Origin of the sequence: Streptomyces sp. TRM68367 (assembly GCF_014495685.1) — a bacterium.
Lineage (GTDB): Bacteria > Actinomycetota > Actinomycetes > Streptomycetales > Streptomycetaceae > Streptomyces.
This window is the reverse complement of sequence record NZ_JACTVI010000001.1, coordinates 128,023-243,365: the sequence shown is the minus strand read 5'-3', so window position 1 is coordinate 243,365 and position 115,343 is coordinate 128,023. Positions and strand designations below refer to the sequence as shown.

88 protein-coding genes, 9 pseudogenes and 1 riboswitch (1 of these 98 running past the window's edge) are annotated in these 115,343 nt (G+C 71.0%); of the genes and pseudogenes, 27 read left to right on the top strand and 70 right to left on the bottom strand.

Features of this window, described 5'->3' with window-relative positions:
* From ispG to H8R17_RS01075, 4 genes are all read right to left on the bottom strand, one after another.
* Positions 1-57, bottom strand: the beginning of a protein-coding gene (ispG, locus tag H8R17_RS01090) for a flavodoxin-dependent (E)-4-hydroxy-3-methylbut-2-enyl-diphosphate synthase (protein WP_187821166.1). The gene continues 1,101 nt to the left of window position 1, outside the view; 57 of the gene's 1,158 nt are visible here — the first part of the coding sequence; the start codon lies at positions 55-57; the stop codon falls past the left edge of the window.
* Positions 58-225: 168 nt separating this feature from the next.
* Positions 226-1,518 carry an RIP metalloprotease gene (locus tag H8R17_RS01085; RefSeq protein ID WP_187821215.1) on the bottom strand — a complete coding sequence of 431 codons (1,293 nt, stop codon included), beginning with the start codon at positions 1,516-1,518 and terminating at the stop codon, positions 226-228.
* Between the two features lie 8 nt (positions 1,519-1,526).
* Entirely contained in the window at positions 1,527-2,798 is a 1,272-nt protein-coding gene (gene dxr / locus H8R17_RS01080) for a 1-deoxy-D-xylulose-5-phosphate reductoisomerase (protein ID WP_187821165.1), read from the bottom strand.
* Between the two features lie 114 nt (positions 2,799-2,912).
* Positions 2,913-4,844 (bottom strand): acyl-CoA dehydrogenase family protein, encoded by a 1,932-nt coding sequence (locus H8R17_RS01075; protein ID WP_187821164.1) that lies wholly within the window; start codon positions 4,842-4,844, stop codon positions 2,913-2,915.
* Between the two features lie 356 nt (positions 4,845-5,200).
* Here H8R17_RS01075 and H8R17_RS01070 point away from each other — a divergent pair, with 356 nt between their 5' ends.
* On the top strand, positions 5,201-6,214 hold the full coding sequence (locus tag H8R17_RS01070) for a LacI family DNA-binding transcriptional regulator (protein WP_187821163.1): 1,014 nt from the start codon (positions 5,201-5,203) through the stop codon (positions 6,212-6,214).
* An 83-nt stretch (positions 6,215-6,297) separates the two neighbouring features.
* Positions 6,298-8,349, top strand: coding sequence for a TIM-barrel domain-containing protein (locus H8R17_RS01065; RefSeq protein WP_187821162.1), 2,052 nt, complete (start codon positions 6,298-6,300; stop codon positions 8,347-8,349).
* Positions 8,350-8,383: 34 nt separating this feature from the next.
* Here H8R17_RS01065 and H8R17_RS01060 read toward each other — a convergent pair whose 3' ends face one another.
* Entirely contained in the window at positions 8,384-10,309 is a 1,926-nt protein-coding gene (locus H8R17_RS01060; protein WP_187821161.1) for a rhamnogalacturonan lyase, read from the bottom strand.
* Positions 10,310-10,616: 307 nt separating this feature from the next.
* On the opposite strand from H8R17_RS01060, the pseudogene H8R17_RS01055 reads away from it, so the two are divergent.
* A pseudogene (locus H8R17_RS01055) lies at positions 10,617-10,910 on the top strand (sulfotransferase); the annotation flags it as partial.
* A 31-nt stretch (positions 10,911-10,941) separates the two neighbouring features.
* Here H8R17_RS01055 and H8R17_RS01050 read toward each other — a convergent pair.
* From H8R17_RS01050 to H8R17_RS01020, 7 genes are all read right to left on the bottom strand, one after another.
* On the bottom strand, positions 10,942-11,658 hold the full coding sequence (locus H8R17_RS01050) for a GH12 family glycosyl hydrolase domain-containing protein (protein ID WP_187821160.1): 717 nt from the start codon (positions 11,656-11,658) through the stop codon (positions 10,942-10,944).
* A 56-nt stretch (positions 11,659-11,714) separates the two neighbouring features.
* A complete protein-coding gene (locus H8R17_RS01045; RefSeq protein WP_187821159.1) occupies positions 11,715-14,033 on the bottom strand; it encodes a glycosyl hydrolase family 95 catalytic domain-containing protein in 2,319 nt (772 codons plus the stop codon).
* On the bottom strand, positions 14,030-16,009 hold the full coding sequence (locus H8R17_RS01040) for a beta-galactosidase (RefSeq protein ID WP_187821158.1): 1,980 nt from the start codon (positions 16,007-16,009) through the stop codon (positions 14,030-14,032). Before H8R17_RS01040 ends, H8R17_RS01045 begins: the two co-directional genes overlap by 4 nt.
* Positions 16,009-18,222 (bottom strand): sialidase family protein, encoded by a 2,214-nt coding sequence (locus H8R17_RS01035; protein ID WP_187821157.1) that lies wholly within the window; start codon positions 18,220-18,222, stop codon positions 16,009-16,011. The genes H8R17_RS01040 and H8R17_RS01035 overlap by 1 nt, the downstream gene beginning before the upstream one ends.
* A gap of 121 nt (positions 18,223-18,343) precedes the next feature.
* Entirely contained in the window at positions 18,344-19,297 is a 954-nt protein-coding gene (locus H8R17_RS01030; protein ID WP_187821156.1) for a carbohydrate ABC transporter permease, read from the bottom strand.
* Positions 19,294-20,334, bottom strand: coding sequence for an ABC transporter permease subunit (locus tag H8R17_RS01025; RefSeq protein ID WP_187821155.1), 1,041 nt, complete (start codon positions 20,332-20,334; stop codon positions 19,294-19,296). Before H8R17_RS01025 ends, H8R17_RS01030 begins: the two co-directional genes overlap by 4 nt.
* 26 nt (positions 20,335-20,360) lie before the next feature.
* Entirely contained in the window at positions 20,361-22,049 is a 1,689-nt protein-coding gene (locus H8R17_RS01020; RefSeq protein ID WP_187821154.1) for an extracellular solute-binding protein, read from the bottom strand.
* Between the two features lie 375 nt (positions 22,050-22,424).
* Here H8R17_RS01020 and H8R17_RS01015 point away from each other — a divergent pair, with 375 nt between their 5' ends.
* The gene (locus H8R17_RS01015; RefSeq protein WP_187821153.1) at positions 22,425-25,262 is read left to right on the top strand and encodes a glycoside hydrolase family 3 C-terminal domain-containing protein; all 2,838 of its coding nucleotides are present in this window, start codon (positions 22,425-22,427) and stop codon (positions 25,260-25,262) included.
* Between the two features lie 115 nt (positions 25,263-25,377).
* Here the strand turns inward: H8R17_RS01015 and H8R17_RS01010 are convergent, their stop codons facing one another.
* The gene (locus H8R17_RS01010) at positions 25,378-26,844 is read right to left on the bottom strand and encodes an aldehyde dehydrogenase family protein (protein WP_187821152.1); all 1,467 of its coding nucleotides are present in this window, start codon (positions 26,842-26,844) and stop codon (positions 25,378-25,380) included.
* 175 nt (positions 26,845-27,019) lie between these two features.
* On the opposite strand from H8R17_RS01010, the gene H8R17_RS01005 reads away from it, so the two are divergent.
* Positions 27,020-28,921 carry an acyltransferase gene (locus H8R17_RS01005; protein WP_187821151.1) on the top strand — a complete coding sequence of 634 codons (1,902 nt, stop codon included), beginning with the start codon at positions 27,020-27,022 and terminating at the stop codon, positions 28,919-28,921.
* Positions 28,922-29,351: 430 nt separating this feature from the next.
* On the opposite strand, the gene gabT is transcribed toward H8R17_RS01005, so the two are convergent.
* Positions 29,352-30,686, bottom strand: coding sequence for a 4-aminobutyrate--2-oxoglutarate transaminase (gene gabT / locus H8R17_RS01000; RefSeq protein ID WP_187821150.1), 1,335 nt, complete (start codon positions 30,684-30,686; stop codon positions 29,352-29,354).
* A 254-nt stretch (positions 30,687-30,940) separates the two neighbouring features.
* Here gabT and H8R17_RS00995 point away from each other — a divergent pair, with 254 nt between their 5' ends.
* The 3 genes from H8R17_RS00995 to H8R17_RS00985 all read left to right on the top strand — a co-directional run bounded on the left by H8R17_RS00995 (position 30,941) and on the right by H8R17_RS00985 (position 35,605).
* Positions 30,941-33,079, top strand: coding sequence for an ATP-binding protein (locus tag H8R17_RS00995; RefSeq protein WP_187821149.1), 2,139 nt, complete (start codon positions 30,941-30,943; stop codon positions 33,077-33,079).
* Positions 33,080-33,222: 143 nt separating this feature from the next.
* Positions 33,223-34,887: a PucR family transcriptional regulator gene (locus H8R17_RS00990; protein ID WP_187821148.1), complete on the top strand. Its 1,665-nt coding sequence runs from the start codon at positions 33,223-33,225 to the stop codon at positions 34,885-34,887.
* A gap of 67 nt (positions 34,888-34,954) precedes the next feature.
* On the top strand, positions 34,955-35,605 hold the full coding sequence (locus H8R17_RS00985) for a phosphatase PAP2 family protein (protein ID WP_316959267.1): 651 nt from the start codon (positions 34,955-34,957) through the stop codon (positions 35,603-35,605).
* A gap of 124 nt (positions 35,606-35,729) precedes the next feature.
* On the opposite strand, the pseudogene H8R17_RS00980 reads toward H8R17_RS00985, so the two are convergent.
* The 5 genes and pseudogenes from H8R17_RS00980 to H8R17_RS00960 form a co-directional block, all read right to left on the bottom strand.
* Positions 35,730-36,191: pseudogene (locus H8R17_RS00980) on the bottom strand (FAD-dependent oxidoreductase); the annotation flags it as partial.
* Positions 36,192-36,247: 56 nt separating this feature from the next.
* The gene (locus tag H8R17_RS00975; RefSeq protein ID WP_187821146.1) at positions 36,248-37,048 is read right to left on the bottom strand and encodes an ABC transporter permease; all 801 of its coding nucleotides are present in this window, start codon (positions 37,046-37,048) and stop codon (positions 36,248-36,250) included.
* Positions 37,049-37,978 (bottom strand): ABC transporter permease, encoded by a 930-nt coding sequence (locus H8R17_RS00970; RefSeq protein ID WP_187821145.1) that lies wholly within the window; start codon positions 37,976-37,978, stop codon positions 37,049-37,051.
* Positions 37,978-39,135 (bottom strand): ABC transporter ATP-binding protein, encoded by a 1,158-nt coding sequence (locus tag H8R17_RS00965; protein WP_187821144.1) that lies wholly within the window; start codon positions 39,133-39,135, stop codon positions 37,978-37,980. Before H8R17_RS00965 ends, H8R17_RS00970 begins: the two co-directional genes overlap by 1 nt.
* Before the next feature lie 5 nt (positions 39,136-39,140).
* Positions 39,141-40,388, bottom strand: a complete 1,248-nt coding sequence (locus tag H8R17_RS00960) for a spermidine/putrescine ABC transporter substrate-binding protein (protein ID WP_187821143.1) — start codon at positions 40,386-40,388, stop codon at positions 39,141-39,143.
* 245 nt (positions 40,389-40,633) lie between these two features.
* On the opposite strand from H8R17_RS00960, the gene H8R17_RS00955 reads away from it, so the two are divergent.
* Positions 40,634-41,233 carry an NADAR family protein gene (locus H8R17_RS00955; RefSeq protein WP_187821142.1) on the top strand — a complete coding sequence of 200 codons (600 nt, stop codon included), beginning with the start codon at positions 40,634-40,636 and terminating at the stop codon, positions 41,231-41,233.
* 62 nt (positions 41,234-41,295) lie between these two features.
* On the opposite strand, the gene H8R17_RS00950 is transcribed toward H8R17_RS00955, so the two are convergent.
* Positions 41,296-41,976 carry a DUF4190 domain-containing protein gene (locus H8R17_RS00950; protein ID WP_316959266.1) on the bottom strand — a complete coding sequence of 227 codons (681 nt, stop codon included), beginning with the start codon at positions 41,974-41,976 and terminating at the stop codon, positions 41,296-41,298.
* Between the two features lie 150 nt (positions 41,977-42,126).
* Here H8R17_RS00950 and H8R17_RS00945 point away from each other — a divergent pair, with 150 nt between their 5' ends.
* Entirely contained in the window at positions 42,127-43,188 is a 1,062-nt protein-coding gene (locus H8R17_RS00945) for an adenosine deaminase (protein ID WP_187821140.1), read from the top strand.
* An 8-nt stretch (positions 43,189-43,196) separates the two neighbouring features.
* Positions 43,197-43,943 (top strand): glycerophosphodiester phosphodiesterase, encoded by a 747-nt coding sequence (locus tag H8R17_RS00940; protein ID WP_187821139.1) that lies wholly within the window; start codon positions 43,197-43,199, stop codon positions 43,941-43,943.
* On the opposite strand, the gene H8R17_RS00935 is transcribed toward H8R17_RS00940, so the two are convergent.
* A complete protein-coding gene (locus H8R17_RS00935) occupies positions 43,888-45,543 on the bottom strand; it encodes an RNA polymerase sigma factor (protein ID WP_187821138.1) in 1,656 nt (551 codons plus the stop codon). The two genes, H8R17_RS00940 and H8R17_RS00935, sit on opposite strands and share 56 nt — an antisense overlap.
* A 292-nt stretch (positions 45,544-45,835) precedes the next feature.
* Here H8R17_RS00935 and H8R17_RS00930 point away from each other — a divergent pair.
* Positions 45,836-46,222, top strand: a pseudogene (locus H8R17_RS00930) (peptidase); the annotation flags it as partial.
* Between the two features lie 45 nt (positions 46,223-46,267).
* Here H8R17_RS00930 and H8R17_RS00925 read toward each other — a convergent pair.
* Entirely contained in the window at positions 46,268-47,284 is a 1,017-nt protein-coding gene (locus H8R17_RS00925) for a hypothetical protein (protein ID WP_187821137.1), read from the bottom strand.
* A gap of 373 nt (positions 47,285-47,657) precedes the next feature.
* Positions 47,658-49,103, bottom strand: coding sequence for a gamma-aminobutyraldehyde dehydrogenase (locus H8R17_RS00920; RefSeq protein WP_187821136.1), 1,446 nt, complete (start codon positions 49,101-49,103; stop codon positions 47,658-47,660).
* Positions 49,104-49,271: 168 nt separating this feature from the next.
* Between H8R17_RS00920 and H8R17_RS00915 the strand changes: the two genes are divergently transcribed.
* The 7 genes from H8R17_RS00915 (at position 49,272) to H8R17_RS00885 (ending at position 56,681) form a co-directional block, all read left to right on the top strand.
* Entirely contained in the window at positions 49,272-49,817 is a 546-nt protein-coding gene (locus tag H8R17_RS00915) for an Lrp/AsnC family transcriptional regulator (protein WP_187821135.1), read from the top strand.
* A 19-nt stretch (positions 49,818-49,836) separates the two neighbouring features.
* Positions 49,837-51,210 carry an aspartate aminotransferase family protein gene (locus H8R17_RS00910; protein ID WP_187821134.1) on the top strand — a complete coding sequence of 458 codons (1,374 nt, stop codon included), beginning with the start codon at positions 49,837-49,839 and terminating at the stop codon, positions 51,208-51,210.
* A gap of 733 nt (positions 51,211-51,943) precedes the next feature.
* The gene (locus H8R17_RS00905) at positions 51,944-52,684 is read left to right on the top strand and encodes an ABC transporter ATP-binding protein (RefSeq protein ID WP_187821133.1); all 741 of its coding nucleotides are present in this window, start codon (positions 51,944-51,946) and stop codon (positions 52,682-52,684) included.
* Positions 52,666-54,174 (top strand): hypothetical protein, encoded by a 1,509-nt coding sequence (locus H8R17_RS00900; RefSeq protein WP_187821132.1) that lies wholly within the window; start codon positions 52,666-52,668, stop codon positions 54,172-54,174. The genes H8R17_RS00905 and H8R17_RS00900 overlap by 19 nt, the downstream gene beginning before the upstream one ends.
* A gap of 99 nt (positions 54,175-54,273) precedes the next feature.
* Entirely contained in the window at positions 54,274-54,681 is a 408-nt protein-coding gene (locus H8R17_RS00895; RefSeq protein ID WP_187821131.1) for a VOC family protein, read from the top strand.
* A 24-nt stretch (positions 54,682-54,705) separates the two neighbouring features.
* Positions 54,706-55,827 carry an LOG family protein gene (locus H8R17_RS00890; RefSeq protein WP_187821130.1) on the top strand — a complete coding sequence of 374 codons (1,122 nt, stop codon included), beginning with the start codon at positions 54,706-54,708 and terminating at the stop codon, positions 55,825-55,827.
* Positions 55,828-55,985: 158 nt separating this feature from the next.
* Positions 55,986-56,681, top strand: a complete 696-nt coding sequence (locus tag H8R17_RS00885) for an LAETG motif-containing sortase-dependent surface protein (RefSeq protein ID WP_187821214.1) — start codon at positions 55,986-55,988, stop codon at positions 56,679-56,681.
* Between the two features lie 4 nt (positions 56,682-56,685).
* Here H8R17_RS00885 and H8R17_RS00880 read toward each other — a convergent pair.
* The 11 genes and pseudogenes from H8R17_RS00880 to rpsB all read right to left on the bottom strand — a co-directional run.
* A pseudogene (locus tag H8R17_RS00880) lies at positions 56,686-57,216 on the bottom strand (maleylpyruvate isomerase N-terminal domain-containing protein); the annotation flags it as partial.
* A 25-nt stretch (positions 57,217-57,241) separates the two neighbouring features.
* A complete protein-coding gene (locus H8R17_RS00875; protein WP_187821128.1) occupies positions 57,242-58,261 on the bottom strand; it encodes an ABC transporter ATP-binding protein in 1,020 nt (339 codons plus the stop codon).
* Positions 58,262-59,959 carry an iron ABC transporter permease gene (locus H8R17_RS00870; protein ID WP_187821127.1) on the bottom strand — a complete coding sequence of 566 codons (1,698 nt, stop codon included), beginning with the start codon at positions 59,957-59,959 and terminating at the stop codon, positions 58,262-58,264.
* Positions 59,935-61,053, bottom strand: a complete 1,119-nt coding sequence (locus H8R17_RS00865) for a thiamine ABC transporter substrate binding subunit (RefSeq protein ID WP_187821126.1) — start codon at positions 61,051-61,053, stop codon at positions 59,935-59,937. Before H8R17_RS00865 ends, H8R17_RS00870 begins: the two co-directional genes overlap by 25 nt.
* 80 nt (positions 61,054-61,133) lie before the next feature.
* A riboswitch (TPP riboswitch) is annotated at positions 61,134-61,241 on the bottom strand.
* Between the two features lie 47 nt (positions 61,242-61,288).
* Entirely contained in the window at positions 61,289-62,395 is a 1,107-nt protein-coding gene (gene rlmN / locus H8R17_RS00860; RefSeq protein ID WP_187821125.1) for a 23S rRNA (adenine(2503)-C(2))-methyltransferase RlmN, read from the bottom strand.
* Positions 62,396-62,557: 162 nt separating this feature from the next.
* On the bottom strand, positions 62,558-63,007 hold the full coding sequence (locus H8R17_RS00855; protein WP_187821124.1) for an SRPBCC family protein: 450 nt from the start codon (positions 63,005-63,007) through the stop codon (positions 62,558-62,560).
* 155 nt (positions 63,008-63,162) lie between these two features.
* Positions 63,163-64,320, bottom strand: coding sequence for a phosphatidate cytidylyltransferase (locus H8R17_RS00850; RefSeq protein WP_187821123.1), 1,158 nt, complete (start codon positions 64,318-64,320; stop codon positions 63,163-63,165).
* Entirely contained in the window at positions 64,320-64,877 is a 558-nt protein-coding gene (gene frr, locus H8R17_RS00845; protein WP_187821122.1) for a ribosome recycling factor, read from the bottom strand. The genes H8R17_RS00850 and frr overlap by 1 nt, the downstream gene beginning before the upstream one ends.
* 182 nt (positions 64,878-65,059) lie before the next feature.
* Positions 65,060-65,818 carry a UMP kinase gene (gene pyrH, locus H8R17_RS00840; protein WP_187821121.1) on the bottom strand — a complete coding sequence of 253 codons (759 nt, stop codon included), beginning with the start codon at positions 65,816-65,818 and terminating at the stop codon, positions 65,060-65,062.
* A 189-nt stretch (positions 65,819-66,007) separates the two neighbouring features.
* Entirely contained in the window at positions 66,008-66,844 is an 837-nt protein-coding gene (gene tsf / locus H8R17_RS00835) for a translation elongation factor Ts (RefSeq protein WP_187821120.1), read from the bottom strand.
* 157 nt (positions 66,845-67,001) lie between these two features.
* Positions 67,002-67,964 carry a 30S ribosomal protein S2 gene (gene rpsB / locus H8R17_RS00830; protein WP_187821119.1) on the bottom strand — a complete coding sequence of 321 codons (963 nt, stop codon included), beginning with the start codon at positions 67,962-67,964 and terminating at the stop codon, positions 67,002-67,004.
* 272 nt (positions 67,965-68,236) lie between these two features.
* Between rpsB and H8R17_RS00825 the strand changes: the two are divergent.
* A pseudogene (locus H8R17_RS00825) lies at positions 68,237-68,874 on the top strand (murein hydrolase activator EnvC family protein).
* Positions 68,875-69,008: 134 nt separating this feature from the next.
* Here the strand turns inward: H8R17_RS00825 and H8R17_RS00820 are convergent.
* The 17 genes and pseudogenes from H8R17_RS00820 to H8R17_RS00740 form a co-directional block, all read right to left on the bottom strand.
* The gene (locus H8R17_RS00820) at positions 69,009-69,548 is read right to left on the bottom strand and encodes a TetR/AcrR family transcriptional regulator (protein WP_187821213.1); all 540 of its coding nucleotides are present in this window, start codon (positions 69,546-69,548) and stop codon (positions 69,009-69,011) included.
* Between the two features lie 112 nt (positions 69,549-69,660).
* Positions 69,661-70,503: an RNA polymerase sigma factor WhiG gene (whiG, locus tag H8R17_RS00815; protein ID WP_187821118.1), complete on the bottom strand. Its 843-nt coding sequence runs from the start codon at positions 70,501-70,503 to the stop codon at positions 69,661-69,663.
* A 271-nt stretch (positions 70,504-70,774) separates the two neighbouring features.
* On the bottom strand, positions 70,775-71,935 hold the full coding sequence (gene dprA / locus H8R17_RS00810) for a DNA-processing protein DprA (protein WP_187821117.1): 1,161 nt from the start codon (positions 71,933-71,935) through the stop codon (positions 70,775-70,777).
* Positions 71,932-73,557 carry a YifB family Mg chelatase-like AAA ATPase gene (locus tag H8R17_RS00805; RefSeq protein ID WP_187821116.1) on the bottom strand — a complete coding sequence of 542 codons (1,626 nt, stop codon included), beginning with the start codon at positions 73,555-73,557 and terminating at the stop codon, positions 71,932-71,934. Before H8R17_RS00805 ends, dprA begins: the two co-directional genes overlap by 4 nt.
* Position 73,558: 1 nt before the next feature.
* Positions 73,559-73,960 carry a YraN family protein gene (locus H8R17_RS00800; RefSeq protein WP_187821115.1) on the bottom strand — a complete coding sequence of 134 codons (402 nt, stop codon included), beginning with the start codon at positions 73,958-73,960 and terminating at the stop codon, positions 73,559-73,561.
* 99 nt (positions 73,961-74,059) lie between these two features.
* A complete protein-coding gene (locus H8R17_RS00795) occupies positions 74,060-74,368 on the bottom strand; it encodes a DUF2469 domain-containing protein (protein WP_003993268.1) in 309 nt (102 codons plus the stop codon).
* A gap of 56 nt (positions 74,369-74,424) precedes the next feature.
* Positions 74,425-74,957: pseudogene (locus H8R17_RS00790) on the bottom strand (NUDIX hydrolase).
* A complete protein-coding gene (lepB, locus tag H8R17_RS00785; RefSeq protein ID WP_187821114.1) occupies positions 74,947-75,723 on the bottom strand; it encodes a signal peptidase I in 777 nt (258 codons plus the stop codon). Before lepB (H8R17_RS00785) ends, H8R17_RS00790 begins: the two are co-directional and overlap by 11 nt.
* 335 nt (positions 75,724-76,058) lie before the next feature.
* On the bottom strand, positions 76,059-77,030 hold the full coding sequence (lepB, locus tag H8R17_RS00780) for a signal peptidase I (protein ID WP_187821113.1): 972 nt from the start codon (positions 77,028-77,030) through the stop codon (positions 76,059-76,061).
* Positions 76,918-78,009, bottom strand: a complete 1,092-nt coding sequence (gene lepB, locus H8R17_RS00775) for a signal peptidase I (protein ID WP_187821112.1) — start codon at positions 78,007-78,009, stop codon at positions 76,918-76,920. The genes lepB (H8R17_RS00780) and lepB (H8R17_RS00775) overlap by 113 nt, the downstream gene beginning before the upstream one ends.
* Complete coding sequence (gene lepB, locus H8R17_RS00770) at positions 78,002-78,718, bottom strand: signal peptidase I (RefSeq protein WP_187821111.1); 717 nt, start codon at positions 78,716-78,718, stop codon at positions 78,002-78,004. The genes lepB (H8R17_RS00775) and lepB (H8R17_RS00770) overlap by 8 nt, the downstream gene beginning before the upstream one ends.
* A gap of 45 nt (positions 78,719-78,763) precedes the next feature.
* Positions 78,764-79,114 (bottom strand): 50S ribosomal protein L19, encoded by a 351-nt coding sequence (gene rplS, locus H8R17_RS00765; RefSeq protein ID WP_141311117.1) that lies wholly within the window; start codon positions 79,112-79,114, stop codon positions 78,764-78,766.
* Positions 79,115-79,252: 138 nt separating this feature from the next.
* The gene (gene trmD, locus H8R17_RS00760; RefSeq protein WP_187821212.1) at positions 79,253-80,086 is read right to left on the bottom strand and encodes a tRNA (guanosine(37)-N1)-methyltransferase TrmD; all 834 of its coding nucleotides are present in this window, start codon (positions 80,084-80,086) and stop codon (positions 79,253-79,255) included.
* Positions 80,086-80,664, bottom strand: a complete 579-nt coding sequence (gene rimM / locus H8R17_RS00755) for a ribosome maturation factor RimM (RefSeq protein ID WP_187821110.1) — start codon at positions 80,662-80,664, stop codon at positions 80,086-80,088. Before rimM ends, trmD begins: the two co-directional genes overlap by 1 nt.
* A 99-nt stretch (positions 80,665-80,763) precedes the next feature.
* On the bottom strand, positions 80,764-81,003 hold the full coding sequence (locus H8R17_RS00750) for an RNA-binding protein (protein WP_003973401.1): 240 nt from the start codon (positions 81,001-81,003) through the stop codon (positions 80,764-80,766).
* 2 nt (positions 81,004-81,005) lie between these two features.
* A complete protein-coding gene (gene rpsP / locus H8R17_RS00745) occupies positions 81,006-81,425 on the bottom strand; it encodes a 30S ribosomal protein S16 (protein ID WP_187821109.1) in 420 nt (139 codons plus the stop codon).
* 610 nt (positions 81,426-82,035) lie between these two features.
* Positions 82,036-82,638: a hypothetical protein gene (locus tag H8R17_RS00740; RefSeq protein ID WP_187821108.1), complete on the bottom strand. Its 603-nt coding sequence runs from the start codon at positions 82,636-82,638 to the stop codon at positions 82,036-82,038.
* Positions 82,639-83,244: 606 nt separating this feature from the next.
* Here H8R17_RS00740 and H8R17_RS00735 point away from each other — a divergent pair.
* On the top strand, positions 83,245-84,102 hold the full coding sequence (locus H8R17_RS00735) for an SAM-dependent methyltransferase (RefSeq protein WP_187821107.1): 858 nt from the start codon (positions 83,245-83,247) through the stop codon (positions 84,100-84,102).
* Between the two features lie 126 nt (positions 84,103-84,228).
* Here the strand turns inward: H8R17_RS00735 and ffh are convergent, their stop codons facing one another.
* The 5 genes from ffh to H8R17_RS00710 form a co-directional block, all read right to left on the bottom strand.
* Complete coding sequence (gene ffh, locus H8R17_RS00730) at positions 84,229-85,779, bottom strand: signal recognition particle protein (protein ID WP_187821106.1); 1,551 nt, start codon at positions 85,777-85,779, stop codon at positions 84,229-84,231.
* A 204-nt stretch (positions 85,780-85,983) separates the two neighbouring features.
* Positions 85,984-88,428, bottom strand: coding sequence for a [protein-PII] uridylyltransferase (locus H8R17_RS00725; protein ID WP_187821105.1), 2,445 nt, complete (start codon positions 88,426-88,428; stop codon positions 85,984-85,986).
* A gap of 30 nt (positions 88,429-88,458) precedes the next feature.
* On the bottom strand, positions 88,459-88,797 hold the full coding sequence (locus tag H8R17_RS00720) for a P-II family nitrogen regulator (protein ID WP_030231663.1): 339 nt from the start codon (positions 88,795-88,797) through the stop codon (positions 88,459-88,461).
* Positions 88,794-90,137 carry an ammonium transporter gene (locus H8R17_RS00715; protein WP_187821104.1) on the bottom strand — a complete coding sequence of 448 codons (1,344 nt, stop codon included), beginning with the start codon at positions 90,135-90,137 and terminating at the stop codon, positions 88,794-88,796. The genes H8R17_RS00720 and H8R17_RS00715 overlap by 4 nt, the downstream gene beginning before the upstream one ends.
* Before the next feature lie 350 nt (positions 90,138-90,487).
* On the bottom strand, positions 90,488-91,978 hold the full coding sequence (locus tag H8R17_RS00710; protein WP_187821103.1) for a hypothetical protein: 1,491 nt from the start codon (positions 91,976-91,978) through the stop codon (positions 90,488-90,490).
* Positions 91,979-92,433: 455 nt separating this feature from the next.
* Between H8R17_RS00710 and H8R17_RS00705 the strand changes: the two genes are divergently transcribed.
* Positions 92,434-93,099: a bifunctional DNA primase/polymerase gene (locus H8R17_RS00705; protein ID WP_187821102.1), complete on the top strand. Its 666-nt coding sequence runs from the start codon at positions 92,434-92,436 to the stop codon at positions 93,097-93,099.
* A gap of 92 nt (positions 93,100-93,191) precedes the next feature.
* Here H8R17_RS00705 and ftsY read toward each other — a convergent pair whose 3' ends face one another.
* Positions 93,192-94,400, bottom strand: coding sequence for a signal recognition particle-docking protein FtsY (gene ftsY, locus H8R17_RS00700; protein WP_187821101.1), 1,209 nt, complete (start codon positions 94,398-94,400; stop codon positions 93,192-93,194).
* Positions 94,401-94,556: 156 nt separating this feature from the next.
* Between ftsY and H8R17_RS00695 the strand changes: the two are divergent.
* Both H8R17_RS00695 and H8R17_RS00690 read left to right on the top strand, forming a co-directional pair.
* Positions 94,557-95,237 (top strand): annotated as a pseudogene (locus tag H8R17_RS00695) (cytosine permease); the annotation flags it as partial.
* A 165-nt stretch (positions 95,238-95,402) separates the two neighbouring features.
* A complete protein-coding gene (locus tag H8R17_RS00690) occupies positions 95,403-96,374 on the top strand; it encodes an LLM class flavin-dependent oxidoreductase (protein WP_187821100.1) in 972 nt (323 codons plus the stop codon).
* Between the two features lie 115 nt (positions 96,375-96,489).
* Here the strand turns inward: H8R17_RS00690 and H8R17_RS00685 are convergent, their stop codons facing one another.
* The 4 genes from H8R17_RS00685 to H8R17_RS00670 form a co-directional block, all read right to left on the bottom strand.
* A complete protein-coding gene (locus H8R17_RS00685; protein ID WP_187821099.1) occupies positions 96,490-97,908 on the bottom strand; it encodes a sugar porter family MFS transporter in 1,419 nt (472 codons plus the stop codon).
* 220 nt (positions 97,909-98,128) lie between these two features.
* Entirely contained in the window at positions 98,129-101,719 is a 3,591-nt protein-coding gene (gene smc / locus H8R17_RS00680; RefSeq protein WP_187821211.1) for a chromosome segregation protein SMC, read from the bottom strand.
* Between the two features lie 274 nt (positions 101,720-101,993).
* A complete protein-coding gene (locus tag H8R17_RS00675; RefSeq protein ID WP_142192916.1) occupies positions 101,994-102,197 on the bottom strand; it encodes a hypothetical protein in 204 nt (67 codons plus the stop codon).
* A gap of 379 nt (positions 102,198-102,576) precedes the next feature.
* The gene (locus H8R17_RS00670; protein WP_187821098.1) at positions 102,577-102,858 is read right to left on the bottom strand and encodes an acylphosphatase; all 282 of its coding nucleotides are present in this window, start codon (positions 102,856-102,858) and stop codon (positions 102,577-102,579) included.
* A gap of 174 nt (positions 102,859-103,032) precedes the next feature.
* Between H8R17_RS00670 and H8R17_RS00665 the strand changes: the two genes are divergently transcribed.
* The gene (locus H8R17_RS00665; RefSeq protein WP_187821097.1) at positions 103,033-104,181 is read left to right on the top strand and encodes a CAP domain-containing protein; all 1,149 of its coding nucleotides are present in this window, start codon (positions 103,033-103,035) and stop codon (positions 104,179-104,181) included.
* A gap of 82 nt (positions 104,182-104,263) precedes the next feature.
* On the top strand, positions 104,264-104,665 hold the full coding sequence (locus H8R17_RS00660) for a helix-turn-helix domain-containing protein (protein ID WP_187821096.1): 402 nt from the start codon (positions 104,264-104,266) through the stop codon (positions 104,663-104,665).
* Here the strand turns inward: H8R17_RS00660 and mutM are convergent.
* The 8 genes from mutM to H8R17_RS00620 form a co-directional block, all read right to left on the bottom strand.
* Positions 104,638-105,498, bottom strand: a complete 861-nt coding sequence (gene mutM / locus H8R17_RS00655) for a bifunctional DNA-formamidopyrimidine glycosylase/DNA-(apurinic or apyrimidinic site) lyase (protein ID WP_187821095.1) — start codon at positions 105,496-105,498, stop codon at positions 104,638-104,640. The two genes, H8R17_RS00660 and mutM, sit on opposite strands and share 28 nt — an antisense overlap.
* A gap of 96 nt (positions 105,499-105,594) precedes the next feature.
* Positions 105,595-106,419, bottom strand: a complete 825-nt coding sequence (gene rnc, locus H8R17_RS00650) for a ribonuclease III (protein WP_187821094.1) — start codon at positions 106,417-106,419, stop codon at positions 105,595-105,597.
* 7 nt (positions 106,420-106,426) lie between these two features.
* On the bottom strand, positions 106,427-106,600 hold the full coding sequence (rpmF, locus tag H8R17_RS00645; RefSeq protein WP_187821093.1) for a 50S ribosomal protein L32: 174 nt from the start codon (positions 106,598-106,600) through the stop codon (positions 106,427-106,429).
* Between the two features lie 2 nt (positions 106,601-106,602).
* Positions 106,603-107,247 (bottom strand): DUF177 domain-containing protein, encoded by a 645-nt coding sequence (locus H8R17_RS00640; protein ID WP_187821092.1) that lies wholly within the window; start codon positions 107,245-107,247, stop codon positions 106,603-106,605.
* A 169-nt stretch (positions 107,248-107,416) separates the two neighbouring features.
* Positions 107,417-108,490, bottom strand: coding sequence for an ATP synthase F0 subunit B (locus H8R17_RS00635; RefSeq protein ID WP_187821091.1), 1,074 nt, complete (start codon positions 108,488-108,490; stop codon positions 107,417-107,419).
* A 124-nt stretch (positions 108,491-108,614) separates the two neighbouring features.
* The gene (coaD, locus tag H8R17_RS00630) at positions 108,615-109,094 is read right to left on the bottom strand and encodes a pantetheine-phosphate adenylyltransferase (RefSeq protein ID WP_316959265.1); all 480 of its coding nucleotides are present in this window, start codon (positions 109,092-109,094) and stop codon (positions 108,615-108,617) included.
* A 26-nt stretch (positions 109,095-109,120) separates the two neighbouring features.
* Positions 109,121-109,708 carry a 16S rRNA (guanine(966)-N(2))-methyltransferase RsmD gene (gene rsmD / locus H8R17_RS00625; RefSeq protein ID WP_187821089.1) on the bottom strand — a complete coding sequence of 196 codons (588 nt, stop codon included), beginning with the start codon at positions 109,706-109,708 and terminating at the stop codon, positions 109,121-109,123.
* Positions 109,709-109,814: 106 nt separating this feature from the next.
* Positions 109,815-113,060 carry a helicase-related protein gene (locus H8R17_RS00620; protein WP_187821088.1) on the bottom strand — a complete coding sequence of 1,082 codons (3,246 nt, stop codon included), beginning with the start codon at positions 113,058-113,060 and terminating at the stop codon, positions 109,815-109,817.
* 321 nt (positions 113,061-113,381) lie between these two features.
* On the opposite strand from H8R17_RS00620, the pseudogene H8R17_RS00615 reads away from it, so the two are divergent.
* Positions 113,382-113,928, top strand: a pseudogene (locus H8R17_RS00615) (tetratricopeptide repeat protein); the annotation flags it as partial.
* Between the two features lie 279 nt (positions 113,929-114,207).
* Here H8R17_RS00615 and H8R17_RS00610 read toward each other — a convergent pair.
* A pseudogene (locus H8R17_RS00610) lies at positions 114,208-115,343 on the bottom strand (dihydroxyacetone kinase); the annotation flags it as partial.

The following is a 115,343-nucleotide window of genomic DNA, read 5'->3' as shown; positions in this document are numbered from 1 at the left end:
CCGGCGCTCGGCGAGCTTGGTCGGAACGGACGGCATGCCGAGAGAAATCGCAGTCATCTGCTGTGCAACCCCAAGTCGTGGATCAAGGCCCGGTCCCGTCAGCAGCGGGCTCCGAGCTCCGAGATTACGGCACGAGCCTTGGCCCAAGCACATCACGCCGTTAAACCCACTCGAAGGAAGGCGGCCCGGCAGAGAGCAAGCCGGGCCGCCGCGAACGCCGTGTGGCTAGGAGATTCTGACCGGGTTAACCACGTCCGCGATCAGGACCAAGATCGTGAAGCAGATGAAGACCCCCGCCACGACGTACGCCACCGGCATCAGCTTCGCCACGTCGAACGGGCCCGGGTCCGGGCGGCGCAGCACCTTGGCGGTGTTGCGGCGCAGGGACTCCCACAGCGCGCCCGCGATGTGGCCGCCGTCGAGGGGCAGCAGCGGGAGCATGTTGAACAGGAACAGGGAGAGGTTGAAGCCGGCGACCAGCATGACGAACATGGCCAGCTGCTGGGTCGCCGGGATGTCCAGCGTGGCGATCTCGCCGCCGACGCGGGCCGCGCCGACCACGCCCATCGGGGAGTCTGCCTCGCGCGGGGCGCCGTCGAAGGCGGCGTTCCACAGGGCGGGGATCTTGCCGGGCAGGGCGGCGATGGCTTCGGCGCCATCGCCGATGCGGTCGCCCATCCACGTCACGGACTCGCCGAAGTCCTGTTTGACCACGCCGGTGGCCGCGCTGAAGCCGAGGAAGCCCGCGCTGACGTACTCGCCCTGGACGATCTGGCCGCTGGAGTCCTTCTTGGCGACCTGGTTGGTGGCGATCTTCGCGTGCAGCGTGACGGCCTTGCCGTCACGCTCGACGACGATCGGCACCTCCTTGCCGGGGTTGGCGCGGATCAGGTCGGACAGCTGGTTCCAGGAGTCGGTCCGCATGCCGTTGAAGGAGACGATCTTGTCGCCCGCCTTCAGGCCCGCGGCCGCGGCCGGGGAGGAGGGGTCGGAGGACCGGCAGTCGTCGCGGTTCTGGCTCTGTGCGATGACGCACTTGGAGACCGAGCTGACCGTGGTGGTCTGCTGGGTGATGCCGAAGCCCATCAGGACGACGAGGAAGAGCGCCACCGCCAGGACCAGGTTCATGAGCGGGCCCGCGAACATCACGATCACGCGCTTCCAGGGCGCGCGCGTGTAGAGCAGGCGGTTCTCGTCGCCCGGGCGCAGTTCCTCGAAGGACTGCGCACGGGCGTCCTCGATCATGCCGCGCCACGGTGAGGTGGAGCGGGCCTCCAGACGGCCGTCGGGTCCGGGCGGGAACATGCCGATCATGCGGATGTAGCCGCCGAACGGGATCGCCTTGATGCCGTACTCTGTCTCGCCCTTCTTGCGCGACCAGATGGTCGGGCCGAAGCCGACCATGTACTGCGGCACGCGGACACCGAACAGCTTGGCCATCGACAGGTGCCCCAGCTCGTGCCAGGCGATCGAGACCAGCAGACCGACGGCGAAGAGCACTATGCCGAGGATGAACATCAGGGTCGTCATGCACGCGCCTCCGCGCTCGCCGTCCGCATTGTCAGTTCCCGGGCCCGGGTCCGCGCCCAGGTCTCCGCTTCGAGGACGTCCGACACGGTCGGTGAAGTTCCCGTGACGGGGGTGCCGTGCTCCTCGACCACCCTTGTGACAGTGTCCATGATCCCGCTGAACGGCAGCGCGCCGCGCAGAAACGCGTCCACGCACTCCTCGTTGGCCGCATTGAACACCGCCGGCGCGGTCCCCGCGAGCCGGCCGACGTGCCGGGCCAGGCCGACCGAGGGGAACGCCTCGTCGTCGAGCGGGAAGAACTCCCACGTCGACGCCGCGCTCCAGTCGAAGGCGGGCGCCGCGCCGGGGACCCGCTCGGGCCAGCCGAGGCCGATGGCGATCGGCCCGCGCATGTCGGGGGGTGTCGCCTGGGCCACTGTTGATCCGTCCGTGAACTCAACCATCGAGTGGACATACGACTGGGGATGCACGACCACCTCAATGCGGTCGAAGGAAATGTCGTAGAGCAGGTGTGCCTCGATGACCTCCAGGCCCTTGTTGACGAGGGTCGCGGAGTTGACCGTGATCACCGGGCCCATGGCCCACGTGGGGTGCGCGAGGGCGTCCTCGACGGTGACGCTCGCCAGTTCCTCCTTCGTACGGCCGCGGAAGGGGCCGCCGGAGGCGGTGACGACCAGCTTGCGCACGTCGGCGCGGGTGCCGGCGGCCAGCGCCTGGAAGAGGGCGGCGTGCTCGGAGTCGACCGGGATGATCTGGCCGGGCTTGGCGAGGGCCTTGACCAGCGGGCCGCCCACGATGAGCGACTCCTTGTTGGCGAGCGCGAGGGTGTGGCCCGCCTCCAGGGCGGCGAGGGTCGGGGCGAGTCCGATGGAGCCGGTGATGCCGTTCAGCACGGTGTGACACTGCGCGGAATCAGCCGCGGCGAGCTGGGTGGCCGCGCGCGGTCCGGCCAGGATCTCGGGGAGCGGCTCCCCCGCGCCGTACCGCGCGGCGAGCGCCTCACGCAGCGCTGGTACGACGTCCTTGCGGGCGACCGCGACCGTGCCGGCCCGCAGCCGGTGCGCCTGCTCGGCGAGCAGGTCGACGCGGCCGCCGTTGGCGGACAGGCCGGTGACCCGGAACCGGTCGGGGTTGCGCAGGACGAGGTCGATGGCCTGGGTGCCGATCGACCCCGTGGAGCCGAGGATCACCACGTCCTTCGGGCCGTCGCCGGCGACCGGGTCGTACACGAGGTGCGGGTCGGCGAGGGGGGCTGGAGAGTCGCTCATGCCCCCATTGTTGCCGGAACGCACCTGCGGGAGGACAGCGCGTCCCTCTCAGGGGGCACACGCCCACGGGGGGGCACGCGCCGCCACACGCACGCCCCCCGTGGGAGTCGTCGGTCACCGGATCGGCCGGTGCACGTTCTCCCTCCGTGCCGGGCCGGTTGTCGCGTCCGCGATCCAGGGCCCCTCCCCCGACGGGTCGACGATGCCGTCTTCCAGCCACTCGTAGCGGCCCGCCAGGACACCCTTGACGACCTTGCGGTCGAGGTCGTCGGTGTTGGTCCACAGGCGGGCGAAGAGTTCCTCGACGCGGATGCGGGCCTGGCGGCAGAAGGCGTCGGCGAGCTGGTAGGCCTCGCGGCCGTTCTCGCCCCGGCTGCGCAGGAGTTCGGCGCGCACGCAGGCCGCACTCATCGCGTACAGTTCGGCGCCGATGTCGACGATCCGGCCCAGGAAGCCCTGCTTGCCCTCCATCCGGCCCTGCCAGCGGGACATGGCGTAGAAGGTGGAGCGGGCCAGCTTGCGGGCCGAGCGCTCGACGTAGCGCAGGTGCGGGGACAGGTCGATGCCGTGTTTGAAGTCGCCGTAGGAGCCCGGGAGCTGGCCTGGTCCGGCGACCAGCTTGGGCAGCCACCTGGCGTAGAAGACGCCCGCGTTCGCGCCCGCCCTGGCCTTGTCCGGCAGGGACTTGCCAGGGTCGATCAGGTCGCCCGCGACGGACAGGTGGGCGTCGACGGCCTCGCGGGCGATCAGCAGGTGCATGATCTCGGTGGAGCCCTCGAAGATGCGGTTGATGCGCAGGTCGCGCAGGACCTGCTCGGCGGGGACCGCGCGCTCGCCGCGCTCCCGGAGGGACTCGGCCGTCTCGAAGCCGCGGCCGCCGCGGATCTGGACCAGTTCGTCGGCCATCAGCCAGGCCATCTCCGAGCCGTACAGCTTGGCGAGGGCGGCCTCGAGGCGGATGTCGTTGCGGTCCTCGTCCGCCATCTGCGAGGACAGGTCGAGTACGGCCTCCAGCGCGAAGGTCGTCGCCGCGATGAACGCGATCTTCGAGCCGACCGCCTCGTGCAGCGCGACCGGCTTGCCCCACTGCACGCGCACCCCGGACCACTCGCGGGCGATCTTCAGGCACCACTTGCCGGCGCCCACGCACATCGCGGGCAGCGACAGGCGCCCGGTGTTCAGCGTGGTCAGCGCGATCTTCAGGCCCTGGCCCTCCTCACCGATCCGGTTGGCGGCCGGGACGCGCACCTGGTGGAAGCGGGTGACGCCGTTCTCGATGCCGCGCAGGCCCATGAAGGCGTTGCGGTTCTCGACCGTGACGCCCTCCGAGGCGGCCTCGACGACGAACGCGGTGATGCCGCCACGGTGGCCCTCGGACTTCGGCACCCGGGCCATGACGACGAGGAGGTCGGCGACCACGCCGTTGGTGGTCCACAGCTTGACCCCGTCGAGGACGTACTCGTCGCCCTCCGGTACCGCGGTGGTGGCCAGGCGCGCGGGGTCGGAGCCGACGTCGGGCTCGGTGAGCAGGAAGGCGGAGATGTCGGTGCGGGCGCAGCGCGGCAGGAAGGTGTCCTTCTGTTCCTGCGTGCCGAACAGCTTCAGCGGCTGCGGCACGCCGATCGACTGGTGGGCGCTCAGCAGCGCGCCGACCGCCGGGTTCGTGGAGCCGACCAGGGCGAGGGCCTTGTTGTAGTAGACCTGGGTCAGGCCGAGGCCGCCGTACCCGGTGTCGATCTTCATGCCGAGGGCGCCGAGCTCCTTGAGCCCGTTGATCACCTCGTCGGGGATCCGGGCGTCCCGCTCGATGCGGGCCGAATCGATCTTGGTCTCGCAGAAGTCGCGCAGTTTGGCCAGGAACTCCTCGCCGCGCTGGGCGTCCTGGTCTGCCGGGAGGGGGTGGGGGTGGATGAGGTCGAGCCGGAACCGGCCGAGGAACAGCTCCTTGGCGAAGCTGGGCTTGCGCCAGCTCTGCTCCCGGGCGGCCTCAGCCACCTGGCGGGCCTCACGCTCGGTGACGGTTGGCTTGCTTGGTGCTGCGGACATGAGGCTCACCTCGCCGCGAGTCGGGATCGTGGACCGTGCACCCGGCAGGACCGGCCGGCGGGTCCGGTGGTGCCGAGCGGCAGGACCGGCCATTCGCGATCTTGCGGACGTACGTTACTGACCGGTGCTACTCGATCGTATGTACCCGATTCGGGGCGGACCCACCACCCTTCGCACCGCCGTTCGGCCGACACGGCCGCGGGAACACTCCCCCGAAAGCCACGGAAGCCTGTCGAAGCGCTTCGACATCCTATGGACACCCACCCCCGGTGGAGCTACTGTCGAACCACCCTCACCCCCCGCCCTTATTCGCATCGCGCACTGTCGAAGCGCTTCACAAGAGCTTGGAGAGCTGGATGGTCACCCTCGCCGAGGTCGCCCAGCACGCCGGAGTCTCGGCGAGCACGGTGAGCTATGTCCTCAGCGGCAAGCGGTCCATCTCCGCGACCACCCGGCACCGGGTCGAGCAGAGCATCCGCGAGCTGGGGTACCACCCGAACGCCGGGGCACGCGCCCTGGCCAGCAGCAGGTCCAACATCATCGCGCTGATGGTGCCGCTGCGCACGGACATGTACGTGCCGGTGATGATGGAGATCGCGATCGCGGTGGCCACCACGGCCCGTACCCACGGCTACGACGTGCTGCTGCTCACCGGTGAGGAGGGCCCCGACGCGGTGCGCCGGGTCACCGGAAGCGGGCTCGCCGACGCGATGATCCTGATGGACGTCGAGCTGGACGACGAGCGGCTGCCGTTGCTGCGGGGCACCGACCAGCCGTCGGTGCTCATCGGGCTGCCCGCCGACACCACCGGTCTGACCTGCGTCGATCTCGACTTCAGGGCGACAGGTGCGCTGTGTGTGGAGCATCTGGCGATGCTGGGGCACCGCGACATCGCTGTCATCGGCGAGGCCCCCGCGGTGTACGAGCGGCACACCGGTTTCGCCGAGCGCACCCTCGACGGACTCCGGTCCCGTTCGCAGGAGTTGGGGGTGGGGGTGCTGCACCGGCCGTGCGAGGGCGGGTACGACGCGATGGCCGTGACCCTCGCCCGGATCCTCGACGAGCGCCCCGGCACGTCGGGGTTCGTGGTGCAGAACGAGTCGGCGGTCGAGCCGCTGCTCGCCCTGCTGCGGCAGCAGGGCCGGGCCGTGCCGGAGGACGTGTCGGTGGTGGCGATCTGCCCCGAGCAGGTCGCGACCCAGGCCTCGGTGCGGCTGACGTCGGTGGCCATCCCCGCGCAGGAGATGGGCCGGCATGCCGTGGAACGCCTCGTCGCGAAGGTGGAGGGGCGGGGCACCGACGAAGTTGTGCTGATCGCCCCCGAGCTGACGGTCCGGACGAGCACGGGTCCGGCGCCGTCCACACCCTGACGAGCCCTTTTTCGCGCACGTCGCCCCAAGGGGCATCCCCTGTCTGCATCTTCCGGTCTGCATCCCCCTCAGGAGCACCCCTCGTGACTCAGCCTGCCGAAAACCAGCCTCAGCACGGCACCGTCAGCCTCGCGCAGTCCTCCCCGACCGTCGGCACGTTCCGGGAGCGGGACGGGGCGCTGGAGTGGAGCGGCCGCCAGGAGACCGTGCGCATCGAGCCGTGGGGCCCCGACGCGGTCCGGGTCAGGGCCCGGCTCGGCGGCCCGGTCCTGGAGCAGCTGCCGGGCGCACTGCTGGCCCAGGCGCCCGCGACGTCGTCCACGGTGAAGATCGAGGACGGCCAGGGACGGCTGACCGTGGGCACGCTCACCGTGGAGGTCAGTGCCGAGGGCCTGGTCCGCTTCCTGCGCACCGACGACTGCGCCGAACTGCTCGCCGAGGAGCGCGCCCACTTCTGGTGGCCCGGCTCCCGCCTCTACACGGCGGTCGGCAACGGCCACCACCGCCTGGAGCAGCGGTTCGCCGCCTACGACGACGAGAAGCTGTACGGCCTCGGCCAGCACCAGCACGGGCGCCTGGACCAGAAGGGCCTGGTCCTGGACCTGGTCCAGCGCAACGCCGAGGTCGGCATCCCGGTGCTGACCTCCAGTCGCGGCTACACGCTGCTGTGGAACAACCCGGCGATCGGCCGCGTGGAGCTGGCGCTGGGCGGCACCCGCTGGGTGGCCGACTCTGCCCGCCAGATCGACTACTGGATCACCGCGGGCGCCCCGGCCGACGCCCAGCGCCGCTACAGCGCGGTGACCGGCCGTACGCCGATGCTGCCGGAGTGGGCGGCGGGCTTCTGGCAATGCAAACTGCGCTACCGCACGCAGGACGAACTCCTCGCCGTGGCCCGCGAGTACAAGCGCCGCGGACTGCCCATCTCCGCCATCGTGTGCGACTTCTTCCACTGGACCCACCTGGGCGAGTGGAAGTTCGACCCGAAGGAGTGGCCGGATCCGGCGGCGATGGTGCGCGAGCTGGAGGAGCTGGGCATCAAGCTGGTCGTCTCAATCTGGCCGTCGGTCTCCCCGCTCTCCGAGAACCACCCGGTCATGGAGCAGCGCGGCTACTTCATCGGCACCCAGTACGGCCCGATGGCGCACGCCGACTGGCCCGACAAGGAGGTGGCCTCCACGGTCCAGGTGGCGTTCTACGACGCCACGAACCCCGAGGCCCGCGAGTTCGTGTGGTCGAAGGTCAAGGAGAACTACCTCGACAAGTACGGCATCACGGCGTTCTGGCTGGACGCGTGCGAGCCGGAGCTGAAGCCCGGCTTCGCGGAGAACCTGCGCTACTGGGCAGGCCCGGGCCTGGAGGTCGGCAACGCCTACCCGGCCGAGAACTCCCGCACCTTCTACGAGGGCCTGCTGGCGTCCGGCGAGGACGAGGTGATCACCCTCAACCGCTCGGCGTGGGCGGGCAGCCAGCGCTACGGCGCCGCCCTGTGGTCCGGCGACATCGGCACCGACTTCCCGACCCTGCGCCGCCAGATCGCCGCCGGTCTCAACACCGCGCTCTCGGGCATCCCGTGGTGGAACACCGACATCGGCGGCTTCCACGGCGGCGACCCGGCCGACCCGGCGTACCAGGAGGTCATGGTCCGCTGGTTCCAGTTCGGCGCCCTGTCCCCGCTGATGCGCCTGCACGGTTTCCGCGACCCCGGCATGCCCCTGGGCCCGGAGATGACCGGCGGCCCGAACGAGGTCTGGTCCTACGGCGAGGAGGCCGGCGCCGTCCTGGAGCAGTACCTGCGCCTGCGCGAGCGCCTGAAGCCGTACGTCCTGAAGGTCATGCGCGAGGCCCACCAGGAGGGCCTGCCGGTGATGCGCCCCCTGTTCCTGGAGTTCCCCGAGGACCAGGCCACCTGGTCGGTCGACGACGCGTACCTCTTCGGCCGGGACCTGCTGGTGGCCCCGGTCCTCACAGCGGGAGCCACGGCTCGCACGACGTACCTCCCGGCGGGCGCGACCTGGAAGGACGCGTGGACGGGAGAGACGTACCAGGGCGGCACGAACGTGACGGTCGACGCGCCGCTGGACCGCATCCCGCTGTTCCTGCGGGACGGCGCCGAACTGCCCGTGGTGGAGTAAGCGAGAGGGGGCGGCCGTGGCCGCCCCCGTACCGCTACCTGGTTCCGAGGTAATAACTCACCTGCGGCGGCTGGTTGTACCCGACGTTCTGCCAGGCCACCCCCAGCCGGTACACCGGATCACTCATCAGCGTGGGAAGGCGGAAGTCGGTCGGGTGAGGCGTCGAGTACAACCGCAACGCCGTCGAGTCGGCGTTGCGCCAGAGCATCTCCTCACGCCAGTCGCCGAGGAGATCGGCGGACAGGGCCGGGTTGCCCTTGGTCCAGTTGTTGGACTTGGCGTCCTGGTCGAGCCAGATGCGGGTCAGCTCGGTGGAGCCGGTGTACTTCAGGACCTGGGCGTAGCCCACACCCGCCGAGCCGGACCAGCGGTGGTCGAGAAGTTCCCGGTTCTCGTCGCCGTCCCACCAGATCGCCGAGTTGTACGAAGCCCCGCCGCCGAAGGAGGGCACGCCGTCGCTGATCTTCGTGCCCTTCGCGGTGTACAGGCCACCGCCGCTGGACCAGCACTCGGCGCCCGCGTGGTCGCGGGTCAGGTCCGCGCACAGGCCGCGGCCGACGTCCGTACCGGTGCGCTGTCCCCAGAGGATCTGGCCGGTGCGGGCGTCGTGCATCTCGTAGCCGTACGCGGAGCCGGTGTGCTCGTGCACGTTGAAGGACTCAAGGCCGGCGCGGGCCGGGTCGAGGTCGCCGACGTGCAGGGCGTCGCCGTGGCCCAGCTTCGTCGTCCACAGCCCGCTGCCGTCGTCGTCGACGGCCATGGCACCGTAGAGGATCTCGTCCCGGCCGTCGGAGTCGACGTCGGCGACCGCGAGGTTGTGGTTGCCCTGCTGGTCGTAGCCCTTGCCGTAGTTCGTCGAGGAGTTGGTGTCGAACTTCCAGACGCGGGTGAGGTCGGTGCCGTTCCAGTTGTACGCGGCGAGCGCGATCCGCTCATAGATGCCGCGGCTGAAGACCATGCTGGGCGTGGAGCCGCCCAGGTAGGCGGTGGCGGACAGCAGGCGGCCCTCGCGGTTGCCCCAGGTGTCGCCCCAGTCGGCGACCGAGCCGCGGGCCGGTTCGAAGGGGACGGAGTCCATGACGCGGCCGGTCTGCCCGTCGAAGACGGACAGGTACTCGGGGCCGCTGATGACCGCGCAGTTGTCGGCGAGGTGGGAGGCGTTCGGGTCGCCGATGACCGTGCCCGCGGAGTCCCGGCTGCCGTCGGAGGTGCGCACGGCCATCTCGGCCTTGCCGTCGCCGTTGTAGTCGTAGACCTGGAACGAGTCGTAGTGCGAGCCGCTGCGCACGTTCGTGCCGAGGTTGACGCGCCACAGCCGGGTGCCGTTCAGCTCGTAGGCGTCGAAGACCGTCGGGCCGGTGCAGGTGCCGGAGTTGGCGACGTCGGTGGCGTTGGAGGGCACCCACTTGAGGACCAGCTCGTACTGGCCGTCGCCGTCGAGGTCGCCCACGCTCGCGTCGTTGGCGGAGTATGTGTAGGCGACGCCGTCGCGCGTGGTGCCGCCGGGCGGCTTCTGCAGGGGGATGTCGAGGCGGCCGTCGGCCCAGACGCGGGCGGTGCCGCCGGAGGTCTCGGTACCGTTCACGACGGCGCGGATCTCGTACGTCGAGCTGGAACTGCCGCCGGTGTCGAGGTAGTTGGTCTTGGCGGTCTCCTCGATGAGGGTGCCGCCGCGGTACAGCTTGAACGTGACGCCCTCCGGGTCGCCGCCCAGCATGCGCCAGGTGACGAGGGTGCCGCCGGAGGCGGGGACCGCGACCAGGCCGCGGTCGAGCTTCTCGGCTACGCGTGCGGCGGCCAGCGCGGCGGTGGCCTTGTTCGCGGGCGCCGGGATCTCCCGGGTCGCCGCGCCCGCGCTCTGGTGCACGGTCACGGCTGCGAGGAGCGCGGCGAGCGTCCCGGACACGAGGAGGGCGGGACGGCGACGGGGGTGGTGCGAGGTACGGCTCGATCTGATCATCAGAGACCTCGTCCGTCGGGGAAGGGTTGCGTGATCGGGTCGCCGCGGGACGGACGAAGGTTGCCGGGTCGTTGCCCGGTCAACTTATAGGCGGTCAGGACAGTTGCCACCGTGAAAGGAAACCCATGCCTTCGACACCTCTCGCTCTCCGGATCGCCGATCTGCTGGTCCGGCCGGCCTTCGGCTCCCGCCGCACTCCCGACCGGGCCTTCGACCGGATCCTCGCCGGGGCCGGACAGGCGGAGGGCGACGAGCAGTTCGTCGACGACTTCCGCAACCTGCTGCGCTGGTGGGCCGCGACAAGGGCCGCTCCGCTGCACGCGGCCTCGCCGCCCGCGGCGCCCTCCCCCGTGAGGCGCTGGTGGACGTCCCGTACTCCTGGCTCGGATCCGGCCCGGCCGTCGGCGCCCCGAAGCTGTACGCCGCCGTGGGCGCCCGCTGGACCGAGGCGGAGGCCGCCCGGCTTCCAGGGATCGCCGCGCGCCCCAGGGGCACCCGCCCCCACCGCTACGACCTGGCCCGCTACGGCCTGACCCGCACCGACCTCGAGTCCGCGTTCGCGGACTACAACGCCCTGCGGGCCGAGGTCGACCGCACCTGACGGCACGGCCGCCCCGGCCCTGACCTGCGGATCAGCTGCTGCTGACCGTCAGGTTGTTGGTCCTGAAGTCCAGACCGCCGGACGACGAGGTGATCTCGTAGCCGAACTGGACGTCACCGATGGTCTCGTTGCCCATCCAGCGCTTGGTGTCCTTGATCCACCTCAGGATCGGCAGCATGTCCACCGAGCCGGAGTTGGAGTCGGACGTCCGCAGGAACGAGAACACCTCGTTGTGGCCGTTGCTGCCCTTGTACACGTTCCAGGTGTGCCCGCCGAGGGTGACGGAGCCCTGGGAGCTGCCGATCGGGCCGACGGCGCCGTTGTAGTTCATCCAGAGCATGATCTCGTAGTCGTAGTCCGTGTCCCAGATGTCGTACGACGTGTTGTACGCGCCGGACGACGGGACCGTGACGTTGTAGTTGCTGGTGAGCGAGCGGAGCGAGGTGATCGACTTGTTGACCACCTTCTTGGAGTTGGGGTACGACTTGATGCCGCCGGTGTTGGGGTGGTTCGCGTTGACGCCCCAGTTGGTGCCGGAGTTGGCCCAGATGCACTGGCGGCCCGCGCCGGAGCCCCAGATGTTGTTGTAGAGCGTGTAGCCGTTCAGGCTGGTGTTGCCCCACTGGTCGCAGGAGTACCAGACGGCGGCGGAGGCGGGGGCGGAGGCGAGGCCGACGGTGGCACCCAGCGCGAGCGCCGGGGCCAGCATCGCCATGGTGATCCTGCTCTTCAGCGTGCGTGTTGCCATGTGGGTGCGCCTTCCATGTGTGGGGGAATTGGGTCCCTGCCTGTGATACGTTCCGTTCATCCCTCCAGGGATCGGTTGGGGCTGGACCGCGACCTCCGGGTCGGAAGCCCCCTCAGGGGCGGAGTCACGGTGTCCCTTCCATGAGTTTGAGGGGAATCACGGGAAGTCACCGCGTCCCGCAGGGTGAGGACGCGGTCTTCTCCGGCGACGAAATCGAGGGGCTCGGCGTCGCCGCTGGAAGTCCTGAGTTCGATGCGCTGCGTGCGGGCTGGTCTCAGGACGGCTCGCACGCCGTCGGGAGACCAGCCGAGGTCGATTTCGGCCCCGAACCGGGTGCGCACGCCGCGCAGTTCACCGCTCGGGTACGCCTTCGGGAGGGCGGGCAGCAGGACCAGCCGGTCGGGCGTCGAGTGGACGAGCATCTCGATGAGCACGGCGGGCAGGGTGTGGGCGGCGTCGGCGTTGTAGACGTCGCGGCTCGGGTAGTGCGCGCTCATCAGGGAGGCGTGGAAGAAGTCGCCGTCTAGGACCTGGCCGAGGGCATGGGCGACGCGTTCGCCGTCCCGGAGGCGGGCGGCGATGAGGGCGTGGTGGAGGTGGCCGTGCGCGGAGTCGTTCTCGGCGCCGCGCAGCTGGAGGGCGCGGTGGGCGGCCCGGGCCAGGCCGGGGGTGTCGTAGGGAGTGATCTCGTCCAGCGGCCAGACGCCGTAGAGGTGGCTGAGGTGGCGGTGGTCGTAGGAGTCCGCCAGGCCCGGCCAGGCCCATTCGGCGAGCGCGCCGTCCCGGTTGATCCGGTGCCGCGGGAGCCGGTCGGCGAGGGCGCGCCAGCGGTCGCCGTCGGGTCCCGGATGGTAGGCGGCGGCCGTCAGCAGGGCGTGCCGGGCGGCGGAGAGGTCCATGGCCGCGTTGATGGTACCCCAACTGGCCTTCGCGGGGCGGTTCTCCGGTGAGTAGGAGGGGACGACGGTGAGGTGGCCGTTCTCGTCGGTCCGGGTGAGGAAGTCCTCGTAGAACAGGGCTACTTCGGCGAGGGCGGCGGCGGTGCGCGGGTCGCGTTCGCCGCGCATCTCGTCGTGGTCGACGAGCGGTTTGAGCAGCCAGTCGGCGCCCGCGGTCCACAGGTGCATCGGGTATTCGCGGCTGAAGTGGTACGCGTGTCCCGACTCGCCGTCGGTGCCCGCGGGCGCGACGACGCCCCGGGTGCCGAAGACGGCGCGGGCGTTGTCCCGCCAGTCCGGCAGCTGACGGTTGATCAGGGCGGCCAGGGACTCGGTGACCTCGGGGAGGGCGGCGGAGGCGGCGCAGGCGGTCTGGAGGTTGAGGTTGGCGTCGTTGACGAACGCGCCGGACCAGGCCGTGTTCCAGTCTCCGGTCCACAGGCCGGTGAGCCGCGGCGGGTTGAGGCCCGCCGAGGACAGCAGGTGGTAGCGGCCGGCCGCGAAGAGCCGCTCCAGGAGGGCTGCGCTGCGGGTGCGCTTGAGCAGCTCGGAGCCGGGCAGGGCGCGTTCGGCCGGGTCGGCGGCGAGGTCGAGGGTGACGCGGGCGTAGGCGGTGCGGTGCGGGGCGAGGTGGCGGTCGAGGAGGTCGTCGTACGACGGCTGCTCAGTGACCAGGTCGCGCAGGGCCCGGCCCGCCGCGGCCACGTCCAGTTCCCCGGTGTGCCGGCGTACCCGGGTCAGGAGCAGCACGGACTCGGCGCCCTCGATGTGCGCGCCCGGCGGTTCGAGCGTCGTCGTGCCGCCGGTGACGGCGACCAGGGTGACGCCGGTGTAGCCGAGGTCGCTGTCGGGGTAGCGGGCGCGCAGGCTGAGCAGGGCGCCCTCGGGGGTGAGGACGGCGCCCTGGCCGACGCCAAGGCCGGCGGGGGCGCCGGGGAGGCGGTGGTCCAGGGCGATGTCCAGGGCCGGGCCGGGGGCGGTGACCTGCTGGACGATGACGTCGTCGGCGCGGGAGACGAAGACGCGGCTGCTCCAGCCGGCGCACTCGGCCGTCACGACGCCGCTGGTGAAGTCGACGGAGCGGCGGTAGTGGTGCGCCACCTGGGCCGCCGGGTGGTGCAGCCGGATCTGGAAGGCGGGGTGGAAGGGCTGCGCCCACTGGAGCGGGCGGCCGTCGGTGAAGCCCTCGGCGGCGGTCGCCTCGCCTGCCAGCAAGCGGTCCTGAAGCGCCGGGAGTTCCGCGGCGAGCCGGGGCGGCTGCCGGTGTCCGGGGTCGCCGTTCGGTCGTACGAGGGTGTGATGCGTGACGATGACCCGGTCGGTGTTCGGATCACCGAACACAAGGGTGCCGTGGTGGCCGTTGCCGCTCAGGAAGGCGTCCTCCCAGCGGGCGGCCGGCTGCGGCTCCCAGGTGCCGTGGACGGGTGCGCTGGTCATGGCCGGAGCACCGCCACGCCGTAGCGGCCGAGGGTGACGCGGTCGGTGACGGTGGCCTCCGTGAGCAGGTCGCGGTGGGTGCCGGGCACGTCGACGGTGACCGGCTCGCGCCCGTGGTTCAGCAGGAACAGCAGGTCACCGCGGCGTACGGCCTCGACCTGGCCGGGGAGGCCGTCGAGCACCGGGCGGACACCGGCGTCGGCGGCGATAGTGGCGAGCAGGTCGCGCAGTGCCTCCGGCTCGGGGAGCGTGGAGAGGTACCAGGCGCGGTCCCGGCGCAGCACGGCGGGCAGCCCGTCGAGTTCGCCGCCCTTGTAGGGGACGGTCTCGGTGGCGGTGCCGTCGGCCTCCAGCTCCTCCGACCACAGGGTGCCGCGGAAGGCACCTTGAGGGCCGTCGCACTCGACGGTCTCCCCCGCGTCCAGCGGCCACCACTCGTGCAGCGTGCGGATTCCGAACAGCTCGCGCAGTCGGGCGTCCATGCCACCGGGCCGTACCCGGTCGTCCTCGTCGGCGACGCCGGTGAGGAAGCCGCTGACGAGGGTGCCGCCCTGGCGTACATAGGCGAGGAGGTTGTCTATCGCCGTGCCGGTGAGCGCGTACAGCTGGGGGACGACGACCAGTTTGTACGCGGTCAGGTCGTGCTCGGGGTGGGCGAAGTCGGTGGTGAGGTGGGCCTGCCAGAGTGCGCGGTGCCAGGTTTTCAGTACGTCGGCGTAGTCGACCTCGGTGGAGAGGCGGCCGTCCTGGGCGCCGGCCCACCAGGCGTGCCAGTCGTGCAGGACGGCGACGTCGGCACCGCTGTGCTGCCCCGTCACATGCGGGCTCAGCCGGGCCAGGTCCGCGCCGAGTTGCCTGACCTCCTGGTACGTACGCCCCTGCTCGCCCGCGTGGCTGACCATCCCGGAGTGGAACTTCTCGGCGCCCTGCCGGGACTGCCGCCACTGGAAGTAGCAGACGGCGTCCGCGCCCCGGGCCACGGCCTGGAGGGACCACAGCCGGTTCAGACCGTGCGGCTTGGGGTGGTTGACGCCCCGCCAGTTGACCGGTCCGGCCGCCTGCTCCATCAGCATCCAGGGGCCGCGGGCCTGGGAGCGGGTCATGTCCTGGACAAGTGCGCCTTGCTGGGCACCCAGCGGGTCGCGCGGGTCGGGATAGAGGTCGACGGAGACGACGTCCTCCTCCTCGGTCCAGCGCCAGGCGTCCTGGCCGATCCACAGGGGCATGAAGTTGCTGGTGACCGGAAGGTGCGGGGTGTGGCGACGCACGATGTCACGCTCGGCGACGTAACACTCCAGGAGCATGTCGGAGGTGAAGCGCCGGAAGTCCAGGACCTGGGTGGGGTTGCGCATGTAGTGCGGCAGGCGGGGCGGCAGGATGCCGTCCCAGGTGTCGTAGCCCTGGCTCCAGAAGGCGGTGCCCCAGGCGGTGTTGAGGGTGTCGAGCGTGCCGTACCTCTGCCGCAGCCAGCGGCGGAAGGCGGCCGCGGCCTCGTCGCCGTAGTCGAAGGTGCAGTACTCGTTGTTGATGTGCCACATCGTCAGGGCCGGGTGGCCGCCGTAGCGGGCGGCCAGGTCCGCGGTGATGGCGGCGGCGTGGCGGCGGTAGGTGGCGCTGGAGTGCGAGAAGTGCTGGCGCCCGCCCCACCACTCGGTGCGGCCGTCCTCGGTGCGGGGCAGGGTGTCCGGGTGGAGGCGGCCCATCCAGGGCGGGGGCGAGGCGGTGGGGGTGGCGAGGACGACGCCGATGCCGCCCGCGTGCATCAGGTCCATCAGCGTGTCCAGCCAGCCGAACTCCCGTGCGCCCGGCTCAGGTTCGAGCTTCGACCAGGAGAAGACGCCGAGGGTGACGGAGTTGACCCCTGCGTCCTTCATCAGCCGGACGTCCTCGTGCCAGGTCTCCTCCGGCCACTGCTCCGGGTTGTAGTCGCCGCCGAAGAGGATGCGGCCGCGGGTGGCGTCGCTCAGGACGGGCATCAGGCGGGCTCCCCGTACTGCACTCCGCGCCCGTTGGTGGCGAGGTAGACCCGGCCGTAGACGCGCGGGTCACCGGCGATGGCCGCGCCGATCCAGCCCCACTGGTGCTGGTCGTCATTGACCCGGGTCCAGGTCTTCGCCTCGTCGTCGGAACGGTAGACGGCGGTGATGCTCTCGGTGGAGCCGACCATGTAGACCGCCGGGTAGGAGGCGCCCTCGGCGGCCTTGCCGAAGCCGAGCGTGTACGACGCCCAGCAGCTGCCGACCTTGGTGAAGGTCGCGCCGCCGTCAGTGGAGCGGTACAGCCCGTTCCACTTCAGGCTCAGCCACAGGTCCCCGGAGCGGCCCGGCGCCGCGGCCAGCTGGAACTGGGTGTCGCCCGAGTTCAGGCCGGTGGCCCGCGCGGTGAAGGTCCGGCCGCTGTCGGTGCTGGCGAACAGGGTGCCGGTGGTGGTGTCGAAGGCGTAGAAGCGGGTCGGATCGACCGGGTCCGCCACCGGGGCGGCGCCCTTCGGGTAGGAGGTGACCTCGGTCCAGGTGGCGCCGTTGTCCGCCGAGCGGTGGGCCGGGTACCTGGTGCCGTCCCAGTGCACGAAGGACCACAGCAGCACGCTGCCGTCGGCGTTGGTGGCGATCGGCCCCGGCGCGTCCTTGGCGATGGCGGGTTGCGCCTTGAAGGGCGCCCAGGTCTTTCCGCCGTCGTTCGAGTAGGCGCCGTTGCCGTTGTCGCCCCAGCCGGCCCGGACGACGTACGACGGCTTGGCCGCGGCCAGTGCGAGCCCTGTCGCCGTGCCGAACACCGGGTTCGACGCCATGCCGCGCGAGGGGGACGCCGTGAGCCGCTCGTGGTACATCACGCCGACGTCCCCGGACCCGCTGATCAGGTGGGCCTCTCCGGCCGGAGGGGAGAGCAACTGGCGAATCGACGCCTCCTCCAGACCGCGGATCTCGGGGGACCAGTGCTTGAGGTCACGGGTGCCGTAGAGGGTCGCGCCGGTGCCGTAGACGATGTGCTCGGAGTCGAACGGGTCGAGGCCGACGGCCTGGATCCACCAGCCGAACTTGGGCTGGTCGGCGCCGAACGTGAGGAAGGGCGTCTCGGAGACGTCGAGGACGGCCTTGTCCTTCAGGGACTTCCAGGTGCGGCCGCCGTCGGTGGTCCGGTACAGGGTGTCGATCAGCGACCAGCGGTTGTTGGTGGAGACGACGACGGTCCCGGGGCGACGGGCGTCCACGGCGCAACCGCCGTAGCCGAAGGAGTCGGTCCCGCCGTCGCTCGTGGCCCCGCCGGGCTTCACGGGCGTGACCTCGGTCCACTTCCCGGTGGTCGTACGCAGCTTGTGCACACTGCCGTCGGACTGGCCGTTGGGGCCCGGGGCGTTGGCGTACGTCACGTACAGCTCGCACGTGTGCCGGTCGTACGCGGCCCGGACCGGGACCTTGGCGGCGGTGCCGGCGGGCTGTCCGGGGACGGCCTTCCAGGTGGTGCCGTCGGCGGTTCTGTAGAGGTTCGCGGAGGTGCCGTCGGAGTCGCCCCAGCCGGCGTAGACGGTACGGCCCGCGGCGACGAGGAGGGTGATGCCCTGGCCGGTGGCGCTGGGGGCGGCCGGGAAGCTCGCGGCCTTCCAGGTGGCGCCCCGGTCGGTCGACTTGAGCAGCCCGTCGTGCCGGGTGCCCAGCCACAGCGTGTCACTGTCCCGCGGGTCGACGAGCAGCCGCTCACCGCAGCCACGCCCGTCCTCGTTGGCCCCGAGCTTCACGCTGAGGTCGGTGCGCTTCCAGGTCGCGCCGCGGTCCTCGGACCGCAGCACGGCCCCATTGCCGGCCCAGGACTGCGCGTACGTACCGAGGGCGAGGTACAGCCGGTTCGGGTGGGCCGGGTCGACGGCCATGGCCTCCACACCGAGCAGGTTCCAGTCGTCCCAGCCGATGTGGTCGGTCAGCGGGATCCAGCGGTCGGTGCGGTCGTCCCAGCGGTAGGCGCCGCCGATGTCGGTGCGGGCGTAGGCGAGGCCGCGGACGGAGGGGTGGAAGAGGACGCCGGTGACGAATCCGGTACCGCCCATGACGGCGTTGCGCCAGCGGTAGGCGGGGGCGGCGGTGGACGGCGCTGCGGCCTGCACGGCCCCCTGGAGGGACGGAACAGCGGTGAGCGCGGCGGCGACCGCGGATCCGGCGAGTACGGCGCGTCTGCTGGGTCGGGACGTACGCATGACATACCTCGTCTTCAAAGCAAGGGGGAGGGAGACTTACCTAGGGGCGCGGGGAACTGCGCGCCCCAGCCACAACTAAGCCGCAAACGGCATACGACAGTCAGCCCAACGGCGCGAACCGTCAGCCCTTGACGGCCCCCGTCAGCATGCCCTTCTTGAAATGTTTCTGGACAAACGGTGACAGCACAGCCACCGGCAGCAACGCCATCACCATCACCGCCATCTGGATCGCGAGCGGCGAGAGCTGGCCGGTGTTGATCTGCGTCTGAAGGCCCACCGGACGCTGCTGCATCTGCACCAGCTGGATCATAACGTTCTGCAGCGGCATCATGTCCTGGTCGCTCAGGTAGATCGACGCGTTGAACCAGGCGCTCCAGTAGCCCACGGCGTAGAAGAGGCCGATCACGGCGAGGACCGCGCGGGAGAGCGGCAGAACGATCTTCCACAGGATCCGCCAGTCGCCGGCCCCGTCGATGCGGGCACTGTCGATCAGCTCCTGGGAGATGTTCATGAAGAACGCGCGCAGCACCAGGATGTTGAAGACGCTCACGGCGCTGGGCAGGATCAGCGCCAGATAGGTGTCCGTCAGGCCGAGGGCCTGCACCAGCAGGTAGGTGGGGATGAGGCCGGCCCCGAAGAACATCGTCGCCAGCAGCGTCATCAGGATCCCGCGGTGGCCGAGCGAGCCGCTGCGCGACAGGCCGTACGCGCACAGGACCGACACCGTCATGCTGAACAGCGTGCCGACCACGGTCACGCCGATGCTCACCAGGGTGGCCTTCTGGACCTGGCCGCCGCTGAGAAGCTCCTGGTACGCCACGAAGGTGATGCCCTTGGGGATCACCACCAGGCCGCCGGCCTCGTCGATGGTCTTCTTCGACTGGAGGCTGGTGACGATGACGATCCACAGCGGGAAAAGGATGGCCAGGCAGGCCAGGGTCAGGGCGATTCCCTTGCCGGCCAGTCCGGCCTTGTTGGGCGGCTCCTCCCAGACAGGGCGGGGCGGGGCCGCCCAGCGGCTCGGTTTCCTGACGCGCTGGGTGTCGTCGGGTGGAGTGTCGAGGACGGCGGTCACTTCTTGTACACCCCCTGCTCGCCCATGAGATGGGCCACCTTGTTGGCGATCAGTACGAGCGCCAGCCCGACCACGCCCTTGATGAGCCCGGCGGCTGCGGCATAACTGAAGTCCTGGTTGCGGATGCCGTTCCACCACACGTAGGTGTCGAGGACCTCCGAGGCATCGACCCCCACGGCTTGTCGTTGGAGGAGCAGTTGCTCGAAGCCGACGGTGAGGGCGTCGCCGACGCGCAGCACGAGCAGGAGGGCGATCACCGGTCGCAGGGCGGGCAGCGTGATGTGCCACATGCGCCGCCAGCGTCCGGCGCCGTCCATGGCGGCGGCCTCGTACAGGTCGCCGGAGACCGAGGAGAGCGCGGCGAGGAAGACGATGATGCCCCAGCCCGCGTCCTTCCAGACGGTCTGGGCCGTGACCAGGTACTTGAAGACCTCCGGGTCGGTCATCACGTCGAAGCCCTCGTAGCCGTGCTGGCGCAGGGTCTGTGCGATGATCCCGGCGCCGCCGAAGATCTGCATGAAGACGGTGACGACGAGGACCCAGGAGAAGAAGTGCGGCAGGTACATGACCGCCTGGGCGACCGCCCGCACCCGGGGCCTGATCACACTGTTGATGAGCAGCGCGAGCAGGATGGGGATCGGGAAGTACAGCACCAGCTGCAGGAAGAACAGCACCAGGGTGTTCTGCACGGCGTGCCAGAAGGCCGAGTCGGCGAAGATCCGCTCGAACTGCTCGAAGCCGATCCAGGGGCTGTTGAAGATGGCGACGAAGCCGTTGTCGCCGGCGTACGGGTCGTAGTCCTGGAAGGCCACCACATTGCCGAGGATCGGTATGTAGTTGAAGACGAGGATCAGCAGGACCGCCGGCAGTGTCATGAGGATCAGCGTGCGGTCACGCCTGAATCTGAGCTTCAGGCTCAGCTTGCCCGAGTTCTTCTCGCTGCGGGCCCGGCGTCCGCCGGCGCCGCCGGACGCCGCCGGAGTCCTCGCGGGGGTCTTTGCCTCGTTCGTCGTCCGAGGCACCGTGCTGTGGGACACGGCCTTCTCCTTGCTTGAGCCCCGGATCAGTTCGCCGAACCGTTGTCGTCGAGCAGCTTCTTGTACCAGTCGCGCAGGCCGTCGCCGCCCTTCTTCTTCCAGTCGGACACGGCCTGCTGGACGTCACTGATCTTCTTCCGGCCTCGCACCACGTCGTCCTCGAGCTGCTCGAAGTCGTCGGCGAGGTTCGCCCAGCGGTTGGGTTCGGTGACGGTCAGCCCGTAGAAGGAGGACTTCTTGGTGAAGGCGCCCATGCGCTGCTGCCACTCGACGATGCCCCGGGTGATGTCGGGGAAGTCGGGGTAGGCGACGTACGGTGCGGGGTTGCCCGTGAGGTCGTAGGTGCCGCTGACCTCGTTGATGCCCTGCTGCGTCTTGGTCGGCAGGCCGTTCTTCACGGTGTAGTCGGTGCCCTCGACGCCGTAGGCGGTGAGCATGAACTCCTTGGTGCCGTAGGGAGCGGCGCAGTAATTGCAGAGCGCGAGGAAGTCCTTGATCTGCTGCTTGCTCGCCTTCTTGCTGATGAAGGTGAACATGCCGCCCGGCTGGCCGGCCCAGAGCGTGGGATCGCCCCCGTCGGGCCCGAAGACGTCGAACACGCCCATCTCGAAGTCGGGGTTCTGGGTCCGCTGTTCGGCGGTCTTGCCCCACCAGTCGGCGATGTTGTTGTTGTAGACCAGAACCTGCCCGGCGGTGAAGCGGTTGGCCGCACTGCCGCCCGCCTTGCCCGAGACCGCGTCCGGGTGGACCACCTTCGCCGCGTAGAGGTTGCGCGTCCACTCCAGGGCTTCCAGGTACTGCTCGGTCTCGATGCGGTTGACGAGCTTGCCGTCCTCCATGTTCCACCACAGCGCCTTGTCGCCGCCCGGCAGGACACCGAAGATCTGGAAGGCCGACCACTTCATGTCGTCGCAGGCCCACACCTTCGACTTGGCCCGGGTCGCCTCCTTCGCCCAGGACAGGAACTCGTCGGGGCTCTTCGGGACGGCGTAACCCTCCTTCTCGAAGATGTCCTTGCGGTACATGGCCGCCATGCCGGTGACGTAGGAGCTCGGCATCGGGATCGCGCGGAGCTGGCCGCCGAAGATCCCTCGCTGCCACGCGTCGGTGGGCACGGCCGCGAGGTTCGGGTATTCCTTGACCTTGTCGCCGGACAGGTATGGGCCGAGGTCGGCGAACTTGGCGTTGATCGCGGTGGGTATCCGGCCCGTCAGGTTCCAGTCGGGTACCACCACGGCGTCGGGGATGTCGCTGGAGGCGAGGATCGCGCCGAGCTTCTGGTCGTAGGTGACGCCGTCCTGGTTCTGCCAGGTGATGTTCACGCCGATGGCCTTGTTCATGGCCGTGTAGTACGGGTTGTTGCCCTTGGGCGGGGCGCCCCAGTAGGGGGCCATGATGGTCAGCTTGCCGCCGCTGCCCAGCTTCTGCGGCACCGAGGTCTTCAGCTCGGCCGCCGGGATCGCCTTGGTGAAGCCGACCGGGGAGCCGTTCTTCGAGGGGATGTCCGGAGTCACGACCTGCGACGCGACATAGGCCGGGAGGAGCTTCGCGGCTTTCTTGCCCGACGTGGCCCCGTCCTTCTGTCCCTCTTGCCCCCCGCCACACGCGGCGAGCAACGGCATCCCTCCCGCCACCGCGGCGGTGGCGACCGCCGTGGAGGCGAGGAAGCTTCTCCGGCTGGGTCCGGAGGCGGCGGAGGCGGCGTTCGGCGTCATTGCGTCAACCCTTCATGGCGCACCAGGACACCCGGCGGTGGGCCGTCGGCTGCGGTGTCTTGAGTGGAACTGGCTGAGCTGAAGCGATCCCTCCGACCAATTGCCGGGGACGGCGCGACCTCCCGGTGGCAGTCCTCGTAGTCGAAGCGCTTCGATGTTGCTGCGAGGTTAAGTGAACACCCGGGGGTGCACAAGGGTCGCTCCCAGAATTCCTCCGAGGTATGCACGATTGCGACCTCACGCGTATCCCACTTGAATTGTCGGCCAAAGGGCGGAGTTGGTGCGCCGGGGTGCCTTGACACCCACCCCCGCGTCGAATGAGCATCGAAGCGCTTCGAAAGAGCCTCGCCGCTCCCATTGCAAGGGGAACCCCACGTGACCGCACAAACGCCGCCTACGCCGCCTTTCCGCGATCCGCACCTGCCGTTCGCGAAGCGCATCGACGACCTGCTGTCGCGGCTCACCCTCGACGAGAAGACCGGCTTTCTGCACCAGTTCGCGCCCGCCGTCGAACGGCTCGGCATCGCGGCCTTCCGCACCGGCCAGGAGGCGCTGCACGGCGTGGCGTGGATGGGCCCGGCGACGGTGTTCCCGCAGGCCGTGGGCCTGGGCGCCACCTGGAACCCGGAGCTCGTACGACGCGTGGGCGAGGCGGTGTCGAAGGAGGTCCGCGCGATGCGCGCCCGCGACGACCGCGTCGGCCTCAACGTCTGGTCGCCGACCGTGAACCTGCTGCGCCACCCCCTGTGGGGCCGCAACGAGGAGGGCTACTCCGAGGACCCGAAGCTGACTTCGGCCATCGCCACCGCGTACACGCACGGCCTGCGCGGCGACCACCCGACGTACTGGCGCACCGCGCCCGTCCTCAAGCACTGGCTCGCCCACAACAACGAGACGGACCGGTCCACGTCCTCCAGCTCCGTCCGCCCGCGCGTGCTGCACGAGTACGACCTGCGTGCCTTCCGCGAGAGTGTCGAGGCGGGCGCGGTGGCCGGGGTGATGCCGGCGTACAACCTGGTCAACGGCCGCCCGAACCACGTCTCCCCGTATCTGCGCGAGCATCTGCGCGCCTGGACCGACGAAGAGCTGCTGGTCTGCTCGGACGCGGGCGCGCCCTCCAACCTGGTCGACTCCGAGCACTACTACGACACCCACGAGGAGGCGACCGCGGCCTCGCTGCAGGCCGGCGTGGACAGTTTCACCGACCACGGCACGGACTCCGCGCAGATGGTCGCGCGCCTCAAGGGGGCCTTGGAGCGGGGCCTGCTGAGCGAGGCCGACATCGACACCGCGGTGCGTCGCCAGCTCTCGGTGCGCTTCCGGCTCGGCGAGTTCGACGACTACACCGAGGCCGGGGAGTTCGACACCCCCGCCCACGGCGCGCTCGCCCAGGAGGCCGCCGAGCAGGCGGTCGTCCTGCTCCGCAACGACGGCCTGCTGCCGCTCGCCCCGGACACCCGGCTGGCGGTGGTGGGCCTGCTCGCCGACGAGTGCAAGCTCGACTGGTACAGCGGCACCCTCATCCACCGCTCGACCCCGCTGGAGGGCCTGTACGAGCGGTTCGGCGCCGAGCGCGTGGAGTTCGCGGAGGGCGTGGACCGGGTCCGCCTGAAGACTTCCGCCGGTACGTTCCTCCAGGTGCCCTTGGTGGAAGACGCCGCCGGCGAGGAGCGCGGCGCCGAGGGCGCCCTGGACCCGGCGCTGCTGTCGGGCCGTACCGACCTGCCCCCACTGACCACGGACCCGGCCGGCACCGAACTCGCGCTCGCCGACTGGGGTGACGGCGTCCTGACCCTGCGCGCACCGGACGGCCGCTACCTCTCGGTCGCCGACGACGGCTACGTCCGTGCCGCCGCCGACCAGCCCGGCGGCTGGATCGTCCAGGAGACGTTCCGTCTCGATCCCCATGAGAACGGTCACCTCCTCAGGCACGTAGGGACAGGTCGCCACGTCACGGTCGCCGCCGGCGGCGTGAAGGTTGCCGACGATGTGTCCCGGGAAGATCCGGAAGTCTTCGAGCTGGTGGTGACCGAGCGCGGCGAGAACGCCGTGGCCCGGGCCGCCGCGCAGGCGGACACGGTGCTGGTGGTCGCGGGCAACGACCCACACATCAACGGACGCGAGACCGAGGACCGTACGACCCTGCGCCTGCCCGGCCACCAGGAGCGGCTGCTGCGGGCCGCCGTCGACGCAAACCCGAACACGGTGCTGGCACTGGTCTCGGCCTACCCGTACGCGGTCGCCCCGGGGGCCCTCCCGGCGATGCTGTGGACCGCGCACGGCGGCCAGGCCGCGGGCACGGCGCTCGCCCGCGTGCTCGCCGGCGACGTCTCCCCCGCCGGCCGCCTCCCGCAGACCTGGTACGCCGACGACACCGACCTGCCCGACCTGCTCGACTACGACGTGATCGGCGGCCGGCAGACCTACCTCTACTTCGAGGGCGAGCCGCTGTTCCCCTTCGGGCACGGCCTGTCGTACGCGTCGTTCACCTACGCCGACCTGGCGACCCGCGTCGAGGACGGCGCGGTGCAGGTGTCGTTCACGGTCACCAACGCCGGTGACATGGCGGCCGACGAGGTGGCGCAGCTTTACACCCGCGCCATGGACCCGTCGGTGCCGCGCCCGCGCCGCGAGCTGGCCGCGCACCGACGGATCACCCTCGCCCCCGGCGAGACGGCCGAGCTGAGCTTCGAACTCCCCCTGTCCACCTTCGAGTTCTGGGATGTGGCGCACGGCCGCCCGCACGTGGAGCCGGGCCCGTACGACCTCCTCGTCGGCGCGTCCAGCGAGGACATCCGCCTGCGGACGACGGTCCTCCTCGACGGCGAGCCCGTCGCGCCCCGCTCGGTCGCCGAACGCGGACTGGACGCGGCCGACTTCGACGAGCAGAGCGGCACGGAGATCGTCGACCGCACGAAGGTCTCCGGGGACGCGGTGGCGCCGGTGGCGGGCGGCTCGGGCGAACTGGTCTTCCGCCGCTGCGACTTCGGCACGGGTGTCACCTCGGTGACCGCTCAACTGGCGGGCGAGGGCGTGCTGGAGGTGTCCCTCGACGGCGGCCCGGCCCTCGCGACGCTGACGCTGGACACGCCCACGTCGGGACCGTACGACTACACCGCCCTCGACGCCGCGGTGACGGCCGAGGGCGTGCACGACGTCAACCTCAGGCTGCGCGGCCCGCTGCGGCTCGCGCACGTCGGCTTCTCCGGTTGAGGGTCCGGACCAGGCCGACGCAAAGAAGGCGGCCCGGCACCGGAAGGCAGCGGTGCCGGACCCCTCCGGGCAGCTTACATGAAAATGGTTCCCATTAACCAGGGGGCGGGGTTGGCTAGAGGGTGAGCCCGGTCAGGACCATCACCCGCTCGTAGGTGTAGTCGTCCATCGCGAACTTCACGCCCTCACGGCCCACTCCGGACTGCTTGGCGCCGCCGTACGGCATCTGGTCGGCGCGGTAGGAGGGCACGTCGCCGATGACGACGCCGCCGACCTCCAGGGCGCGGTGGGCCCGGAAGGCGGCCTGCAGGTCATGGGTGAACACCCCTGCCTGGAGGCCGTACTTGGAGTCGTTGACGGCGGCGAAGGCTGCGGCTTCCCCGTCCGCCTTCTGCACGGCCAGGACGGGCCCGAAGACCTCCTCGCAGGAGAGCGTGACATCGGCCGGTACGCCGGTCAGCACGGTCGGCGCGTAGGAGGCGCCGTCGCGCTTGCCGCCGGTGAGCAGCGCGGCCCCCGCGTCGACGGCCTCCCGCACCCACGCCTCGACCCGCTTGGCGGCGTCCTCGCTGACCAGCGGCCCGACGTCGGTCGCGTCGTCGCCCGGGTCGCCGGTGACCTGGGCCTCGACGGCGGCGACGACGCGCGGCAGGAGCCGGTCGTACACGGACGCGTCCGCGATGACCCGCTGCACGGAGATGCAGGACTGCCCGCCCTGGTAGTTGGAGAAGGTGGCGATGCGGTTCGCGGCCCGGTCGAGGTCCTCGTCACTCGCCCAGTCGGCGAGGACGACGGCCGCGCCGTTGCCGCCCAACTCCAGGGTGCAGTGCTTGCGCGGCACCGAGTCCATGATCGCGTAACCGACCTTCTCGGAGCCGGTGAAGGAGATGACGGGCAGCCGCGGGTCCTGCACGAGCGCGGGCATCCGGTCGTTGGACACCGGCAGGATGCTCCAGGCCCCGGCGGGCAGCTCGGCTTCTGCCTCGGCCAGCAGCTCGCCGATGAGGAGCCCGGAGAGCGGGGTGGCGGGCGCGGGCTTGAGGATGATCGGCACGCCGGCGGCGATGGCCGGGGCGATCTTGTGGGCGCAGAGGTTGAGCGGGAAGTTGAACGGCGCGATGCCGAGGACGACGCCCTTCGGGAACCGGCGCGTCAGGGCGAGCCGCCCCTGACCGCCGAGGTCGGTGTCGAGCCGCTGCGCCTCGCCGCCGTTGAACCGCCGGGCCTCCTCGGCCGCGAACCGGAACACGGACACGGCACGCCCGACCTCCCCCCGGGCCCACTTCATCGGCTTGCCGTTCTCGGCGGAGATGAGCCGCCCGATCTCCTCGGTGCGCTCGGCGAGCCGCCGGCTGACGTGGTCCAAGGCGGCGGCGCGCACGTGCGCCGGGGTCGCCGCGAACTCGTCCCGGACGCCGTACGCGGCGGCCACGGCCTCCTCGACCTGTGTGTCGGTCGGCACGCCGGCCCTGCCGACGAGCCTGCCGTCCCACGGGGAGATGACGTCGAAGGTGTCCCCGCCGACGACCGGCCGGCCGGCGAGCCAGAAGGCGTGGGTTGCTGCCGTCTCTTCCTTTGGCATGAGCGAGTCCCGGCCCTTCCGCGTTGGGGTGTGCATGGCTTTGCGGGTCCACGGTAAGGCGGGGCCGGGCGAGGGGCGTTTGTCCGGGGCGTAGCAGTGGACGGCGGGCATACTACGGATTGGCCCACTTGGGGCTCGGGGGCTCCCTTCCCTCGCAGCGGAATCGCCACCGACAATGGTCCGGACGGAAACTGGCGGACTGCGGTGGGGGGATCACGTGAAACAGCCGGGGAGCGACGACAGCCTGTTCGACCACTGTCCGTGGCTCTTCGGCGCACAGGCTTCGGCCGAGCAGCGCGCGGCCCAGGAGCAGCGGCAGAAGCGGCTGCTCGAGGCGGGAGACGTGCGGATCGGCGAGGGGTGTTTCGTCGCGGAGAGCGCGGCCGTGCACCCGGAGCTGCTGCACCTGGGCGACCGCTCGTACATCGCGGCGCACGCCTACGTCACCGGCGACGTGCGCACGGGCGGCGACTGCACGGTCAACCCCTTCACCGTGGTGCGCGGCACCGTCGCCCTGGGGGACGGCGTACGCATCGGCGCGCACAGCTCGCTGCTCGGCTTCAACCACGGCAGCGCGCCCGAACTGCCGGTCCACCGGCAGCCGGTGACCAGCCGCGGGATCACGGTGGGCGACGACGTGTGGATCGGTTCCCACGTGGTCGTCGTGGACGGCGTGACCATCGGGGACCACTGCGTCATCGGCGCCGGCGCGGTGGTCACCAAGGACCTGCCCGCGTGGACGGTGGCCGCGGGCAACCCGGCGCGCCGCATCCGGGACCGCCGCGACCCGCGTGGCACGGCTGCCCCGGACGCCTCCCGGTCGCCGGCGGCCACCGGGTCATCGCTTGGCACAAGGGCATCGACTGCCACGAGGTCATCGCCTGCCACCGGCTCGCCGGCCACCGGGTCATCGCAGCCCACCCGTTCATCGGCGGCCACCAGATCATCCCCAGCCACCCAGTCATCGCCCGCTCCCCGGCTGACCGACGAGTTGTCGGCCTTCGCCGAGACCGCCCGCGCGCAGGCGGCCGGTCTACTGGACCGCTGCTGGCTCCCGGAGTACGGCCGGTACGTCGACCGGCCCGGCGCCGCGCCGACCGTGCGGGCGCACTGCGACGCGGTGGAGATCGCCGGCCTGCTGCTCGGGCAGGCTCCGCCGCAACTGCCGCCCGCCGAGCACCTGGCACGCCTGCGCGCCCTCCAGGACCCGCACACCGGCCTGGTCCCCGACTATGACGAGGCACCCCCGCCCGCCCCGGTGGCGCTACTGCCCGCCGAAGGAGCCGCCTCCTACCACGTACTCTGCGTGGGCTACGCCCTGGACCTCCTCGGCGGCTCCTTCGCGCACCCGGTCCACGCGGTGCGCACCACCACCGCGGACCGGCTGGTCCGGCGCCTGGCGGAACTGCCCTGGCGCGAGCGCGCCTGGCATGCCGGGTCGTGGGTGGACGCCTGGGCCACCGCCGCGCACTGGAACCTGCGCCTGGGTGCCGAGCCCGCGGCGCCCGGGGCCGTGGAGGCGCTCTTCGGCTGGCTGCACACCCACGTCGATCCGTGGACCGGCATGTGGGGCTCGCCCACGCCCGACGAGGGACGCCTGCAGATGGTCAACGGCTACTACCGGCTCACCCGGGGCTCGTTCGCCCAGTTCGCCCTGCCCGTGCCGTATCCCGAGCGAGTCGTCGACACCGTCCTCGACCACGCCCGCGACCAGCGCCACTTCGCGCCCGGCCGGGAGAACGCCTGCAACGTCCTGGACGTCGTCCACCCCCTGTGGCTGTGCGCCCGGCAGACCGGCCACCGCGCGGAGGAGGCCCGCGCCTGGGCGGCGACGCAGCTCCCCGCGGCCCTGCGCCGCTGGCACCCAGGCGAGGGCTTCGCCTTCGGCCCCTCCCCCGACGGCACCGGCCCCGGCCGCCTCCCCGGCCTCCAGGGCACCGAGATGTGGCTCGCCATCATCTGGCTCCTCGCCGACCTCCTGGGCCTGTCCGACGCCCTGGGCTACCGGCCACGGGGCGTGCACCGGCCGGAGGCGGCGCTGGACGGTGGAAAGCCGACATCCCCTGGGCCGGGGTGAGGACCGGCCCAGGGGATCAGCATGCAGAGACGGGCCGGGGCCCGGAAAGAAAGAGGAAAAAGGAAGGAGGTCGGCCGCCCCGGAACAGGGGGGGTAGTTCCGAGGCGGCCGTCCGGATCGGAACGCCGCGCGCCCCGGGGGGTTTGGGGCGGGCGACTGTCCGATCGGTGAGGAGATCCAGAGCTTTCAGGCTCCGGTTGTGTGCGCGAGGGCACGACCAGGTCGAAGCTGGGGAGGCCCCGGCCTGATGTCGCCCACAGTCCCCTGTGGGCGGGGTGTATCTCTCATCTGGGTAGAACGTACGTCAGGGGATGCGGCCGCGACACCCGTTGCGGCGTGATGCCATGTAGCTCGCACACCTTCTTCACAGGCTCTGCCGCTCCCCGCCCCGACCACGGAATGCGGGCCCGACGGATGGGATCGGGCGGGCTCAGATGCGCGCGAAGGCCTGCTCGATGATGTCGAGGCCCTCGTTCAGCAGATCCTCGCCGATGACCAGCGGGGGCAGGAAGCGCAGCACGTTGCCGTAGGTGCCACAGGTCAGGACCAGCAGACCCTCCTGGTGGCAGGCCTTGGCGAGCGCTGCGGTCGCCTCCGGGTTCGGCTCCTTGGCCGCACGGTCCTTGACCAGCTCGATGGCGATCATCGCGCCCCGGCCGCGGACGTCGCCGACGATGTCGAACTTGTCCTGCATCGCGGTCAGCCGGGCCTTCATCACGGCCTCGATCGCCTTGGCCTTCGCGTTGAGGTCCAGCTCCTTCATCGTCTCGATCGCGCCGAGCGCCCCCGCACAGGCGACCGGGTTGCCGCCGTAGGTGCCGCCCAGGCCGCCCGCGTGCGCGGCGTCCATGATCTCCGCGCGACCGGTCACGGCGGCGAGCGGCAGGCCGCCCGCGATGCCCTTGGCGGTGGTGATCAGGTCCGGGACGACGCCCTCGTCCTCGCAGGCGAACCACTGGCCGGTACGGCAGAAGCCGGACTGGATCTCGTCCGCGACGAAGACGATCCCGTGGTCCGAGGCGAACTTGCTGAGTGCCGGCAGGAAGCCCTTCGCCGGCTCGATGAAGCCGCCCTCGCCCAGCACCGGCTCGATCACGATCGCGGCCACGTTCTCCGGGCCGACCTGCTTGGTGATCTGGTCGATCGCCATCGCGGCGGCCTCGGGGCCGCAGTTGTCCGGTCCGGTCGGCCAGCGGTAGCCGTACGCCAGCGGCATGCGGTAGATCTCCGGCGCGAACGGCCCGAAGCCGTGCTTGTACGGCATGTTCTTCGCGGTCAGCGCCATGGTGAGGTTGGTCCGGCCGTGGTAGCCGTGGTCGAAGACGACGACCGCCTGCCGCTTTGTGTAGGCACGCGCGATCTTCACCGCGTTCTCGACGGCCTCGGCGCCGCTGTTGAACAGCGCCGACTTCTTGGCGTGGTCACCCGGCGTCAGCTCGGCCAGAGCCTCGGCCACGGCCACATACCCCTCGTACGGCGTGACCATGAAACAGGTGTGCGTGAAGTCGGCGAGCTGCGCGGTGGCCCGCCGTACGACGGCCTCGGCGGACGCGCCGACGGAGGTCACGGCGATGCCCGAGCCGAAGTCGATCAACTGGTTGCCGTCGACGTCCTCGATGATGCCGCCGCCCGCGCGCGCGGTGAACACGGGCAGGACTGAGCCCACGCCCTGGGCGACCGCGGCAGTGCGGCGGGCCTGCAACTCCTGCGACTTCGGACCGGGGATGGCGGTGACGACGCGGCGCTCCTGCGGAAGTGCGGTCATGCGGGGCTCCTGGGGTTGTGCCGATGTCTTCTTTCTCGTCTTCTTTCTCGCAGGCTAGGACCGGGAGAGGGGGGTGGGCATGCTCCATGTGGGCGTTGTCCGGGACGCTGGTTGTCCGCCGTGGACATTGCGGCGGGTGGCCGGGCTTCACGGGACCCGGCCACGTAAGCGGTGAACTCCCCCTGCGGGGGCATTAGATTGGCTCGCTGATGGTGCACGGAACAGGTGGAGCGGCTGCTCAGGGGGCAATGGCGATGGACGGCGACGGGACGCAGGACACGCGGGGCACGCATGCGAATCCTGTGCCGCGTCCGGCGGGGCCGCCGGACGGCACGGCCGTGCCGCCGCGGCCCACGGCGCCACCCGGTGTGCCGCCGCGGCCGGACGGATCGGCGTTCCTGGCCTGGCTGCGCACGCCCCGCCCCGAGGCGGCGCCCGGCGTGTGGCGGTTCGGGCACACGCCCCGGCCCGATGAGGCGCCCGACGAGACCCCGGCCCGGCAGCTGCTGAGCGGCGCGCTGATCGCGTTCCTCGTCGCCTGGCTCATCTGGTCGCTGCTCTACAACGGCTACCTCGGCAGCTACTGGCTGTGGCCGTACCTGGCCTTCTTCCCCGACAGCTGGACACACCCCAAGACCGACGGCGCAGAGGTGATGGGCGCGATCGCCTCCTACCTCTACTACGGCGTGATCGCGGGCATCCTGATGATCGGCGCCGGGCGGCTGGGCCGCTGGGGTGAGGTCTGGCGCCGGTTCGTCGTGCCCCTCGTACGCCGTGCCGCCCCGGCCACGCCCGAACGGCCGCCCGCCCCGGAGGCGGACCCCGCCGAGTTCCCGCAGCTGCGCGCCGCCGGTGCCGCCGACGCCGCCGAGCGGCTCGCCACCGAGGCCCGCGCCGGGCTCATGCGGGACGTCGACCACGCCCGGATCACCCGCGCCTGGCAGGGCGTGCGCACCGGCCGGCACACCCTGGCCACCTTCACCGGCGCGGTGCTGGGCGACGGCGCCGCCGCCTGCCTGCACCCCTCCGGCGCCCGCGACCTGCCCGCCCGGCAGGCCGCACACGACCTGGTCACCGGCCAGGTGCGGCTGGGCACCACCGCCGACGACCCGCGCAACCCCTACTCGTACCGCGGCACCGGCCTCGCCCTCGGCCCCGAACTGCTCGCCACCTCCCTGCTCGCCGTCGGTCCGGCCGGCTCCGGCAAGACCGGCACCGTCGTGCGGCCGCTCGCCGAGTCGTTGTGCCTGCACGCCCTCGCCGGGCGCGCCGCCGTCGTGGTGGTCGGCGCGGCGGGCGCGGGGCTCGGCCAGGCCGAGGCGTACGACGTCGTCGTACGGATCGGGAACCCGGAGTCCGTGTACGACCTCGACCTGTACGGCGGGACCGCCGATCCCGACGAGGCCGCGGCCGTGCTCGCCGAGGCTCTGGTGGGGGACCTGGCCGATCCGCATCCGGGCAGCGACACGCGCCGCTCCACCACCGTCCTGGCCCAGCTCCTCGGGCCGTTCCGCGCGGTCCACGGCCGCTTCCCCTCCGTACCGGAACTGCGGCAGCTGCTCGACGGCACGCCCGCCCCGCTGGCCGCGCTGCGCAAGGGCCTGCAGGACGCGGGCCAGGAGTCGCTGCTGCGCGAACTCGACGCGCGGGAGCGGCAGATGGGCCAACCGGGCGACGTGGGCGGGGTGCTCGCGGACCGTGCCGCGCTACTCGACCGGCCGGCGTTCGCAGGCTTCTTCGACACCTCCGGGCAGTCCCGCCCATTCACGCTGAAGGCTCTCGACCATCCTGTGCGGGTGCGCATCGACCTGCCCGAGCGGGGCCACGCGGACGCCTCCCGGATGCTGGCCCGGCTGGTGCTCGCCCAGTTCACGGCGAGCGTCGCGGTACGGGAGGACCGGTCGCTGTTCGCCTGCCTGGTACTCGACGACGCGACCGGCGTCGTCACACCCGAGGCTGTACGCGGCATTCAGCGGCTGCGGTCCGCCAATGCCGGCGCCGTGCTGACTCTGCGCACCCTGGACGACGTACCGCGGCCCCTGCGCGGGCCGCTGCTCGGGGCCACCGGATGCCGGATGGCGCTGGCCGGGGTCACGCCGTGGGACGGGCAGGACTTCGCCGAGGTGTGGGGCAAGGAGTGGACCGAGGCGCGGGACGTCACCGACCGGCAGATCATCGCGGAGACGCCGGCCGGGAAGGCGGTGCACGCGCTGCGCCGGGTGATCACCGGCAAGGCGGCGACCGCGCGCGCGGTGACCGTGCGGCAGGTCGAGCGGGAGCGGTGGTCCGCGTCCGAGCTGGCGCACGGGGTGCCGCCCGGGCATGCGGTGCTGTCGCTGACGAACATCAAGGGGGAGCACGCGCCGCCGTTGCTGGTGGATCTGCGGAGCTGACGACCGGGCCGGGACGTGGCCGAGATGTTGAGGTTGTGAGCAGAACATCTGGATGTTCGGTGACGCTGTGACCATACGGTGAGGCAGAATTGGCGCAGACCGTTCATACACGGCGGCCAAGACATCACCGACTCGAAGGTCCCATGCCCCCCACCCTTGCCTCGCTCGTCCACCATTCCGCGCTGAAACTCACCGTGCGGGCGGGCGAGGACCGCTTGGACGTGCCGGTGCGCTGGGCCCACGTCAGCGAGCTGGCCGACCCCGTGCCCTACATGGAGGGCGGGGAGCTGCTGCTGATCACGGCCCTTAAGCTCGACGCGGAGAACCCCGAGGTCATGCGCCGCTACGTGCAGCGGCTGGTGGGGGCCGGGGTCGTCGGGCTCGGCTTCGCCGTCGGGGTCAATTACGAGGAGACCCCCAAGGCCCTCGTCGACGCGGCGGAGCAGGAGGGGCTGCCGCTGCTGGAGGTGCCGCGCCGCACGCCGTTTCTGGCCATCAGCAAGGCCGTGTCCGCCGCGATCGCCGCCGACCAGTACCGGTCGGTGACCGCGGGGTTCGCGGTGCAGCGCGAGCTGACCAAGCAGGCGCTGACGGACGGCCCTGAGGGGCTGCTCGCCGCGCTCGCCGCGCAGGTCGACGGCTGGGCGGCGCTGTACGACGCGTCCGGCGCCGTCGTCGGCGCGGCACCGGAGTGGGCGGGGCGGCGGGCCGCGCGGCTCACTGCGGACGTGCGGCGGTTGCGGGACCGGCCCGCGCCGGCCTCCTCGGTGGTAGGCGGGCCGGAGCACGAGGACCGGGTCGAGCTGCACACCCTCGGCACCGGGCGGCGCCCGCGGGCGGCACTCGCCGTGGGCACGGCGGCGGCCCTGGGCACGGCCGAGCGGTACGCCCTCCACTCGGCCATCGCGCTGCTGACGCTGACCACGGAGCGCTCAGGCTCGCTGCACGCCGCCGAGCAGCGGATCGGCGCGGCGGTGCTGCGCATGCTGCTCGCCGGGGAACCGGACCATGCCCGGGTAGTCGCCGGCGACCTGTACGGGGGGCTCCTGGACGCGCCGTACCGGATGATCGTCGCCGAGGCGGTACCGGCGTCGGCCGCGCGGGCGAGGTCCGACTCCCACGCGCGCACGGCGGTGAATTCCGCCGCCTCGCTCGCCGCGGCCGACGAGCACGGGGATCCGCTCGGGGCGCTCGCCGAGGCGATGGAATCCGCGGCGGCCGGGTCCGGTGAGGCCGTGCTGGCGGTGCCGTACGGCGAGCGGCTGGTGGTGCTGGCCGTGGACGGGGGCGCGGCGGTGGCCGCGTGCGCGGAGTACGCGGAGGCGCTGGAGGCGGCGCGGGCGGCGGGGTCCCGTGACCAGGGCGGTGCCGGCGGAGATGAGGCCGGCCTGGTCGTCGGGCTGTCGGCGCCGGCCGGGCTGATCGCGGCGGCGGCCGCGTACAAGCAGGCCGAGCAGGCGTTGTCGGTGGCGCGGCGGCGGGGGCGCATGTGCGTGGAGCACGAGGAGATGGCGGCCGGGTCCGTGCTGCCGTTGCTGGCGGACGACGCGGTGCGGGCGTTCGCGGACGGGTTGCTGCGGGCCCTGTACAAACACGACGCGACCGGGCGGGGAGACCTGGTGGCCTCCCTGCGGGCGTGGCTGTCACGGCACGGGCAGTGGGACGCCGCGGCGGCTGACCTGGGCGTCCACCGGCATACGCTCCGCTACCGGATGCGACGGGTCGAGGAGATCCTCGGACGCTCCCTGGACGATCCGGACGTGCGGATGGAACTGTGGCTGGCGCTGAAGGCCACGTCGGCGGAGTAGGCGCCCGGTCAGCCCTGCCAAGCTGTGTGCCATGTCGTCCTCCCCAGAACAGGAAGCAGGGCCTGATGTGCGAGGCAGAAGGGCGCCTGTTGCGGGGCGGCCGTCATCCTTCCTCCTCCTACTGGCCGGGCTCCCCGCCGTCCTCTTCGCCCTGATCACCTGGCAGGTCGTGGCCGACGGCCCGCTGGTGGGGCTGGACGAGCGGGTGAGCCGGGCTCTCGTGCACCCGGACGGGGCCTCCGAGTTCCTCGCCGATCTCGGCAACGTGCAGGTCGCGGTCCCTGTCCTGCTCGTCGCCGTGGCGTACGCCGCCCATCGTGGCCGTGCCTCGGGTGCGGGCCGCTGGTGGCTGCCGCCCGCCGCGGCGGCCGTCCTGATGGCGCTGGTCCCGGCGCTGATCATCCCCCTCAAGATCCTGACGGCCCGCCCCGGCACCCCCGTCGTGGCGCCCGGCACCGGCTACTACCCCTCCGGCCACACCGCCACCGCCGCCATCGCCTACGGCGCCGCCGTGCTGCTCCTGCTCCCCCGGCTCCGCGCAAGGTCCGCCCGTTGCGCGCTGGTCGCCGGCTGTCTCGTCCTCGTCCTGGGGGTGTCGTTCGGTCTGGTCCGCCGGGGCTACCACTGGCCACTGGACGTGGTGGCCAGCTGGTGCCTGTGCGGGGTGCTGCTCGTCGCGCTGCGGTGGGTCATCGGGCGTACGGCGCCTCGCCAGTGAGCGCCGCCGACTGGTGCCGGGCGTCGCGACGGGGCGAACGTTTGGTGCCACGCGGGTTTCTGCCACCTTGCGCGCTCCGCGGCGCCGGCGCAGCCCTCGGCTCTCGTGGCCCTGACAATGGCCGTCAGCTGTCGAAGCCCAGCCCCAGCCAATCCATCGTCCGCAGCCACAGGTTGCGCCGCCCGCCGTGTGCGTCCGCGCGGGCCAGCGACCACTTGGTGAGCGCGATGCCGGTCCAGGCGAACGGCTCGGGCGGGAACGGCAGCGGCTTCCTGCGCACCATGTCGAGCGAGGTGCGCTCCGTACGCTCCCCGGCCAGCAGGTCGAGCATCACCTCGGCACCGAAGCGGGTCGCGCCGACGCCGAGGCCGGTGTAGCCGGCCGCGTAGGCCACCTTGCCCTGGTGGGCCGTGCCGAAGAACGCCGAGAAGCGCGAGCAGTTGTCGATCGCGCCGCCCCACGCGTGCGTGAAGCGGACGTTCTCCAGCTGCGGGAAGCAGGTGAAGAAGTGCCCGGCGAGCTTGGCGTAGGTCTCCGGGCGGTCGTCGTACTCGGCGCGCACCCGGCCGCCGTACCGGTAGATCGCAGGGATGTGGTCCACTGACTCATGGCGCTTGGGGCCATGATTTCAACTCCCTACAGTTATGCCTTTGGTCTGTTACGGCGATTGCCGACAGCCACCGAGGCCAGGACGAGCAGTACGGCGACGACGAACATGGCCGTGCCGATGACATTGATCTGCACGGGCGTTCCGCGCTGGGCCGAGCCCCAGACGAACATCGGGAAGGTGACGGTCGAGCCCGCGTTGAAATGGGTGATGATGAAGTCGTCGAAGGAGAGCGCGAAGGCGAGCAGCGCGCCGGCCGCGATTCCGGGGGCCGCGATCGGCAGCGTCACGCGGGTGAAGGTCTGGAACGGGCCCGCGTACAGGTCCCGCGCCGCCTCCTCAAGTTTCGGGTCCATCGACATCACGCGCGCCTTGACCGCCGTGACGACGAAACTCAGGCAGAACATGATGTGAGCGATCAGAATCGTCCAGAAGCCCAGCTGGGCGCCCATGTTGAGGAACAGGGTGAGCAGCGAGGCCGCCATGACGACCTCGGGCATCGCCATCGGCAGGAAGATCAGCGAGTTCACGGCGCCGCGCGCGCGGAAGCGGTAACGGACCAGCGCGAAGGCGATCAGCGTGCCGAGGAGGGTGGCGCCGAGCGTCGCCCAGAACGCGATCTGGAGGCTGACCGACAGCGAGCCGCACAGGTCGGGGACACCGCACGGGTCCTTCCAGGCGTCCAGGGAGAACTGCTGCCATGCGTAGTTGAAGCGGCCCTTCGGTTTGTTGAAGGAGAACACCGTGACGATGACGTTCGGCAGCAGGAGATAGGCGAGCGTCAGCAGTCCCGCGATGATGACGAGATGGCGCTTGAGCCAGTTGACGAAGGGCATCTAGACCAGATCTTCCGTCCCGGACCTGCGGATGTAGAAGGTGACCATGAAAAGGATCGCGGCCATGAGGATGAAGGAAAGGGCCGCGGCCGTCGGATAGTCGAGGATCCGCAGGAACTGCGTCTGAATGACATTGCCGACCATGCGGGTGTCGGCGGAGCCCAGCAGGTCCGCGTTGACATAGTCGCCCGCCGCCGGGATGAACGTCAGCAGCGTGCCGGAGACCACGCCCGGCATCGACAGCGGGAAGGTGACCTTGCGGAAGGTCGTCCAGGGCCTGGCGTAGAGGTCGCCGGCCGCCTCGTGCAGGCGCGGGTCGATGCGCTCGAGGGAGCTGTACAGCGGCAGGATCATGAACGGCAGGAAGTTGTACGTCAGACCGCACACGACCGCCAGCGGGGTGGCCAGGACGCGGTCGCCGGCGGTCCAGCCGAGCCAGTCGGTGACGTCCAGGACGTGCAGGGTGTCGAGGGCGCCGACGACCGGGCCGCCGTCCGCGAGGATCGTCTTCCAGGCGAGCGTGCGGATCAGGAAGCTGGTGAAGAACGGCGCGATCACCAGGATCATGATCAGGTTCCGCCAGCGGCCCGCACGGAAGGCGATGAGGTAGGCGAGCGGGTAGCCGAGCAGCAGGCACAGGATCGTCGCGGAGGCCGCGTAGAGCACCGAGCGCACGAACTGCGGCCAGTACTCGGACAGCGCGTCCCAGTAGGTCGCGAAGTGCCAGGTGACCTTGTAGCCCTCCTCCAGGGAGCCCGTCTGCACGGAGGTGGAGGCCTGGTAGATCATCGGCAGCGCGAAGAAGACCAGCAGCCACAGGATGCCGGGCAGCAGGAGAAGGTACGGCGTCCAGCGGCCGCGCCTGCGGGGCGGTTTCTTCTCCGAGGCGGCGGGGCTGGGAGGCGGTGGCGCCTCGGTGAGCGTCGTCATCAGGCGGCCTCTTCCACTCCGGCCGCGCCCTCTCGTCCGTCAAAGACGGACTGCGCCGCGTCGAGGCCGAAGGTGTGCGCCGGGTTCCAGTGCAGGACGACATCGGCGCCGGGCACGAGCCGGGCGTCCCGGTCGATGTTCTGGGCGTACACCTCGAACTCCGGGCAGAGGGGGCTGTCGATGACGTACTGCGTGGAGACCCCGGTGAAGCTGGAGCCGGCGATCTTCCCGGTGATGCGGTTGCGGCCCTCCGGGATCTCGCCCGCGTCGTCGGCGTGGGTGAGGGAGACCTTCTCCGGGCGGACGCCGACCAGTACCTTGCCGCCGGTCGTCGCGGGCACGCGGCACCGCGCCCGGGGCAGGAGCAGCTTGCCGCCGCCCGCCTTCAGCACGATCTCGTCGCCGCTCCCGGTGTCGACCTCGGCCTCGATCAGGTTGGAGGTGCCGAGGAAGTTGGCGACGAACGTGGTGCCCGGGTTCTCGTACAGGTCGGCCGGCGAGCCGAGTTGCTCGACGCGGCCCGCGTTCATCACGACGACCGTGTCGGCCATCGTCATGGCCTCCTCCTGGTCGTGCGTGACGTGCACGAAGGTGATGCCGACCTCCGTCTGGATGCGCCCCAGCTCCAGCTGCATCTGGCGGCGCAGCTTGAGGTCGAGGGCGCCGAGGGGCTCGTCGAGCAGCAGCACCTTGGGGTGGTTGATCAGCGCGCGGGCTACGGCGACGCGCTGCTGCTGGCCGCCGGAGAGCTGGTGCGGCTTCCTGCGCGCCTGCTCGCCGAGCTGCACCAGCTCCAGCATCTCCTCGACCTGCTTCTTCACCGACTTGATGCCGCGCCGGCGCAGGCCGAAGGCGACGTTCTCGAAGATGTCGAGGTGCGGGAAGAGGGCGTAGGACTGGAAGACGGTGTTCACCGGCCGCTTGTGCGCGGGCAGTCGGGAGACGTCCTGGTCGCCGAGGTGGACGGTGCCCTGCGTCGGTTCCTCAAGTCCCGCGATCATGCGCAGGGTTGTGGTCTTGCCGCAGCCGGAGGCGCCGAGCAGGGCGAAGAAGGAGCCCTGCGGCACGGTCAGGTCGAGCGGGTGTACGGCGGTGAAGGAGCCGTAGGTCTTGGCTATGCCGGCGAGGCGGACGTCGCCGCTGTTGCCCTTGGTCATTCTCGTCACGCCCCTGTGAGCTTCGCGAACTTCTCTTCGTAGGCCGTCTCTTCCTTCGAGCTCAGTGAGCGGAAGGCATGGGACCTGGCCTGCATGGCCTCGCCGGGGAGGATCAGCGGGTTGTCCGCCGCGTCCTTGTCGATCTTCGCGAGCTCTTCCCGCACGCCGTCGACGGGACAGACGTAGTTGATGTAGGCGGCGAGCTCGGCGGCCGGCCGGGGCTCGTAGTAGAAGTCCATCAGCCGCTCGGCGTTCGTCTTGTGCCGTGCCTTGTTGGGGATCAGCATGTTGTCGCTGGACGTCAGGTAGCCGCTGTTCGGGATGGCGAAGTCGACGTCCGGGCTGTCCGCCTTGAGCTGGACGACGTCTCCGGCCCAGGCGAGGCAGGCCGCGAAGTCGCCCTTGGTGAGGTCGGCGGTGTAGTCGTTGCCGGTGAAACGGCGGATCTGGCCCTTGTCGACGGCCTTCTGGAGGCGGGCGATCGCCACGTCGTAGTCGTCGTCGGTGAACCTCGCCGGATCCTTGTCCATGTCGAGCAGGGTCATGCCGATGGTGTCGCGCATCTCGGTGAGGAAGCCGACGCGGCCCTTGAGTCCGGGGTTGTCGAGCATGTCGGAGACGGACTTCACCTCGACGCCGTCGAGGGCCTTCTTGTTGTAGGCGATGACGGTCGAGATGCCCTGCCAGGGGTACGAGTAGGCCCGCCCCGGGTCCCAGTCGGGCCTGCGGAACTGCTGTGACAGGTTGGCGAAGGCGTGCGGCAGGTTGGCCTGGTCCAGTTTCTGGACCCACCCCAGGCGGATCAGGCGGCCGGCCAGCCAGTCGGTGAGCACGATGATGTCGCGGCCGGTGTCCTGGCCGGCGGCGAGCTGCGGCTTGATCTTGCCGAAGAACTCGTTGTTGTCGTTGATATCCTCGGTGTACTTGACCTTGAGGCCTGTGCGCCGGGTGAACTGCTCGAGCGTCGGATGGCGCTTGCCGCTGTCGTCGACGTCCATGTACTCGGTCCAGTTGGAGAAGTTCACGGTCTTCTCCTTCGCCGAGTGGTCCTCCGCAAGGACGCCGCCCTGCGACTTGCCCGCCGCGGGGATGCCGCAGGCGCTCAGCGCGCCGAGTCCGCCGGCCGCGAGCGCGCCGCCCGTGGAGGCGCGCAGCAGCGAACGGCGAGTGAGGGCGGCGCGCCCGGTGCGGAAACTGCGCCGCATGGCGGCAACTTGGGCCGGGGACAGGCGGTCGGGCTCGTACTGCTCCATGCGCGTGGTGCCCTTTCGGGAGGGTTGGGTGGCCGTGGTCGGCGGCCTGTCTCTCGCTAACGGTCCCTGATGGGGTCGGCGCAGCTCATGCTCGATTTGAGCGCCGATCCTGACAGAGGGGAGGCACTCCAACAAGGGATTCCGTTGTTTCCTTTTTGTTACGCGACGGAATCTGTCGACCAGGTGTCGAGCGGGCCTGGAAAACCAAGGACGGATTGTCAGTGGCCGGTGCGAGACTCGGCCACATGAGGAAGATTGATTCTCGGGACGCCCTGATCGAAGCGGTCCGTGCGGGGGCGAGGGTCAGGTACCTGCACTTCTGGGGGCACCGGCCGCTGCCGGGCGGCCGGATCGGGGCGAGCTGCCTGAGCCAGTGGTGGCCGGCGCCGTTCACCGTGGACGGCGTGGTGTACGCGACCGCCGAGCACTGGATGATGGCCGGGAAGGCGCGGCTGTTCGGGGACGCGGAGGCGGAGCGGCGGATCCTGGCCGTGGACCATCCGGCGCAGGCCAAGAAGGCCGGGCGGCTGGTGCGCGGTTTCGACGAGGCGGTGTGGGAGCGGGCGCGGTTCGGCATCGTGGTCGAGGGGTCCGTCCACAAGTTCTCCGCGGACGCCGCTCTGCGGGAGTTTCTGCTCGGCACGGGCGAGCGAAGCGAGATGGGGGTCCCCCCGGCCAGAGGCTGGGGGAGGGTGCTCGTGGAGGCCAGCCCGGTGGACCGCGTGTGGGGCATGGGCCTCGCCGCGGACGACGAGGCCGCGGCGGATCCGGAGCGGTGGCGGGGGCCGAACCTGCTGGGCTTCGCGCTGATGGAGGCACGGGAGCGGCTGCGCGCGGCGGCGTGACGTGGCGCGGCCGCCGGCGGCGGGGCAGCGGTGGGCCGGGCGTGGCGCGGTTCGTGGGCCGGTCAGCCGTGAGCCGGGGCGGACACCGAAGCGGCGCCGTAGGAGGAGCCGGAGTCCGAGACCCCCTGGTTGATGGCGGCCGTGATGCCGATGGCCATCAGGACGATCACGGCGGCGCCGAGGACGATCCCGATGATCCCCATGATCAGTCCCGCCTGGGCCTGACCGTGGTTGGTGGCCTCGCCGCGCTCGACCCGTTTGCGTCCCTTGATGCCGAAGACCACGGCCAGGATGCCGGTGATGAGGGAGACCACGCCGTACAGACAGAACAGGCAGCAGGAGATGATGCCGAGCACCATCGCCGCTATGCCCATGCCGTTCTGCGGGGCCGCCGGCATGCCGGGCCAGCCGTAGCCGGCGGGGTATCCGGGGTAGCCGTAGCCGCCGGGCGCCCCGGGGACGGGGGGTACGGCCGGGTGGGGCGGCGGGGCGGCGTGCGGGCCGCCCCCGGCCGTGGGTGTGCCGGGCGGGCCGAAGCCGGGCGAGCCGAATCCGCCGGACGGCATCGAGGTCATGGTGGCCTGGTCGTGCACGGTCGGTGGCTGTGCCGGGTGCTGCCGCGCGGGCGGCTGGTCCTGCGCTCCGGGCTGCTGCTGCTTGTCGAGCGACGGTCTGTGCCCGGGCGGCGCCCATGGGTCGCGGTCGCCCCCGTTGCCCCCGCCGGCCTGCGTTTCGTCCGTCACGCCCGTGTCCCCCTCAGTCGATCGTCCCGCCATGTTAAGGCCTGGCCTCCGGGAGCTGTCTCCGGCCTACGATGATCCCCGCATCACCGATCAGCCGATCATCCGCGTCCCGCCGCCCGCCGGCCGGGGACGCCGTTCCGGGGAGGAACCTTGACCGACCATCTCGTCGACGCGCGTGTGCCACGCGACCTGCTTGCCTTCATCGCGGCCCTGCCCAAGGCCGAACTGCATGTGCACCACGTCGGCTCCGCCTCCCCGCGCATCGTCTCGGAACTGGCCGCCCGCCACCCCGACTCCACGGTCCCCACCGACCCCGAGACCCTGGCCGACTACTTCACCTTCACCGACTTCGCCCACTTCATCGAGGTGTACCTGTCGGTCGTGGACCTCATCCGCACCCCGGAGGACGTCCGGCTGCTGACCTACGAGGTGGCCCGCGACCTGGCCCGGCAGCAGGTGCGCTACGCCGAACTGACCGTCACGCCGTACTCCTCGACCCGCCGCGGCATAGACGAGCGCGCCTTCATGGACGCCATCGAGGACGCCCGCAAGGCGGCCGAGGCCGAGTTCGGGACCGTGCTGCGCTGGTGCTTCGACATTCCCGGCGAGGCCGGGCTCGCCGCCGCCGAGGAGACGACGCGGCTCGCCACCGACGACCGGCTGCGCCCGGAGGGCCTGGTGTCCTTCGGGCTCGGCGGCCCCGAGATAGGTGTGCCCCGGCCGCAGTTCAAGCCGTACTTCGACCGGGCCGTCGCCGCCGGGCTGCGGTCGGTGCCGCATGCCGGCGAGACCACCGGCCCGGAGACGGTGTGGGACGCCCTCACCCACCTGGGCGCCGAGCGCATCGGGCACGGCACCAGCTCCGCGCAGGACCCCAAGCTGCTCACGCACCTCGCCGAGCACGGGATCCCGCTGGAGGTGTGCCCGACCTCCAACATCGCCACGCGCGCCGTCCGCACGCTCGACGAGCACCCCGTCAAGGAGTTCGTGCGGGCCGGGGTCACCGTCACCATCAACTCCGATGACCCGCCGATGTTCGGCACCGACCTCAACAACGAGTACGCGGTCGCCGCCCGCCTGCTGGACCTCGACGAACGGGGCCTGGCCGACCTGGCGAAGAACGCGGTCGAGGTGTCCTTCCTCGACGAGCCGGGCAAGGCCCGGATCAGGAACGAGATCGACGCCCACACCTCGGCCTGGCTCGCGACCTGACGCCCACCATGAACACCAGGCAGAACGTGACCGCCGTCGCCCACCGCGGCGACCCCTACCGCGTCCGGGAGAACACGGTCGAGTCGCTGCGTTCCGCGCTGCGCCGGGGCGCGGACGCGGTAGAGATGGACGTACGGCTCACCCGGGACGGCGTGCCCGTGCTGCTGCACGACGACACGCTCAAGCGGCTGTGGGAGCACGACCGGCCGCTGCTGTCGCTGTCGTGGGAGGAGGTGCGCGGCCTGACCGGGGGCGGGGTGCCGACCCTGACGGACGCGCTGACCGGGACCGACGGGCACCGGGTGATGCTCGACCTGCCGGGCACGCCGGATGTGCGGGCGGCCCGCCGGGTCGTGGACGCCGTACGGGAGAGCGGGGCGCAGGACCGCGTGTACTACTGCGCGGGCGCCCCCGCCATGCTCGCCGTGCGCGCCGCCGACCCGGCCTCCGAGATCGCCCTCACCTGGACGACGCTCGCCCCACCCCGCCCCGCCCTGCTGGACGCGGTCCGCCCGCGCTGGCTCAACTACCGCTTCGGCCTGGTGACCCGCCCCCTGGCCGAACGCGTCCACGACGACGGCTACCTCCTGTCCGTCTGGACCCCGGACACCCGCCGCTCCATGCGCCGCCTCCTGGCCATGGGTGTGGACTCGATCACCACCAACCGCATCGACACGCTGTGCGCCCTGCGCGCGGGTGCTACACGCGCGAACGCTGCGGGACCGTCGCCGGATCGGCCGGGGTCGAGCGGGTGACGTACTGCGGGACGGGCGCGGTGTCCTTGCCGTTGTCGCGAGTCAGGCCGTAGCGGGTCGCGCCCTGTTCCGGGCCGGTGTTGATGTCCTTGTTCACGGCGGCCCAGTCCGTCGGGAAGACGCTCAGGCCGTAGGAGGCGCCGCGCTCGTTGACGGTCAGGGTGACGGTGCCGTCGAGGTAGAAGTACTCGTTCTGCCACATCTGCTGGGTGCCGGCCGGCAGGACGGTGTAGCCGATGTCCGGGCCGCCCATCCCGGTGACGTAGCCGCGGCCGGAGCCGTCCCCGACGCGGTCGTCCATGCGGCGGCCGCCGCCGGACGCGACGTGGAAGAGCTTGCCCCGCAGACCGGTCCAGCTCGGCATGGTCAGTCCACCGGGCCGGTCGTGCGGTGCGATCTGCCAGCGCACCAGGATGTAGCCCTGTCCGCTGAGCGTCACGCTGTCCCCGCGGTGCTCCATCACGGCCCTCGGGCCGCCGGTGCTGGTGATCCCGGACTCGGGGCGGTGCGGCAGCGCGCCGGGGGGCGTGTCCGGGTCCGGGGCCCGGTCGACGGCGTCGACGACCGAGCCGTACAGGTCGGCCCGCGGCGTGGGCGACGGGGAGGGGGTGGGCGGGGCCGGCGGCGGGGACGGGACGGGGCTGGTCGGCGGTGCTGTGGAGGTGACGGCCGCGCGCGGGGGCGGGGGCGGGGCGTCGGGCGGCTGGGTGACGACGTAGGCGCCGCCCGCGACGATGGTGGCGCCCGCCGTCATCGCGACGGCCGGTTTGGTCAGCGCGCCCAGCAGCTTGGCGGACCAGCCCACCGACGTCGCGGCAGCGGCCGTCTTGCCGCCGAAGGCCAGCGACAGGGTGAAGCCGACGGGCAGCGGGACGAGGGCGATGCCGACGAGGAGCCGCTCGGCCGGTACGACGGCCTCGCGCGTGCCGCCGCAGTAGCCGCAGCCCCGGATGTGCCGGGCCAGCCGCTTGCGCCACACCGAGTCGGGGCCGCTGTTCCAGCGGGCGGTCAGCTCGCGCAGCTCCGGGCAGGCGCCGTCCAGGGCGCGCACGATGCCGCGCGCGGTCTCCAGGCGCTCCTTCATCCGCTGGACGCGTACGGCGGCGTGCTGCCGTGTGATGCCGACGGCCGCCGCCAGCTCGCGCCGGCTCAGCTCGCCCGCGACCTCCAGCCACCACAGCGACAGCAGTTGCCGGTCCTCGTCGTCGAGCCACCGCACCGCCTCGGCGACCTCGCGCCGCTGCCCCTCCAACTGGAGCCGCAGCACGGTCAGTTCGGCGAAGTCCGCAGCGGAGTCGGGGGCCGTCTCCTCCTCCAGCCGGGCGGGCTCCGAGGGGCGCCGGGCCCGGTCCCGGATCTGGCGCATGGCGATCGCCACCAGCCAGGACCGGAAGCTGTCCGGGTCGCGCAGCGAGCCGAGGTTGTCGACCGCGCGCAGCATGGTCTCCTGCACGACGTCGTCGACGTCGGCGTGACCGTTCAGGGCGCGGCCGACGATGTTGTAGACCAGCGGCAGCCAGCCCTCGACCAGCTCGTCCAGCGCCTGCCGGTCCCCGGCCTGCGCGGCCGCGATGGTGGAGCGCCAGCGCTGACTGTCCACGGTGCCCTTTCGACGACTGCGACTACTGAGACGACTGAGCTCGTCGAGCTCACTGATGTCCGACACGCACCCTCTCAGGCAGGTCTGGACCCTTGGCTATGTCGGGGACCACAAGGCGGAGACGATGTGAAGGCTCGGGGGATAACACTTTTTTGCCGCCGAGCCCCGATCGCGGTGCCGACCCCGGTTCCCCCTAGGGGCGAACCCCGACAACTGGCGCGTCAGGGCCGGAAGTCGATCGGGGCTTCCCCAGGGATGGCGCCCTTCCCCAGGCGGTGCAGCCCGGCGGGCGACGGAGTTCGTCGACGTCAGCGACTGGAACCCAGGCGGACCGGTGGGCGGCCGGCGGCATGGTCTCAACGACCGCCGACCTGGAACGGCTGCTCACCGCGCTCTTCCGGGGCCGGCTCGTGCTACGCCCCAGCTGAAGGAGATGTTCCGGGTCCCGGCGCACATCGAGGGCGCCAGCCACAGCGCGGGCCTCCGGCGCTACGAGATCGACGGCACGGAGTACTGGGTCAGGTCCGGCTCACGATACGGCTACAGCGCGGCGATCGCCGCGACCCGCAACCTGAGCCGCACCCTCGTCTACTCGGTCAACGCGACGGACGCCAAGGGCGACACGAACCCGGTCGCCGAGCGGCTCATCGGGGCCGCGCTCGCGAAGCCGCGGCAGTGACCGGGACCGCCGCGGCGGCTGCGACGCTCCGGGCGCCGGGGCGGCTTACCGGGAGTCGACCATCCGGTACTCCAGGGCCATCACCTTGGGCTTGCCCTGCGGGGTCAGCTCCGCGAGGGCCTGGCCCTGGAACTCGTCGGTGATGATGATGCGGGCGGTGGAGTTGAAGACGGCCTCTTCCTTGTTCGGGTTGATCTGGTGGCTCCCCCGGTACGGCTCCTTGAGCAGCTTCTCCACCGTGTGCGCGGTCGGGAAGACGGCGACGACACCTCCGCCGGCCAGCTGCAGCGCGTACACCTCCGGGTGTGCCGGGTCCTGGCCGAAGAACTTCTTCGTCGCGAACTTCGACAGGTCACCGCTGTCACGGTCCTTGTAGACCTGCACCGATTCCTCGGTGGTCTTCGTCGTGGCGAGCTGCTTGGCGGCCTTCGTGCCGCCGGTCTCGAAGAAGTCCTCGTAGGCGGCGCCGAGTTGGTTCGGGGCGAGCGCGCCGACGCGCTTGGCCGGGTCGAAGGCCGTGGCGAGCCCGTTCCGGTCGACGGCTATCCTGCCGATGGCGGGGTCGAGGTAGAGGGCCGCCACCATCTTGTAGGCACTGCCGACCTTGTCGAAGATCAGCAGGCCGTCGTCCTTGCTGTCGATCGTCTTCGCCTTGACCGCGAACCAGGTGGCGGTGCCGGCGGCGGGCAGGTAGTAGGTGCGGTCGGTGTAGGAGAAGGGCGAGCGGTACTCCTTCTGCTCCTTCGCGGACTTGGTCTTCATCAGCTTGTAGTCCGCCCTGGACTGCTCGTGGACCTGCTCCGCCTCGACGGTGGCCAGCAGCTTCTCGTCCTGGGTCTTGTTGGCCCGGTTGTTGACCTGCTCGTAGGTGTCGACGATCTTCTTGGCGGCCTCCTTCGTCACCACGCCCTTCGGTGCGGCGCTGGCGTTCGCGACCGGCGAGTCGTCGTCACCGGAGCCCGAACCGCCGCCGCACGCGGTGAGCGTGAGCGCCGTGGTCACGCCGAGCGCGATCAGAGTGAGAGGCCGCCGGCGCGGGGCGGAGGTGCTGGTTCTGGACATGGGGGGATTACTCCTCGTGGAGCGGTGGGGGCGGAGAGTCTTGAGAACATGACGGCGCCCCACACTAGACGCCTACGCCGAACCGCCGTACGACGGCCCACAGTTGGCCCTTCTTCCGTACAACGGTCCGGACGGCCCGCCGTTGCGACCGCCCGAGCACGCGCCGCGCCACCGCGTGCGACGCGGCCGTGGCCGCCCCCGCCAGAGCCAGGCCGACACACTTCCCCCTGTCTGAACCGCCGTTGCGGTTGTTCCGAGTTCATCACGAACACACGTACAGCCCTGTGTGGACGCGTGCACGCGTTCACGAGTGGATCCGGCGGCCCCGGGCGGAGTCTTCTCCGTCCGGGGCCACGCTGTGCGGGCGGGGGCGTCAGTCCAGCGACGTCATCACGTGCTTGACGCGGGTGTAGTCGTCGAAGCCGTACGCCGAGAGGTCCTTGCCGTAGCCGGACTTCTTGAAGCCGCCGTGCGGCATCTCGGCGACCAGCGGGATGTGGGTGTTGATCCACACACAGCCGAAGTCCAGCGCCTTGGACATCCGCATCGCGCGCGCGTGGTCCTTGGTCCACACCGAGGACGCGAGCGCGTACTCGACGCCGTTGGCGTACCGCACCGCCTGGTCCTCGTCCGTGAAGGACTGCACGGTGATGACCGGGCCGAAGACCTCCTTCTGGATGATCTCGTCCTGCTGCTTCACACCCGAGACGACGGTCGGCGCGTAGAAGTACCCCATGTCGCCGACCCGCCTGCCGCCGGTCTCCACGCGCGCGTGCGCGGGCAGCCGCTCGATGAAGCCCTCGACCTGCTTGAGCTGGTTGGGGTTGTTGAGCGGGCCGTAGAGCACGTCCTCGTCGTCCGGCTGACCGGTCTTGGTCTCGGCGGCGGCCTTGGCGAGCGCGGAGACGAACTCGTCGTGGATCGCCTCGTGGACCAGGACGCGGCAGGCGGCCGTACAGTCCTGCCCGGCGTTGAAGAAGCCCGCCACCGAGATGTCCTCGACGGCCTTGGCGATGTCGGTGTCCTCGAAGACCACGACCGGCGCCTTGCCGCCCAGCTCCAGGTGGACGCGCTTGAGATCCTTGGCCGCGGACTCGGCGACCTGCATACCCGCCCGCACGGAACCGGTGATCGAGGCCATTGCCGGGGTGTCGTGCTCGACCATCATGCGGCCGGTCTCCCGGTCGCCGCAGATGACGTTGAAGACACCCTTGGGCAGGACGGAGCCGATGATCTCAGCCATCAGGACCGTGGAGGCCGGGGTGGTGTCCGACGGCTTCAGGACGACCGTGTTGCCGGCGGCGATCGCCGGGGCGAACTTCCACACGGCCATCATCATCGGGTAATTCCAGGGCGCGACCTGCGCGCAGACGCCGACCGGCTCACGGCGTACGAAGGAGCTCAGGCCCTCCATGTACTCGCCGGCCGAGCGGCCCTCCAGCATCCGCGCCGCGCCCGCGAAGAAGCGGATCTGGTCGACCATCGGCGGGATCTCCTCGTCCCGCGTCAGCCCGACCGGCTTACCGGTGTTCTCCACCTCGGCCGCGATCAGTTCCTCGGCGCGCTCCTCGAACGCGTCCGCGATCTTCAGCAGGGCCTTCTGGCGCTCGGCCGGGGTGGTGTCGCGCCAGCCGGGGAAGGCCTCGGCGGCGGCCGCCATCGCGGCGTCCACATCCGCCTGCCCGGACAGCGGAGCGGTCGCGTACGCCTCGCCCGTCGCGGGGTTGACCACGTCCGTGGTCCGTCCGTCGGCGGCGTCCCGGAACTCACCGGCGATGTAGTTGCGTAGCTCGCGCAGCCGTCGCAGCTCGGTGCTCACTGCCGGCCTCCTGTCAGGTCGAGGTGTCCAATGGCTGAGACACCCACACTAGTCCGCCCGCCGACGTTTTCAACACCCCTGATCGCGCCATCGCTGCGGAATCCGCAGATATCCGCGCCGTAAACAACGAATTTCATCGATACAGCCTTGCGGAACTGTCGAGACGTCGTGCACAGTGAGCTCGTGGCCAGTCGAAGCGAAGACCAGAAGGACACCCGGGGCCCGAGCGAGTCCCGCGAGTCCTCCCGCGCGTCCCGGAACGGCACCCCCCACCTGGACGCCGTCTCCCTCGCCATCATCGAGCAGCTCCAGGAGGACGGCCGCCGGCCGTACGCCGCCATCGGCAAGGCCGTCGGCCTGTCCGAGGCGGCCGTGCGCCAGCGCGTGCAGAAGCTGCTCGACCAGGGCGTGATGCAGATCGTCGCCGTCACGGACCCGCTCACCGTTGGCTTCCGCCGGCAGGCGATGGTCGGCGTCAACGTCGAGGGCGACGTCGAGTCGGTGGCCGACGCGCTGACCGCCATGTCCGAGTGCGAGTACGTGGTGATGACCGCGGGCTCCTTCGACCTGATGGTCGAGATCGTCTGCGAGGACGACGACCACCTGCTGGAGGTCATCAACAAACGCATCCGAGCCGTCCCCGGAGTGCGCTCCACCGAGAGCTTCGTCTACCTCAAGCTCAAGAAGCAGACCTACATGTGGGGAACCCGATGACCGTGAGGACCCGATAACCGTGAGCACCGACAGCCCCAAGGACCTCAGCCGGACCGCGTACGACCACCTGTGGATGCACTTCACCCGCATGTCCTCGTACGAGAGCGCCCCCGTCCCCACCATCGTCCGGGGCGAGGGCACCCACGTCTACGACGACAGGGGCAGGCGCTACCTCGACGGCCTCGCCGGCCTGTTCGTGGTCCAGGCCGGGCACGGCCGCGTCGAGCTGGCGGAGACCGCCTTCAAGCAGGCGCAGGAGCTGGCGTTCTTCCCAGTGTGGTCGTACGCCCATCCGAAGGCCGTGGAGCTGGCCGAGCGCCTCGCGGGCTATGCGCCGGGCGACCTGAACAAGGTCTTCTTCACCACCGGCGGCGGCGAGGCGGTGGAGACCGCCTGGAAGCTCGCCAAGCAGTACTTCAAGCTCAAGGGCAAGCCGACCAAGTACAAGGTCATCTCCCGCGCGGTCGCCTACCACGGCACTCCGCAGGGCGCCCTGTCCATCACCGGCCTGCCGGCCCTGAAGGCCCCCTTCGAGCCGCTCGTCCCGGGCGCGCACAAGGTCCCGAACACCAACATCTACCGTGCGCCTCTGCATGGTGACGACCCCGAGGCCTTCGGCCGCTGGGCCGCCGACCAGATCGAGCAGCAGATCCTCTTCGAGGGCCCGGACACGGTCGCGGCTGTCTTCCTGGAGCCGGTGCAGAACGCGGGCGGCTGCTTCCCGCCGCCGCCCGGCTACTTCCAGCGGGTCAGGGAGATCTGCGACCAGTACGACGTGCTGCTGGTCTCCGACGAGGTGATCTGCGCGTTCGGCCGCCTGGGCACGATGTTCGCCTGCGACAAGTTCGGCTACGTCCCGGACATGATCACCTGTGCCAAGGGCATGACGTCCGGTTACTCCCCCATCGGCGCGTGCATCATCTCGGACCGCGTCGCCGAGCCCTTCTACAAGGGCGGCAACACCTTCCTGCACGGCTACACGTTCGGCGGCCACCCGGTCTCGGCGGCCGTGGGCCTGACCAACCTCGACCTGTTCGAGCGCGAGGGTCTCAACCAGCACGTCCTCGACCACGAGGCCGCGTTCCGCGCGACCTTGGAGAAGCTGCACGACCTGCCGATCGTCGGCGACGTCCGCGGCAACGGCTTCTTCTACGGCATCGAGCTGGTCAAGGACAAGGCGACGAAGGAGACGTTCGACGAGGATGAGACCGAGCGGATCCTGTACGGCTTCCTGTCCAAGGCCCTGTTCGACAACGGCCTGTACTGCCGCGCCGACGACCGCGGCGACCCGGTCGTCCAGCTCGCACCACCGCTGATCTCCGACCAGGACACGTTCGACGAGATCGAGCAGATCCTGCGGGAGACGCTGTCGGAGGCGTGGACGAAGCTGTGACCCTCCGGGGGCAGCCGGTGATCCTGCGGGGCCCGGTGTTCCCGGAAGGGGATCTCGCAGGGCCCGCGTTCCCGGGAGGCGGAGCGCGGGCCCCGGGGAGCGGCCCACGGGAGCCGGGGACGCACGCCCAGGCGAGGGATCGGCGACGCACCAGCCGTACGCCAACACCGACACCGCCTCGCGCCCGGTGAGGGGTCGACGGCGCGCGTCCCGCTGACAGCTGAGCGGCGCCCGTCCCGGCAGGGCTGGGCGACGCAGACCCGGGCGCGAGTCCGACGGCCTGCGGCCCGGCGCGAGTCGAGCGGCCTGCGGCCCGGCACGGGCTCGGCAGCGGACTGCGCGCCCCGGCAGAGCTACCCGGCACACCACCCAGCGCGGGATCGGTGGCGCCCCCCGGCACGAGCCCAACGGCCCACAGCCCAGCACGGGCCAGCGACGCACGCCCCAGCACGGGCTCAGCGACGCACGCCCCGGCGCCGGCTGCGCGGCATGCGGCCCGGCACGGGTTCCGCGGCGTGCGGCCCTCCCTGTGATCTTCCGGCTGGATCATCAACACCGGCCCCGGTGCCGTCCGTTCGAGTGAGAAACGGGCGTCCGGGGCCGCGTGCTGTCCGGGCTCCCGTGGCGGCCTGCCTAGCGTGCCTGTAACCGATCGGCCCTGCCTTCGTTCCCCCGCACGGGGGATTTCCCGAACCGCGCACGGCATTTTTCGATCTGAACCGAGGTGTACGCCATGGTGGCCCCGCCGGACAACGACGTGCTCTGGGCACGCGCCCTGCACTTCACCCACAACGACGGCTCGCCCGCACTCAGCGGCGTCTCGCTGGGCGTCCGGGAGGGCGAGATCCTCGCCGTCGGCGGCCCGCGCGGCAGCGGCAAGACCACCCTGCTGCAGTGCCTGTCCGGCCTGGTCCCGGTGCGGCGCGGCGAGGTCTGGTTCAACAGCGTGCCCGTGCACACGATGGGCCCGCTGGGCCGGGAACGCCTGCGCCGGGACCGCTTCGGCTGGATCGACCCGGCGCCCGTACTGCTCCCGGAGCTGAACGTCTGGGAGAACGCCGCACTCCCTCTCATGCTGCGCGGCACCAGCCGGCGGCGCGCCAAGACCGCCGCGCTGGAGTGGCTGGAGCGCCTCGACATCGGCGACAAGGCCCGCAGGCGCCCGCACGAACTGGTCCGGGCCGAGCGGCAGCGCGCGTGCATCGCCCGCGCCCTCGCCCCCGCGCCGTCGGTGCTCTTCGCCGACGAGCCGACCGCTCCCCTGCACCGCGCCGACCGCGCCCACGTCCTGCGCACGCTCACGACAGCGGCCCGATCGCACGGCATCACGGTCGTCCTCGCCACGCACGACGCGGACACCGCGGCCCTCGCCGACCGCACGGTCTCCCTGCTGGACGGGCGGCGTGTGAACACCGTGCACCTGCCGCCGGCGCCCGAGACGGAAGGCCGGGCCACGTGCTCGCTCTCCGTCTGACCCGCGGCGCCCAGCCCGCCGTCCACCTGCGCCGCCTGCTGGTCGCGGCGGCCTCGGCGGGCACCGGTTTCCTGCTGCTGTGCGCCCTCGGCCACGCGATGAGCCACCCGGACTCCCCCGGCGCCTCGGCCCTCCGCCTGGCCTGGTGCGCGGCTCCCCTGGCCGCCACGGTCCACTTCGCGACCGCCGTGGCCCGCACCGACCCCGGCACCCGCCCCGTGCCCGGCCTGTCGGCCATCGGCCTGGGCCCGGCCCGCCTCATGGCCATCTCGGCCACGACGACGGCGCTGTCCTGCACGCTCGGCTCGATGCTGGCCCTCCTCTTCTTCCTCCACCTCCGCGGCGACCTGACGGGCATGCCCTTCGACGGCGCGGCCACCGACGTCCTGGCCGCGGACCGGCCCCTCCCCCTCCCGGCGGCCCTCACCCTGCTGTCCCTGGTCCCGGCGATCGCGTCCGGGGTGGTGGCGGTCCTGCTGCGCCCAAGAGAAGCGAGCCCCGCACCGGCACACCGAGCGCCCCGGAGATACGGCCCCTTCGGCGCCTACAAGCGATCAGGCACACGCGAGACTTTCGGCTCGTACGGCCGCTTCGGCGCGCACCTGCGCATCCGGACGGCAACCGGCGACGTGCCCGCCCCCCTCCGCCCTCCCACACCAGGCGCCCAACCACACCACCACCCCACAGCCGGCAACGACACCCAGCCACACCACTACGCTGCCGCCGGCGACGGCGCTCAGCCAGACAGCCCCCAGCCCGCAGACAACGACGGCGCCCAGCCCCACGGCCACCAGCCCGCGGGCAGTCGTGCCGCTGGGGCGGCACGGGTGGGCGCGGACGGCACCCCGCCGGCGCCGGGCTGCGCACCCGACCCCCGGCCCACACCAACGCCGGGCACAGCACAAGCACCGTCCCCACGCACCGACCTCCAGCCCGCCGGCCTCCCCTGGGGCATCGCCACCCTCACCGCCGGCCTCGCCGTACAGTCCTACGCGACCGGCAGGGCCACCGGCTCCACCCTCCTCGGCTGGGCCCTCACCGCCCTCGGCCTCGCCCTCGCCGGCCCCGGCCTCACCCACCTCTGCGGCCGCCTCCTCCAGACCGCCCGCCCCGGCGCCCTCCGCCTCCTCGCCGGCCGCGTCCTCATGGCGGAAGCCACCCGCATCGGCCGCCCCCTGGGCGTCGTCTGCGCCGTCACCTCCGCGGCGTACGCCACACCCGCGCTCCACGACACCGACGCCACCTCCCTCGACCCCCTCGCCACCCTCGGCGCACTCCTCGTCATCGGCTGCACCGTGGCCACGCTCCTCACCTCCGCCGTGGAGGCCAAGCACGCCCGCGCCGACACCACCGCCGCCCTGCTCCGCCTCGGCGCCCCGGCGACCATGCTGCGCAGCGCCGCCGCCCTGCGCGCCGGCGCGCTGCTCGCCCTCTTCGGCCCGCTCACCGTGCTCGTCGCCGAGCTGGCGGCACTCGCCCTGGCCCGCTGAAAAAATCGCGCGAAAAAAAATCTCCGCCCACCGATGAGTTCCGCACCGGCCCCCCGTCTACCCCATCGAACATCACGAACCCGATGGGAGAGACCGCACATGTACCAGCAGATGATCTTCGTGAACCTGGCCACCCACGACCTGGACGCCGCCAAGAAGTTCTTCACAGAGCTCGGCTACACGATCAACGACCAGTTCAGCGACGACAAGACCGCCTCCGTCGTGATCAGCGACGCCATCGTCGCCATGGTGCACACCAGGCCGCGCTACGCGGAGTTCACCAAGAAGGAGATCGCCGACGCGAAGAAGACCAGCGAGGTACTGCTCGCGCTCAGCGCCGAGAGCCGCGGGAAGGTCGACGAGCTGGTCGACAAGGCGGTCGCGGCGGGCGGCTCGATCGCCGGCGAGACGCAGGACCACGGCTTCATGTACGGCCGTTCCTTCGACGACCTCGACGGCCACACCTGGGAGGTCGTGTGGATGGACCCGTCCGCCGTCGAGGGCTGAGCCCGCCGTGCATAGCATGGGCGGGTGCAGACGAGCCCCGCCCATTCGGCCCACCACGACGACCATGAGATAGAGACGACCGAGGAGTTCGACGCGGTCGTCTCGGCCCGCGGCACTCTCGCCGGCTTCCGCGTCCAGGCCGTCGATCTGACGGACCGCACCCGGGAGTTGCTCACCACCGACACCGCGGGAGCCGCCTTCCTCGGCTGCGCCATGCGGGAGGAGGCGGCGGCCAAGGTCCGCGCCGACGGCGCCCTGGTCTTCCCGCCCGTCCCGGGCCTGCCGTTCGACCCGTACCGGGGGCGCGTCTACACGCCCGACGAGTTGTTCGCCTCGCTCGACAAGGGCTACGAGAACACGCCGGACGCCCTCGCGTACGCCTGGTTCCAGCGCACCAAGGCCGACGGCGACATCTACGCGTCCATGCTGCGTGCCGTCCACGACGACTCGGTCTCCGACGCCCTCGACGAGCTCCTGCGCGGTGCACGGGTGGTGGGCGTGATGGGCGGCCACGCGATGGCCCGCGGCACGGAGGTCTACGAGGGCGCGGCCCGGCTCGGGCGCGCGCTGTCCCTCGAAGGGTTCACGGTGGCCACGGGCGGCGGCCCGGGCGCGATGGAGGCGGCGAACCTGGGCGCGTACGCGGCGCCGTACGACGACGCGATGCTGGAGGAGGCCTGCCGGCTCCTCGCGAAGGCACCGTCGTTCACCCCGTCGATCACCGACTGGGCCCGGTCCGCCTTCGAGGTGCGCGAGCGCTGGCCGAAGGGCAACCACTCCGTCGGGATCCCCACCTGGTTCTACGGCCACGAGCCGCCGAACGCCTTCGCCTCCCACATCGCCAAGTACTTCGCCAACGCCACCCGCGAGGACGGCCTGCTGGCCCGCTCGAACGCGGGCGTGGTGTTCCTGCCGGGCGCCGCCGGCACCGTACAGGAGGTCTTCGACAACGCGACGCCGAACTACTACGAGTCCCGCGGCGAGGCCACGCCCATGGTCCTGGTGAACCGGGCGCACTGGACGGAGAAGCTGCCGACCTGGCCGCTGCTGCAGTCGCTGGCGCGGGGGCGGTCGATGGAGGCGCGGATCGCGCTGGTGGACCGGATCGAGGAGGCGCCCGAGGCGTTGAAACGTCTCGGTGGTTAATAAGCGGGCAAAGCCTGGCCCACTGAAGCGCATACGCGTTGACACTCCTTATGCCGCGCTTATAGACCTGTGAGCCTCCCGGGAATGCTGATGCCTCGTCAGTACTCCCTCAGCCCCCCCCGCATTCGCGCATCCCGTGAAGGACAAACGTGTCAGTCCTGTCTGTATCCCGCCGTACGGTCGTGCGTTCCGTGCGCATCCTCGGTGTCGCCTCCGCCTCGGCCGCACTCGCGCTCGGCGCCGCGGGCAACGCGCTCGCGTGCAGCATCAGCGAGTTCTCCGCCGCGGCGACGTGTAACGGTGACAAGGGTGTCATCACCGTCACCGACGTGGACCCCTCCGGCGTCCCGGCCACGGTCTCGGTGTTCCTGGAGAACAACGGCGCCGACCTGAAGAAGGTCGGCGAGCAGGTGGTCAAGGGCTCGCGCGAAGGCGTCACCATCAGCTTCGCCGAGGACTGGAAGCCGAACGCCGAGTACCGCGTCCACATCAAGGCCGAGGACTATGTCGACGAGGACATCAAGCCGAACCTGACCACCCCGTCGACGGCCTGCAAGAAGAAGGAGAACCCGGCCCCGCCGGCCACCCCGGCCCCGACGCCGTCGGACGACGCCAGGACCCCGGCCGAGGAGCCCGGAGCCCCGGCTTCGTCGAAGACCGAGGGCGCCCCACCCGCGGACACCGCGAACAACGCCCCGTCGCCCGCGAACGGTGCCGGTGACTCGAACCTCGCCGAGACCGGCGCCAACTCCAACACCGGCATCATCGCCGGCATCGCCGCCGCGCTCGTCGTGCTCGGCGGCGGCGCGGTCTTCTACGGCATGCGCCGCCGCGGCAGCGGCAACGACCGCTGACGCCCGCCGCTTCCGGCCCTACGGTGGCCCGCTCCCGCTTCCGGGGGCGGGCCCACTCGTCGATCGCGTCGGCGGCGATCTCGGGCGCGACCTCGTAGGGCAGACCGACGGCGAGGGTGGCGTCGGCCCGGTGGACGGTGATCTCGTGCGCCATACGGCGGGCCCAGAATCCGGCGTTGGGGACTCCGGCCCATGACCACACCTTCGTGTCGGGCCCGGCCTCCCGCAGCGTGGCGACGACCCGCTCGCCCGTCTCCGCCAGCCACGCGTCCAGCGCGGCGGCGTCGCCCCGGGCCTCGGGGCCGGCGGCCCCCGGTACCTGCTCCTCGGGGATGTCCTCCTGGGCGCGGATGCGGACCAGCAACTCCACCCAGCACAGGGCCTCGCCCATATGCCGTACGAGTTGCTCCAGTGACCAGTCCGGGCCGGTCGGCACCGTCGCGGTGAGGTCGGCGCCGGAGGTCACCACGGCCCTCAGCTGCCCCACCTGGTGGGCGATCTCGTCGCAGTAACGGTCGTGTGGCAGAAACGTCATATCCCGCACCCTAGGGCCCGCCCGATCACCCCAGCACGACGATTTCCGCCCCGTCGAACTCCACACCGACCTCGTCCCCCACATCCGGCGCCGCCCGCAGCGTGCACGCCGCCTCCAGGCGTGGTGCGTCCTCGGGCTGCAGGTGGACGGCGACATGGGTGCCCTTGAAGGTGCGGGCGGTGACCGTGCAGCCCAGCCCCTCGTCGGCGGGCAGCAGCCGGACGCCGGCCGGACGGACGAGCAGCGTGCGTGAACCCTGCGGCGCGCCTGCCGGCACCGGCACCTTCCCCCACGGCGTGTTTGCGGCCTGCCCGCTCACCGCCGCGTCGACCACGTTGTCGAAGCCGAGGAAGCGCGCCACGAAGGCGTCGGCCGGCCGCTGCCACACCTCAAGGGGCGTACCGGACTGGGCGATCCGCCCGTTCCGCATCACCACGACCCGGTCGGCGAGCGCGAACGCCTCGCCCTGGTCGTGCGTCACGGCGAGCACGGTGGTCCCCAACCGCGCGAACAGCTCCCGCAGTTCGACGACCAGGCGTTCCCTGAGCGACCGGTCGAGCTGCCCGAGCGGCTCGTCCAGCATCAGCAGCCGCGGGCTGGGCGCGAGTGCCCGGGCCAGCGCCACCCGCTGCTGCTCCCCGCCGGACAGGGCCGCGACGGCCCGTCGTCCGGCTGCCGGCAGCCCGACGAGGTCCAGCAACTCCCGTACGCGCGCCTCCTGTTCGCCCCTCGACGCCCCGCGCATCCGCATCCCGAAGGCGACGTTGCCGCCCGCGTCCCGCTGCGGGAACAGCTGGTGGTCCTGGAACATCAGCCCGACCCCGCGCCGGTGCGCGGGTACCCCCGCCTGGTCGCGCATGTCGAGCAACACCCGCCCGGCGTCGAGGGGTTGGAGTCCGGCCACCGCGCGCAGCAGCGTCGACTTGCCGCTGCCGCTGGGCCCGAGCACGCATACGATCTCGTGCTCGGCGACATCGAGCTCGACAGCGTCGAGCACGGCCCGTCCACCGAAGCGGACCGTCGCACCCTCAAGGCTCAGCAGCATCTAGAACTCCCCGGTCCGGTCGGTGCGAAGCCGCTCCAGCACGAGCAGCGCCACCGCGCACACCACCATCAGAATCGTCGAAAGGGCCATCGCCTGGCCATAGTTGAGGTCACCGGGCCGCCCCAGCAGCCGGGCGACGGCCACCGGCAGCGTCGGACTGTCCGGACGCGCGATGAACACCGTCGCCCCGAACTCCCCCAGCGACACCGCGAAGGCGAACCCGGCCGCGACCAGCAGCGCCCGCCGCACCAGCGGCAGATCCACCTCCCGCCACGCCCGCCACGGCGACGCCCCGAGGACCGCGGCCGCCTCTCGCAGCCGTACGTCCACCGCCCGCAGCACGGGCAGCATGGTCCGCACGACGAACGGGACACCCACCAGCGCCTGGGCGAGCGGCACCAGGATCCAGGACTGGCGCAGGTTCAGCGGCGGCTCGTCCAGCGCGATCAGGAACCCGAAGCCGACGGTCACCGCGGACACGCCGAGCGGCAGCATCAGCAGCGCGTCGAACCCGCGCACGAGCCGGCCCGCGTCCCGCCGGGCGAGCGCCGCGGCGGCGAGGCCGCCCACAGCCACGGCGATGGCGGTGGCGGCGACGGCGTACGACAGCGAGTTGCCGATCGCGACGATCGGCGGGACGAGGAACGTGCCGCCGTCCTCCCGGGTCAGTGCCCGGTAGTAGCCGAAGCCGGGTGCGGCGAGGGAGCGCTGCACCAGCACCGCCAGCGGCAGCAGGAGCAGGACGACGACGGTGCCGAGGACCCCGGCGAGCAGCGCCCACTGCCCGGCCCCGCGCGGCCGGCGCGCCGTCACGGACGCGTCGACCAGCCGCAGCGCGGTCTCCCGCCGCCGTACGGTCCAGGCGTGCACGGCGAGGATCGCGCCCACCGCCACGAACTGGATCATCGTCAGGACGGCCGCTGTGGACAGGTCGAAGATCTCGGACGTCTGCCGGTAGATCTCGACCTCGAGGGTGGAGAAGGTGGGCCCGCCGAGGATCTGGACGACGCCGAACGACGTGAAGGTGAACAGGAAGACCATGAGCGCGGCGGCGGCCACGGCGGGCGCGAGCGCGGGCAGGGTGACCGTACGCCAGGCGGCGGACCGCGACGCGCCGAGCATCCGCGCGGCCTCCTCCTGCCGCGGGTCGAGCTGGGACCACAGGCCGCCGACGGTCCGTACGACGACCGCGTAGTTGAAGAAGACGTGCGCGAGCAGGATCGCCCACACGGTGGTGTCCAGCCGTACGCCCCACAGCTCGTCGAGGAGACCGCCGCGGCCGACGAGCGCCAGGAACGCCGTACCGACGACGACCGTCGGCAGCACGAAGGGGACCGTGACGACCGCCCGCAGGATCTGCTTGCCCCGGAAATCGAAGCGCGCGAAGACGTATGCGCCGGGGAGCGCGATCAGCAGCGTGAGCCCGGTGGAGGCGAGCGCCTGCCAGGTGGTGAACCACAGCACGTGCCGGATGTCGGGCTGCGCCAGCACCTCCACGATCCGCCCGAGGTGCCAGGTCCCGTCGGCGTGCAGTCCGCGCTCGGTGATCGCGGCGACGGGGTAGGCGAAGAAGACCGCGAAGAACGCGACGGGCACGGCCATCAGCCCGAGCCGCACCGCGTTCCCGCGAAGGCCCCTGCGGGCGCCTGCTTCAGCTGCTTCAGCTACTTCAGCTACTTCAGTACGAGTGACGTCCACGACTTGACCCACTCGTCACGGTGGTCGGCGATATCCGCCGGGTCCATGGTCTCGGGATCCTTGGCCTGCGGCCCGTACCGGGTGAACTCCGGCGGCACCTGGGCGCCCCTGATCACCGGGTAGACGAACATGTTGAGCGGCATGTCCTGCTGGAACTGCTTGGTGAGCAGGAAGTCCAGGAACGCCTTGCCGCCCTCGGTGTTCCGCGCGTTGCTCAGCAGGCCCGCGTACTCGACCTGGCGGAAGCAGGTCCCGGTCGCCACGCCGGTCGGGGCGGTCTTGGGCCGGGGGTCGGCGTAGACGACCTCGGCGGGCGGCGACGAGGCGTACGACACGACGAGCGGCCGGTCGGCCTTCGCCTTCTTGCCGCTGCTGGAGCCGGAGAACTCCTGGTTGTAGGCCTGCTCCCAGCCGTCGACGACCTTGACGCCGTTCGCCTTTAGTTTCTTCCAGTAGCCCTGCCAGCCTCCCCTACTCTCGGCTTCGCTCGAGCGGGAGGTGCCCCCGTCGCCGTACCTGGCGGCCGTGCCGAGCAGGAAGCCGAGGCCGGGCGAGGAGGTGGCGGCGTTCTCGGTGACGAGGAGGTTCTTGTACTGGGGCTTGACCAGGTCGTCGAAGGTACGCGGCGGGGCGAGCTTGTGGTCGGCGAAGTACTTCTTGTCGTAGTTGACGCAGATGTCGCCGGTGTCGACCGGCGTGACCCGGTGCTCGTCCTCGTCGGCCCGGTACTCCGGCTCGACCCGGTCGGCGCCCTTCGCCTCGTACGGCTGGAACAGCCCGTTGTCGAGCGCGCGGGACAGCAGGGTGTTGTCGACGCCGAAGAAGACGTCGCCCTGCGGGTTGTCCTTGGTCAGGATCGCCTTGTTGACGGCCTGCCCGGCGTCGCCGTCCTTGAGGACGTTGACCTTGTAGCCGGAGCTCTTCTCGAAGGCGGCGATGACGCCCTTCGACGCGGCCCACGAGTCATGGCTGACGAGGGTCACGTTCTTGGACCCGCCGGCTCCCTGGCCGCCGTCGGACGACGACGTCCCGCACGCGGACAGCGTGACGAGGCCGAGGCCGACCGCCACGGCCACGAACGACTTGGTGTTCATGGAATTCCTCCTGGAGGTGACCAGGAAGAGACGCGGCCCTGCCCGGAGTCCTTCGCGGATCCCGGGCAGGGCGCAACAGCTTGAGTGGGTGACCGATCTCCCTACCCAGAATGACCTGGGCGAGGTTCAGAGGGTCTGCGGCCTTCCTGCCGCACTCTCAGCGCTGTGGCGCTCCCCTGTCGGAATATGCAGATGTTCTTACTACTGTGCTTACTGCGGTTCTACGGTGCTCAGGTTACCGCTCACTCGCGGCGAGCTGACCACACGCCCCGTCGATCTCCTGCCCCCGGGTGTCCCGGATCGTCACCGGCACACCATGGGCGGCGATCGCCGCCACGAACGCCTCCTCGTCCTCGGGCCGCGAGGCGGTCCACTTGGAGCCCGGCGTCGGGTTCAGCGGGATCAGGTTGACGTGCACGGGCTTGCCCTTGAGCAGCCGCCCGAGCCGGTCGCCGCGCCAGGCCTGGTCGTTGATGTCCCGGATCAGCGCGTACTCGATGGACAGCCGGCGCCCGGACTTGGCGACGTAGTCGAACCCGGCGTCGAGCACCTCGCGCACCTTCCACCGGGTATTGACGGGGACGAGGGTGTCGCGCAGCTCGTCGTCGGGGGCGTGCAGCGAGATGGCGAGCCGGCACTTGAAGCCCTCGTCGGCGAACCGGTGGATGGCCGGGACGAGGCCGACCGTCGAGACGGTGATGCCGCGCTGGGACAGCCCCAGCCCGTCCGGCTCGGGGTCGGTGAGCCGGCGAACGGCACCGACGACCCGGTTGTAGTTGGCGAGCGGCTCGCCCATGCCCATGAAGACGATGTTGGACAGCCGCGCCGGACCGCCCGGCACCTCGCCGTCCCTGAGCGCCCGCATCCCGTCGACGATCTGGTGGACGATCTCGGCGGTGGACAGATTCCGGTCCAGACCCGCCTGCCCGGTCGCGCAGAAGGGACAGTTCATCCCACAGCCCGCCTGCGAGCTGATGCACATGGTCACCCGGTCCGGGTAGCGCATCAGCACCGACTCCACGAGCGTGCCGTCGAACAGCCGCCACAGCGTCTTGCGGGTGGTGCCCTGGTCGGTGGACAGATGCCGGACGACCGTCATCAGCTCCGGCAGCAGCACCTCCTGGAGCCTGCCGCGGGAGCCGGCCGGGATGTCCGTCCACAGCTCCGGGTCGTGCGCGTACCGCGCGAAGTAGTGCTGCGAGAGCTGCTTGGCACGGAACGGCTTCTCCCCGATCGCGGCCACGGCCTGCTTGCGCTCGGCAGGCGTGAGGTCGGCAAGATGCCGCGGCGGCTTCTTGGCTCCGCGCGGGGCGACGAAAGTGAGTTCTCCGGGCTTGGGCATGGTCGTACCAGTGTCGCAGATCGCTCATGGTGACCTGCGCGGCCGGTCAGCACGCCCGAGCCGCCTCGTCCCCCCGCACGTGCCTGTGTCATGCGGAGGCAATACGAGCCCCCACCGCTCGCCGGACAGCGCGAGCGGTGGGTTGTCCGGAACCAGGCCGGTCTACTCGCCCGTGTGTTCCAGCTTGTCCTTGAGGATCTGCTCGTCGCGCGGCAGTTCCTTGCGGGCCTGGGGGCGGACGAACAGCGGCAGCAGGACCTTGCCGAAGCCGTGGCCCTCGAAGTCGAGCTCCAGCGTCAGGCGGGAGCGGCGCCCCTCGTCGATGGGTTCGATCTCGCCGTGGACGCGTGGCCTGATCGGGCCGTCGATGCCGTGCAGACCCCAACTGTGCGGCGGGTCGAACTCGGTGACCTGGACGGTCATGGGCACCTCGCGGGTGCCCAGGCGCCGGGTGACCCGGACGCGGGATCCGGTGCCGTACGGACCCTCGTCGAGCCGCTCGGCCGAAACCGCGCTCAGCTGCCACTCCGGCAGGTGGGAGGGGTCGGTGACGTACTGGTACACATCTTCGGGACTGCGGTCGACGACGATCACTTCTCGTATGGCGGACATGGTGACCCCCTCTGGAGGCGATCCCCTTTGAGGGCTTACACCGGAATCGTCCCACTCTCCGCCCCGGCGGGCCATCCCAGCCCGGACAAGACCGAGCTCCCGCCCGGAGGGGACGGGAGCTCAGGCTGTACGACGGGCGCTCGCGCCGTACGGCGTCACGCGGACCCGACGAAGCCCACCATCAGCAGCCACACCACAGGCGCCGTCGGCAGCAGCGAGTCCAGCCGGTCCATGATGCCGCCATGACCCGGCAGCAGCGTGCCCATGTCCTTGATGCCCAGGTCCCGCTTGATCATCGACTCGCCGAGGTCGCCCAGCGTGGCGCTGCCCGCGACCGCGAGGCCCAGCAGCAGGCCCTGCCACCAGGTGCCGTCGTCGATCAGGAACTCCATGCACAGCGCGCCCACGGCCATCGCGAAGGTCACCGCGCCCAGCAGGCCCTCGCGGGTCTTGCCGGGGCTGATGCGCGGGGCGAGCTTGTGCCGGCCGAACCGCCAGCCGACGGCGTACGCACCGGTGTCGCTCACCACGGTCAGCAGCAGGAACGTCAGAACGCGGTACGACCCGTCGTCGGCCGTGAGCATCATCGCGACGAACGTGGCCAGGAACGGGACGTAGAAGGCCGCGAAGACACTGGCCGTCACGTCCTTGAGGTAGCCCTCGGCCGGTTCCGTCATCCGCCAGACCAGGACCGCCAGCATGGTGAGCGCCATCGCCACCCAGGCGCCCTCCGGGCCCTGCACGTACCCGGCGACGACCATCGCCGCGCCGCCCACCGCGAGCGGCACGATCGGCGCCCTGATGCCCTTGCGCTCGTCCAGCCGCTTGGTCAGCTCCCACAGGCCCACGACCACGGCGACCGCGATCACCCCGACGAACACGGCCTTGACGACGAACAGCGACGCGACGATCACCACGCCGAGCCCGACGCCGACCCCTACGGCGGCGCCCAGGTCGCGCCCCGCGCTCTTCTTCTGCGGCTGGGGCGCCGGCTGCGGGGCGTCAGGCATGGGCTCCGGATTCTGCTTCTGCGGCACCTCCCCATAGGGGTGTGCCTGCGGCGTCTGGTCGCGGAACGTCTCGTCCCGGAACAGCGGACCGCTCGGCCGAGCGGCCTCCCGGTCGTCATCCTGGTTCCCGCCATACGCGGGGGCGTCGGGCACGACGGGCATGGGGCGAGTCTGCTGCGCGTCATGCGCATCGTACGCGGGACCCGCCGGGGCGGCCCCCCGGGCATGCCCCGGGCCGGTCCCCTGGTCGGTGGGCCCCCAGTACCCGGCTTGTGGCGGTGCCCCCCAGGAAGAGTCGTTCATCAGACCTCGAGCAGCTCCGCTTCCTTGTGCTTGAGGAGCTCGTCCACCTGGGCGACGTACTTCGCCGTGGTGTCGTCGAGCTCCTTCTCCGCACGGCGGCCCTCGTCCTCGCCGACCTCGCCGTCCTTGATCAACTTGTCGAGGGCGTCCTTGGCCTTGCGGCGCACGGAACGGATGGAGATCTTCGCATCCTCGCCCTTGGCCTTGGCGACCTTGATGTACTCGCGGCGGCGCTCCTCGGTGAGCTCGGGGAAGACCACCCGGATGATGTTGCCGTCGTTGGTGGGGTTGACGCCCAGGTCGGAGTCGCGGATCGCCTGCTCGATGTTGCGCAGCGCGCTCTTGTCGAACGGGGTCACCACGGCCATGCGCGGCTCGGGCACCGAGAACGAGGCCAGCTGGTTGATGGGCGTCGGCGCGCCGTAGTAGTCGGCGACGATCTTGTTGAACATCGCCGGGTGCGCACGGCCGGTGCGGATCGCGGCGAAGTCCTCCTTGGCGACCACGACGGCCTTCTCCATCTTCTCCTCGGCTTCGAGGAGGGTCTCTTCGATCACCACTTGCTCCTGCGTGTCTTGAGTAGGCCCGGCTGCTGTTCCCTCTCGGGGCGGCGGCCGGCTGCGTCGCGTCTCTTTCCTGCACGGTTCCCGACCGGCAGGACATTGTCCATCCCCCGGTCAGGGTCCGTCCCGTCCGTCCCCCGGACAGGTGTCGCCCGGCGGGCGGGATGGTGCATCGGTCAGGCCCGGCTGTCCTGGTCACCCACCAGCGTGCCGATCTTCTCACCCTTGACGGCGCGCGCGATATTGCCCTCCGCCAGAAGCTCGAAGACGACGATCGGGAGCTTGTTGTCGCGGCACAGCGTGACGGCCGTGGCGTCGGCGACCCTCAGGTCGCGGGTGATGACCTCGCCGTAGCCGAGGTGGTCGAACTTCACCGCGTCCGGGTTGGTCTTCGGGTCGGAGTCGTAGACACCGTCCACGCCGTTCTTGCCCATGAGCAGCGCCTCGGCGTCGATCTCCAGGGCACGCTGGGCGGCGGTGGTGTCGGTGGAGAAGTACGGCATGCCCATACCGGCGCCGAAGATGACCACGCGGCCCTTCTCCAGGTGCCGTACGGCGCGCAGCGGGATGTAGGGCTCGGCGACCTGTCCCATGGTGATCGCGGTCTGCACGCGGCAGTCGACGCCCTCCTTCTCCAGGAAGTCCTGGAGGGCGAGGCAGTTCATGACCGTGCCGAGCATGCCCATGTAGTCGGAGCGGGCCCGGTCCATGCCACGCTGCTGGAGTTCGGCACCGCGGAAGAAGTTGCCGCCGCCGATGACGGCCGCGATCTGCGCCCCGTCGCGGACCACCGCCGCGATCTCGCGCGCGACGGCGTGCACCACGTCGGGGTCGACGCCCAGGCCCCCGCCGCCGGAGAAGGCCTCTCCGGACAGCTTCAGCAGAAACCGGCCGCGTACTTTGCCGTCGTCGCTCTTCTGAGCCTTGGTGGTCATCGAGATCCCGCCTCTTTTACCTGGTGCACATACGAAGAAGGCCATTGCCGGCGGGGCGTGTTTCGCATCCCATGCGGCAATGGCCTCCTCGTCAGATCTGCTGTCGTCCGCCGCGCGCGCACGCGTGGCGGCGTACGCGAACGACCGCACCCGACCCTATCGGGATCGAGTACCCGTCGCGGTACGGACTCAGATGCCGACCTTGATGCGCGTGAAGCGCTTCAGGGTGACACCGGCCTCGTCCAGGACCTTCTGGACGGACTTCTTGTTGTCGAGCGCGTACGGCTGGCCCAGCAGCGTGGCGTCCTTGAAGAAGCCGCCCAGGCGACCCTCGACGATCTTCGGCAGGGCGGCCTCGGGCTTGCCTTCGGCGCGGGTGGTCTCCTCGGCGATGCGGCGCTCGGCCTCGACGACGTCGGCCGGGACGTCCTCCTTGGCGAGGTACTTCGGCGCGAAGGCGGCGATGTGCTGGGCGACGCCCTTGGCGACCTCGGCATGCGGCTTGTCGAGCTCGACGAGGACACCGATCTGCGGCGGCAGGTCGGGCATCGTGCGGTGCATGTACGCCGTCACGAAGCCGTCGGCGAACTGCGCGAAGCGGTCCAGGACGATCTTCTCGCCCAGGTTGGCGTTGGCCTCGTCGACGTACGCCTGGACGGTCTTGCCGGGCTCGATCTCGGAGGCGAGCAGGGCCTCCAGGTCGGCCGGGGCGGTCTTGGCGACGTGCTCGGCGATGGTCTTCGCCACGGCCTGGAACTTGTCGCCCTTGGCCACGAAGTCCGTCTCGCACTTCAACTCGACGAGGACACCGGCGGAGTTGTCGTCGGCGATGATCGAGACGACCGCGCCGTTCTCGGCGGAGCGGCCCTCGCGCTTGGCGACGCCCTTCTGGCCCTTGATGCGGAGCGCCTCGACGGCCTTCTCGACGTTGCCCTCGGCCTCGTCCAGCGCCTTCTTGCAGTCCATCATGCCGGCGCCCGTGAGCTCGCGGAGCTTCTTGACGTCGGCGGCGGTGTAGTTCGCCATGAGTCTGTGAATCTTTCTCGAAGTCTGGAAGATCGAAGATCTGCGGTTTCTGCGGCCTCCATGGAGGGGGAGGGCCGTGACGGACCGCCGACCTACGGGTGAACGGCGGGAGCGGACTTCATGTCGCCGCTCCCGCCGTCACCACGGACGCTGACGGTCAGGCCTGCTCGGCCTCGGCAGCCGGGGCCTCGGCGGCAGGGGCCTCGGCCGGCTTCTCGGCCTCGGCGGCAGGGGCCTCGGCGGGCTTCTCGGCCTCGGCGGCAGGGGCCTCGGCGGGCTTCTCGGCCTCGGCGGCAGGGGCCTCGGCCGGCTTCTCGCCCTCCGCGGGCTTCTCGCTCTCCGCCTTCTTCTCGCCCGCCAGCAGGTCCCGCTCCCACTCGGCGAGCGGCTCGCCCTCGGCCTTCTCGCCCTTGCCCTCACCGGCACCGCCGGAGCGGGCGATGAGGCCCTCGGCGACGGCGTCGGCGATCACGCGGGTGAGCAGGGTGACGGAGCGGATCGCGTCGTCGTTGCCCGGGATCTTGTAGTCGACCTCGTCGGGGTCGCAGTTGGTGTCGAGGATCGCGACGACCGGAATGTTGAGCTTCCGGGCCTCACCAACGGCGATGTGCTCCTTCTTGGTGTCCACGATCCAGACGGCGCTGGGCACCTTCTGCATCTCGCGGATACCGCCGAGGGTCTTCTCCAGCTTGGCCTTCTCGCGCGAGAGCACGAGAAGCTCCTTCTTGGTCAGACCGGACGCGGCGACGTCCTCGAAGTCGATCTGCTCGAGCTCCTTCAGGCGCTGCAGACGCTTGTAGACGGTCGAGAAGTTGGTGAGCATGCCGCCCAGCCAGCGCTGGTTGACGTAGGGCATGCCGACGCGGGTGGCCTGCTCGGCGATGGCCTCCTGCGCCTGCTTCTTGGTGCCGACGAACATGACCGTGCCGCCATGGGCGACGGTCTCCTTGACGAACTCGTAGGCGCGGTCGATGTACGACAGCGACTGGAGCAGGTCGATGATGTAGATGCCGTTGCGCTCGGTGAAGATGAAGCGCTTCATCTTCGGGTTCCAACGGCGGGTCTGGTGACCGAAGTGGACGCCGCTTTCCAGCAGCTCCCGCATCGTGACGACGGCCATGGCCGCTCTCCTTGTGTTTCTCGGTTGTGCCGCGGATGCCGGACGGCTTCCGCGCCTGACGCCCACGCTGCGCCGTGCCACGAGGGACCGAGGGGCGCTGATACGGACCGTCTCCGGTGGCCGTATCGGGGCGTGCGAAGTCGACCCGGTGGCCCGGGTCGCCATAGAAGTGTACGGGACCGCCGAGGCCCCGGGTGACGCCGATATCCACAACCGGCGGGTACTGCACAGGCTCCGGCCATGATCGCCGGGGGTGCGGGACGGTGTGCGGCATGCGAGCGAACCGATGCGTACGGATGTGCACGAGGCTGGCGTTGCTGCTGGCCCTGACCCTGACGATGCTCCTGGCCCCGCCGCCTCACCTGATCACCACGGGCGCCGGCACCCCTGCCACGCCGGAACCGGGGGCGCCCACCACTCCAGGGCCTGCCGCCCCTGCCCCGCCGGGACCGGCCGCCGACGTCCCGGCCGTCGGCCGGACCTGGCCCGTCGGGGTACGCCCCCGGATCCTCCGCGGCTGGGAACCCCCGCCGACGCCGTACGGCCGCGGCCACCGCGGCGTGGACCTGGCCGCGGCACCGGGCACGCCGGTGCGGGCGGTAGCCTCGGGCCGTGTCTCCTTCGCCGGCCGCGTCGCCGGCAAGGGAGTCATCTCGATCGACCTCCCAGGAACCGGCACCCCACCCCTGCGCACGACGTACGAACCGGTGACGCCGTCGGTGAAAAAGGGCGAGCAGGTAACGGCAACCGAGGTGATCGGCACCCTGGACCCAACAGGCTCACCTGCATCCACTGGGGCCTACGCAGAGGCACGACGTACCTGGACCCCCTGTCCCTACTCCCCCCACACCTCCTGAACAGGGGCCCATCAAGACTGCTACCGGTCTGGGGCGTACCACTCCCGGCCTAACGGCCCGATCAGCACCCAGGGCCTGGGAGGTACCCCCCGGGGCGGCACGGGTGGGCGCGGGCGGCACCCTGCCGGTGCCGGGCTGCGCGACCCACCCCGGCCGACCGCAACGCCGCTCACACAGCGAACGTCGGTCAACCGCCAACCCCCCGCAGTGCCATGGCCACCGCCGCGTCCGCGATCACCGCCGGCTCCTCCGCCGCCCCCAGCTCAATCCTCCGCACCGCCGCATCGACAACCCCCTGCACCAGCATCGCCGCCAGCCGAGGCTCCCGGTGCCCCATCTCCCCCAGCCCCTCGACAATCATCGCGACGAGCCCACCGTGCGCCGCCCGGATCTTCTCCCGAGCGCCGGCATCCAGCTCACTCGCGGAGATCGCGACCACGGCCCGATGCCGCCGGTCCCCCACCAGCTCCAACTGCTTGCGCACATACGCCTCGACCTTGGCCTCAGGCGCATCCACCCGCTCCATCGCGGCCGAAACCTCCGCCGCCCAGACTGGGAAGTCGACCGCGCACAGCTCCTCGACCACGGCCGCCCGCGACCGGAAGTACTCGTACACGGACGACCGCGCAAGCCCCGTCCGCTGGGCGAGGGCCGGAAAGGTCAGCGCCTCCGTCCCGCCCTCGGACAACAGGGAACGTGCCGCGTCCAGCAGGGAGGCACGCTGCATCGACCGGTGCTCGGCCACGGAGGCCGCTCGAATCCTTGGCACCTCAACCACTTTACGGACGGACGCCCGCCAGCGGGAGTCACTCCACCCGACCGCAGGTCATCCACCCGGCTCAACGCCCGAAGCTCGCCAGTTTCGCCCGCAGCTGCAACACCGACTTGGTGTGGATCTGACTGACCCGGCTCTCGGTCACGCCCAGCACGTTCCCGATCTCGGCCAGCGTGAGCCCCTCGTAGTAGTACAGCGTCACGACGGTCTTCTCCCGCTCGGGCAGCGTGTTGATCGCCCGCGCCAGATAGCGCCGCAGCTCCCGGTCCTCGGCCACCTCCACGGGATTGTCCGCGGCGGTGTCCTCCAGCGTGTCCATGAAGCTCAGCCCGTCGCCGCCCTCGGCCCCGGCATGCAGCAGTTCCTCCAGCGCCACCACGTTCGCCAGGGACAGTTGGCTGAACACCGCGTGGAGTTCGTCCACGGCGATCCCCATCTCCGCGGCCACCTCCCCCTCGCTCGGCGTCCGCCGCAGCCGCGCCTCCAGCGTCGCGTACGCCCGCTCCACGTTCCGCGCCTTCTGCCGCACCGAGCGCGGGATCCAGTCCAGCGCCCGCAGCTCGTCGATCATGGCGCCGCGGATCCGGGTGATCGCGTACGTCTCGAACTTGATCTCCCGGTCGATGTCGAACTTCTCGATCGCGTCGATCAGCCCGAACACCCCGGAGGACACGAAGTCCGCCTGGTCGACGTTGGGCGGCAGACCGACGCTCACCCGGCCCGCCACGTACTTCACCAGCGGCGAGTAGTGCAGGATCAGCTGCTCCCGCAGCCGCTCGTCCCCCGTGTCCTTGTACGACCGCCACAGCTCGTCGAGCGTCGAGGGAGCGGGCGGCCGCACGCTGCCACCGTCACGGGCGGCTGGGGGGATCGCCGCCCGGTCGGACCCGGAGGTGTGCTGGGGCATTCGTCGCCTTGTGCCGTTCTGCCGTGGAGGGGTGGTGCCTGGGTGAGCTGTCGGTCTGATGTCGTGCTGCCTGTCCGTATCGGGATCCACGTGAGCGTAGCGTGACTGAGGTGTCGCGGTGTGCGAAGGGCGGAGGCTGGAGCATGCGCAGATGCGTTCCGCAGGACATCCCGCCGGGTCACACCGGTCGCTCTGCGTGATCACCAGATGACTCCAACTGCGGGAATTTCCAAGGGCGTCGGGGTTCCCCCGGACGGCCGAACACGCTCGGTCAGCGATCCTGCCGGCCACCGCGTGCCGACAGAACCGCCTGGCGTGTCAACTTCCAGCCGTCGCCGTGTCGTTCGACGTAACCGAGTGCTCTGAGTTCGTACAGTCTCGCGAGGGCGTCGTCCGGCGTCGTCCGGGCGCGGCGGGCGATCTCGTCGTGCCCTGCCGCCCGGCTGGCGGGCAGAGCGGCCAGGACCTGCCGGGCACCCGGCTCCAGCAGGTCCCGGGGGAGCACAGGGCCGCGCCGGTCCGGGGCCAGCTCGCCCATGTCGCCGACGAGTTCCACGACTTCCGCGGCGTCGGTGACCAGCACCGCGTCGCCGCGCAGGAGTTCGTGCACGCCCGCGGACAGGCCGCTGGTGGCCGGGCCGGGCACCCCTATCGTGTGGCGTCCGAGCCGCTGGGCCGCACGTGCGGTGACCAGCGAGCCGCTGCGGTAGGCGGCCTCGACGACCACGGTGCCGCGGGTGAGGGCGGCGATCACTCTGTTCCGGAGGATGAACCTGCTCGGCGTCGGGTGGTCGCCGGGTGGCAACTCGCCGATCACCAGGCCCTGTTCCGCGATTCTGGTGATCAACTGGGTGTGTCCGCGCGGGTAGGGCCGGTCGACGCCGCAGGCGAGGACGGCGACGGTGGCGCCGCCCGCACCGAGGGTGCCGCGGTGGGCGGCGCCGTCGATGCCGTAGGCTCCGCCGGAGATCACGACCCAGCCGCGCTCGGCGAGGCCGGCGGCGAGGGTGGCCGCCATGTGCGCGCCGTACTCGGTGCAGGCGCGTGCCCCCACGACGGCCACGGACCTCAGCGCCCACATCCGCAGACTGGGCCGCCCGCGCACCCACAGCCCCAGAGGCCGGGCATCCCCGAGATCGTCCAGTTGACGGGGCCACTCCTCGTCCCCCGGACCCACGAACCGCACCCCGGCATCCTCGGCCACGGCAAGATCGCGCCCCGGCTCGGCCTGCTCGGCCCGCGCCCGCAGCCCCGCCCACCGCCGCGCACTCACCCCCGGCAGAGCCACCCCGCGCCCCCGCAACCGCCGAGCCACCTCCCGAATCCCCCGCTCCCGCACCCAACGGCCGCCGACCTCATCCCCGGCTTCGATGACCCGGGTGAGGAAGACACGGTCGAGCAGCTCGTCGTCCGGCTTGTCGTCGAGGCTCATGTCAGGGCCCCGATGGCCATGGGGACGCCTCGGGGCACTCCGGTGCGCAGTTGCAGTGCCAGGGCGACGTCCGTGGCGTCGGGCCGGTCGTGGCCGACGAGGTCGGCGACGGTCCAGGCGACGCGCAGGACGCGGTCGAGACCGCGGGCGGTGAGGACGCCCCGTTCCAGGCTCCGCTCGGCCTCGTCCATCGCACCGGACGCCGCGTGCCAGCGGCTGCGCAGCTCTCGCCCGGGGACTTCGCTGTTGGTGCGCCAGGGCGTGCCGGCAAGGCGCGCCGCCGCCCGTTCCCGGGCCGCGTGCACCCGGGCGGTGACCATGTCGGTGGATTCGCCCCGGGGTCCGCACGCGGTCAGTTCGGTACGGGTGACGCGGTCCACCTCGACACGGAGGTCGACCCGGTCGAGCAGCGGGCCGGACAGCCTGGCCTGGTAGCGGCGGATCGCCGAGGGCAGGCATTCGCACAGGTCTTCCTTCTGCGAGAAGCGGCCGCATGGGCAGGGGTTGGCCGCGAGCACCATCAGGAACCTCGCCGGGAAGCGCACGACGCCCGCGCTGCGCGCGATCACGACGTGCCCCGCCTCCAGGGGCTGCCGCAGGGCGTCGAGGGCCTGACTGCTGAATTCCGGCGCCTCGTCCAGGAAGAGAACACCCCGGTGCGACAGCGACACGGCGCCCGGGCGGCCGATGCCCGGACCGCCGCCGACGAGCGCCTGCATCGTCGCCGAGTGATGCGGGGCGCAGTAGGGAGCGATGTCGATCAGGGGTTTGCCCGGAGGCAGCAGTCCCGCCACCGAGTGCACCGCCGTGACCTCCAGGGACTCCTCCTGGCAGAGCCGGGGCAGGATGGCGGGCAGCCGCTCGGCGAGCATGGTCTTCCCTGCGCCGGGCGGACCCTGCAGGAAAAGGTGGTGCCCGCCGGCCGCAGCGACCTCCACCGCCGTGCGGGCCGAGATCTGGCCCACGACGTCGGCCAGGTCATGACCTTGATCGTGCTGCGCCGCCCCGACGCTGTGCATGCCCGTGGCCGCACCAGTGCCGGGTACGCGCAGGCCGGCCAGGAGCGGATCGGGACGGCCCTGCTCGTCCGGTTCCTCGTCGGGCACGGGTTCGTCCGCGAGGACGGCGATCAGCTGACGCAGGCTGCGGACGCCCAGGACGGACACACCGGGCACCAGGGATGCCTCGGCGGCGGCACACTCCGGGACGACGACCTGCTCGTACCCCGCGTCCGCCGCAGCCAGCACCGCCGGCAAAACCCCCCGCACCGGCCGGACCCGGCCGTCCAGGCCCAGTTCGCCGATCATCACGATGTCGGCGAGGACCCGGGGGTCGATGCGCTCGGCGGCGCCGAGGACCGCGGCAGCGACGGCGAGGTCGAAGCCGCTGCCGCTCTTCGGGACGGAGGCCGGGCTCAGGCCGACGGTCAGCTTCTTCTGGGGCCAGGTCGCGCCGGAGTTCACCACCGCCGCCCGCACCCGGTCCCGGCTCTCCGTCAGGCTCTTGTCCGGCAGGCCCACGAGGGTGAACGCCGCGACGCCCGGTTCGAGGTCGGCCTGGACCTCGACCACCACGCCCTCGACGCCCACCAGCGCCACGGAGCACGTACGCGCGAAGCCCATCTCAGGCCACCCCCAACGCGTGCTCGACCACGGGCGCGCCGCGCTGCGGCAGCAGCACGCCGACCAGGTCGATGCGGACACCGCCGGGCGGTGCTCCCCCGTGGGTCTGGATCCAGCGCTCGGCGAGCTGGCGCAGCCGCCGCGCCTTCTCGGGGGTCACCCCGGCCATCGGGTGCTCGAAGGCACCGGCCCTACGGGTCTTCACCTCGCAGACGACCAGGACGTCACCGTCCCGCGCCACGATGTCGATCTCGCCGGTCCTGCCGCAGCGCCAGTTGCGCGCCAGGACCGTCATCCCGGCCGTCGCCAGCCGTCGCGCGGCAAGCGTCTCGCCGTACCTGCCGAGTGCACTGTGTGCCAGATGTGCGTTCATGTCGGCACCACCTCCGGTGCCAACCGTCATGCCTCCGACCTCACGAAGTGGATCTTGGTGGACCATCCGGCGGTTGTGGAAAACTCGCTCACCCGGACGGGTGAGGCATCACCCGGACGGGCGGGTCCGTCACCCGCTCGGCAGCTCCAGGTCGCTCTTGTTCAGCTCCTCGATATTCACGTCCTTGAACGTGAGTACGCGGACTTGTTTCACGAAACGCGCCGGCCGGTACATGTCCCAGACCCAGGCATCCGCCATGGATACCTCGAAGAACACCTCGCCCTGGACCGAGTGAACCTGCATCTCGTAGTCGTTCGTCAGGTAGAAGCGCCGCTCGGTCTCGATCACGTATTTGAACAGACCGACGACATCGCGGTACTCCCGGTAGAGCTTGAGCTCCATCTCGGTCTCGTACTTTTCGAGGTCCTCGGCGCTCATGGCATGTTCCCCTTCAGCCGTGCGATCCCCCCATTGTGCGCCAGTTCCGTGAGCCCCTAGACGATTTCGGTGTCAAGGATCACGGGCCCGGCCGGGGGACCTTCGTCGAGCAGTGTGCGAAGCAGCTCGGCGAGTCTGGTCGGATACACCGTCTCATGTGCCCGGATCAGCTCCTGACACGTCCACCAGCGTGCTCCGGCGACACTGCGCCGCTCCAGCTCGGTCAGTGCCATGGCCTCGGGCACCGCCCTGGGCGTACTGGCCGTACGGGCCAGGTAGTACCACTCGTCCTGGTCCCAGCGGCGGCCCGCGAACGGGAAGGAGCACTGCCGCCGCCAGAGCACCGGGCCGAGCTCGACCCTGGTGATGCCGGTCTCCTCCGCGAGTTCCCGCAGGGCGGCCTCCTCACGGGTCTCGTCGCCCTCCACACCGCCGCCGGGGGTGAACCACCAGCGTCGGCCGGATCGTCCGGCTCGTGGCCGTGCAGCAGCAAGATGCGGTCCTGCGGGTCGAGCAGCACGACCCGGGCGACCTTGCGCAGTCCGCCCTCGTACGGGTCCTCGGCGGCCCGCACGGCGTCAGCGGGCACCGGGGGGCTCCGCGCTCACCCGGGTACGGGCCGCGCCCGCCCGTTTGGCGATCGGGCCGTACGCCGCGCCGCCGAGGACGAGGACGGCGCCGGCGATCACCAGCGCGACGATCGTACGGACCGGGCCGGGCGAGGAGAGGGGGCCGAGGTCCTCGAAGCCGGTGGGGCGCTCCAGCATGCCGTTCATGGGCCAGACGACGGCGTCGACGCGGGCCTCGACGGCGCTGCGCGCGACCGTGCCGCTGGCGGCGTCGGTCAGGTGGGCGGTGGAGTCCACGGAGCCGCTGCGCTCGTCGCCGAGCAGGAACAGGCGGTGCTCGGGGACCTTCACAGTCGAGAAGTCGTTGAACTCGGCCGGCTGGCCCTTGGGGAGATACGGTTCGTCGATCTCCTTGCCGTTGACCATCAGCTTGCCGTCCTGGCAGCAGGAGACGGTGTCGCCGCCGACGGCCACCACGCGCTTGACCATCGGCACGTTGCCCCAGGTGGCGTCCTTGAAGACGACGACGTCACCGCGGCGTACGTCGGCGCCGTCGACGCGCTGCGCGAGGATGCGGTCGCCGGCGTCGATGGTCGGCGTCATCGAACTCGTCGGCACGGTGTACGGGAGGTAGGTCACCGCTCCCCAGGCGAATCCGCCGAGGAACATCACCAGTCCCAGGGCCACGGCCAGTCCGGACAGGCGCTGTCCGGTTCGGCTTCCGATCTGGCCGCGCGTTGCGCCGTTGCGCGGGGCCGTACGTGTCGTGCTCTCGCCACCACCCATGGACCCGCACCCTACCGTTCGGTACCGAGGCCGGCCCACCCGCCCGCCCGACTCGGTCGGTCAAGAAGTGACCACGTCCTGGGGCTCCGCCCCAGACCCCGGGGACCTACCCACCCACCCACCCGCCCGACTCTGTCGGCCGAGAGGTGACCGCAGCCCCGGGGCTCCGCCCCCGACCCCCGGCGGGGGGCTTCGCCCCCTGCACCCCCGGGTGCGCGCCCTGCGCCCCTTGGCGCACGTCCCGAGGTTCCCTGGCGCGGGCACCGAGAGCTCCCTCGCACACGTCCAGAGGCCCCCTCGCGCGCGTCCAAGGCCCCTCGCGCACGTCCAGGCCGCTAGCGAGTCTTGTCCACCGCCATCCGCCTACGGCGCCACAGCACCAGCGGCACCGCGCCCGCCAGGGCAACCCCCTGCGGCGCGACCGACAGCGCGGCCGCCGCCGACTGGTCGCCCAGGCCCGGCTGGTCGAAGGTGTCCGGCACCGGCAGGGTGTTCCAGCGGGTGATCGGCCAGGCGATCACGATGGCCCGCCCGACGACATCCTTCACCGGAACCATGCCGTGGTTCTTGTCCGCCTGGTTGTAGCGGGAGTCCCGGGAGTTCTGCCGGTGGTCGCCCATGACCCAGATGGAGCCCTTGGGGACCTTGACCTTGAACTGGCCGCCTTGGTCGTCCACGCTGCACGGCGTGTTGTTGGGGAAGACGTACGGCTCGTTCAGCGCCTTGCCGTTGACCTTCAGCGGGCCGGTGCCATTGCACTCGACCGTGTCGCCGCCGACGCCGACGACCCGCTTGATGAGGTCCTTCTCCTGCGCGGACGGCATCAGGCCGATCCAGCTGAGGAAGGTCTGCAGGGCGTTCGGGTTCGGCGTCGGCTCGCCGGCCAGCCAGTTGTCGGGGTCGTGGAAGACGACCACCTCGCCGCGTTCGGGCTCGGAGCCGAACCAGGGGGTGAGCTTGTCGACCAGGACCCGGTCGCCCACCTGGAGGGTGTTCTGCATCGAGTCGGAGGGGATGGAGAACGCCTGCACCAGGAACGTCTTGATCAGCAGCGCCAGCACCAGCGCGATGCCGATCAGGATGGGCAGCTCCTTCCAGAAGGAGCGCGGTTTCTTCGGTCCGGGGGTCGTACCGCCCGGCCCCTGTGTCCTCGGTTCCTCGTCCGTCACCCTGCCGTCCTCGGCCGCTCCGGAGTCATTCCCGGAGGTCACGGCGCTGTCCGCGGCCGGGACGGCTGATTCCACGGGGTGTCCGCGGTGCTCCTCGCCGTCGTTTCCGGACCGTGCGCCAACCGCCACATCCCCCACGCCAACTCCTCACTCTGTGCCGCCGCCTGCCCCTTACGCGGTGCAGGCCCACCACTCCCATAACGAGCGGGAGTTCCGCAGGGCTCGGGAGCTGGATCATTCCGTTCGGATCGTCGGGTGCAACCCTATGCGACAGCGGAGCGGCAGCGGTCGACCCGGTGGCCGAGTCGGACACGGAAGCGTAGGTTTTGGGCTCCTCCAGGGCGCTCCAGTGGTTCATGGGCCAGGCGATGACCATGGCGCGGCCCACCACCTCGCCCACGGAGACGGTGCCGCCGTAGTCGCGGTCCTGGTGGGAGCGGGAGTCGGCGGAGTCGGCCCGGTGGTCGCCCATCACCCACAGCCGCCCAGGGGGGACGGTGATGTCGAACGGAGTGTTCGACGGGGTGTTGCCGGGATAGAGGTAGTCCTCGTTCAGGGGGATGCCGTTGACGGTCACGCGTCCCTGCGTGTCGCAGCACTTGACGCGGTCGCCGCCGACGCCGACGACCCGTTTGATCAGGTCCTTCTCGTTGTCGGACGGCAGCAGACCGATGAAGGTGAGGGCCTCCTTGACCTGCTTGATGACGATCGGGTCTTCCTTCGTGGCGGTGGGCTGCTCGTCCTGGAGCCAGCCGCCGGGGTCCTTGAACACGACGACGTCCCCGCGCTGCGGCTTGGAGCCGAACCACGGGGTGAGCTTGTCCACCAGGACGCGGTCGCCGATCTGGATCGTCTGCTCCATGGAGCCGGACGGGATGACGAAGGCCTGTACGAGGAACGTCTTGAGCACCAGGGCTATCAGGACGGCCACCCCGACGAGGAGCGGGATCTCCTTGACCGCCGACCGCCTGCGGCGCCGCTTGACCTTCTTCTGGAGCCTGCGCCGTTCCGCGCGTGTGCGGCCGCCGGCCGGACTGGCGGCGCGCCGGGCGCCCGTGGGCAGCAGATTGTCCGCGGGGTTGCTGGGCACGCCACGCGGCTTGCCGCGGTTACCCATGGGCACTCTCCGCGGCCGGCACGCGCGCGTAGGCGCCGGGGCGGTGCAGACGGGTGAGGTGGCCGAGGGGCCAGGCGATCCAGTCGGCGCGGCCGATCACGTCCCGCACCGGGATCATGCCGCCGCCCGGCGAGCCGAGGTGGTCGCGGGAGTCGCTGGAGTCGCTGCGGTGGTCTCCGAGGACGAACAGGGCGCCGTCGGGCACGACGACGTCGAAGCGCACCGCGGACGGTCTGTCGCCGGGGTAGAGGAAGGTCGACTCGTCGACCGACCAGCCGTTCACCTGGATCCTCCCCTCCTTGTCACAGCAGACCACATGGTCACCGCCCACGCCGACCACGCGTTTGACGTAGTCGGCGTCCCCGAAGTACCCGGTCCCGTCGAACACGACGACATCGCCGCGCTGCGGCTCGGCACCGAAACGGTACGCCAACTTATTTACGAGAACTCGGTCCCCGATCCTCAATCCGCGTTCCATGGAACCACTGGGGATCTCGAACGGCTGCAGGACAAACCGGGTGATCAGCACCAGGAACAGCAGGAAGACCAGCGCGCTCACGGAGATCCACCCGCCGGGGACCCATTCGGTGATCCGCGAGACCAACGCGAAACGCGACCGTTCCTCCTGCCCGGTCGTGTCCGAGGTGTCCTCGGCGTCGAGGGGGCGGGAGGAGCGGTCGCGCTCCGTCGGCTGTGCTTCGGTGTCCATCGGGGCCAGATGCTATCCGGCCCCGCTGTGACCACCCAGCCGCGCTCAGCTCTCGCGCTTCTCCTTGATCTTCGCCGCCTTGCCGCGCAGGTCGCGCAGGTAGTACAGCTTGGCGCGGCGGACGTCACCCTTGGTGACGAGCTCGATCTTCTCCACGATCGGGGTGTGCACGGGGAACGTGCGCTCGACACCGACGGAGAAGGAGACCTTGCGGACGGTGAAGGTCTCGCGCACGCCGGAACCCTGGCGGCGGATCACCACGCCCTTGAACTGCTGCACACGGGAGCGGTTGCCCTCGATGACGCGGACGTGGACGTTGACGGTGTCGCCCGGGCGGAAGGCCGGGACGTCGCTACGCAGCGACGCGGAGTCGACGGAGTCGAGCAGGTGAGACATTTCGTCTGCTTTCTTCGCTGATGCCACAGGTCATCAACGGAAACTAGGGGTTTCTCCACGAGGACTGCTGTCCGTGTCGGGGCGGGCGTCGTGTCCCCCTGTGGCAGGGGCGCGCGCCGGACGGCGGACAACAGCGGTCTATTCTTCCACGCCCTCGGTTCTGCGCCAAAATCGGCCGTACGGCTCCCCCTCCGGGTCCGGCTCCCAGCCGAGGATGGAGAGCATTTCCCGGTCCTTCTTGTCGAAGGCCTTGGGGTCGCACCGCTCGACGAGGTCGGGCCGGTGGGCGGTCGTGCGCTTGAGAGCCTCGTCGCGCCGCCAGCGGGCGATCTTCCCGTGGTGGCCGCTGAGCAGCACGTCCGGGATCTCTCGGCCGCGCCACCGGGGCGGCTTGGTGTAGACGGGCCCCTCCAGGAGGCTCGCCATGGCGCCGGGCGCGAAGGAGTCGTCCCGGTGCGACTCGGCGTTGCCCAGGACGCCGGGCAGCAGCCGCGCCACGGCCTCCGTGACGACGAGCACGGCCGCCTCGCCGCCGGCGAGGACGTAGTCGCCGATGGACACCTCGTACACGGGCATACGGGTGGCGTACTCGTCTATGACGCGGCGGTCGATGCCCTCGTAGCGGGCGGGCGTGAAGATCAGCCAGGGGCGCTCGGAGAGCGCGACGGCGAGTTCCTGGGTGAAGGAGCGGCCGCTGGGCGTGGGGACGATCAGGGCCGGCTCGCGGGAGCCCGTCTCGTAGCCCTCGGCCAGGACGGAGTCGAGTGCGTCGCCCCACGGCTCCGTCTTCATGACCATGCCGGGGCCGCCGCCGTACGGGGTGTCGTCGACGGTGTGGTGGCGGTCGTACGTCCAGGTGCGCAGGTCGTGCACGTGCACGTTCAGCTGTCCGCGCGCGCGTGCCTTGCCCACGAGGGAGATGTTCAGGGGTTCCAGGTACTCGGGGAAGATCGTGACGACGTCGAGCCGCATCACGCCTCGTCTCCTGAGGAGTCCCGCGAGGACGCGCTGTGTCCATCAGCGACTTCGTCGCGGGCGGCGCGGTCGTCGATCAGGCCGGGCGGCGGGTCGATGACGGCCTTCTGCTCCTCCAGGTCGATCTCGGTGACGATCTCCTCGACGAAGGGGATCAGGACCTCGCTGCCGTCGGGCCGCTCGACGATGAACAGGTCCTGCGAGGGCAGGTGTGAGATCTCGGTGATCCGGCCGACCTCGACACCGTCCTTGGTGACGACGTCCAGGTCCATCAGCTGGTGGTCGTAGTACTCGTCCTCGCCCTCGGGCAGCTCCTCCGGGTCGACCTCGGCCATCAGGAGGGTGTTGCGCAGGGCCTCGGCCGCGGTGCGGTCGCCGACGCCCTCGAAGCGCAGGAGGAGCCGGCCGCTGTGCACCCGGCCGGTCTCGATGGTGAGCGGGCCCGCCGACGCGGGGTCGGTGGCCAGGACGGCACCCGGGGCGAGCCTGAGCTCGGGCTCGTCCGTACGGACCTCCACGGTGACCTCGCCCTTGATGCCGTGGGCGCGGCCGATGCGAGCGACTACCAGCTGCACGGTGCTTGGTTCTCCTGATCTACGACTACGGGCCAGCTACGACTACGGGCCGGGGACGGCCCAGCGGCCCTCCCCGGCCCGAGCCGGTTGCGACAAGCGTCAGCGGACGTGGTCCACGTCGACGAGGTCGACGCGGACACCACGGCCGCCGATGGCGCCCACGACGGTGCGCAGAGCGCGTGCGGTGCGGCCGTTGCGGCCGATCACCTTGCCGAGGTCGTCGGGGTGGACCCGGACCTCGAGCACGCGGCCGCGGCGCAGGTTGCGCGAGGCGACCTGCACGTCGTCGGGGTTGTCGACGATGCCCTTCACGAGGTGCTCAAGAGCCTCCTCAAGCATGCTCAGGCCTCGGTCGACGCAGACTCGGCCGCGGCCTCGTCCTTCTTCTCGGCCTTCTTCTTCTGGGTGATCGCCTCACCCTTGCCCTCGTCGTCACCGCCGACGGCCTCGAACGACGGACGCGCGGGCTTCTCGGCCGGCTGCAGCAGCGGCGCGGGGGCGGGCTCGCCCTTGAACTTCTGCCAGTCGCCGGTCTTCTTCAGGATGGCGAGGACGGGCTCGGTCGGCTGGGCGCCGACCGAGAGCCAGTACGCCACACGCTCGCTGTCGACCTCCATCACCGACGGGTTGTACGTCGGGTGGTACTTGCCGAGCTCCTCGATGGCCCGGCCGTCACGGCGGGTACGGGAGTCAGCGACGACGATGCGGTAGTGAGGCGAACGGATCTTGCCCAGACGCTTCAGCTTGATCTTGACTGCCACGGGAGTGGGATCTCCTGGATTTGACGTGGTTGGGCACGGCGGAACCCCGCGTGGGGTTGCGGGGTCGTGGTGCCCGATGGACGCGTCAGCCGGAGGAGAGAGGGGTCCTGTGCGGCTGTCGAGTACAGCTAGTCATTGTGCCATACCCCTGCGGGTCGCTTTGGGCCGAGGGTTGGTGAGGGGGCTGGGCACGGGAACGGGGCACCCGGCTTCTGGGGTGCCGTGGGTTGGCTGCGCCGACTGGAGCGCTTTTGCCAGTTGCCCGGCGTCGGTGTGGGCCGGGGGTGGGTTTCGCTCGCCCGCGCCGGCGGGGTGCCGCTGCCCGCGCCGGCGGCACGGCGGACCGCCGGCGTCGAGTGCGGCGCCGCAAGCGCGCGGCTTGCGAGAACCATGCGCGCCGTCGTCGGCTGCGGCGCCGCACGGGCTTGCAGGACGCCGTTGCCCGCCGTTGTCGGGTGTGGCTGCGAGGGCGCGCGGCCTGCGGGGGTAGGCCGCGCGCTGTGGTTGGCGTGGGTGGGTGGGGTGCGGTATGCCGTGCCCGGGTGCTGCGGCGGCACCCGTGCTGAGGCCGGTCGGGAGGCGGGCGCGGCTGCCACGAGCAGTCGCGGGGTCACCTCGCGCCGGCGGTGACGACCTCCGGGATGCGGAACGGCTTGCCGCAGCCGCCGCAGACGATGGGGGCCTGGGCCAGGACCGACGGGACGACGCGGACGTTGCGGCCGCAGTCGCAGACCGCCTTCACCCGCACGCCTCCGCCGGAGGAGCCGTGCCGGGCGGCCGGACCACGGAAGCTTCGGGCCGTGTCGGCGGATGTCGCCGCCGTGTGGGCCTTCAGCGCCCGCTGGAGGCGCTCCACGGTGGAGCGGTAGCGGCGCTTCGCCTCGGGGGTGAGCGTGACCAGCGAGAAGCCGCTGCTGGGGTGCGGTTCCTCGGGGTGGTCCAAGCCCAGCTCCTCGGCGATCGCGAGGAATCTGCGGTTGTGGTAACGGCCGGCGCGGGAGGTGTCGCGGACGCCGCGCGCGGCGGCGACGCCATGGACTGCCTCATGGAGCAGTCGCTCGAAGGAGAGCTCGTGCCCGCACGCGGACGACGACTCTCCGATCAGGGATTCTGGCGCGGCAAGATCCGGCAGCTCGGGGTGGTACCGCTGAATGTCGGCCCACGCCTGTGCCAGCTCTGCGGCGAGAACAGGTGGTGTCTGTGTCGTGCTCACGTAATGACAACGAGCCGGGGTGCCGCTGTGTTCCGATTCCGGGGCATCCCAAATAATTTGCACGTACCCGTCAGTTGCCACTGATGCGTCCTGAGGAGGGCGGGTGCGCTGATCTGCGGAGAACCTTCACAGCTCGTACCAAGCCGGTCCGTAGCCTGACGTACGCCCCAGCGCTCGAGCCGTACGCACCGGCGCGTAGACACCTCTGCGCGCCGGTGCGGCTGTGGTCCGCCGATGCGCAAGAGGCGTTTTCGGTCGCTCTTGCCGCGACTCGGTACGTCCTCGCCAGCGCCTCGCGTACGTCAGTACACGCGCGCGGCAACCGCGACGTTACCGAGTGCGTCATCGGCCTTCGGTACCGACCCGTCCTCGGCGACCAGACACCGTGAGAACGGGTGCCTCTGCCACGGCGCGATGGTACGGGGCCAGGTTGCCGGAATGTGAAATCTCGCCATGGACAACCGGTAACCCACAACCCGGGGACCCCTTCCACTGGACGGCAGCGCGGGGTCGCAGTTTCCTGGCATACGGGGGAGAGCGAGCGCACGTGACGGGGGCTATGGAAACGGGCACAGGGGCAACTCTCGGCGGATTGGGGCGCTTTCGATGACACCTACGCTCGTGCGGCAGCACCTGCCTCACGCGGGCCTTGCGCCCCGCGTGGACCCGCGGGCACGCGCGCGTGACTGGTCCGAGATCCAGGAGCGGATGCTGGTCCCCCTCTACGAGGCCGTCTACGAGCGACTGGAGGTGGACTCCGGCACGCGACTGCTGGGCCTCGGCTGCGGTTCCGGGCTCGCCCTGCTGATGGCGGCCGCCCGGGGCGCCGCGGTCACCGGCGTCGACTGTCACTGTCCGGAACACCTCGCGCTCGCGCGGGAGCGGCTGACGCAGGGCGCGTGGGACACGCGCGCGCGTCCCGGCACCCGGATCGTCGACGGGTCGCCCGGCGACGCCGCAGACCCGGACAGCCCCGCGTACACGGTCGTGACGGCCTTCGAGCCGATCGGGTGCCTCGCGGGCGACGCGGAGGGGCTCGCCGACCTGCTCGCTCAGGCCGCGCCGCTCGCCGAACGCGGGGCACCCGTGGTGCTGGCGGGCTGGGGTCCGCCCGAGCGCTGCGCCACCTCGTCCGTGCTGCGGGTCGCGGCCAAGCTGGCGGACCCGCTGCGAGGCACGGGGTGCTGGCGCCCGGCCCTGCGCGACGACCTGGAGGAGGTCGCCCAGCGCGCCGGCCTCAGGCCGGACGGCTCCGGCCGGGTGGCGTGCCCCTTCGGATACGCCGACGTGGACAGCGCGGTGCGCGGCCTGAAGTCGACGGGCCTGTTCGACGCGGCGATCACCGCGACGGACCACGACCAGGTCGACAAGGAGCTCACCGAGGCGCTGCACCCGTACCAGCGGCGGGACGGCGCGGTGTGGATGCCGAACATCTTCCGCTACCTGATCGCCCGGACTCCGTAGCTGCTGATGTACGACGCCGGGGGCGCCCCCGCGATGAGGGCGCCCCCGGCGTCGTACGAGCCGATTCCGCCGGCCCACGAACCGCTGCCGAACCGCCGGCCCGTGAACCTGCGCTGATCCGTCGGGTCAGCCCATGAACTTCTTGAACTCGTCCGGCAGCTCGAAGTCCTTGTCGCCCTGCTGCGGCAGCCCGAAGGCGCCGCCGCCCTGGGCGGCGGCCGCGCGGCGGGCGGCGGCCTCCTGCTCCTGCTGCTTGCGCTTCATCGGGTTGCCGGAGCGCTGCTTGCCCTTGGCCTGCTTCTGCTTCTTCTTCGCCCGGCCGGGACCGCCGCCCATGCCCGGCACCCCGGGCATCCCCGGCATGCCGCCGCCCTGAGCCATCCGGGACATCATCTTGCGGGCCTCGAAGAACCGCTCGACCAGGTTCTTGACCGCGCTGACGTCGACACCGGAACCGCGCGCGATACGGGCGCGACGCGAGCCGTTGATGATCGTCGGCTCCTGGCGCTCGGCCGGGGTCATCGACTTGATGATCGCGGCCGTGCGGTCGACGTCCCGCTCGTCGAGGTTGTTGATCTGGTCCTTGATCTGGCCCATGCCCGGCAGCATCCCGAGCAGCTTGGAGATGGAGCCCATCTTCCTGACCTGCTCCATCTGGGCCAGGAAGTCGTCCAGGGTGAAGTCCTGGCCCTTCTTGGACGCCAGCTTGGAGGCCATCTTCTCGGCCTCTTCCTGGCTGAACGTCTTCTCCGCCTGCTCGATCAGGGTGAGCAGGTCACCCATGTCGAGGATGCGGGAGGCCATCCGGTCCGGGTGGAAGGCGTCGAAGTCCTCGAGCTTCTCGCCGTTCGACGCGAACATGATCGGCTTGCCGGTGATCTGCCGGATCGACAGGGCGGCACCGCCGCGCGCGTCGCCGTCGAGCTTGGACAGCACCACGCCGTCGAAGCCTACGCCGTCGCGGAAGGCCTCGGCGGTGTTGACCGCGTCCTGACCGATCATCGCGTCGACGACGAACAGGATCTCGTCGGGGCTGACCGCGTCCCTGATGTCCGCGGCCTGCTGCATCATGTCCTGGTCGATACCGAGTCGGCCCGCGGTGTCCACGATCACGATGTCGTGGACCTTGGTGCGCGCGTACTCGATGGAGTCCTTGGCGACCTTGACCGGGTCGCCGACGCCGTTGCCCGGCTCCGGCGCGTAGATGCCGACGTCGGCGCGCTCGGCCACGACGCTGAGCTGGTTCACGGCGTTCGGCCGCTGGAGGTCACAGGCCACCAGCAGCGGGGAGTGGCCCTGCTCCTGGAGCCACTTGCCGAGCTTGCCCGCGAGGGTGGTCTTACCGGCACCCTGCAGACCCGCCAGCATGATCACGGTGGGCGGCTGCTTGGCGAAGCGCAGCCGTCGGGTCTCGCCGCCGAGGATGGTGACGAGTTCCTCGTTGACGATCTTCAGGACCTGCTGGGCGGGGTTCAGCGCCTTGGAGACCTCGGCGCCGAGCGACCTTTCCTTCACGCTCTTGATGAAGGACCGGACAACCGGCAGCGCCACGTCCGCTTCGAGGAGCGCGATGCGGATCTCGCGCGCCGTGGCGTCGATGTCCGCCTCGCTGAGGCGCCCCTTGCCGCGCAGGTTCTTGAAGGTCGCTGAGAGGCGATCGGAGAGAGTATCGAACACGGCGGCGTCGGTCCTCGGAGCTAGGGGACGTTTCGGGCTGCCCTCCAGGGTATCTGGCTCCGCAAGCAAATCGTCCCCGCCCGCTGGATCCAGCGGGCGGGGACCACGTGAGGACGCTGGGCGCGAACGCCGTAGACGCCGGACCAACCCACGCGTCAGCGGGGACCGCATCGGGTCAACGGTGGCAGGGCCACAAGGTCACGCCTACAGCGTCTCTTCCAGCTTCCGCGCCACCGAAGCCGCTTCCTCCCCGGGCAACGGGGCTCCCATGTGATTCGTCACGTAGAAGGCATCGACCGCGTTGGAACCCAGCGTGGACACATGCGCACTGCGCACCTGCACGCTCGCGTCCTCCAGTGCCCGGCCGATCCGGAACAGCAGCCCCGGCGCGTCCTGGGCGCGGACCTCGATGACCGTGGCGAGGCGGGAGGCGGCCGGGTGGACCGTGACCCGCGGCGGGGGTGCCACGACGCCCCGGCGCCGGGGATAGGCGGCGTCGCGCTCGGCGAGGCGGCCCGCGATGTCCAGGGAGCCGTCCAGGGCCCGTACGAGGTCCGCGCGCAGCCGGGCGGCCTGCGGGAGCGAGCCGTACTCGGCGGCGACCCGCCAGTCCAGCAGCAGGACGGAGCCCTCGACGCCGTCGGGCAGGTCCAACGTCCGCAGTTCGGCGGTGCGGACGGTCAGGCGGTGCATCGCCAGGACGCCGGCCACCGCGGGCAGCACGCGCTGCTGGTCCGGTACGGCGATGAGCAGCTCCACGCCGAGTGGCTCGGGGTCCCCGGATTCCTCCGCGGCCCCCTGGACGGGCTCGGTCTGCGCACGCAGTGCCAGCACCGGCCCGCCCGTCGCGACCGCCTCGATGGCGAGCCGTTCCTGCTCGGCGGTCGGCGCCGCTTCCTCCGGCTCGTCCGGGGCGTCCCCGGACAGCACCGCGGAGACCCGCTTGACGAGGTCGGCGACGAGGGAGCCGCGCCAGGACGACCAGGCGGCGGGCCCGGTGGCCAGGGCGTCGGCCTCGGTCAGGGCGTGCAGCAGCTCCAGGGTGCCCTGGGAGCCGACCGCCTCGGCGACCGAGCGGACGGTGGCCGGGTCCTCCAGGTCGCGCCGGGTGGCTGTCTCGATGAGCAGCAGGTGATGCCGTACGAGGGTGGCGATGACCGTCACGTCGTGGCGGTCGAAGCCGATGCGGGCGGCCACGTCCTTGGCGATGATCTCGCCGGCGACCGAGTGGTCGCCGGGCCAGCCCTTGCCGATGTCGTGCAGCAGCGCGGCGACCAGGAGGAGGTCGGGGCGGCTGACGCGGCGGGTGAACTCGGAGGCGCGGACCGCCGTCTCGATCAGGTGACGGTCGACGGTCCAGATGTGCACGGCGTTGCGCTGCGGCCGGCAGCGGACTCTCTCCCAGTCGGGCAGCAGCCGGGTGATGAGCCTCTCGGCCTCCAGGGCCTCCCAGACGTCCACCGTCGGGCGGCCGGAGCCGAGCAGGGTCACGAGCTGCTCGCGGGCCTCGGCGGGCCAGGGCGTGGGCAGAGGGCGTGCGGTGGCCGCCATGCGCCGTACGGCGTGCAGGGAGAGCGGGAGGCCGGCCTGCGCGGCGGCGGCCGCGGCGCGCAGCGGGAGCACGGGGTCGCGTTCGGGGCGTGCGGCGCGGGCGAGCACCACCTCGCCCTCCTGCTCCACGACGCCCTCGGCAAGCGGGGACCGTTCGGCGGTCGGCTTGCCGCCCCCGAGCATGGCGCGCAGCCGGGGCCGTACGGCGCGCGACCGCAGCACGCGCCCCACCTCGCGCCACGTGACGTCACTGGCGTACGAGATGACCCGGGCCGCCTCGTACACCTGCCGCAGCAGCGTGTCGGCGTCCAGCAGGCCGAGCTCCGCGGCCACCTGGTCCTGCTCCTGGAGCGCGAGCCGGTCGGTCGCGCGCCCGGTCGTCAGGTGCAGGGCGTCGCGTACGTCGAGCAGCCGGCGGCGGGCGTCGGCGAGGCCCTCGCGCGGCGCGTCGGCCAGCCAGGAGGCGGCGACGGCACGCAGGGCGGTGGCGTCGCGCAGGCCGCCGCGGGCCTCCTTCAGGTCGGGTTCCAGGAGGTACTGCAGCTCGCCCTGCCGCTCGGCGCGTTCGGCGCACATCTCCTGGAGTTCGGGGAGACGTTTCGGCGCCTGGTTGCGCCAGTCGGCGAGGACCGCCGTACGCAGTCCGGCGGTCAGGCCCAGGTCGCCCGCGATGTGGCGGGCGTCCAGCAGGCCCAGCTGGACCTTGAGGTCCTCGCCCGCGGTCTTCCGGGCCTCCGCCGGGGTCCGCACGGAGTGGTCGAGGGCGAGGCCCAAGTCCCAGACCGGGTACCAGAGGCGGTCGGCGAGCGCGGCCACGGCCTTGTTGTCGCTGCCGTCGTGCAGCAGGAGCAGGTCGAGGTCGCTGCGCGGGGACAGCTCGCCGCGGCCGTAGCCGCCGACGGCCACGAGGGAGGCGCCGCGCAGGCCGTCCGCACCCGCGGCGAAGAGCCCGGTCAGCCATTCGTCGGTGAGGTCGGCCAGGGCCGTACGGCGCGGCGGCCCGGACTGCGCCCCCTCCTGGAGGAGCCGCAGCCGGGCCGCCGCGTAGCCGCTGGGTCCCGAGTCCTCTGCATCTTTCCGTACGTCCGTACTCGTCACCCAACGACTCCTGTTCTGTTTGCCTTCTCCTCAGAGCGCGTCGGGGCCGCGCTCGCCGGTCCGGACCCGGACGGCCGTCTCGACCGGGATGGACCAGACCTTGCCGTCACCGATCTTGCCGGTACGGGCCGCCTTGACGACGACGTCGATCAGCTGCTCGGCGTCGTCGTCCTCGACCAGCACCTCGATGCGGATCTTGGGGACCAGGTCGACGGTGTACTCGGCACCGCGGTACACCTCGGTGTGGCCCCGCTGACGACCGTAGCCGCTCGCCTCGGTGACCGTCAGGCCGTGCACCCCGAAGGCCTGGAGGGCTTCCTTGATCTCGTCGAGCCGGTGCGGCTTGACGACGGCGGTGATGAGCTTCATGCGTCCACCTTCTTGCTGTCGGCTGGGGCTGCTGCGGCGGCCGGGGCGACGGACCGGGCGGTACCGCCGCCGGCACCGCTGAAGTCGTATGCGGTCTCGGCGTGCTCGGCCTGGTCGATGCCGGCGACCTCTTCGTCCTCGGAGACCCGCATACCGATGGTCTTGTCGAGGATGAAAGCGAGGATCGCGGAGACCACCAGCGAATAGGCGAGGACCGCGAAGACACCCGCGCACTGCTTCCAGAACTGGGTCATGCCGCCGCCGTAGAAGAGGCCCTCGACGTCGGACTGGCCCTTGCCGCTGGCGAAGAAGCCGATCAGCAGGGAGCCGACGACCCCGCCGACCAGGTGGACGCCGACGACGTCGAGCGAGTCATCGTAGCCGAACTTGTACTTCAGGCCGACGGCCATGGCGCACAGCACACCGGCGATGACACCGACGGCGATCGCGCCGAGCGGGGAGACCGCGCCACCCGACGGGGTGATGGCGACCAGACCGGCGACCGCGCCGGAGGCGGCGCCCAGCGTGGTGAACGTGCCGTGGCGGATCTTCTCGTAGGCGAGCCAGGCCAGCATGGCGGCGGCGGTGGCGATCTGCGTGTTGACGAACATCAGCGCGCCGACACCGTCGTCGTTGCCGAGCCACGAGCCGGCGTTGAAGCCGAACCAGCCGAACCACAGGAGGCCCGAGCCGAGCATGACCAGCGGGAGGCTGTGCGGGCGCATCGGGTCCTTCTTGAAGCCGACGCGCTTGCCGATGACCAGGATCACGCCGAGCGCGGCGGCACCGGCGTTGATGTGGACCGCCGTACCACCGGCGAAGTCGATCACACCCAGGTCGAAGGCCCAGCCGCCCTCGCCCCAGACCCAGTGGGCGACCGGGAAGTAGACGACCGTGGCCCACAGCGCGACGAACAGCGCCCACGCCGTGAACTTCACGCGGTCCGCGAGAGCACCGCTGATCAGAGCCGGCGTGATGATCGCGAACATCAGCTGGAAGACGAGGAAGACGAAGATCGGAATGTTGGAGGTTCCCCACAGCTCGGTCAGACCGATGTTGCTGAGGCCGACCCAGTCGGAGTTCCAGCCGATGACGTGGCCGGAGTCCGTTCCAAAGGCCATGGAGAAGCCGTACAGCACCCACAGGATGGTGACGATCCCCAGGCTGATGAAGCTCATCATCAGCATGTTCAGGGTGCTCTTGACGCGGACCATGCCTCCGTAGAAGAAGGCCAGGCCCGGGGTCATCAGCATCACCAGGGCGGAACAGATGAGCATGAAACCTGTGTTGGCGGGCGACAGCTCTACCTTGTCTGCCGCCATCATGATGGCAGGTGCCATCGGCGTCTCCTCGTCGTTGGTACGGCCCCGTGCGGGCGAAGCCTGAGCGGATTGATGGGGCGGGCCGGTTATGCGGCACGAGATTGGCGCAGCGCGGTTTCGGTCGTGGCCCCTCGATGTTTCGCCGCCGTGACGAAGGCACCGTGTGTGTTACACCTCGATGAACCGCGAGATGCTCGGCGATCGGATCGTTATCGTGGCGCAACCTTGATGGTTGTACCCGCGTCCCTGCCGTGGTCGCGCCAAGGTTCCGGCCGCGGGCAGCCTTCCGATGACCTGGCATGGGGGAGCCGAGTCGGGCAGTTCGGGAGGGCCGGCCGCGGCCGGGGTTCAGGGGGTTCCTCGGGCGGTCAGACCGCCTCGGCGGTCTCGGGCAGCTCGACGGCCAGCCGGTCGGTGAGGTCGCCGACCTCGGCGAGGTCGCCGAAGTCGCGGACGGCCGTGTCGACGGTCTTTCGGATACGAGTGTTGACCCGCTCGGAACGGACCTTCTTGGCGACCTGCATGGCCCGGGTGGCGAACCCCGCGCTCTCCTCGGGCTCGCGCTGGAGCAGGTGCACGGTGGCCATGCCGATCAGGTTCAGCGCATACGACCGCTGGTGCTCGCCGTCCTCGGCGAACAACTGCACCGCTCGCTGCATCAGGGGCTGGGCCAGGGAGGCGTAGGTGGGGCTGCGCCCGGCGACGTAGGCGAGGTCACGGAAGGAGTGGGAGTTCTCGCCGTGCAGCTCGGCCTCGTTGAAGAAGCGGATCCAGTCGGGGTCCGGCTCATCCCACTCGCCGGCCTCGGCGAAGATGTCCTCGGCCATCCGGACCGCCCGCTTGCACCTGCCGGGCTGCCCCATGTTGGCGTAGGCGCGGGCCTCCATCGCATACAGCATGGACTGGGTGCGCGGGCTCGCGCAGTCCCGGCTGCCGTACTGCGCGAGGTGGATCAGCTCCAGGGCGTCGTCGGGCCGGCCGAGGTGAATCATCTGGCGGCTCATGCTGGAGAGGATGTACGAGCCGAGCGGCCGGTCACCGGCCTCCTTGGCGGCGTGCAGGGCGAGCACGAAGTACTTCTGCGCGGAGGGCTGCAGCCCGACGTCGTACGACATCCAGCCGGCCAGTTCGGCGAGCTCGGCGGCGACCTTGAACAGCCGACGGGTGGTGGCCTCGGGCTGGGGCTCCTGGAGGAGGTCCGTCACCTCGTGCAGCTGGCCGACGACCGCCTTGCGGCGCAGGCCGCCGCCGCACTGGGCGTCCCACTGCCGGAACATCACGGTGGTCGTCTCCAGCAGATCCAGCTCCGGCTTGGAGAGCCGGCCCCGGGCGCGTCCGGAGAGGGCATGCTCGGACTCGGGCTCCGGCCGGGAAGCCGGGGGCGAGGGGACGAGCCAGCGCTGCATGGGCTCGACGAGGGACGGGCCCGCTGAGAGGCCCAGCGAGGTCCCGAGGAAACCGCGCCGCGCCAGCATCAGGTCGCTGCGCGAGAACTCGCTGAGCAGGGCCACGGTCTGCGGGCCCGTCCAGGGCAGGTCCACGCCGGTTGCGGACGGTGACTGGCGAGCGGTCCGCAGTCCCAGGTCCTCGACGGAGACCACGACGCCGAAGCGCTCGGAGAACAGCTCGGACAGGATCCTGGGGATCGGCTCGCGGGGGTTCTCGCCGTCCAGCCAGCGGCGTACGCGCGAGGTGTCCGTGGAGATGTGGTTGGCGCCCAACTGGCGTGCTCTGCGGTTTACCTGGCGCGCCAGCTCGCCCTTGGACCAGCCGCTGCGCACGAACCACGAGGCGAGCAGCTCGTTGGGGCGCTTGTCCGCACCCACAACGTTCGTACCGCCACCGCCGCTGCCGCTCACTGGAACGCCCCCATCCCTGAGACCACTTGTCGCTTGAGTGCGCCAAGCCCTATCAGAATGCCGGTAAATGCGGCCGTTCGTCCGGTGATTCTCACCCTTCGAACGGGAAGCCGACTTGCCTCCGGCATACCCACGCTTGCATGTGCCTCCAGCAGGACCCGTGCACACAAAGTAATCCCACGATCACGCGTCCAGGCGTGGGTTTACAGAATCGCCACCATTCGCCACCCCTTCGAATGAACTCACGGTGGCGCAAGCGCGATTCACTTGACACAGGACAGCCAGGAGCGGGCGGAGAGGTGCACGCCAGGGGCGCGCACCGCTGAGCACACCACCCGGGGCGCTCCAAGACGCCGTCTCCGAGCCGAGCGGCACGGGCACGGGAGTTGAGGACAGAGAGTCACGCACCGCGTCCGCTTCGTAACCACCGGTGGGCCGGACCCGTTGGAGGGGGCATGGGCTTCACGATCGGTATCAGCCGGGGCATGCGCGACATCCGGTCCGGTTCGCGCCGTCGCGGCCGCGCGTCGGACTGCACAGCCGCGGCCGAGTACACCGGGCTGTGGGGCTGGGACGTGGCGCCGGGCGCGCGGGCGAGCGCGGGCGCCTGTTCCTGCGGGCGCCGCGACTGCCGGGCACCGGGTGCGCATCCGCTGGACTTCGCGCCGGAGATCCCCGCCGGGGCGACGCTGGACGAGGTGACCGCCGCCTGGAGCGAGGTCCCGGGCGCCGCGCTGATGCTTCCGGTGGGGCGGGCGTTCGACGTGATCGAGGTGGCCGAGCCCGCCGGGCGGCTCGTGCTGGCCCGGCTGGAGCGCATGGGCCTGCCCCTCGGCCCGGTCACCGCGACACCGGAGGGCCGCGCCCACTTCTTCGTCGCCCCCGGCGCCGCCGCCGAGCTGCCGACGCTGCTGTACCGCATGGGCTGGGACGACCCGTCGGCCCTCGACCTGCGCGGCCTCGGCCCCGGCGCGTACATCACGGCTCCGCCGTCGGACCGGGGCGGACTGGGCCCGGTCAGCTGGCTGCGCTCCCCCGCCCTGGACACGGCGACCGAGCCACCGGCAGCGCGGTTGCTGCTGGGGACGCTGGCTTACGTGGCGCATCGGTCGCGGGCGTAGCCGGACACCGTCGTACACAGCGCAGCGCCCGCCCTCCAACTGCACCTTGGGGGGCGGGCGCTTCTTGAGCAGATACGACTCTTCGCCAGGGTTCACTCTCCGATAAGCGCGTCCACGAACGCCTCCGGCTCGAACGGCGCCAGATCATCCGCACCCTCACCGAGCCCGACCAGCTTCACCGGCACCCCCAGCTCGCGCTGCACGGCGACCACGATGCCGCCCTTGGCCGTGCCGTCCAGCTTGGTGAGCACGATGCCCGTGATGTCGACGACCTCCGCGAACACCCGGGCCTGCACGAGGCCGTTCTGCCCGGTCGTCGCGTCCAGCACGAGCAGCACCTCGTCCAGCGGGGCGTGCTTCTCCACCACCCGCTTGACCTTGCCGAGCTCGTCCATGAGGCCGGTCTTGGTGTGCAGGCGCCCGGCGGTGTCGATCAACACCACGTCGGAGCCCATCTCCTTGCCCTCCTTCACCGCGTCGAACGCGACGGAGGCCGGGTCGCCGCCCTCCGGTCCGCGCACGGTGTGCGCGCCGACCCGCTCGCCCCAGGTCTGCAACTGGTCGGCGGCGGCGGCCCGGAACGTGTCGGCGGCGCCGAGCACGACACTGCGCCCGTCGGCCACCAGGACGCGGGCGAGCTTGCCGGTGGTGGTGGTCTTGCCGGTGCCGTTGACGCCGACGACCATCACGATGCCCGGCTTGCTGGTCTCCGGCTCGGTCTTGACGGTGCGGTCCAGGTCGGCCCCGACCAGCTTGACCAGCTCCTCGCGCAGCAGGCCGCGCAGCTCCTCCGGGGTGCGCGTGCCGAGCACCTTCACGCGCTCGCGCAGCTGCTCGACCAGCTCCTGGGTGGGCTGCACGCCGACGTCGGCGGTGAGCAGGGTGTCCTCGATCTCCTCCCAGGTCTCCTCGTCGAGGTGCTCGCGCGAGAGCAGCGCGAGCAGGCCCTTGCCGAGGGCGTTCTGCGAGCGCGAGAGGCGGGCGCGCAGCCGGACCAGGCGGCCCGCGGTGGGCTCGGGAACCTCGATCTCGGTCGGCGGGAGCTCTTCGACGGGCGGTTCCTCGACGGCGACGGGAGCCGAGCCGTCGGGCAGGTCCACCTCCTCGATCGTTCTGCGCGGTTCCTCGCGCGGCGTCTCGGCCTCGTCGCCGACGTGCGGCTCGGCCGGTGGGGCGGTGATGTCGGGCGCGGCGGGCGGCGGCGGGGGCAGCTGCTTCTTGCGCCGGCTGCCGACGACGAGCCCGCCGAGTGCGCCGAGCACGACCACGGCGATGACTACAGCAAGGATGACGATTTCCATAACAGACCCAGTATGCGTGACCCCCCTGTCGGCCGTTCGCTGTACGCGCAGGGGCCCACAGGCCCCGCCGGGCCGGGCTGGCCCGCGGTCCGACCTCGCGTCGGATGGAAGCCCCACAGGGTGGAGCCACAACGCGTCCAGTATGTGAAGACATCTCGCGGCGGCGCGCCCGGCATAGCGCTGTCCCGGGCGGTGTTCGGGCAGCGCGGCAATCTGCTGCCCGGTTCGCTGATCTGGGTCGCACGCTGGGGCTGGGAGACGATCAACGCGGTGACCGGGGCCTATGCCCTGCCGGCCTTCGTCGCCGGTCCGCCGGCCCGGTGGCCGCGATGATCGCCGGCACCGGGCTGATCGCGGCCGGCGGCGTCAGCTGGATCCCGTCCGCGCCGGACTTCACCCGCCACCTGCCGCGTACGGCGTCCTCAAAGGCGATCGTGGGCACGACGGTCGGCGGCGCCGGTCTGGTCGTCCTGCCCATGGTCCCGATGGGCGCGGTGATGGCGGTCTCCACGTCGGACCTGGCCTCGGCGGCCGACCCGGTGTCCTTCCTCGGCGAGATCCTGCCGTCCGTGGCTCGCGGTGCCGCATCTACTGATCGCACTGATCGGCATGCTGCTGATCAACTCGATGTCGATGTACTCGGCGGGCTTCACCGCGCAGCCCCTCGGCTTCCGGCTCCCGCGGCACTGGGCGGTCTGCGTCCATGCCGCGTTCTCACCGACCCCCGGGAGGGTGACGTTGGTCGCGACCGCCGCAGAGGAACCAAGTCAGCGCGTCATGCTCCGATCGTTGGGCAAACCGGGCTGGTTCCAACCGGCTGGCGCTGATCGCGTACGACTTGACGCTCGCGGAGCGACCAAGCGGCGTGAGCCGGGAATCCTCCGCCGAAGCCTGCCTCGGTCACCCCGGCCGCAGCGGAAGAGGAACCGGAACCCCTGGCTGTCTGACGACCCGTCAGCTAACGTCCCCCTGCACATCCGTCGGTGAAGGGGGACGTTTCCCATGCCCGTCACGGTCGTACGCTTCAACCTCGTCGCACCCGGCGCCACCTCCGCCGCGCTCAGCGCCCGCTACCGAGCGACCCTGGAGATGGCCGCGTACGCCGACGACCGCGGGATCAGCACCGTGCAGACCGAGGAGCACCACGGCGCCGACAACAACTGGCTGCCGTCGCCGTTCGCCTTCGCGGGCGCGGTGTTCGGCGCGACCCGGCGCGTCGCGGTCACGGTGTCCGCGGCCATCGGCCCGCTGCACGACCCGCTGCGGCTGGCCGAGGACATGGCCGTGCTGGATCTGCTGAGCGGCGGCCGGCTGGTGACGGTGGCCGGGATCGGGTACCGGCCGGAGGAGTACGCGCGGCACGGCGTGGACTTCGAGCGGCGCGGGAAGCTCCAGGACGAGCTGCTGGAGACGCTGCTCAAGGCGTGGACGGGCGAGCCGTTCACGTACCGGGGCCGTACGGTACGGGTCACGCCGCGCCCGTACACCGACCCGCACCCGCTACTGCTGGTCGGCGGCTCCTCCAAGGCCGCCGCCCGCCGTGCCGCGCGCCTGGGCCTGCCGTTCTTCCCGAGCGCGCATCTGCCGGAGCTGGCGGCCTACTACAAGGAGCGGCTCGCCGAGTACGGCACCGAGGGCTGGGCCATGATGCCGGCCGCCGAGACGCCGCTGCTGCACATCGCCGAAGACCCGGACCGGGCGTGGGCCGAGTACGGCCGGCACTTCCTGCACGAGGCGCGGACGTACGCCTCCTGGCAGTCGGGCGGGGTGCGGTCGGCGGTGAAGTCGGGGGCCACGACGGTGGACGAGCTGCGCGCGGAAGGGGTGTACCGGATCCTCACGCCGGAGGAGTGCGTGTCCCTGGACCTGGACTCCTACGTGCTGCATCCGCTGTCGGGCGGGATGCCGGTGGACGAGGGGTGGCGGAGCCTGCATCTGTTCGGTGAGCGGGTGCTGCCCGCGCTCACGGCATGAGCGCGCCGCAGGAGACCGCCGCCCCGGCTCGGGCAGTGGCCGAACCGGGGCGGCGGTGGGTGTCGGGGAGAGGGCAGCGGGGACTTGGCCCTTCTCCCCGAGTTCATCGGGGTGTTCAGCCCATCTCCTCCAGCGCCTTGCCCTTCGTCTCCTTGACGAACTTCAGGACGAACGGCACGGACAGCGCGGCGAAGGCCGTGTAGATCACGTAGGTCGCGGACAGGTTCCAGTCGGACAGCGACGGGAAGCTCGCGGTGATGGCCCAGTTGGCGATCCACTGCGCGGCGGCGGCCACGCCCAGGGCGGCGGCGCGGATCCGGTTGGGGAACATCTCGCCGAGCATGACCCAGACGACCACGCCCCACGACAGGGCGAAGAAGAGGACGAACACGTGGGCCGCGATCAGGGCGACCCAGCCCTGGGTGGCCGGCAGCTTTCCGTCGACGAGGTGGTACGAGAACGCCCAGGCCTCCAGTGCGAGGCCGATGACCATGCCGACCGAGCCGATGATGGCCAGCGGGCGGCGGCCGATGCGGTCCACGAAGATCATCGCGATCACGGTGCCGAGGATGTTGATGATCGACGTGGTGAACGAGTAGAAGAACGAGTCCGTCGGGTCGACGCCGACCGACTGCCACAGCGTGGCGGAGTAGTAGAACGCCACGTTGATGCCGACGAACTGCTGGAAGACCGACAGGCCGATGCCGACCCAGACGATCGGCTTGAAGAAGAAGCTACCGCCGAGCAGGTCCTTGAAGGTGGACTTGTGCTCACTGTGCATGGCGTGCTCGATCTCGGTGACGCGGGCGTCGAGGTCGACGCCCTTGCCCTCGACCTCGGCGAGGATCTCGCGGGCCCGCTCGCGCTTGCCGACGGAGATCAGGAAGCGCGGGGACTCGGGTATGGCGAAGGAGAGCAGGCCGTACAGGACGGCCGGGACGACCATGACGCCGAGCATGACCTGCCAGGCCTCGAGGCCCATCAGCTTGCCGCGCTGGTCGCCGTCGGCGGCGTTCAGCAGGCCCCAGTTGACCAGCTGGGACACGGCGATGCCGACGACGATCGCGGCCTGCTGGAAGGAGCCGAGCCGGCCGCGGTAGGCGGGCGGGGCGACCTCGGCTATGTAGGCCGGGCCGATCACGGAGGCCATGCCGATGGCGAAGCCGCCGACGATCCGCCAGAAGGCGAGGTCGTACAGCGCGAAGGGCAGTGCGGAGCCGACGGCGCTGATCGTGAACAGGACCGCGGCGATCTGCATACAGCGGATCCGGCCAACGCGGTCGGCGATGCGGCCGGCGGTCGCGGCGCCGATGGCGCAGCCGACCAGGGCGATGGCGATGACCTGGGCCAGGGCCGCGGCGCCGATGTCGTAGCGGTCGCGGATGGCCTCGACGGCGCCGTTGATGACGGAGCTGTCGTAGCCGAAGAGGAAGCCGCCCATCGCGGCGGCGGCCGCGATGAAGATGACGTGCCCGAGATGATCGGGGTGAGCCGTTCTGGCTCCTGACTTGAGTGCCTGCTCTGCGCTGGTCACGTGTACTCCTCGGGCCGCGGGCAACGCTGCCGGGGTGGGGCGGGCCCTGTCAGGTGGGTGACACCTGAAGGTAAAAGCAACGTTGCACAGGCTATGACTTCAAGTTTCGAAGTCAATACGTGATCCGTAAGAGGCCTGTAGGCAGACTTGGAGACCTTGCGTTCAAGACTTGAAGCAGTTGGGAGCAGCGCAGGTCAGGACAGGTGTAGATCGCACGCATTTAGCGCAGGCGCTGGGAAATGACCTTCGACACACCGTCGCCCTGCATGGAGACGCCGTACAGCGCGTCGGCGACCTCCATCGTGCGCTTCTGGTGGGTGATCACGATCAGCTGCGAGGCCTCCTGCAGCTCCTGCATGATCCGGATCAGCCGCTGGAGGTTGGTGTCGTCGAGCGCCGCCTCGACCTCGTCCATGACGTAGAACGGGCTGGGCCGCGCCTTGAAGATCGACACGAGCATGGCCACGGCGGTCAACGACCGCTCGCCGCCGGAGAGCAGCGAAAGCCGCTTGACCTTCTTGCCCGGCGGGCGCGCCTCGACATCCACGCCGGTGGTGAGCATGTTGTCGGGATCGGTCAGCACGAGGCGTCCCTCGCCGCCGGGGAACAGGCGTGAGAAGACACCCTCGAACTCGCGGGCGGTGTCCCGGTAGGCCTCGGTGAAGACCTGCTCGACGCGTTCGTCGACCTCCTTCACCACCTGGAGGAGGTCCGCCCGGGTCTTCTTCAGGTCTTCGAGCTGCTCGCTGAGGAACTGGTGGCGTTCCTCCAGCGCCGCGAACTCCTCCAGGGCGAGCGGGTTGACCTTGCCGAGCTGCTGGTAGGCCCGTTCGGCCGCCTTGAGCCGTTTCTCCTGCTCGGCCCGCAGATACGGCTTCGGCCTGTTGCGCGGGTGCTCGGGGTCCTCGGGCAGCTCCTCGCCCTCGGCGGGCGGGGAGGGCGGTACGAGCTGGTGCGGGCCGTACTCCTCGACCAGGCCCGCCGGTTCGACGCCCAGCTCCTCCAGTGCCTTGGTCTCCAGCTGCTCGATCCGCAGCCGCTTCTCGGCACCGAGCACCTCGCCGCGGTGCACGGAGTCGGTCAGCTTGTCGAGCTCGGCCTTCAGGTCGCGGCCTTCGGTGCGGGCCTGCGCCAGCTCCTGCTCGCGGCGGGCCTTGGCGGCGTCGGCGGCGGTACGTTCCTCCTCGGCGCGGGCGAGGGAGACCTCGACGTGCGCGAGCAGCTGGCGGGCGCCGGAGGCGACGGCCTCGGCGACGGCGGCCTCGTGTCGTAGCCGGGCGCGGCGCTGCTCGGCGCGCGCGCGTGCCTCCCGTTCCGTGCGGGCGGCCCGGTCGAGGGAGTCGGCCCGGCCGGCCAGTCCCTTGACGCGTTCCTCGTGCGTACGGACCTGGAGGCGGGCCTCCATCTCGGTCTGCCGGGCGTTGGCGCCGTCGGCGGCGAGCCGGTCGCGCACCGAGGTGTCGGGCTCCTCCTCGACCGGCATCTCCTCGGCGACGGCGAGCCGTTCGGCGAGTTCCTCGACTTCCGCGAGGGCCTTGTCGAGCGCCTCCTGCGCCCGTGCCGCCGCCGCGGTGGACCGCTCGGCCTCCCCGGCGGCGCCGCGCGCCTGTCCGGCGAGCCGCCCGAGTTGCTGCGCCACGGCCGACTTCTCCCGGTCGGCGGCCCGGCGCCGCTCCCCCAGCTCCTCGACGAGGGCCGCGCACTCCTTGCGGCGCTCGACGGCCGCGGCTTGCGCCTCGGTCAGCTCCTCGCACTGCACGGCCAGGTCATCGAGCTCGGCGGCGGCCTCGTCGACGGAGGCCTGGACCTCCAGCGGGCTCGGCGCGCCGGCTGACCCGCCGCGCGCGAAGTGCGCGCCCAGCAGGTCGCCTTCGGCGGTGACGGCGGTGAGGTCGGGGTGGGCGTAGACGAGGTCCTCGGCGTCTTCCAGGGTGCCGACGACGACGATTCCTTGCAGGAGGCGGCGGACGGCGGGCATGAGGTCGGTGGGGCCGCGGACGAGGCGCTCCGCGGGGAGGGGGGTGGCGAGCTGTTCGGCGTCTGCGGGTTCGTCGTGGCTGGGTGCGCAGTTCCCAGCGCCCCTTTCTTCAGGCGCTCCCGCCAGGAGCAGGGATGCCCGGCCTCCGTCCTGCTTGCGCAGCAGGCGGATCGCGTCGGCGGCAGCGGCGGGGCTGGTCACGGCGAGCGCATCGGCGGCGGCGCCGAAGGCGGCGGCCAGCGGGACCTCGTACCCCGGGGTGACCGTCAGCAACTCCGCCGCCGGGCCCAGCAGTCCGGAGAGACGATCCTTCGCGCCGAGCAGCGCGCCGGTGCCGTCCTTGCGGCGCAGGCCCATGGCCAGGGCCTCGTGGCGGGCCTGGGTCGCGGCGCGCCCCCGTTCGGCCGCGGTGGCCGCCTCGCGGGCGGCGGTGAGGGCGGCCTCGGCGTCGGCGAGCCGCTGTTTGGCCGTCTCGTGCTGTTCGGCGAGTTCGGCGTCGTCGGCGTCGAGGCCGTCGACCTCGGCCTTGAGCGCCTCGTACTCCTCCTGCGCGGCGACGGCCCGCTGCCGGGCCTCGTCGCGGGCGGCGGCCAGCCGCTCGATCTCAGCCTGGGCGGAGGCCGCGCGGGAACGGGCGGCGCCCACCTGACCGCCCAGCCGGGCGAGGCCCTCACGGCGGTCGGCGATGGCGCGGGCGGCGTCCTTCAGCCGCCGTTCCTCCTGGGCGAGTACGCGTTCCAGTTCGGCGCGGTGGGAGACCGTGTCCTCCAGGGCGCGCTGGGCCGCCTCCAGGGCCGCCTCGAGTTCGGCCTCCTGCTCGCGGACGCGGGCGGCCTCGCGCTCCAGGTCCTCCGGGTCGCGGCCCCGGCGTTCCTCGGGGGGCGCGGAGGTGGCGCTCTTCACGCGCGCGTCGGCCAGCGAGATCGTGCCGCGGACGCGCTCGGCGAGCTGGGAGAGCTCGTACCAGGTCTGCTGGGCGCGCTGGAGGCGGGGCGTGAGCTGCCGTACCTCGTCCTCCAGGAGACCCTCGCGCTGGAGGGACTTTTTCAGTTCCTGCTCGGCGGCTTCCTTGCGCTGCTTGAGGGCGGCTTCGTCGGCGACCTCGGCCTGGAGCGCCTCGCGCAGCCGTACGAGGTCGTCGGCGAGCAGGCGCAGCCGCGCGTCGCGCAGGTCGGCCTGGATGACGGCCGCCCGTCTCGCGACCGCCGCCTGACGGCCCAGCGGCTTGAGCTGGCGCCGGAGTTCGTCGGTCAGGTCCTGCACACGCGCGAGGTTGGCCTGCATCGCGTCCAGCTTCCGCAGCGCCTTCTCCTTGCGCTTGCGGTGCTTGAGGACGCCGGCGGCCTCCTCGATGAAGGCACGGCGGCCCATGGGGTCGGCGTGCAGGACGGAGTCGAGCTGGCCCTGGCCGACGATGACGTGCATCTCGCGGCCGATGCCGGAGTCGGACAGCAGTTCCTGGATGTCGAGGAGGCGGCAGGTGTCGCCGTTGAGCTGGTACTCGCTGCCGCCGTTGCGGAACATGATCCGCGTGATGGTGACCTCGGCGTACTCGATGGGCAGGGCCCCGTCGGAGTTGTCGATGGTCAGCGACACCTCGGCGCGGCCCAGCGGCGGGCGGCCGGTCGTGCCGGCGAAGATGACGTCCTCCATCTTGCCGCCGCGCAGCGACTTGGCGCCCTGTTCGCCCATGACCCAGCTGAGCGCGTCCACGACGTTGGACTTGCCCGAGCCGTTCGGGCCGACGACACACGTGATGCCCGGCTCGAACCGAAGCGTGGTGGCCGAGGCGAAAGACTTGAACCCCCGGAGGGTCAGGGCCTTGAGGTGCACGCCGCTGGACTCTACCTTCCGGGTCTGTCTCACACAGTGACCAACGGCAACCCCACGGTTTCACCGTTGAACGTGCAGGGCACACCAGACGTTAAAGACAGTGAAAGGATGCGCGGGGCCACAGTTCGCGGCCGGACCGGTTCAGGGCCCCTCAGTCCGGGTACGCGGGGGCAAGAAAGAAGGGACGCCGAGGCGTCCCTTGCAACTCTGACAACTTAGCGGTTGATACGGGCAGCCCAACCACTGCTGATGCCGTCGTGGAGCGATGCAGTGATCAGGTGAGCGCAGGCTCCGCCTGGTGTGCGTCAACGCTCTCCATGATCCTGTCGTGAGAAGCGGCAGCCGTCAGCGCGTCGTTCTCCGCCTGGATCCGTACGAGCTCGGATTCCAGGTCCTGGACGCGCTGCTGGAGCCGTCGCATCTCGGCGAGGAGTCGAGGGTCGGAGCCGCCGACGTAACCGAGAAGCGCCTTTGCCATGATGGATGGTCCTCCACAATGAGTGACCGACCGAAGCGGTGTGGGTCGTGAGGGATTCGCACCCGCGGTGCTTGGCACTCTTGAGTTTTTGCTGCCGTTCATCCATGCCAAACAGCTAAGGTGCGCGGGGCTTTCAGCGTCTCACCAAAAAGTTTGACGGTCAACACGATCACGCTTGTATTGGCGGGCGACCCGGGGGCGCGCGGCCTGGGAACGCCGGCGCTGCGACTCCTGCGGGACCTCAGGGCGTGGCGATCATCCTTGCGTGCGGAGCCCGTCAGGGCAAGCACTTCTCGGCAATCACCAGGCCGTTTCCGCGCCGGGCGGCCGCCCGTGGTGCCCTCGGCGGGCTTCGCGGGGGCTGGCCGGCGGCGCATGATCAGCGGATGCCGAAGCCGTCGTAGCCGCCGCGAGGTGTGTCCCAGATCTCTGTGACCCCGTCCACGCGGCCGGGCGTGTCGTCACTCCGGAGCCACTCCAGCAGGCCTTCACAGCCCTCGCGCGGGCCCTCGGCGACCACCTGGACCCGGCCGTCGTCCAAATTGAGAGCAAAACCACTCAGGCCGCCGATCTCCAGCGCCTTGGCCCGGGTGAACCAGCGGAAACCCACCCCTTGGACCCGTCCCCGCACCCACGCGACCAGCCGTACATCCTCGCTCATGGGTGCAACCTAACGGGCCAATGTCTCTCCGGGCACTTCCTCCCCACACGTCATGCGGTACCGTCCCGACCCAATGAATCTCATAACGAAACTCACTCGATCGTGTGAGTTTCATCGATCTTTTGGTTGATCGCTGGGGAACGAGTCGACCGCAAGGACGAGGAAGGCCAGAACATGGGACGCCACCGACGCTCCGCCGCCGGCCGCGCCGCCACGGGGGTCACTCAGACGGACGGCTCCTACGCCGAGAGCCGCGGCCCGCTGGACTCGCACGCAGGCGACCGCGCCACCCTGGGCATCGCGCCCTACCTGAACCCGGAGATCCACTCCGAGGCCTACGCGAAGAGCGAGGCCTACCTCTTCGCCACGGACGACGACGACTTCGGCTGGGCCACCGACGCCGCCACCTTCCCGGGTGACGGCGCTGTGACGACCGCGTTCGCGAGCGACGGGTTCGCGCCCGACTCGGGCATGCGGCGCCCGGGTGCGCACCGCAGGCCCAAGAAGAAGGCCGCTACGCCGGTGCGCACGGGGCTGCTCGGCGTCTCCGCCGCGGTCGCCCTCGGCACCGTCGCGGTGGCCACCGGCGCGGTGCCGGGACTCGACAACTACCGGTTCGGCGGGGGCGGCGACGCCGACAAGGTGCAGGCCGCGGAAACGCCGACGAACACGCCGACCGAGCAGGGCGGCACGTCCGGCAGCGCGCAGGACCGCACCGGGGGCTCCGCGGCCGGCCGGAACGGCGAGCGCTCCACCTCGCCGTCGCCGTCCCCCTCGACGCCGTCCGAGAAGCCGGAGAAGACGAAGACGCCGGAGAAGACGCCGGAGACGCCGGCGGAGAAGCCCGCCAAGCCCGAGGAAGAGAAGACGACGACGCCGTCGCGCACGGCCGCCAACGAGCCGACGGCGCCGGAGAAGCCCAGCGCTCCGGTCACAGTGTCCGCACAGGCCGCCGCCGAGGCGGAGGTGCTCAGGCTCGTCAACGAGGAACGGTCCAAGGCGGGATGCAGTCCGGTGGCCGCGAACAGCGCGCTGCGGGAGCTGGCCGAGGACTTCAGCGAGGACATGGCCGCGCGGGGCTTCTTCGACCACACGGATCCGGACGGGGCGTCGCCGTGGGACCGGGCCGCGAAGGCCGGGATAAAGAACCTCGGCGGGGAGAACATAGCCCGCGGGCAGGCCGACGCGGCGGCCGTGATGGAGGGGTGGATGAACAGCCCGGGGCACCGGGCGAACATCCTGAACTGCGACTTCAAGACACTCGGGGTCGGGGTTCACTTCGGGTCGGGCGGACCCTGGTGGACACAGGACTTCGGTTACTGACAGCGCCCGGAAGACCAGGCAAGCGCTAACCAACAGTTAGCGCGATCTATTGGTTAGCGCATGCCTGGCGTACGCTTGAGCGATGACGACCACGCAGGAGCGCGCGGAGGAGCTCGACCTCCCGTACAACGTGTTCGCCAAGGCGTGCCCCTCGCGCGTCACCTTGGAGCACGTCACCGGACGCTGGGGCGGGCTGACGCTGTGCGCCCTGTTCGAGGGTTCTCTGCGCTTCAACGAGCTGCGCCGCCGGGTCGACGGCGTGAGCGAGAAGATGCTGTCCCAGACGCTGCACGCCCTGGAGCGCGACGGCCTGGTGCACCGCGAGGCACAGCCCACCAACCCGCCACGCGTGGACTACGAACTGACCCCACTGGGGCACGGAGTGGCCGAGCGGCTGCTGGCGCTCATCCACTTCGTGGAAGGCAGCATGGACGACGTGATGGCCTCGCGTACGCGTTACGACGAGACGCGCGGCGGGCGCTGACACCTCGGGCAGTAGTAGCTGGACCGGTTCATCCAGGGCCGTCGGCGCATCGGCGTGCCGCAGTGCCGGCACGGCAGGCCCTCGCGGCCGTACGCGTCGAGTGAGCGGTCGAAGTAGCCGGACTCCCCGTTCACGTTGACGTAGAGGCTGTCGAAGCTGGTGCCGCCCACGGCGAGCGCGGCGTTCATCACGTCGCGCACGTGGCCCAGAAGGGTCAGGGTGCGCGGGCGCGTGAAGGTGGCCGTGGGGCGGTCGTAGTGCAGGCGGGCGCGCCACAGGGCCTCGTCCGCGTAGATGTTGCCGACGCCGCTGATCAGCGACTGGTCGAGCAGGGCGCGCTTGATGGTGGTGCGCTTGCGGCGCAGCGCCCGGTGGAAGACCTCGTCGTCGAAGAGTTCGTCGAGCGGGTCGCGGGCGATGTGCGCAACGACGTCGGGCAGGCCGTCGGCACTGGTGTCGTGCAGCGAGAGACCGCCGAAGGTGCGCTGGTCCACGAACCGGAGTTCGGTGCCGAGCCCGTCCGCGAACCTCACCCGGACCCTGAGGTGCTTCTCGTCGGGCGCCGTCTGCGGCTGGACCAGGAGCTGGCCGCTCATGCCGAGGTGGGCCAGGACCGCCTGACCGGTGTCCGCCAGCGGCAGCCACAGATACTTGCCCCGCCGGCTCGGGGTGCCGATGCGGTGGCCCTTCAGCCGGTGCGCGAAGTCGTCGGCACCGGCGAGATGCCGCCGCACCGCACGCGGGTGCAGCACCTCGGCGTCGGCGACGGTCCGCTGCGCGACCCACCGCTCCAGGCCGCGCCGTACGATCTCGACCTCGGGCAACTCGGGCATGGGACCCCCATACACCTACGCGGCCCGCAGGGGCCTTTCAAGGGACCGAGCGCCCGCCCCCGTGGCGGGAACGGGCGCTCGGATCGCGCTGTTCGGTCAGGCGGAGGCCGACGAGGCGTCGGCTTCGGGCTCGGCGGCATCGACTGCCGTCTGCTTGGCGCGCTCGTCCGCCGCCGCCTTGATGGAGCGCCAGGCGGACTCGGCGGCCTGCTGCTCCGCCTCCTTCTTGCTGCGGCCGGTGCCGGTGCCGTACGAGACGCCTCCGACGCGGGCGGCAGCAGTGAAGGTCTTCTCGTGATCGGGGCCGGTCTCCGTGACCAGGTACTCGGGCACGCCGAGGCCTTCCGTCGCGGTGAGCTCCTGGAGACTGGTCTTCCAGTCCAGGCCGGCTCCGAGGTTCGAGGACTTCTCGATCAGCGGGTCGAACAGGCGGTGCACCAGCTCCGCCGCCGAGTCCAGGCCCTGGTCGAGATAGACCGCGCCGATCACCGCTTCCAGGGTGTCGGCCAGGATGGACGCCTTGTCCCGCCCGCCCGTGCCCTCTTCACCGCGGCCGAGCCGGATGAAGGAGCCCAGGTCGAGCCCGCGGCCCACCTCGGCGAGCGCACGCGAGTTCACCACCGCGGCCCGCAGCTTGGCCAGCTGGCCCTCGGGCAGGTCGGGGTGGGTTCGGTACAGCGTGTCCGTGACGACGAGACCGAGCACGGAGTCCCCGAGGAACTCCAGCCGCTCGTTCGTCGGCAGACCGCCGTTCTCGTATGCGTACGACCGGTGGGTCAGTGCTCGCACCAGAAGGGCGGACTCGAGCTTGTAGCCGAGCCGCCCTTCCAGAAGCGTGTGGGACGAGGCCTGGTTGTCCGCCGATGTGCTCCCGCTCGCATGGGGAGCCTGCTTCTTGGGCGTGGACACAGTGCCTCTCACCGGCCGCTCAGACCTCGATGACCTGGCGCTTGTTGTAGGTGCCACAGGCCGGGCACGCGATGTGCTGCAGCTTGGGCTCGTGGCAGCGCTCGCACGCAACCAGGTTGGGGACCGCAGCCTTCCACTGCGACCGGCGGTGGCGCGTGTTGCTGCGCGACATCTTCCGCTTCGGAACAGCCACGGCTACTTCTCCTGCTTCTCGTCGGCACCCGGTTCGGCGCCGCTCGTCTCGTCCTTGTCGCCGGCCTTCATGGTGTCGGCGAGTCCCTGCAAAGCCGCCCAACGGATGTCGGTGGCGTCGTGATGGTGGTCCGGGTCGTCCGCCAGGCGTGCTCCGCACTCGGCGCACAGTCCCGGACAGTCTTCCTGGCACACCGGCTGCATCGGCAGTGCGAGCACCACCGCATCGCGCAGCAGAGGTTCGAGGTCGAAGAGTCCGTCCTCGAGGAAGAGCCTGTCCTCGTCGTCCTCGGCGTCGTCGCCGGCGTCCGCGATCACGCGGCCCCGGTCGTCGGCGTCAGGGTACGAGAACATCTCCTGGAAGTCCGCTTCGACGTCGAGCTGAAGCGGCTCCAGACACCTTACGCACTCCCCCTCGGCCGTGGCACGGGCGGTGCCTGTGACGAGCACCCCTTCCATGACCGACTCCAGGCGGAGTTCGAGCTCCACCGGGATGCCTTGCGGCACCTCGATGACGCCCTTGAGACCGAGGTCCTTGGGGGCGTCGACCGTGCGGGACTGGCGCTGCAGCGCACCGGGCCGCCGGCCCAGCTCGTGTGTGTCGAACACGAGGGGGTTGCGGTGGTCGAGGCGGGCGTTCAGAGCCATTCCTGCTTTCGATCTGTTGAGCTCTCTTGAAACGCCGCCCTTCGGTGTTCCCGGGCAGCGTTGATCGCGGACGTACACGCGACCGAAGAGCCAGGATACTGGACCTTTCGCTGTCGGCCCAATCCGGTGGCAGGGCGACCGGACTCCGGTGGCCGGGCCGCCGGCCGGGCTACTGGCCGCGGCCCTGCTCGTAGGCCCGCAACTGCTCGGCGCTGATCATGCTGGTGTCGAAGAGGCTGGTCTCGTCGAGCACCTGGGGCTGGGTGTAGCCCTGCTGCGCCTGCTGCATGTGCTGCGCCTGGTTCGGGTCGTACCCGACCTGCTGGGCGTCGTAGCCCTGGTAAGCGTACGGATCGGCCTGGTGGTAGCCGTAGGGGGCCTGCTGGCCGTAGCCCTGCTGCTGGTAGCCGCTGTACGGATCGGGCTGCTGCTGGTAGCCGTACGACGCGTGCGCCGGCTGCTGGTCGTACTGCGGCTGCGGCTGCTCGGGCTGCTGCCGGGGCCTGTCGGGGGCCGGGGCGTCCGAGATGGCGGCGAGGCCGGCGAGGTAGTCGGCGTCGCTGGAGTGCTGGACGGTGCTGGTGTCGTCGGCGAGGGCACCGAGGTCGTCGCTGGCGATGCGCCCGTGCAGTTTCTGGCGGCCGCGGCCGACGGCCTCCAGAGTCTTGGCGAGGACCGCCTCGAAGGCGCCGAGCTTGACGTCGACGTACTCGTCGGCGGTGCGGCGCTGAGTGTCGGGGTCGTGGCTGCGCTCGGGGGCGTCGTCTTCTTCCACGTAGCCCTGCTCGTCGACGCCAGGGCCGGTGCCGAGCAGCTTCTCGCGGCCCCGGCCGACCGAGCCGAGGGTCTTGGTGAGGACGACCTCGAAGTTGGCGAGCTTGGAGTCGACGTAGTCGTCGGCCTCGGCGCGGATCTCCTCGGCCTCCTTGCGGGCCTCGGCGAGGATCCGGTCGGCCTCGGCCTGGGAGCGGCGGGCGACCTCGGTGTCGGAGATCAGCGAGCCGCGCTCGGCGTGCGCACTCTGGATGATCAGCTCCGCCTCCTGGCGGGCCTGCTCGACCATCTCCTCGCGGTCGCCGATCAGCTCCTGGGCCTGGGCGAGGGAGCCCGGCAGTGCCGCGCGCACCTCTTCGAGCATCGAGAGCACTTCGGCGCGGTTGACCACGCACGAGGCCGACATGGGCATCGACCGGGCGCCGGAGACCGCGGCGACGATCTCGTCGAGCTTCTTCTGCACGTCCACCTGTGCTCGCCACTCTCTACAGCTGGGGTGTTGGAGACGGACGGGACGACTGTACGGCCATGGGGTGCCCGCGGGACAACGGGTGACGGGTTGTCAGCCCACTGGGCCCGCCGGGGTGGCGGACTCAGTCCTTCTTCAGCTTCTTGGCGAGGGCCTGCAGGACCTGCGGCGGCACCAGGTGGGAGACGTCACCGCCCCACGCCGCGACCTCCTTGACCAGCGAGGAGGACAGGAAGCTGTACGTCGGGTTGGTCGGCACGAAGAGCGTCTCGACGCCGGAGAGGCCGTTGTTCATCTGGGCCATCTGCAGTTCGTAGTCGAAGTCGCTGACCGCACGCAGGCCCTTGACGATCGCCGGGATGTCGCGCTGCTTGCAGAAGTCGACGAGGAGGCCGTGGAAGGCCTCGACGCGGACGTTGCCGTACTCGGCGGTGACCTGGCGGATCAGGTCGATCCGCTCGTCGATCTCGAACAGGCCCTTCTTGGACTTGTTGATCATCACCGCGACGTAGACCTCGTCGTACAGACGCGAAGCGCGGGCGATGATGTCGAGGTGTCCGTTGGTGATCGGGTCGAACGACCCGGGACAGACGGCGCGGCGCACTTGTGATCCCTCGCTCTCCGGTCCGGTCATCGTGCGTCTTCGCACGTAGAGGCGGCGCGACCGTACCAAAACGTTCCCTCGCCGTAGCGACGGGCCCGGATCGCGTCGAAACCCTGCGGCCACCGGAAATCCCCGCCTCTGGTGCTGCGCTCCACGGTGACGAGGGCGCCGTCGGTGAGCCAGCCCCCTGTACGGAGTGTGAGCAGGATCTCGCGAAGATCGTCGTCCGAGACGGTGTACGGGGGGTCCAGGAAGGCGATGTCGTACGGCTCCGCCGGGGGTGGTGTGCGGATGATCTGTCCCGCCTTGCCCGCCCTTACCTCGGCGCCGGGGAGGCCGAGGTTTTTCACGTTCGCGCGGACGGTGCGGACGGCTTTGGCGTCGGCCTCCACCAGGAGGGTGTGGCCGGCACCGCGGGAGAGGGCCTCCAGGCCTACGGCGCCCGAGCCGGCGTAGAGGTCGAGGACCCGTTCGCCGTCCAGGGGGCCGCCGAGGAGGGACTGCCAGGTGGAGAAGAGACCTTCGCGCGCTCGGTCGGAGGTGGGGCGGGTGCCGGTGCCTGGTGGGACGGCGAGGCGACGTCCGCCGGCTGCGCCGGCGATCACGCGGGTCATCTTTGGTCCTTGGTAGTGGGCGTCTTTACGTTCAGTGTGCTGGTCGCGCCCGCGCGACGGTAGTCGCATGTCGAACCAGCCCCGCGCTCCTTGAGGTCGGGTCGCTTCAGCCCTTTTCCAGGTACTGCTCCCTCTCCTCGTCCAAAAGGGCGTCCAGGGCTGTGCGGAGAGCCGGTAGGTGCTGTAGGTCGGGGTCTGCTGCGACCACCGCCGCTGCCTCTTCTCTCGCCTCCGCGATGATCTCTTCGTCGTCAATGACCGCGAGCATGCGCAGGCTGGAGCGGGTGCCGGACTGGGCCTGGCCGAGAACGTCGCCCTCTCGGCGTTGTTCGAGGTCGATGCGGGAGAGTTCGAAGCCGTCGAGGGTGGCGGCCACGGCGTTGAGGCGCTGGCGGGCCGCGCTGGCCTCGGGCATCTCGGTGACCAGGAGGCACAGGCCGGGGGCCGAGCCGCGGCCGACACGGCCGCGGAGCTGGTGGAGCTGGGAGACGCCGAAGCGGTCCGCGTCCATGATCACCATGACGGTGGCGTTGGGGACGTTGACGCCGACCTCGATGACCGTCGTGGCGACCAGGACGTCGGTGTCGCCGGCGGCGAAGCGGCGCATGACGGCGTCCTTGTCGTCGGGCTGCATACGGCCGTGCAGAACCTCGACCCGCAGGCCCTGGAGCGGGCCCTTGGCGAGCTGGTCGGCCACGTCGAGGACGGCGAGGGGCGGGCGCTTCTCGGCGTCGTCCTCGGCGGACTTCTTCGCCTTCCCGGGGTCGGCGGGTTCTTCGACGTCGTCGCCGATGCGGGGGCAGACCACGTACGCCTGGTGGCCGTTCGCCACCTCCTCACGCACCCGCTCCCAGGTCCGGGTGAGGAAGTGGGGTTTGTCGGCGGCGGGGACGACGTGGCTGGCGATCGGTGAACGTCCCGCCGGGAGCTGGTCGAGGACGGAGGTCTCCAGGTCGCCGAAGACGGTCATGGCGACCGTGCGCGGGATGGGCGTGGCGGTCATGACCAGTAGGTGCGGCGGTTGTTTGCCCTTGCCGCGGAGGGCGTCGCGCTGTTCGACGCCGAAGCGGTGCTGTTCGTCCACGACGACGAGGCCCAGGTCGTGGAACTGCACCTTGTCCTCGATCAGCGCGTGCGTGCCGATCACGATCCCGGCCTCGCCGGTGGTGAGATCCAGCAGGGCGTGACGGCGGGCCGCGGCGCCCATCGAGCCGGTGAGCAGCACGACCTTGGTGGCCTGCTCGGCACCGCCCAGCATCCCGCCCTCGGCCAGCTCGCCCATCATCTCGACGACCGACCGGTGATGCTGCTGGGCGAGCACTTCGGTGGGCGCCAGCATCGCGGCCTGCCCGCCCGCGTCGACGACGGCGAGCATGGCGCGCAGGGCCACCATCGTGTTGTGCGTGACCGTGAAGTTGTCGGTGACGTAGGCATGGCTCGGGTGGGCGATGCTGATGCACTGGACGGGTTTCTGCCCGACGTACTCAATCGCGCGAATTCCGCGCCGGAAGGTGTTGTATTTCGGCCTCGGCCGTACCCGTTCCGCCTTGCGTGTGAGTCTGAACGGTGCGTATTCGTCGGGCAGGGCCACCGAGACGTTGAAGGCCGCCTTCTTCGGGAGGACTCGCGCCCGGCCACCGAGCGAGCGAACAAGCCAGGCGACGTCGTCTGCGAGCCTGCGCGAGGCCGAGCACAGCGAGATGGTCAAGCCATCCGTGTGGATGGTGCCATCGGTGTCCAGAAGGCCTTGCAACAGAGCGAGACGGTTCTTGATCGAAGTGTTCTTGAACTCGTCGGGAACGAGTTTTCCGTGTGCCGTCACGCCCCACAGGTTCAAATCGCGCAGGGTTTGGATGACGGGGTTGCGAACGCCTCCGGCGCGGCGCGTCAGCTGGATCGTGACGTCGCAACGTGAGCCCTTCACCGGGACCAGCCGGCATTCGGGGCCCACAACTGTCGCCACAGCGTCGCGGATCTCGTCGTCGATGGTGGACAGACGCAGATTGTGCCGGAATGAGCCGTTTCCCAGGAGGAGACCGAACAGGTACGGATCGAGAGGCAGTCCGGAGTCGTCTCCGAGGTCGACCGGAGCAGCGGCCGGGAGGTACCACTTCGAAGATCCGTCGGGCTCGAACAAGTCCATGCGGATCTCGCGAGTCGTCATGACGTTGGGGGCCTGGCGCCGGGGCCACCCGCAACTGGTGCCGACAATCCAGAGGTGCTCGTCGTCACACTCGACGGAGCTCCCATCGGAGAGGATCAGGCGCCAGACATCGCGCTCTCCCTGTGGGAAGACCCCGTCGACAAGTGCGATCTCGCCATCTGGAACGATGATCTCATCTCCTGCCTTCATCTCCCCCATGCGGCGGAAACCGGCGGGTGTGAGGACGAGCGAGTCGAGAGGCTGGGCCTTGCCCGAACCCACCTCCCCCTGCAGCAGGCGGTGCATCGGGTGTTCGGTCGCGAGGTCGTCGAAGATGTCCTTCGAGACGCGTTGCTGGCCCTCGGTGAGGGTGAAGGGGAGGCGGTCGTCGAAGGCGGTGAGGAGGCCGTCCGGCCTGGGTTTGCGGGGGACCGCCGGAAGCTGGGCGTCGGTGTGGCGGCGGCGGGCGAGGGCGACCTGGAGGACGAAGGCCTCGTCCCACTTGAGGCGGTTGCGGGCGTCGGCGATGTCCGCCTTGGTGTGCGGGCGGTGGATCTTCAGCAGGGCCTCGGGGAGCGGGACCAGGCCGCGGCCCTCGCGGAGGGAGGGCGGCAAGGGGTCGAGGGCCTGCCGGGCGCTGGGCAGGACCGTCTGGATGGCCTTGCCGATCTTCCAGGACTCCAGTTTGGCGGTGGCGGGGTAGATCGGGATCAGGGCGCCCGCCCAGGTCTCGACCGTTTCGGCCGCTCCGTCACCGTCGCCGCGCAGCAACTCGTATGCCGGGTGCGTGAGTTGGAGGCGGCGGTTGAAGACGGAGACCTTGCCGGCGAACATCGCGCGGGTGCCCGGCAGCAGTTCCTTGTGCGGTTTGTGCACGCCGTGGCCGAAGAAGACCAGCTGGAGCCGGCCGCTGCCGTCCGTGATGGTCACTTCGAGGCGCTGGCCCTTGCCGCGCGGGGCCTTGGCGGAGGCGAAGGTGTGCAGGCGGGCGTCGGCGACCTGCGCGACCACCGTGACGTGCTCGTCCATGGGGAGGTCGGCGAGGTGGGTGAGCTGGCCACGCTCCTCGTACCGGCGCGGGTAGTGGTGGAGGAGGTCGCCGACGGTGTGCAGGCCGAGATGCTCGGCCATCACCTTCGCGGTGGCGGGGCCGAGCACCGACTTCAGTGGTTGTTGCAGGGGTTCTTCCAGTGCGGGCACGGGATCCATTGCACACCACGCCACTGACAATGCCGAAGAGGTCGGCCGCGGGCGCCGTACACCAGCAGGCCGCGGGCGGCGTATACGGTCCGGTCGCAGGCGCCGTACAGTCTCGGGAAATCCCTGGTCAGACGGGTCGTTGGGGCTTTAGGATGGCGTGCTCCGGCCCTCCCCCGCGGCCACCGCCTCACCGGGACCGCCCGACCCCGCGCCGTCGCGAGTCCCGCCAACGGCGCTGCGACGATAGATTCCCAGATATCCCAGACATCCCCGTCACCCCACTCACCTCATACGTTCCAGGTCGACCTGCTCTCCCATCACCTGTACTCCGGCCCCGTCGGGCGGACTGAGCGGGCGTACGCCGCGTGGCTGGCCGCGGACCGGGACACCATGGCCGACTGCCACGCGTGCGAGCTGCGCACGGGCAGGGCTGGTGGCAGGCGGAGCGGGGCCGGGACACGCAGGCGCTGGACCTGTGGCGGCCCGTCCTGGACGGCGGGTTCACCTGCGCCCACGAACCGCACACCACCCTCGCTACCTCCCTGGCGCCGCTGCTGCGGCTGGGCCGCACCGACGAGGCCCACGCCCACCATCGCGGGGCTTCCGGCTGGTGCGGGCCCTGGAGAGCATGCGCGGCGCCTACGCGGATCACGTCGAGTTCTGCGCGCTGTCCGGCAACGAGGCGCGCGGTCTGGAGCTGCTCGCCGAGCGGCCGGCGTACTTCACGGACGACGGACATCCGCGCAGCAAGCTGGAGTTCATGTCCGTGGTGGCCCTGCTCATGGGCCGCCTGACTGTGCTCGGGCACGGCGAGCAGGAGGTGCCGGGCCCGGCGGACCGGCCGTGGACCGCGCGCGAACTCGCCGCCCACGCGCGCGGAGGCCCTCGCCCTAGGTGTATTGCCCTGCCCGCGTAAGCGCGGCCCGGCGTGGGCGCTGCCCGACGCGAGCCCTGCCTGACGGGAGCGCTGCCCGACCTGAACACCGCCCGCCGTGAGCGCCACCCGACTTGAGCGCGGCCCGACGTGGGCGCACTGCCCGACGTGGGCACTACCCGGCGTGGGCACTTCCCGACGATGGGGCATTGCCCGGCGCGAGCGCGCTGCCCGGCATGGGTATTGCCCGGCATGGGCACTGCCCGGTGCGAGGCCGCCGCCCTATTCGACGCCGATGAGCAGCAGCGCCCCCTGCCGCCCGCCCCGGTAGACCACGGTGTCGACGGCGAGGTACCCCTCGCGGACCCGGGCCTCCAGGTGCCCGGTGATGGACTCGGGGGCCTCGTCGCCGAGCACCAGGGTGACCATCTCGCCGCCGGCCGCGAGCATGCGGTCGACGACGATCTCGGCGGTGGCCGTGACGTCCGAGCCGATCACGGCCACGTCGCCCTCGATCAGGCCGAGCATGTCCCCGGCCTGGCAGATGCCCGCCATCGTCCAGGATTCGCGTTCGGCGACGGTGACCTCGGCGTAGCGCGTGGCGCCCGCCGCCGACGTCATGGACACCACGTCCTCGTCGAAGCGGCGCTCCGGCTCGTGCACGGCGAGCGCCGCGATGCCCTGGACCGCGGAGCGGGTGGGGATCAGGGCCACCCGGATGCCCTCCGCGCGGGCCTGCTCGGCCGCCGCGGCGGCGGTGTGGCGCAGGTCGGCGTCGTTGGGCAGGAGCACCACCTCACGCGCGTGGGCCCGCCGTACGGCCTCCACGATCTCCCCGCTCGCGGGCGGCTCCCCGGGACGGGCGAGCACGGTCGTCGCACCGGCCTCCGTGTACAGCCCGGCCAGACCCTCGCCGGGCACGACGGCCACCACGGCACGCTGGGCGCGCTCCCGGGGCGGCCGCTCGGCGCCGGTGGTGTGCACGTCGCCGGCGCCGAAGTGCGTGATCCGGATCCGGTACGGCCGCCCGGCCTCGACACCCGCCTCCACGGCGGCGCCCGCGTCGTCGACGTGCACGTGGACGTTCCACAGCCCGTCGCCGCCGACCACGACGAGCGAGTCCCCGAGCCCGTCCAGCCGCTCCCTGAGCCGCGCCACAGCCGCGTCCTCGGCCTCCAGCAGGTAGATCACCTCGAAGGCGGGCCCGCCCTGCGGGGCCGTCTCGCCGTCGGCGCACTCTCCGGCGGGATCAGGCACCGAGGCGCCGACCCCGCCGAACGCGTCCGAGGACATGTCTGCGGGCACGTCCTCGTGCCGCGTCCCACCGACGCCGGGCTCCATGCGCGCGTGCGCGGCGCCGACCTCGACATGGCCCACACGCGCGTGCGGTGTTTCCAGATCGTCGGCGCCATCGCGCG

What these genes read in the sequence shown, in the direction of transcription:
- H8R17_RS01085 (WP_187821215.1), bottom strand. Translation starts at nt 1,518, where the DNA reads ATGTTCATCCTCGGCATAGTGCTCTTCGCCGTCGGTCTGCTGGTCTCG.
- dxr (WP_187821165.1), bottom strand. Translation starts at nt 2,798, where the DNA reads ATGAGCGACTCTCCAGCCCCCCTCGCCGACCCGCACCTCGTGTACGAC.
- H8R17_RS01075 (WP_187821164.1), bottom strand. Translation starts at nt 4,844, where the DNA reads ATGTCCGCAGCACCAAGCAAGCCAACCGTCACCGAGCGTGAGGCCCGC.
- H8R17_RS01070 (WP_187821163.1), top strand. Translation starts at nt 5,201, where the DNA reads ATGGTCACCCTCGCCGAGGTCGCCCAGCACGCCGGAGTCTCGGCGAGC.
- H8R17_RS01060 (WP_187821161.1), bottom strand. Translation starts at nt 10,309, where the DNA reads ATGATCAGATCGAGCCGTACCTCGCACCACCCCCGTCGCCGTCCCGCC.
- H8R17_RS01050 (WP_187821160.1), bottom strand. Translation starts at nt 11,658, where the DNA reads ATGGCAACACGCACGCTGAAGAGCAGGATCACCATGGCGATGCTGGCC.
- H8R17_RS01045 (WP_187821159.1), bottom strand. Translation starts at nt 14,033, where the DNA reads ATGACCAGCGCACCCGTCCACGGCACCTGGGAGCCGCAGCCGGCCGCC.
- H8R17_RS01040 (WP_187821158.1), bottom strand. Translation starts at nt 16,009, where the DNA reads ATGCCCGTCCTGAGCGACGCCACCCGCGGCCGCATCCTCTTCGGCGGC.
- H8R17_RS01035 (WP_187821157.1), bottom strand. Translation starts at nt 18,222, where the DNA reads ATGCGTACGTCCCGACCCAGCAGACGCGCCGTACTCGCCGGATCCGCG.
- H8R17_RS01020 (WP_187821154.1), bottom strand. Translation starts at nt 22,049, where the DNA reads ATGACGCCGAACGCCGCCTCCGCCGCCTCCGGACCCAGCCGGAGAAGC.
- H8R17_RS01010 (WP_187821152.1), bottom strand. Translation starts at nt 26,844, where the DNA reads ATGCCAAAGGAAGAGACGGCAGCAACCCACGCCTTCTGGCTCGCCGGC.
- H8R17_RS01005 (WP_187821151.1), top strand. Translation starts at nt 27,020, where the DNA reads ATGGTCCGGACGGAAACTGGCGGACTGCGGTGGGGGGATCACGTGAAA.
- gabT (WP_187821150.1), bottom strand. Translation starts at nt 30,686, where the DNA reads ATGACCGCACTTCCGCAGGAGCGCCGCGTCGTCACCGCCATCCCCGGT.
- H8R17_RS00995 (WP_187821149.1), top strand. Translation starts at nt 30,941, where the DNA reads ATGGACGGCGACGGGACGCAGGACACGCGGGGCACGCATGCGAATCCT.
- H8R17_RS00990 (WP_187821148.1), top strand. Translation starts at nt 33,223, where the DNA reads ATGCCCCCCACCCTTGCCTCGCTCGTCCACCATTCCGCGCTGAAACTC.
- H8R17_RS00975 (WP_187821146.1), bottom strand. Translation starts at nt 37,048, where the DNA reads ATGCCCTTCGTCAACTGGCTCAAGCGCCATCTCGTCATCATCGCGGGA.
- H8R17_RS00970 (WP_187821145.1), bottom strand. Translation starts at nt 37,978, where the DNA reads ATGACGACGCTCACCGAGGCGCCACCGCCTCCCAGCCCCGCCGCCTCG.
- H8R17_RS00965 (WP_187821144.1), bottom strand. Translation starts at nt 39,135, where the DNA reads ATGACCAAGGGCAACAGCGGCGACGTCCGCCTCGCCGGCATAGCCAAG.
- H8R17_RS00960 (WP_187821143.1), bottom strand. Translation starts at nt 40,388, where the DNA reads ATGGAGCAGTACGAGCCCGACCGCCTGTCCCCGGCCCAAGTTGCCGCC.
- H8R17_RS00955 (WP_187821142.1), top strand. Translation starts at nt 40,634, where the DNA reads ATGAGGAAGATTGATTCTCGGGACGCCCTGATCGAAGCGGTCCGTGCG.
- H8R17_RS00940 (WP_187821139.1), top strand. Translation starts at nt 43,197, where the DNA reads ATGAACACCAGGCAGAACGTGACCGCCGTCGCCCACCGCGGCGACCCC.
- H8R17_RS00925 (WP_187821137.1), bottom strand. Translation starts at nt 47,284, where the DNA reads ATGTCCAGAACCAGCACCTCCGCCCCGCGCCGGCGGCCTCTCACTCTG.
- H8R17_RS00905 (WP_187821133.1), top strand. Translation starts at nt 51,944, where the DNA reads ATGGTGGCCCCGCCGGACAACGACGTGCTCTGGGCACGCGCCCTGCAC.
- H8R17_RS00895 (WP_187821131.1), top strand. Translation starts at nt 54,274, where the DNA reads ATGTACCAGCAGATGATCTTCGTGAACCTGGCCACCCACGACCTGGAC.
- H8R17_RS00875 (WP_187821128.1), bottom strand. Translation starts at nt 58,261, where the DNA reads ATGCTGCTGAGCCTTGAGGGTGCGACGGTCCGCTTCGGTGGACGGGCC.
- H8R17_RS00865 (WP_187821126.1), bottom strand. Translation starts at nt 61,053, where the DNA reads ATGAACACCAAGTCGTTCGTGGCCGTGGCGGTCGGCCTCGGCCTCGTC.
- rlmN (WP_187821125.1), bottom strand. Translation starts at nt 62,395, where the DNA reads ATGCCCAAGCCCGGAGAACTCACTTTCGTCGCCCCGCGCGGAGCCAAG.
- H8R17_RS00855 (WP_187821124.1), bottom strand. Translation starts at nt 63,007, where the DNA reads ATGTCCGCCATACGAGAAGTGATCGTCGTCGACCGCAGTCCCGAAGAT.
- H8R17_RS00850 (WP_187821123.1), bottom strand. Translation starts at nt 64,320, where the DNA reads ATGAACGACTCTTCCTGGGGGGCACCGCCACAAGCCGGGTACTGGGGG.
- pyrH (WP_187821121.1), bottom strand. Translation starts at nt 65,818, where the DNA reads ATGACCACCAAGGCTCAGAAGAGCGACGACGGCAAAGTACGCGGCCGG.
- tsf (WP_187821120.1), bottom strand. Translation starts at nt 66,844, where the DNA reads ATGGCGAACTACACCGCCGCCGACGTCAAGAAGCTCCGCGAGCTCACG.
- rpsB (WP_187821119.1), bottom strand. Translation starts at nt 67,964, where the DNA reads ATGGCCGTCGTCACGATGCGGGAGCTGCTGGAAAGCGGCGTCCACTTC.
- H8R17_RS00820 (WP_187821213.1), bottom strand. Translation starts at nt 69,548, where the DNA reads ATGCAGCGTGCCTCCCTGCTGGACGCGGCACGTTCCCTGTTGTCCGAG.
- whiG (WP_187821118.1), bottom strand. Translation starts at nt 70,503, where the DNA reads ATGCCCCAGCACACCTCCGGGTCCGACCGGGCGGCGATCCCCCCAGCC.
- dprA (WP_187821117.1), bottom strand. Translation starts at nt 71,935, where the DNA reads ATGAGCCTCGACGACAAGCCGGACGACGAGCTGCTCGACCGTGTCTTC.
- H8R17_RS00805 (WP_187821116.1), bottom strand. Translation starts at nt 73,557, where the DNA reads ATGGGCTTCGCGCGTACGTGCTCCGTGGCGCTGGTGGGCGTCGAGGGC.
- H8R17_RS00800 (WP_187821115.1), bottom strand. Translation starts at nt 73,960, where the DNA reads ATGACGGTTGGCACCGGAGGTGGTGCCGACATGAACGCACATCTGGCA.
- H8R17_RS00795 (WP_003993268.1), bottom strand. Translation starts at nt 74,368, where the DNA reads ATGAGCGCCGAGGACCTCGAAAAGTACGAGACCGAGATGGAGCTCAAG.
- lepB (WP_187821114.1), bottom strand. Translation starts at nt 75,723, where the DNA reads ATGGGTGGTGGCGAGAGCACGACACGTACGGCCCCGCGCAACGGCGCA.
- lepB (WP_187821112.1), bottom strand. Translation starts at nt 78,009, where the DNA reads ATGGGTAACCGCGGCAAGCCGCGTGGCGTGCCCAGCAACCCCGCGGAC.
- lepB (WP_187821111.1), bottom strand. Translation starts at nt 78,718, where the DNA reads ATGGACACCGAAGCACAGCCGACGGAGCGCGACCGCTCCTCCCGCCCC.
- rplS (WP_141311117.1), bottom strand. Translation starts at nt 79,114, where the DNA reads ATGTCTCACCTGCTCGACTCCGTCGACTCCGCGTCGCTGCGTAGCGAC.
- trmD (WP_187821212.1), bottom strand. Translation starts at nt 80,086, where the DNA reads ATGCGGCTCGACGTCGTCACGATCTTCCCCGAGTACCTGGAACCCCTG.
- H8R17_RS00750 (WP_003973401.1), bottom strand. Translation starts at nt 81,003, where the DNA reads ATGCTTGAGGAGGCTCTTGAGCACCTCGTGAAGGGCATCGTCGACAAC.
- H8R17_RS00735 (WP_187821107.1), top strand. Translation starts at nt 83,245, where the DNA reads ATGACACCTACGCTCGTGCGGCAGCACCTGCCTCACGCGGGCCTTGCG.
- H8R17_RS00720 (WP_030231663.1), bottom strand. Translation starts at nt 88,797, where the DNA reads ATGAAGCTCATCACCGCCGTCGTCAAGCCGCACCGGCTCGACGAGATC.
- H8R17_RS00715 (WP_187821104.1), bottom strand. Translation starts at nt 90,137, where the DNA reads ATGGCACCTGCCATCATGATGGCGGCAGACAAGGTAGAGCTGTCGCCC.
- H8R17_RS00705 (WP_187821102.1), top strand. Translation starts at nt 92,434, where the DNA reads ATGGGCTTCACGATCGGTATCAGCCGGGGCATGCGCGACATCCGGTCC.
- ftsY (WP_187821101.1), bottom strand. Translation starts at nt 94,400, where the DNA reads ATGGAAATCGTCATCCTTGCTGTAGTCATCGCCGTGGTCGTGCTCGGC.
- H8R17_RS00690 (WP_187821100.1), top strand. Translation starts at nt 95,403, where the DNA reads ATGCCCGTCACGGTCGTACGCTTCAACCTCGTCGCACCCGGCGCCACC.
- H8R17_RS00675 (WP_142192916.1), bottom strand. Translation starts at nt 102,197, where the DNA reads ATGGCAAAGGCGCTTCTCGGTTACGTCGGCGGCTCCGACCCTCGACTC.
- H8R17_RS00670 (WP_187821098.1), bottom strand. Translation starts at nt 102,858, where the DNA reads ATGAGCGAGGATGTACGGCTGGTCGCGTGGGTGCGGGGACGGGTCCAA.
- H8R17_RS00665 (WP_187821097.1), top strand. Translation starts at nt 103,033, where the DNA reads ATGGGACGCCACCGACGCTCCGCCGCCGGCCGCGCCGCCACGGGGGTC.
- H8R17_RS00660 (WP_187821096.1), top strand. Translation starts at nt 104,264, where the DNA reads ATGACGACCACGCAGGAGCGCGCGGAGGAGCTCGACCTCCCGTACAAC.
- mutM (WP_187821095.1), bottom strand. Translation starts at nt 105,498, where the DNA reads ATGCCCGAGTTGCCCGAGGTCGAGATCGTACGGCGCGGCCTGGAGCGG.
- H8R17_RS00640 (WP_187821092.1), bottom strand. Translation starts at nt 107,247, where the DNA reads ATGGCTCTGAACGCCCGCCTCGACCACCGCAACCCCCTCGTGTTCGAC.
- rsmD (WP_187821089.1), bottom strand. Translation starts at nt 109,708, where the DNA reads ATGACCCGCGTGATCGCCGGCGCAGCCGGCGGACGTCGCCTCGCCGTC.
- H8R17_RS00620 (WP_187821088.1), bottom strand. Translation starts at nt 113,060, where the DNA reads ATGGATCCCGTGCCCGCACTGGAAGAACCCCTGCAACAACCACTGAAG.